The organism is Bradyrhizobium quebecense, from assembly GCF_013373795.3.
Lineage (GTDB): Bacteria > Pseudomonadota > Alphaproteobacteria > Rhizobiales > Xanthobacteraceae > Bradyrhizobium > Bradyrhizobium quebecense.
Genome location: NZ_CP088022.1, coordinates 4,465,070 through 4,578,909, shown reverse-complemented (window position 1 = coordinate 4,578,909; position 113,840 = coordinate 4,465,070). Strand labels below are relative to the sequence as shown.

Genomic DNA, 113,840 nt, shown 5'->3' with positions numbered 1-113,840 from the left:
CGCCCGCTCCACAAAGCTGTCGACCACCTTCTTCTCGCCGGCCTTTTCGAAGGCGATGGTCAGCTTGTTGCCGTCGACTTTCACCACATGGCCGTAGCCGAATTTCTGGTGAAACACCCGGTCATCCAGTGAAAATTCCGACACCGTGCCCGTGGACTTGGCCACCAGCTCGCCCTCGATCACCATGTGGCCGCGCTTGGTGCGGCTGAAGCTGTCGGACGAAAAGTTGGACTGCCGCTCCTCGAAGCCGCCTCCTCCGCTGCGTCCCCCGCCGCCGCGATTGCGGTTGGCCTGGGCGCGCTGCCAGCCCGGGGTCGAATAGCTCGAGCCGAATGATTCGAGGTTGTCGAAGCGCGAGGCGCCATAGCCGCCGCTGCCGCCCCAGCCCGATCCGCCCTTGGATTCGGTGATCTCGACATTGTGCGCCGGCAGCTCGTCGAGGAAGCGCGACGGGATCGTGGTCGACCAGGTGCCATGGATGCGGCGGTTGGTCGCGAAATAGATTTTGGCGCGGCGGCGGGCGCGGGTCAGCCCGACATGGGCGAGGCGGCGCTCCTCCTCGAGCCCGGCGCGGCCCTGTTCGTCGAGCGTGCGCTGGCTCGGGAACAGGCCTTCCTCCCAGCCCGGCAGGAACACGTTGTCGAATTCGAGGCCCTTGGCCGAATGCAGCGTCATCAGCGACACGGCTTCGTCGCCGGCCTCGCCGTCGCGGTCCATCACCAGCGAGATATGTTCGAGAAACCCTTGCAGGTTCTCGAATTCCTCCATCGAACGCACCAGCTCCTTGAGGTTGTCGAGCCGGCCCGCGGCGTCCGCCGAGCGGTCCTTCTGCCACATCTCGGTATAGCCGCTCTCGTCGAGCACGATCTCGGCGAGCTCGGTATGCGAGGTGACCTCGCGCTGGGCGCGCCAGCGGTCGAACTGCATGACGAGATCGCGCAACGACCCGCGTGCCTTCGGCTTCAGCTCGTCGGTCTCGACCACGGCGCGCGCCGCCTCGAACAGCGGAATGCGGCGCTTGCGGGCATGGTCGTGCAGCAGTTGCACGGTGGCATCGCCGAGCCCCCGCTTCGGCACGTTGACGATGCGCTCGAAGGCGAGATCGTCGGCCGGCGAGTTAATGGTGCGCAAGTACGCCAGCGCATCGCGGATTTCGGCGCGCTCATAGAATCTGGGGCCGCCGATCACGCGGTAGGGCAGGCCGAGCGTGACGAAGCGATCCTCGAACTCCCGCATCTGGAACGAGGCGCGGACCAGGATGGCGACGTCGTTGAGGTTTTCGCCCGCGCGCTGCAGCTCCTCGAGCTCCTCGCCGATCGCGCGCGCTTCCTCCTCCGAATCCCACGAACCGGTGACGGTGACCTTCTCGCCGTCGACATCCTCGGTGCGCAGCGTCTTGCCGAGTCGGCCTTCATTGTGCGCGATCAGATGCGAGGCCGCGGCCAGGATGTGGCCGGTGGAGCGGTAGTTGCGCTCGAGGCGGATCACCTTGGCGCCGGGGAAATCGTGGTCGAATCGCAGGATGTTGTCGACCTCGGCGCCGCGCCAGCCATAGATCGACTGGTCGTCGTCGCCAACGCAGCAGATGTTTTTCAGTGGCGCCGCATTCTCCGTCACTCCGGGATGCGCTGAAAGCGCAGACCCGGAATCTCGAGATGCGTCCTCATGACCTCTGGATTCCGGGTTCGACTCTTCGAGGCGTCCCGGAATGGCGGGAGAGGTGATGTCTCCCGGAATGACATCAGCGAGCGATCGCCCCGGCCGCGACGGCGCCTGCGACAGCAGCCGCAGCCACAGATACTGCGCGACGTTGGTGTCCTGATATTCGTCCACCAGGATGAACTTGAAGCGGTTCTGGTACTGCCGGAGCACGTCCGGATTCTCGCGGAACAGCCTGATGTTCTCGAGCAGGAGGTCGCCGAAATCGGCCGCGTTGAGGATCTTCAGCCGCTCCTGATAGGTCGCGTAGATCTTGCCGCCCTTGCCGTTGCCGAACGAGGCGGCCTCGCCCGCCGGCACCTGCGACGGCGACAGCCCGCGGTTCTTCCAGCTGTCGATCAGGCCGGCGAGCATCCGCGCCGGCCAGCGCTTGTCGTCGATGTTCTCGGCCTGCAGCAACTGCTTCAGCAGCCGCACCTGGTCGTCGACGTCGAGCACCGTGAAGTTGGATTTGAGCTGCACCAGTTCGGCATGGATGCGCAGGATGCGGCCGCCGATCGAGTGGAAGGTGCCGAGCCACGGCATGCCCTCGACCGCCTGGCCCAGCATCTGGCCGAGCCGCAGCTTCATCTCGCGCGCCGCCTTGTTGGTGAAGGTCACCGACAGGATCTCTTGCGGTCGCGCGCGGCCCTGGCTCAGGATATGCGCGATGCGCGTGGTCAGAACGCGGGTCTTGCCGGTGCCGGCGCCGGCAAGCACCAGCACGGGGCCATCGAGCGTCTCGACCGCCTCGCGCTGCTCCGGATTGAGGCCGTTGAGATATTGCGGAGCGCCCGCCGCAGCCCGCGCACGCGCGGCGATGCCGCCAGCCACCGGCTGGTGCTCGGGAACGCCGTGATGGGGCAATTTGCTCGGCTCGGTCATTGGCGAATCGTCTCAGTCCCACGATGGCACCGTGGGACGGTGAAGGGGAGCCTTCTTAACAGGGATTGAAGGCCATATAGGGCCTGATCGGCCGTTTTGACAGGTTTTATCGCCGCCGACCGGAACGGTTTTGGCAGCAGCGCGCGACCGGCCTGGTTCCTGAAGTCGGCGAAAATTTCCCTGTTTCGCGGTCAGGAACCAGCGTTTCCCCGCAGGATTGTTTCAACAAATGCGGCGCCGGGCACAGGGTCCGCGCAAGGAAACGAAGCAAGAGGTGTGATCATGTTGAGCTGGGTCGTCACATTCCTGGTCATCGCCCTGATCGCGGGCATTTTGGGCTTCGGCGGCATCGCCGGCGCCTCGATCGAAATCGCCAAGGCGATCTTCTTCATCGCCATCATTCTGTTCATCGTGTCGGCGGTGGTCGGACTGGCGCGCGGCCGCACAAGGGTCTAGTGAAGGGCTCGCTATTTCTTCGAGGGCATCGCCACGTTGCGGCCGATGCCCTCGGGACGCGGCACGCCCGCATAGCTATCCACGATCTTCTGAATGCGGGTGCGGATGTCAGGTGGAAACGGTGCTACCTTGCGCGCTTCCATGTCGATGTGCAGCGTGAGGTTTTCCGACGTCGCGGAAAGCCAGCCTTCGGTGGCGTGGCGCAGCTCCTCGAACGTGTGCAGCCGCTTCTCGTCGGCGCCGAGCAGGTAGACTGAAACCTGCACGGGATCGCCGAGATGAATTTCTCGCAAGTACCGGACATGGCACTCTGCCGTGAAGGTCGAGCAGTGCCGCGCTTTCATGTAGGCCGGCCCGATGCCGAGCTGCAGCCACATCTCGTCGATGGCGCGGTCGAACATCACATTGTAATAGGCCATGTTGAGATGGCCGTTATAATCGATCCATTGCGGCTCGATCTGCATCACGGAAGATTTGAACGGGGCGGGCGGAATCGGCGTCTCGCTGGCGGCAGTCACTGAAGTCATTCTCCGTCCCCGGTTCGTTGGCGTGCGAGCATGAGCTTTTCTGTGACGCCGGCGTCCACTTTTTCAAGTCAGGCTCTCTTGACCCCTTATACAAGCTTTGCCACGGTCGGCTAAAGCCGGGAGGAAATTTGACGTGGCGACAACGATTTCGAGCAATCTGACGCGACCTGAGCCGCAGGCCCTGAAGCGCGCGATCGACGCGCTGGCGGCGCGGTTCGGCAACCGGCTCGTGACGTCGCAGGCCGTGCGCGAGCAGCACGCCCATACCACCACCTGGCTGCCGACCCAGCCGCCCGATGCTGTGGTGATGGCGCAGGAAACCGCCGACATCCAGGACGTGGTGCGGATCTGCGCCGCCAATCGCGTGCCGGTCATCGCGTTCGGCACCGGAACCTCGCTGGAGGGGCAGGTCAACGCGCCGGCGGGCGGCGTCTGCATCGACCTGCGCGACATGAACAAGGTGCTCGCGGTGCATGCCGAGGACCTCGACTGCGTGATCCAGCCCGGTGTGACCAGGAAGGCGCTGAACGAGCATCTGCGCGACCAGGGCCTGTTCTTCCCGATCGATCCCGGCGCCGATGCCTCGCTCGGCGGCATGACCTCGACCCGCGCGTCCGGCACCAACGCGGTCCGCTACGGCACCATGCGCGAGAACGTGCTGGCGCTGAAGGTGGTGCGCGGCGACGGCGAGATCATCACGACCGGCACGCGGGCCAAGAAGTCGTCGGCCGGTTACGACCTGACGCACCTGTTCATCGGCGCCGAGGGTACGCTCGGCATCATCTCCGAGCTGACCATCCGCCTCCGCGGCATCCCCGACACGATCGCGGCGGCCGCCTGTTCGTTCGAGACGGTGCGCGGCGCCTGCCAAGCCACCATCCTCGCGATCCAGACCGGCATTCCGGTCGCCCGGATCGAGCTGTTGAACGCCGAGCAGGTGAAGGCCTGCAATAACTATTCGAAACTGTCATTGCCGGAGACGCCGCTGCTGCTGCTCGAATTCCACGGCAGCGAGGTCGAGGTCGCCGAGCAGTCGAAGAATTTCCGCGACATCGCCGCAGAGTGCGGCGGCGGCGATTTCAGCTGGACCACCAAGCCGGAGGACCGCACCAGGCTGTGGCAGGCCCGGCATGACGCCTACTGGTCCGTCAAGGCGCTGCGCCCCGGCGACAGCATCGGCGTGGTCGCAACCGACGTCTGCGTGCCGATCTCGCGGCTTGCCGACTGCGTCACCGAGACCGAGGACGATCTGAAGCGGCTCAACCTGCTGTCGCCGATCGTCGGCCATGTCGGCGACGGCAATTTCCACTGCTCGCTGGTCTGCGACGTCAACAACAAGGACGAGATGGCGCGCGGCGAGGAGTTCATGCACCGCCTCGTCGAACGGGCGCAGGCCATGGGCGGCACCTGCACCGGCGAGCACGGCATCGGCCAGGGGAAGCAGAAATATCTGAAGGCCGAGCTCGGCCCGGAGGCGCTCGACGCGATGCGGGCGCTGAAGCACGCGCTCGATCCGCAAAACATTTTCAATCCCGGAAAGATCGTTCCTGCCATTTAAAATCGGATCTTCCGGCCACTGGACATTGCGATGTGGTGGTTCAGCAAGGCTCAGCGGAAGGATATCTGGGACGATCCCGTCGAGCAGCCGCTCGGCGACATCGAGGCTGCGCAGAGGATTCGTGCGATCTGCCGCGAGGCGGCCGGCTGCGCCGAGGCGGTCGGCTCACCCAGCAATCGTTCCCCGAAGAAGCAGCAGATCGAGCGCGAGCGCTATGAGCGTGCAGCCAAGGCCGCAATGGAGACAGCGATGAAGATCTCCGACCAACTGGTGCGTGATTCAGCGGTGCGCGAGATCGTCGGTCTCTGCATGAAGGCCAACAACATCAAGACGGGCCGGGCGCTGTTCCGCGCCATCCACGCCAGCTCGATCAAGGCGGAAGTGCTGAAGGAGCATCCGACGCTCGCGGCGGGGCCGGAATGATGTCTCCCGCTCTGCACGGGTCTCGTCGCTCATACTGAGTGGTCTTGAATATGGAGCTCCGTCATTGCGAGGAGCGATAGCGACGAAGCAATCCATGTTTCCGCATTGCCGCACGATGGATCGCTTCGCTTCGCTTGCAATGACGGAGGATGGTGCGTAGCCCGCATGAGCGAAGCGATATGCGGGAACGGTTTCCCCGGGTATCGCTTCCGCCTTCGCTCCTTGAGCTGCGGCGGACAAGCCGCTCACCCGGGCTACGGATTGCCCGCAATCTACGCCTGCGCGCCCAGCGTACGGACCGCTTCATCGACGCTGTGGAAGACGTGGTCCCTTTGCAGCACGCCGTAGAGATCGAAGCGCTCGAACGCCTCCTGCGCGCGGGTGGATTCGAGCCGCGCCACCGCCACCGTCATGCCGTCATCGCGGCATTCGCGAAACAGGTCGCGCAGCGCCTGTGCCGCCGTGAAGTCGATCTCGACCATGCCGCTGGCCTCGATCACCAGCAGTCGCGGCTTGGGTGTCGCCCTGCCGATGGCCTTGAGCACGCCGCTTTGGAATCCTTCTGCGTTGAGGAACGACAACGGCGCCTGCAGGCCGACCACGGCAATGCCGGGCTCGCGCTCGCCGGTGACGTGCGGCCCCGTCGGCCACCAGATCGTGGTGCCGGGCACATGGACGAATTCCACCAGCTGGCCGCGCGTCGTGGTCCAGATGCCGTGCAGCAGCGACAGCGCGATGCCGACGGCGACGCCTTGCTCGATCGGCAGCACGATGATCGCGGCCGTCGTCGCCACCACCAGTAGGAATTCGTAGAACGACTGGCGGAAGATCGCGACGATCTGCTTCACGCGAATGATGCGCAGCGCCACGAACAGCAGGACCCCGCCGAGCGCCGCATCGGGCACGTGCTGCAGCAGCGTCGCACCGAACGCCAGCAGCGCGAGCACGATGGCGGCGGCGAACAGCCCGGCGAGCTGCGTACGGCCGCCGGTCTCCGACACGATACCGGTGCGCGGCGGGCTGGCGTTGACGGGGAAGGCGCCGAACAGGCCGGCGAGCAGGCTGCCGGCACCGGCGCCGACGAAGTCGCGATCGACGTCGGCCGGCTTGTCCGGATCCGATAGAAACGAGCGCGTCGTCGCCGCGGTCTGCACCATGACGACGATGGCGATCAGGATCGCCAGTGATGCCAGCTTCGCCCATCGCTCCGGCGCGATGTCCGGAAACGTCGGCGTTGGCAGCGACCCGGGCACGGTGCCGACCACCTTGACGCCCTTGCTTTCGAGATGGCCGGCGATCACCGCGATGGTGGCCACGACAAGGCCGATCAGCGCGCCCGGAATTCGCGCGCTGATCTTCTCCGATCCGGCGACCAGCGCCAGCACGCCGAGACCGATCGCCAGCGTGTAGGCATTGGTCTGGCCGATCTTTTCGCCGAGGACCCCGAGCTTGTAGAGCGTCGGCCCGTCCGGCGTGGTCAGGCCGAGCACGCCGGGCAGCTGCGAGACCAGGATGTGGACGGAAATGCCGGCGAGGAAGCCGACCGTCACCGGCGTCGACAGCAGATTGGCGATCCAGCCGAGCCTGAACAGGCCGCCGGCGATCATGATCGCGCCGACCATCAGCGCCAGTGCCATCGCCAGCGACTGATAGTCGGGTGTCCCAGCGGTCGCCATCAGCGCCAGGCCGGCCGCGAAGATCGGCGTGATCGTGGAATCGGCGCCGCAGGACAGGAAGCGGTTGGCGCCGAACATCGCAAAGCCGAGCGAGCCGGCCATGAAGGCAAAGAAGCCGATCTGCGGCGAGAAGCCGCCGAGCCGCGCGGTCGCCATCTGCTCCGGGATCGCGATCGCGGCGAGCGTCAGCCCGGCGATCAGATCGCCCGGCAAGTCGCCGGGCCGGAACGCCCTCAGCGAACGGAAGATGGGCCAGTTGGCGCGTATCTGATGAACGTCGGCCATCGGTCTCCCGTGAGGATTGCGGCGATTCGCCGATAGTCCGACATCGCGCCGGCAAAATCCAGCGGAGTTGGCCTATGTGCAACCGCGGAGCGGGTCGCTAGCCAGCGCGCGCTTCGGTGATTGCCTTGCGGATATCGGCCAGCGGCGCGCTGTCGTCGAATTCGACGCTCTCGCCCTGCAGCCTGACGCCGAGATCGCGCCACAGCGCGGCGAGATCGGGCGTCACGGGCTTCGATCCCCATTCGCCGTGCAGCCGCGTCAGGACGTCGACGCCGACGGCCTTGTCGGCGGTCGAGAGCACGCGCGCGATTGGCCAGTCCTTTTCGTGGTTGCCGCCGGCGGCGAGCACGCCGCGCATGGCATCCTGCAAGCCGAATTTGTTGCCGGTGCGCTTGCGGATCTCGACATCGGCGAACAGGCAGAACATCGCGCCGCCCCAGTATTTCCGGCCCCAGGTGTCGGTATTGTCGAGGCCCTCATCGCCGGCCTGCGGCAGGCCCTTGGGCATGTCGCGCAGCATCGCCAGCCAGATCTCCCGCGCCGTGAGATCGCCGGCCTGCACCCGCGCGATCGGCTCGACATAAACCGCGAGCCCCTCCGACAGCCAGGCGTAGCGGTCGTCGAGATCGGGCAGGGCGGTGTGCACCATCTCGTGCACGATCACCCAGTCGCGCTTGAGATCGTCGACGCCCGCGTCGCGGCCGATCGGCAGCCGGATCGCGGCGCCGCGATAGCCCCAGGTGGTGCCGCCGCGCACGCGCGAACCGTCGACCGGCACGATCAAGAGCCGCAACGAGCTGACGGGAAACCGGCCGTAATAGATCGAGACCGCGCGGGCGGACACCTTGATCCAGTCGAATATCTTGTCCTTCGGCAGCGCCATCTCGCCGGGTGCGAACCCGACATGGATGGTGGCGCCGGCGACGTCGAGATCGGTCTTGGGCAGCCGATCGAAGGCGTCGTAGGGCATGCCCTCGCCGCGCATGAACTCGGACTGCGCCCTGACGTGGCACGATGCTATGCCGATGAGGATTGCCGCGACCAGCATCGCGCCAGCGATCACGCGATATGTCGGGATGCTCTTCATCGCGGCGTGCTGCCCGCCCCTATTCGCGAACGGATGCTGCCATCAGAAGTCCGGCCGTGATCCAGCCATGCAGATAGCCGGCGCCGCGCGCCGCGGCATTGTCGGGATCGTCGTAGGTCGCGAGCATCTCGCAGAGCACGCCGAACGGAACGCCATCGGAGGCTTCGTCCCACATCATTGCTTCCTCCGTCGGCAGCTCGCGGAACATCGGCGTTGTGTCCTGACGCCAGATCAGGAGACGGGCGGGTTCGGCGAGCGTCTCCGCCTCGGGCGGCGTCTCGTCGTTCTTCAGTGCCATCCAGACCGCTGCGGCATTGGTCGATAGGTCGACCCTCGCAGCGCTCGGATGCGGCTGGAACACGAGATCGTTCCAGACCTCGGGCGCGAAACCGGACATCGCCTCCAGCGCCAGCAAGGCGCCTTCCCTCGCGTCGAAGGCGTCGTTCAATGCCTTCTCCAGTGCGGCGAGGTCGGCGAGCACGGGATGGTTGCTGTAGGGGGCGGTGGCCTTCAGGAAATCCGGCAATCCCTGCGAGAACCAGCGCAGGTTCGGATGCTCGGACGGCCGTGCCTCGACGTAGGCATGGCCCATCTCGTCGAACATCTCGTCGCCGAGAAAGCGATGCAGCAGTTCGTGGTCGTTACGCATCGCCTCGACCAGCCGCGAGCCGTAGGCATGGCGATAGACGCCGAACAGCGTCGCGCGCGTCTCCTTGGGGCTGTCGAGGATTTCGGTCAGGATGCCGTCGTCGCCGCTGAGGATGGCGTGCTGAAACTCGCTCTGCTGGCGCGCGAAGTCGCTCATGCCGCCGGCGCGCCCACGGGCAGCACCTGCTCGGCGATCTCGCGGGTGCGGTCGACCTCGCGCAGCAATTCGTCGAGCGGCGGGATGTTGTCGTCGCGCTCGATCATGGTCGAGACGCGTCCGAACCGCTTCAAGGCCGCAACATAGAGGTCCCAGACATCCTCGCACACCGGATGGTCGTGCGTGTCGATGATGTGCGTGCCCATATGGCTGTGGCCCGCCATGTGGAATTGCACCACGCGATCGGCGGGAATGCCGTTGAGGAAGGCCATCGGATCGTAGCCGTGGTTGAAGGCGCTGACATAGACATTGTTGATGTCGAACAGCAGCCAGCAGCCGGAGCGGCGCGACAGCTCGGAGAGGAATTCCCACTCCGTCATCTCGGAATTGTTGAACTGTACATAGGTCGAGACATTCTCGAGCACGATAGCGCGGCCGAGGAAATCCTGCACCAGCTGCACGCGGCTCACGACGTGATCGAGCGCCTCCTGCGTATAGGGGATCGGCAGCAGATCGTGCAGGTTCTTGCCGTGTACGCCGGTCCAGCACAGATGGTCGGACACCCATTTCGGCTGCACGCGTTGTGCGAGGTCCTTCAGGCTCTGCAGATAGTCGAAATTCGGCGGCGCAGTGGAGGCGATCGACAGCGAGACGCCGTGCATCACCACGGGATAGCGCGCGCAGATCTGGTCGAGGATCCGCAGCGGCTGGCCGCCCGGCAGCATGTAGTTCTCGCTGATCACCTCGAACCAGTCGATCGCCGGATTTCCGTTCAGGATCTCGTCGTAGTGCTGGGCGCGCAGGCCGAGGCCGAAGCCGAGGAACGGCGGCTTGGCTGATTGCAGCGGGCGCTCTGCGAGCACCGACTTGTCCGGTGATCGGCTCGCAACGTTCATGGCGGCTCCGCGCTTCTGGCGCCAGGATCGTGGCGCCCAACTTCAAAACTATCATGGAAACGAGGCCCGGCCTACACCGGGCCCCGCTTGGTCCGATCCGTTCACCCGGCCTTGAACTTGCCCTTGGCTGCGGTGCAGTCGGCCTTCGTCATCTCGGCAAAGCCCTGGCCCTTGCAGGCATTCTGACCTTTGCAGGCGTGATTGCCGCCCTTGCAGGCGCTCTGGCCCTTGCATGCATTGGCGCCAACGCATTTGCCTTCGCTCGCAGCGTAGGACTGTGTCGACACCACGGCTCCGGCCAGGAAAAGCGTGGCGGCTGCGGCGGCGAGCGTGGCACCGGACTTGGTTGTAAGCTTCATGAGCGTCTCCTTTTGCAAGATGGTTGAAGGTGCGCCGCCCGCAACCCGTGTGAGTTGGCCGAAGGCTGCTCCCAGGGATAGCTACGGATATGCACCGCTTTGGTTACCCATGCTGGGATCATTTATCCGCGCCGTGGCGCGAAAGGCCCGGCGCCATCGCCGCGCCCTCTTGGGACGATTGCGATCAGCTCTTGACGAACTTGCCGCCCATCGCGTTGCACTGCTTTTCGGAGCTCAGCGAGAAGCCGGTGCCCTTGCAGGCGTTCAGGCCCTTGCAGGAATTGGCGCCGCCTTTGCAGGCGCTCTGGCCCTTGCAGGCATTGCCGGCCATGCACTTGCCCATGGCGGCATTCGCGGGCGTCGAGGTGGTCGAAACCACGGAGCCGGCGAGGAACAGGGTGGCCGCAGCGACGGCGAGCGTTGCGCCGGACTTCGAACTCAACTTCATGACGATCTCCTCGGTGATTGTTTGAAAGCAAAAAAACATGGCGCCGTGAGCATCCGACGATCGTTCGATCCCGGACCGCACAACGGATGGACATTCGGAGAACAATCAGATCGCAGGGGCGTCCGCGGCGCGGTGCTTCCCGCGATTTGAGTGCTCGTCCAAGATCAGCTACGGGGTATCAGGCGATTTGGTTACAGCGCTTCAAAAGAAAATTTTGTTTGGTCCGGGTCTGACGCCCGGTCCATGTCGAACACCGTGGGCCAAAGAGTATTTCATTGCGCCGAGCCGACCGGTTTGCTGCGTTGCACAGTCTGCATTTTAATCAGTTCTGCGCGGCGCGCGCCGGCTTCAGCTTCGCCATCTGCGCCACGTTGGCCTGCAATTCCGCGGCGCTGAACGCCGGGAACGAACAGATGCGGTTGCTGCAGGCAAAGGCCGCGGGCTCGCCGAGGTCGGGATAGTCGACGTCCGGGTTGGGCAATCTGCCCTCGCGCAGGTCGAGCCATTCGAGCCGCTTGTAGCGTGCGGGCAGGGCGCGGGCGATCGCATGCAGGCGTTGCGCGCGCGTGTCGTCCTTGTGTCCGACGATGGTGACATGCGTCGGCTCGGTGGCGAGCTCCTCATCGGCGAGCAGCACGCCCGGCATCGGCCGCGGCACCTCGCTCGAAGCCGCCCCGAGATAGCGCATCGCGTGCGCCGCGAGTTCGCGGGTGCCGTCGGTGCCGGTATAGCGATTGAGCATATTCATGAAGCGCGCGACCTGGATCTGGTCGTCGATCAGCTTGGCGGGCCTGGCGAATACGCCGGCTTGTCCTTCCGGCGTTTTCGAGGTGAGGAAGCCGCCGGCGTCGTCGCGGAACGTCGCGGCGAAGTCGCCGGCCCTCACCGCGGCTGTCAGCCAGTCGCGATTGCCGGTCGCGGCATGGAGATCGAGCAGAGCCTGTCCCATCGCAACGGTGTCGCCGAGGAAGGGGCCGCCGCGATCCCTGTCGCCATGGCGGAAGCCGCCGTCCGGCAGCGCGCGATTGGCGAGCACCCATTTCGCCGCGCGCTCGGCGATCTCGAGCGCCTTGGGATCGGCGCTCGCGTCGTAATAGGCCACGAGGCCTGAGATCGCCCAGCCGTTCTCGCGCGCATAGAGGTTCTTGTCCATGCGAGGCAGGCCCAGCTTGCGGCGCGCGGCATCATCAAGCGCATAATAGGCGTGGCCGTCGACGTCGTGATCGAGATCGGCGTCCTGGCTGACATAGAAGGCGCCGTCCGGGCCCAGCAGGAAATCCGTGAGGTAACGCTCGACGTTGCGCGCGGCCGCGAGATATTTCGCCTCCTTCCACTGCGCATAGGCCTGGCTGTATTGCCGCAGATATTGCGACTGGAAAGCGATGATCTTCTCGAAATGCGGATGGCTCCAGGAGCCGGCCTCGGAATACTGGAACACGCCGCCCCACACCGGATCGATCAGCGCGATCGCGGCATCGAGCGTCTGCCTTGCGCGCCGTGTGGCTGACGCGTCGCCGCCTTCGGCCCGGCTGATCGCGAGGTCGAGACTGTCGGCATCGATATATTTCTGGTTCTCGCCCCAGCCGCCGAGCTTGTCGTCGTAGGATTCGTCGAATGTCCTGGTCAGCTCGGTGCGTTGCGCCTTGCTGAGAAACGCCGATGTGGCGGGCTTGATCTCGAACGCCTCGCCGACCGACGGGCCCGGCGAGGGATCGTCGATGATGGCCTTGAGCAGCGCCTGCATCCGCTCGGGCTCGATGTAGCCCCTGATCTTGGCGATCTCGTTGCCGTCAGGCGCGAACACGATGGTCGCAGGCCAGCCCCAGTCGCCGTAGCGGCTCGAGAGATCCGGATTGGCGTCCTGGTCGACGCGCACCGGGAGGTATTTCGCCGCAAGCAGCTCCTGCACCTTGGGGTCGGCGTAGGTCGTCTTCTCCATCACGTGGCACCAGTGGCACCACACGGCCTCAAGATCGAGGATGACGAACCGCTGCTCGGTCGCGGCGCGCGCGAACAGATCGTGGCTCCAGCCGGTCCATGCCAGAGCGTCCGCCGCGCGTGATGGCGACGCGCTCAAGGCCACGAGAATTGCGATGGTACCGACAAGTCTCATGGCGCGCTCCCGAAGGCGAGGGTCGTTTGAGCTACGGGGCCGCCGGGATCGGGGCTCGCAGGCTCACCGGATTGTGAGCCAGCCTCCCGGGTTACACTCAGGTCGGCGCCTTCCGGCCCTCGGCCGCGTTGACCAGCAGGCGGTCCAGCGAGGCGGCGCCGGGACCTGCGATCGCAAGCCACATGAAGGCGGCGAAATAGGTCGCCTCCTCAAACCCGAGCAGCGTCTCCAGCGAGTCGACGTCGCCCCATTTCGCCGACTTGATCGCGACGATCATCACCACCGCGAGCATCGCGGCGGGGATGCGGGTGAACAGGCCGAGGATCAGCATCGCGCCGCCGAAGCATTCGACGCCGGATACGAAGGGGGTGAGGATGGTCGGGAACGGAATGCCCCAGCCGACGAAGTTCTCAGTGACCTGGGCGAGGTTGGTGAGCTTGCCCCAGCCGGCCAGCATGAAGGTGTAGCCGACGATGATCCGCATGATCAGCGGCCCGGCCCAGGAAAAATGCGAGGCGATCCGCGCCGGCAGCAGAATCAGCAGGTTGACGATGAAGTTCATGCGAAACCCTCCCAATATTCCGCCACGCAGCCTGCGCCGGCGTTGACTGCGAACGCACGTCAACCGGCACGAGCCAAAAGCTACGGCCGCGTCATGGTGGGAGTTTCGCCTGACATGGCGGGCTTGTTACGGGCCCTATCCGATATTTTGCAGCGCCGGGAAGGTTTCCAGCAGCCAGACGCTGACGCCGGACACCGCGCCGGTCAGGAAGCCGATGCCGGTGATCACCATCAACACGCCCATCACGCGCTCGACGGTGTCGAGGTGGCGCTTCATTCGCGCGAACAGTGAGGAGAACTGCTCGACCAGAAAGGCGGCGACCAGGAAGGGGATGCCGAGCCCGGCGGAATACGCCGCGAGCAGGCCGGCGCCCTTGGTCACCGTGGCCTCCGCGGCCGCAATCGAAAGGATCGCGGCCAGGATCGGCCCGATGCAGGGTGTCCAGCCGAAGGCGAACGCCAGGCCCATGACATAGGCACCCCACAGCCCGACCGGCTTGGGCGCGGTCAGCCGCCCCTCGCGCATCAACAGGCCGATCCGGGTGATGCCGAGGAAGTGCAGGCCCATGATGATGATGACGATGCCGGCCAGGATCGAGAGCTCGGCCGACCAGGCGCGGACCAGCCCGCCGACGATCGACGCGCTGGCGCCGAGCGCCACGAACACGGTCGAGAAGCCGAGCACGAACATGACCGCCGAGATCATCACCGCGCGCTTGGATGCTGCGGTGGCGCCGTCCTGGTTGACCTGCTCGATGGTCGCACCGGTCAGGTAGATCAGATAGGGCGGCACCAGCGGCAGCACGCAGGGCGACAGGAAGCTGACTAGACCGGCGATCAAGGCGGCCGGGATCGTGACGTCGTGCATCAAGGAACCTTCGAGGGTAGCTGTCCTCTCTTGGCGTGTACGCAGCCAACAATCCAGAAGTTTCGTCGTCGGCGCCTTCAACTATGGTCACAGGCCCGTGTCCGGGTGCTGCGTTGCGTCCCGGGCTGGCGAAACAATCGCGGATATGTTCCGTATTGCGGTAAAGCAACCGCTGATCGGGACCTCATCGATGCGCATCGGCATCCGCAGTGCCATCTCCGCCCTCGTCCTGACCTCGATCGTGGTCAGCGCCGTCGGCGTGCATCTGTTGTGGTGGCGCACCGCACAACGGGTGAGCCAGACGCTGGCCGACACCATCAACGACCAGATCGTCTCCGCGGTCGGCGACGAATTGCAGTCGATCACGACCGAAGCGCGCTCGTCGATGACGGCGGTGCGGACGCTGTTGACCGAGAAGGTGCTGGACGCCCGCGACGCGCGCAAGCGGCAGTTCGTGTTCCTGTCGCAGTTGCAGTCGCAACCGACCATCTCGTGGGTTGCGTTCGGCTGGCCGGACGGTTCGTTTTTTGGCGCCCACAAGCTCGGCGACGCCGGCGTCGAGATGCTGACCATCTCGCCCGACCGCAAGCTGCGGGCCGATCAATACGACTATGCCGGCATCGACATCAAGCCGAAGGGCAGCACTGTCGAGGACGGCAAATATCTGGTCACGGAGCAGCCCTGGTTTCGTGATGCGATCGCGGCCCGCGACCAGCAATGGTCGACGCTGACGACGCTGCCCCGCGGCGAACGGCTGGCCGCGATGCTGGCGGTGCCGATCGACATCGACGGCGAGCGCACCGGCGTGCTCGCCATCATCATCGAATTGACCCGGGTGTCGAACTTCCTTTCGCAGCTCACGGTCGGCAAGTCCGCGGGCGCCTTCCTGCTCGACCGCGACGGCGGCGTGATCGCGTCTCCCGATGCTGACGCCGACGAGCTGAATGCGCAGAAGACCGACCACCCGCTGCTGCCGGTTGCCGTCGCCGCGGTCAGGCAGGCCGGCAAGGCCTACGATCCCGGCGAGGGCGAGGCGTACCGCTCCCAGGTGACGCGCGACGGGCAGGCCTATCAGGCGGTGCTGACGCCGATCTCGTTCCCGGGCTGGTCGCTGGTGACGGTGGTGCCGGAATCCGAATTCCTCGGCCCGGTGCGGATGACAATCCGCAATTTGCTGATCGGGCTCGCGGCGCTGATCGCTGCCGCCGGACTGTTGTCGGCTTGGCTGGCGCAGCGCCTGATCGCGGCGCCCCTGATCAAGGTGGTCGGCGAGATCAGGCATGTCGAGCGCTTCGACCTCGATAAGGTCGAGCGGCATCCGTCGCGCCTTGCCGAGATCGAAAACCTGTCGGGTGCGATCGGCGACATGGCGCAGGGGCTCGCCGCGTTCCGCAAATACATTCCTGCCGATCTGGTGCGGCGGCTGGTCAGCGACGGCAATGGTGCGCGGCTCGGCGGCGCGGTGCGGCCGATGAGCGTGATGTTCGTCGACCTTGCCGGTTTCACCGGCATGTCGGAACGGCTCGGCGATCGCATCATCCCCTTGCTGTCGCACTATTTCGACATCGTCTCCGCGGCGATCCAGCAGGAGAGCGGCACCATCGACAAGTTCATCGGCGATGCCGTGATGGCGTTCTGGGGCGCGCCGGCGGCCAATCCGGATCATGCCGCGGATTGCTGCCGGGCGGCGCTCGCCTGCCAGCGCGCGGTCGCGCAGGCCGGCCTTGTCGACGACAAGGGGGAGGCGGTCAGGATCCGCATCGGCATCAATTCCGGCGACATGCTGGTCGGCAATATCGGCTCGGAAGTGCGGCTCAACTACACCGTGATCGGCGACGCCGTGAACATCGCAAGCCGCCTCGAGGGCACCAACAAGGTCTATGGATCGACCATTATCATCGGTCCGGAGACGCGGCGTCTTGCCGGTGACCGCATCGTCGTCCGCGAGCTCGACCGGCTCGCCGTCTACGGCCGCGCCGGCGGGCTGGAAATCTACGAGTTGATCGCAATGGCCGACGAGGGCGCGATCGCGCGCGACTGGATCGCCTCCTATGAGGCCGGGCTTGCGGCCTGGCGCGCCGGTGATTTCACCGCAGCGATCGCAGCGTTCGAGAGGTCCTTGCAACTCCGCGGTACGGACATGGCCTCGACGCAGATGATCGCGCGATGCAGGCATCAGCTCGCCAATCCCACCGATGAGGATTGGGACGGCACCACGGTGGCGCGGTCGAAATAGCGGGAACTGCGCAGCGGCATCTGCAAGCCGCAGTGAGGTGCGGCAACACCGCGAGCTTGGCTGTCTGACAGCTTGAATCGAGAGCCATCCTCATCGTCGTCCCGGCGAAGGCCGGGGCCCATCACCCCAAATGCAAATTATTGCGCGATGCTCGAACGACCAGTCCCACCGACAACATCCGCCGCGGCGTATGGGTCCCGGCCTTCGCCGGGACGACGGTGGGGAGAGAGTTGCTCGCTCGTTATCGCTTGCGCGCGCCTTTGCCCGGTGCCGTCTCGAACTCCCGTCCGCGAATTCGCACCAGATCGTCGGCGGAATGTGTCAGCAGCACCACCGTGGCCTCGCGCGCAGCCTCGGCATCTCCCGCGGCGATCGCGTCCAGCACCGCGCGGTGCTCGATCAGCGCGCGCGGGCGGTGCGAGCCGGGGGCTGCGATCGTAAAGCTCTGGCGCAAGGTGATCTCGAACATCTGCGCGATCGGCCAGAAGAACTCGTTGCGGGTCGCGAAATAGATTGCCTGATGGAACATGATGTCGGCGGCGACGAAGTCCTCATTGGTCCTCGCCGCGTCCATGCCGTCGCATCCGGCGCGGATCCGGGCGATGTCGTCTTCCCCGGCATGGGTCGCCGCCAGCGCAGCGGCTGCGGGCTCGACCGCGGAGCGCAGCTGGAACAGCTTGGCCAGATAGCGATCGATCTCCGCGGTCTCGAGGTGCCAGCGCAGCACGTCGGGATCGAGCTGATTCCACTGCTCGGGCGGCCGCACCCGCGTGCCGCTCTTCGGCCGCGACTCGATCAACCCCTTGCCGGTCAGCGTCCGCATTGCCTCGCGCACCACGGTGCGGCTGACATCCATCATCTCGCAGATCTGCATTTCCGGCGGCAGCGTCTCGCCGACGCCGATCTCACCGCGCACGATGCTGCTGCCGACGCGGTCGGCGACCTGGCTGTGCACGCTCCGGCGCAACGCGTTGGAGGTCTGGAACATCGGAAGCCTCGCTGCGGTTGGTTGGCTGCACCGCCGCCGCGGTGCTCTTGCACAACCGAATGTGTTTTGTCATACATTATGACAAAAGCGCTGCCAAGCTCGCGCCGGGCGTGCGGGCCACGAGAACGCCAAGACAAAGCGAAGACAAAAGCGATCCGTTCCTGGGGAGGAGCACCATCATGATCTCGAAGCATGTGAACCGCCGCATCGTGTTGCGGTCGTCGGCTGCTGCTGCGGCGTGGCTCGCCGCCGCGCCCGCCATCATCGGCCGCGCGCAGGCCGCGACCATGAAGATGCGATGCTCGTCGTCGCTTCCGAACGACCCCAAATACGCCAACGGCCGCGTCTACTACGACAACCTCGTCAAGAGCCTGAAGGCGAACGGGCTCGGCGAGCAGATTGAGGTCACCTTCTTCCCCGACAACCAGCTCGGCCAGGAGATCGACGTCATCAACTCGGTGAAGCTCGGGGTGATCGACCTGATGGTCTCGGGCTCGTCGATCTCGGCGAACCTCGTGCCGTTGGTCGGCACGTTCGATCTCGGCTACCTCTTCACCAGCTACCAGCAGCAGACCAAGGCGTTCGATGCCGGCGCGGCCAAGCCGATCGAGGACGCGCTGCTCAAGGGCGGCGGCATCCACATCATCGCCTGGGCCTACAATTTCGGCGCCCGCAGCGTGCTGGCGAAGAAACCGGTGAAGACGCCGGAAGATCTCGCCGGCCTGAAGATCCGCACGCTGCCTAACCCGATCATCACCGAATGCCTGCGCCTGATGGGGGCCGCCGCGACGCCGCTGGCGTTCGGCGAGATCTATACGGCGCTGCAGGCCGGCGTGCTCGATGGTCTCGAGCACGATCCGCCGACCATCTTGGCCAGCAAGTTCTACGAGACGGCGAAGCACTACGCGCTGACCCAGCACATCTTCTCGCCGCTCGCGGTCTATTTCAGCGACACGACGTTCAACCGCATGGCCCCCAAGCTGCACGAAGGCTTTCTCGACGCGGCAAAGCAGGCCGCGATCGAGACCCGCGCGCATGGGCTCGCGGTGGAGAAGGAGGCGCTGGCGACCCTGGTCGAGAAGGGTGTCACGGTCGTCGAATGCGACAAGGAGGCATTCCGCAAGCGCGTGCTGCCGCAGACCGACAATTTCATCAAGGCGCGGCCCGAGGCGAAGGCCGTCGTCGAGCTGATCCGCGCCACCCAGGCCTGAGGTCGGCGCATGTCAGTCGCCGCAGTCGCGACGAGAAGCAGCACTGATCGGATCACGGCGCCGCTGCTCGCCGTCAGTGACGCGATCGCCGCGATCCTGCTCGCCGCCGATCTCGTGGTGGTGTGCGTTTCGGTGCTGGCCCGCTTCCTGTTCAATGCACCCGTCGAATGGTCCGACGACGTCGCCCGCGGGCTGATGGTCGGGTCGAGCTTCTTCGGCGCGGCGAGTGCGCTCGCGCGCAGCGAGAATCTTGGCGTCGCCTTCTTCGTCGACATGCTGCCGCCGGGCGTGCGACGGGTCGTCGAAGCGGTCGGTGCGCTGCTGGTCACCATCATCGCATTCTATGTCGCGTTCAACGCCGTCAAGATGGGCTGGCTGACCACCGGCCAGACCTCGGGCTCCGGCCTGCCGCTGGAATGGACGTTCTATCCGATGGGCGTCGGTGCGGGGTTCATGACGGTCTTCGCGTTCGAGACGTTCTGCGGCAGGCCGCTGCGCGACATGGTGGCCGGCATCGTCGCGACCGCGTTCATTGCTGGTCTCTACCTGGCCTGGGATGCGCTTGCACCGTCGTCGGTGCCGTCGTCGCAGGCGTTGATGCTGGTCGGCTTCTTCCTCACGCTGTTCGGCGGGTTGCCGATCGGCTTTGCGCTGGCACTGGCGGCGTTGATCTTCATCTGGGTGGAAGGCACGCTGCCCGGCGTGATCTTCGCCCAGCAGATGGCGCGCGGCATCGACAATTTCGTGCTGCTGGCGATCCCGTTCTTCATCCTGGTCGGCTATTTGATGGAAGCCAACGGCATGTCGGTCCGGCTGATCGAGCTGTTGCAGCGCGCGGTCGGACGGATGCGCGGCGGCCTCAACGTCGTGATGGTGATGTCGATGGTGCTGTTCTCCGGCATCTCGGGCTCCAAGATGGCCGACGTTGCCGCGGTCGGCTCGGTGCTGATCCCAGCGGCGCGCCGCTCGCGGCCTCCGCCGTGATGGCGGAGACCATTCCGCCCTGCATCAACCTGATCATCCTTGGCTTCGTCGCCAATCTGTCGATCGGCGGACTGTTCGTCGCCGGCATGCTGCCCGCCGCGCTGATGGCGCTGGCGTTGATCGCTGTATCGATCATCTTCGGCAAACGTCCCGCCGCGAACGAGGAGGCCGAGCCGCGCGCCGCGGTATCTGGGCTGTGGACCGGCGCGATCGCCTCGTTCGGGCTGATCTTCATGATCTTCTTCGGCTTCAAGAGCGGCTTTGCCACGGCAACCGAGATCTCGGCCTTTGCCGCGGTCTACGCCATCGCTGTCGGCAGCCTCTTGTTCCGCGAACTCGGCGCGAAAAGCCTCGCGCATTGCTTCGTGCAATCGGCGACACGCTCCGGGCTGGTGCTGTTCATCGTCGCGGCCGCGCAGTCGCTGGCCTTCATCCTGACGCTGCAGCAGGTGCCGCACGCGGTCGGCGAGCTCATGCTGGCGATCTCGGGCAGCCACGGCGTCTGGCTGTTCATGCTGCTGTCGATCCTGGTGCTGGTGGTGATGGGCTCGGTGCTGGAAGGCGCCGCGGCGCTGATCATCTTCGGGCCGCTGCTGCTGCCGGTCGCCGTCAAGCTCGGCATCGATCCCCTGCATTTCGGCGTCGTGCTTGTCATCGCGATGGGGCTCGGACTCTTTGCTCCACCACTTGGTCTTGGGCTCTACGGCGCCTGCCTGATCGGCAATGTGCCGATCGAGCAGACCATCAAGCCGATCTCGGGCTATCTCGGCCTGCTGCTCTTGTGCCTGCTGGTGATCGCCTTCGTGCCCGCCATCAGCACGGCCTTGCCGCATGCGCTTGGCTATTAGGGGAATAGAAGCGTGAAAGTCCTTCTCGCCCATACCCCGCAGATGCGCCGCGACTATTACGGCGAGCGCAGCCTGAACGGTCTGCGCGCGGTCGCCGACGTCAGGCTGTATGAGGGAGACGCGGCGCTCGACGCGGCTGCCCTCGTCGAGGCCGCAGCCGATGTCGACATCATCGTCGCCGATCGCATGACGAAGGGGCGAGGGGAGATCTTTCCGCTGCTGCCGAAGCTCCGCGCCTTCGTGCGCTGCGCGGTCGATATCCGCAATATCGACGTGGCGGCAGCATCCGCCGCCGGCGTGCTGGTGACGCAGGCGAGCGCCGGCTTTGTCCAGTCGGTCGCCGAGCTCGCGCTCGGCTTCATGGTCGATCTGTCGCGCGGTGTCTCGCGCGCCACCGCTGACTATCATGCGGGCAGGGCGCCCGAGGTCGTGATGGGCCGCCAGCTCGCGGGCAGCACGATCGGCATCATCGGTTATGGCAGCACCGGGCGCTATCTTGCCGGGATCGCCAAGGTGCTCGGCATGAAGGTGCTGGTCGCCGATCCCTTCGTGACGCCAGACGATGCCGCGATCCGGCATGTGCCGCTCGACGATCTGCTCGCGCGCGCCGACTACGTCGTCTGCCTCGCGATCGCCAATGCGGAGACCGAGAACCTGATCGGGCAGGCCGCGCTGGCGCGGATGCAGGCGCACGCCTACTTTATCAATCTGTCGCGCGGCAACCTCGTCGATGAGACGGCGCTGGCGGCGGCGCTGCGCGAGGGCGGCATCGCCGGCGCCGCGATGGATGTCGGCCGCGCGCCCGATCAGATGCCGGCGCCGGAGCTCGCGAAGCTGCACAATGTCATTGCAACCCCGCATGTCGGCGGCCTGACGCCGCAAGCCATCGAGCATCAATCGTCGGAGACCGTGCGTCAGGTCGCAAAGATCGTCGCCGGAGAGATCCCTGTCGGCGCGGTCAATGCCGAGCACTGGACGCGGCGGCCGAGGCCATGAAAGTTCGGCTGATCCCAATGCCGTCCGCGGGACTGGACAAGACCTTCGCATCCGGCCCAAACTTGAGGCTGTCAAACCGCGGCCCCAGAGCGTGCGGACAATCAATCAACGGACGTTCCGCAACAAATGACGGGCGCCGAGAGGGAAACAGGGAGTGCATCACATGGCCATTTCTCGCCGTGACGTCTTGTTGGGCAGCGCCGGTGCATTGGGCGCCGCATCATTCTCCTTCCCGGCTCCTGCCATCGCACAATCGGAACCGATCAAGATCGGCTGTCTCGCGGCGATTACCGGCCCGAGTTCGGCGCCGACCGTCGGGTTCAACCGCGGCGTCAACTTCGCGGTCGATGCCATCAACGGCGCGGGCGGGGTGAAGGGTCGCAAGATCGAGCTCGTGATGCGCGACACCCAGGGCGACCCGACCAAGGCGGTGAACGCCACGCAGGAGCTGATCAGCCAGGCCAAGGTGCACGCGATCTGGGGGCCGCTGAATTCCGGTGAGGCGCTGGCGACGACGCCGATCATGGCGCGCGCCAAGATGCCGGACTTGCATCCCTGCGTCGTCGAGACCCTGATCGATCCGGTCAAGTTCCCCAATGCGTTCCGCATCGCGCCGTCGAACAATCAATGGGACGACGCCGTGCGCAACTATTGCCTCAAGATCCTCAAGGTGAAGAAGGTCGCCGTGATCGGCGACACCACCGGCTACGGCGTCACCGCGGTCGGCGCCTCCGTCGCGGCGTTCAAGAAGGACGGCGCCGAGGTGGTCTATCAGGCCAATATCGATGCCACCCAGCCCGACATGACGCCGGACATGCTGCGCGCCAAGAACGCCGGCGCTGAGGCGATCGTGGTGTGGAGCGTCTCGACCGGCATGGAGGCGCGCATGTTCAACACCCGCGCCGCGATGAGCTGGGATGTTCCCTTCGTCGGACATCCCTCGCTGGCGTCTGGTGAACTTGCAAGCCTCGTTGCAAAGCCGGAGAACTGGAAGAAGGTCTATGCAATCGGCTACAAGAGCTGCAGCTATGACAGCGCCGGCAAGCTGCCGCCGAAAAGCGCCGATCTGGTCGCGCGGCTGACCAAGGCCAACATCGCGCTGAACGACACGCTGCTATGGTGGATCGCGGGCGGCATCGATTGCATCGAGCTGATCGCCAAGGCGGTCGCGGAAAGCGGCTCGACCGACAGCGCCGGCATCGTCAACTACTGGAACTCGCTGTCGACCTATCCCGGCTATTTCGGCAACTACCGCTTCTCGCCGACCCAGCATAACGGCTATTTGACCGAAGAGATCGTGATGTCGGAAGCCTCGACCGCCAAGGACGGCACCTTCGCGCTGGCGCCGGGATACACATAGCAGGGCGAGGGCGCAGCCGATGCTGGCCTCGATCCTTGCATCCGGTCTCGCGGCGGGCGCGATCTACGCGCTGGTCGGCGTCACCTACAACACGATGTTCTCGACCTCGCGGGTGATGAGCTTCACCGCCGGCCAGCTCGCGATGCTGGGCGGCGTGTTCGGCTCGATGTTCACGCTGAAGCTCGGCCTGCCGATCGCTGTCGGCTTCGTCCTGACCCTGCTCTGCTGCGCGGTGATCGGGATCATCACCGAATTCGTCGCGGTGCGGCCGGTGCTCAAGAGCCTCGACCAGCATCTCTACGTGCTGTCGACCCTGGCGGTCGCGCTAATGATCCAGCAGGTCACGGCGATCAAATGGGGCACCGAGCCGCAACCGTTCCCGCGCATCGCAGGATTCGGCGAGGGCGTTTGGGACGAGAAGTTCTGGCTGCCGGTCGCCGCCTGCGCCGTCACCATCATCGGCCTTGAATATCTCTACCGCCGCACGCTGGTCGGCCGCGCGTTCCTCGCCATCGCGGAGGACAATTTCGCTGCGCGGGCGCTCGGCCTGCCGGAGCGCAATCTGCGCGTCGCGAGCTACGCGCTCGCCGGCGTGGTGGGCGGCATCGCCGGATTCTCCGGCGGGCAGTTGCTGCTCGCCTTCTTCGCGAATGGCGCGCTGCTCAATTTCTACGGCTTCGTGCCGGTGGCGCTCGGCGGGCTCGGCAATAACAGAGGCGCGATCATCGGCGGGCTGGCGCTTGGCCTGTTCCAGCAGGCGGCGAACTTCTTGGTCGGCGGCATCTTCTCCTCGGTCGCAGTGTTCACGCTGTTCATCGTGGTGCTGCTCGCCGCGCCGCAAGGGCTGTTCGGCGCCTCGACCGCGCGGAGAGTGTGATGACGTCGGTCGCAGCCGCGCCGCCCCGAACCGACAGCGCCGCATGGCGCGCGGCGCTGCCGCACATCGCGCCGTTCCTCGGCATCCTCGTGCTGGCCGTGCTGCTGCCCTTCGTCAGCAATGATTATTGGGTGCTGATCGGCACCCGCGCCGCGATCTACTGGGTGCTGGTGTCGGGCCTCAATCTCGTCGTCGGCTTCGCGGGGCATCTCGCGATCGGCTATGTCGCGCTGCTGACGCTTGGCGCCTACACGACCAGCGTGCTGGTCGCCGGCAATGTGATGCCGGCCATTCCGGTGTTTGCAGCCTTGCCGGTCGCGGGCCTGATCGGCGCAATCTTTGGCGTGATCGTCGGGCTGCCGGCCTTGCGCCTGCGCACCTTCTATTTCGCGATGTCGACCTTGGGCTTTGCGACCATCGTGACCCAGATCGCGCTGGCCTGGCAGAGCGTGACCGGCGGCGGCATCGGCATTGCTGGTCCGGAATTCCCGGCGCCGTTCAATACGCCGTGGGGCTTCTACGGCCTCTGCATCGGATTTGCCGCGTTCACCACCTGGATGAGCGCCAATGTCGCGCGCAGCCGCTTCGGCCGTGCCTTGATCGCGGTGCGCGACGCCGAGGTCGCCGCCGAAGCCAGCGGCATCTCCAAGCCGAACATGCTGATCGCGATCTTCCTGTTCGCCGGCGCGCTGGCGGCGATCGCCGGCGGATTGTTCGCGACCCTGCAGACCTACATCACGCCCGATGCATTCACCTTCGATCTCTCGGTGCTGTTCTTCATCGCGATCCTGATTGGTGGCCGCGGCTCGATCCTCGGGCCGATGCTCGGCACCATCATCCTGACCATCCTGCCGGAGATCGCGGCGCCGCTGGCGGCGTGGTCGACCTTCCTCTACGCGGTGCTGCTGCTGCTGATCGTGCTGGTGATGCCCGGCGGCATCGCGGCGCTGCTCGATTTCCGCAACCGCCGTCCGCTCGCCAGCAACCGCGCCATCGTTCCTCGCCCGGCGGCGCTCGCCGCCATCGTGCGCCGGCGCGACGGCGGCAAGACGCTGCAGCTGCGCGGCATCGCGCTAAGTTTCGGAAATGTGAAGGCGATCGACGGCCTCGATCTCGACGTCGCGCCCGGCCAGATCCACGGGCTGATCGGCCCGAACGGCAGCGGCAAGACCACCACGCTGAACGTGATCTCCGGGTATTACGCCGCGAAGGCCGGCACCATGACTGTCGGCGATGAAGTCCTGGCCGCGGGCCAGCCGGTCAAGCGTGCCGCTTGCGGCATCGCCCGCACCTTCCAGACGCCGCGCGTGATCGGCGAAGCCTCGGTGCTGGAGAACGTGATGATCGGCGGTTCGATCGAGGGCAGGGCGAATTTCGTCGAGGCGATGCTCGCATTGCCGCGCAACGGCGCGGACGAACGCCTGCTCGCCGCCAAGGCGCGGGCGCTGCTCGGCGTCGTCGGCCTCGAGGCGCTCGCCGATGTGCGCGCCGACCGCCTGCAGCACAGCGAGCTGCGCTTCATCGAGATCGCGCGCGCCCTGATGCTCGATCCCGACTTCCTGCTGCTCGACGAGCCCGCGGCGGGCCTCTCCAATGACGAGATCGAGCGGCTCGCCACCCTGATCAAGGCGGTCTGCGGCCGCGGCACCGGCGTGCTGCTGGTCGAGCATCATGCCGACCTGATCTTCGACATCTGCCATCAGGTCACCGTGCTCAATCTCGGCCGCACGCTGGCGGCAGGAACGCCGGCGGAGATTCGCGTCCACAAGGAGGTCGTCAGTGCTTACCTCGGCGGCTGAACCTCTGCTTGACGTGCGCGCGCTGGAGTCCGGCTACGGCAAGATCCGCGTGCTGCACGGCCTCGACTTGACGATCGCCGCCGGCGAGGTCGTCGCATTGCTCGGTCCGAACGGCGCCGGCAAGACCACGCTGCTGCGCGCGATGTCGGGTCTGTTGCCCGTCAATGCCGGGCAAGTGCGGTTCGCCGGGCGCGACATGACCAACGCCACGCCGCGCGAGGCCGCGCGTGCCGGGCTCGTGCACGTGATCGAGGGGCATCGCGTGTTCACGCAGATCTCCGTGACCGACAATCTGCTGCTCGCCGGCTACGACCTGCCGCGCGCCGAGCGCGCCGTGCGCGTCGAGGAGGCGCTGGCATTCTTTCCCGAGATCGCCGAGAAGCGGCACGAGCGCGGCGGCGCGCTGTCGGGCGGGCAGCAGCAGATGCTGACGGTGGCGCAGGGCCTGGTCCGCCGTCCGCGGCTGCTGATGCTCGACGAGCCCTCCGCGGGACTGTCGCCGGTGCTGGTCGATCGCGTCCTCAACGTCATCGGCCGGCTGCGCGAGCAGGGCACCTCGGTGCTGCTGGTCGAGCAGCTGCTCGAGAAGGCGCTGGCGTGCGCCGATCGGGTCTACGCGCTGGTGCAGGGGACGATCGCGCTGGAGGCTGTGACCGGCGAGAGCGACCTCGCGCACCGGCTCGAGCGCGCCTACTTCGGCCATGAAAGCCACGCGTTGGCGTAGGGTCGTCGCTCCAATTTCTTCGGCGCGGAGTCCCGCAGGGGCGAACGCTCGCTAGCGGAAGTAGGTGAGGAACTCCGTCGAATCGATTGGCTTCGCAATGGAAGGCTTCTCGGTCCTTTCCGGAGTGTCCTTCACGACGACGTACATGTCGATGAGCTTCGCGCCGGAGAGATTGCGCTCCACCATCGCTCCGCTATCCATGTTGATTGCGGACGCGCCGCAGTCGTGGAAGACCACCGTGCCGTAGTCCGGGAGCTGCAGGGGGGTTGGATTTCCCGGGAGAGCCGATCTCTCCATCACCCATTCCGCCGTTGCGCCGGGAATCTTGAAGGGTTGCCCCAGCTGTGTCAGAGGCGCGGTTTGAAAGAACTGCACGGAGCGGCTGGTCGTGAGGTTCGTGATCACGAACGACACCCCGGTGCGATCCGGCGCTACCTGCATGAGGCACATGATCAGATCGCCGGCATGAATCTTCGGCGACACGAGCGTGATGGGATGCGCTTGGGCCGGATCGCCCCTTACCCACCATTGCCACCACGCGAAGAACGAGGTCGTCGGGCCGCCCGCGCCCGCGGCAGGGTCGATGTTCTGCGCGGTGCCGATTTGCGGGAGCGTCGATCTGTAGTACCGACGTTGTCCATCAAAGCCGATCCACGTCGAACTGTGATATGTCTCGCTGGCCCGGCCGCTGGCCGGCCGGGTGGGTGTCGGCACCTGAAACTTCCCCCAGACCGACGAGAATACGGTTCCATCCCTCGGCGTGATGTAGGCACCGGACCAGTTGAGGCTGCTTTCCCGCCGCGGCGATTGGTCGAAAGATCGGCGGAGGCCTGCGGTGACAGGGGAGAGCACTTGGAAATCGAAGGCCTCGAACGCCACTGTCGGACTAAACATCTTCTGCCAGAATGAATACTCGGCCGGCTGCAGCACCGGGTCCGGCCGTCTTGGAAAACCGAGCGCCTTCAGCTCGTCCTGCGACGCGACCAAGGTGCGAAATCCGGTGGGAGGAAGAACGCTGGTCGTCGAATTCTTGATGACCTTCTTCAGGCCTTCGATGTCGTATGTGGGGCTCCGCCCGTCCCGTATGCTCATTGCCATTCGCCTGCGGCAGCCGTGATGGCGCTGTCAAACATCGGCACGATGGCTGGCGTCAGAATGACGGTGTCTAGCAGATCGGCGATTCTGGCGCCGCCTTCTGAATCCTTCGGATAGTGCACGCCGGCAATCTCGCGGTTTCGGGCGATCGAATCCGCCAGGATCGACAGGTCGGATTTCCATACGGCCTGGTCGGCCGCGGACATCGCCGTCGCGGCGAACACCCTGAGCATGCAGTTCTTCATGAAATGCGCCTGGGTAGAATGTCCGCTTGGCCAGGATGAGTGACCGGGGACCTGGATCGGCGGCAGCAATGCGGGGCAAATCTGCGACGGCCGGGGCAAATCGTATCTGTCCTTGAAATACAATGCCGCAAAGGACCCAATTAAACTCGCGATATTCAACAGGCGCCAGGTTTGCGTATGCGAGCCGGGCCTCGCGGTCAGCACCGCCAGGAAATCCGTGAAAAATTCAACGTCCTGCGAGAGGATCAGGCCCATTGCATCCGGCCGCTCATCCCGCGCGGCGAGCACAAGGTTATCTATTTGGGCGGCATAGTCGGCGACCAGATCGTTCCGAATCTGCGTGAGGGTGGCGTCAGCATCGATGGTCGCTGCCCAGCCGGGGGCGTTGGCGATGAACTGATGCAGGACACGCCACGCATACCAGTTTGCAGACCATTGTCGGCTGCCGAAATGCGCCGGCGGCGTCCGCCGTAGGCTGCCAAGCTCGTTTGTGCCGGAGGGGTCGAGCCGCGTGACGAACGGCAAGTCGACGCGGTCCGAAATAAACCAGCCACCCCCTCCGACGTTGCCGGTGTTTCCCGTATTGCCGGTGTTTCCGGTATTTCCGGTATTGCCCGTGTTACCCGTGTTGCCTGTCATTGACGTCTCTCCCTTGTTCGGCAGTTGTCGTCAGCAATACCAGTCAATCAGGAAGCCCCGCCGATCGCAGGTGGCCGAGCCAGGTCTCCAACGCCTCGCCACGAAACGGGCAGCGTGGCGCGTAGGACGAAATACGGAATCCGGGTTGAATTTCCAGGTAGCGGCGTGCCGCCTCCGCTGCTTCTTCACGACGGCCCAAGGCGCCGAGCGTGACGATGAGCAGGCGATGATTGAAGCGAATAAGTCCGTTGCGATTCAGTGCGCCACGTACCCACTCCAATGCCTGCTCATAGTCGCCGTTCACGTAGTGAGCTTGGGCGAACAAGCCCTCGTGCCAGAACGAGCGCGCGTCGAGCGGCGAGAGCCGGACGCCCTGCTCACCTTGGCGCAGGGCGGCAGGGCCATCACCAAGAAAGCCGGATGTTGCGCTCGCCATGGTCCAGGCCATGGCTGAACTCGGGCCGGCGGCAATTGCGCGGTCGAGGGCGATCCTTGCGCTTTGAAAGTCATGCAGCAAAAATGACTGGACGTGACCATACACCGCCAACGCGAATGCGTCGTCACCGCCTCGTTCGATAGCCTCCTTGGCATATCGCGCACCGGCGACGACATCACCCTCGGGATCCGGCGATCCCATTTCCCCGATCCGGAACACATACCACAGCGCGACGTAGGAATAGGCCAACGCAAAATTAGGGTCGTATGAAATGGCTTGCTCGAGCAGGCCCCGCGCCTTGGAAAAGGAATCGTAGTCCATCCGGTACAACAAATCGAGCGCCTGCAACACGAGATCGTAGGCGGTCAGGTTCTGCGGATGTTTGCGCATCGATCGCATCAGCTCACGCTCGCGAACCTGCGGCGCGATTTGTCTTACAACATTGATGGCGATCCGATCCTGAAGCTCAAAGAGTTCGCGAAGGTCGCCTTCGTGCAAGTCCGAACGAATGACTTCGCCCGACTCGGCGTCGCTGAGCTCGGTCACGATACGGACCGAGGTCATCGTCCTCTGAATCCCTCCATAGAGGACATAGCGAACCCCGAGCCGGCGCCCGATCTCGCGGACGTCAATATTGCGGCCGCTAAAGCCAAGGCTGGACCCGCGTGATACGACGAAAAGCTCCTTGAGCCCGGCAAGGCCGCGAATGATGTCGTCGACAACACCATCGGCGAAATACCCCTCTTCCGGGGTGGCCAGGTTCATGCGGAACGGCAGAACAGCAATCGAGGGGCGAGGTTCCGAGCCCATCGGGGCTTCGCCAACCAGCTTCGCGGGCTGCATGGGTCGGTGGAGCGCATACACGCGGACAGGCCGACCCATATTGCGAAGATGCAGATCGCCAAGATCAATCACGCTGACGTCCAGGTCCTGGCCGATCTGCTCCGCAACGGCGCCCGAAACCACGACGCCGCCCGCTTGTGCATAGCTCTGAAGGCGCGCCGCGATGTTCACGCCCTCGCCATAGACGTCATCTTTTTCAACGATGATATCCGCGGCATTCAGCCCGATGCGAAAGCTGATGCGCTCGTCAGCGGGCATCCCGGCTGTATTCACGGCCAGAGCTTCCTGCAGCGAGAGGGCACACCGCGTCGCGTCGCGCGCGGTATCGAAGGTTGCAAGGAAGCCGTCGCCGGTATTCTTGATGATCCTACCGTTTTGCGCCGAAACACCCGGGTCGAGGACTTCCGAGCGCAATCGCATCAGCCGGGTATGGGTGTTTTCCTCGTGCGCCTCCATCAGGCGCGTATACCCGACTACGTCTGCCGCAAGGATTGCCGCAAGACGTCGGCGAACTTCCGGGATCGATGGGGTCATCATACTATTGATACTTCTGCAAAATTTACTGATACGCGACTAAAATCTGGCACAAAGTACGGGACACCAACGCAAAAAGAATATCTTCATCAAGATCATAAAGGAAGGCTTGATCCGGCAGGGTGTGCCAGCCAAGTGCGCTGGTACAGTATGATGTTTGCAACCTTTGAGGGGGGCGTCCGTGGGCGCGCAATCGTGATCCGCCCGATGGGTGGATACGGTGCGGACCAGGCAGGCATTCGCGCCTTGAACATGCAACGCAAATGCGTCCCTTGGCTTCATGGCTGGATCATCGCGGCGGCGAAACTCGTCTCCATTGATCTGCGTCAACGCGGGAGCGGTGTTCTCCTTTCTTCCCGGCGATCACGGGCGAGATTAGCCGGGAGCGCGGCGTTACCGCTAGAGCGATCGCCATCATCGTATCCGGTGCTGCCAGTCGTCCGATGGAGCGTACTCGGAAGTCCCGCAGAACAGAAGGTCACTGACACGGCCGGGGTGGTTGACATCGCGCGCAAGTCTGCCGCGCCAGGCCTGATTGTCTATGAATTGCTTCACACAATTTGGGCTGTTGATTGAGCGAATTGACGCGGGCCGGTGGAATACCCGCCCTTGAAGCCACCTCGCCGGTCGATGGGACTTGACCGTCAGCGGGCGCGGCCTGAAACAGGTATTCGTCCTCCAACCCTGGCAACGAAGACCCCCATGCGACTTCCCTTCTTCTACGGCTGGGTCATCGTCGCGGTGACCTTCGTCACCATGGCGATCGGCGTCAACGCACGGACGGCATTCTCGCTGTTCTATCCACCGATCATCTCTGAATTCGGCTGGGAGCGCGGCGTTACCGCGGGCGCATTCTCGTTCGGCTTTGTCGCTTCCGCGATCGCGAGCCCGCTGATCGGCCGGCTGATGGATCGCAGCGGTCCGCGCGCGGTGATGGAGCTTGGTGTGCTCTTGATGGGCTCCGGCCTGCTGCTGGCGCCGCTGACCACGCAGCCCTGGCATCTCTATCTCACCATCGGCGTGCTGGTTGGTTCCGGCAGCTTCTGCCTCGGCTATTCCGGCCAATCGCTGTTCGTGCCGAACTGGTTCATCCGCCGCCGCGGGCTGGCAATCGGGCTTGCCTTCGCCGGCGTCGGCATCGGTTCGGTGACATTGCTGCCATGGGTGCAGCACATGATCGAGCACACCGGCTGGCGCACCGCCTGCACCGCGATGGGAATCGTGGTGCTGGTCGTGCTCGCGCCGATCAACCTGTTGCTGCACAAGCGGCCGGAGGACATCGGCCTGCAGCCGGATGGCGATGCGGCGCCGACGACGACGTCGGCGAAGCCGGCATCGAACATTGTCGATCCGGTATGGGCCGGCACCGACTGGACGCTGTCGCGTGCGCTGCGCACCGCGCGGTTCTGGTGGATCGCGACCGGCTATTTCTGCGGCTTGTACATCTGGTATGCGGTGCAGGTGCACCAGACCAAATTCCTGCTCGATATCGGCTTCAGCTCCAACGTCGGCGTCTGGGCGCTTGGCGTCGTCAGCCTGCTCGGCATTCCCGGCCAGATCTGGCTCGGGCATCTCTCCGATCGCATCGGCCGGGAATGGGTGTGGGCGATCTCGTGCTTGGGCTTCGTGATCTGCTTTGCCGCGCTCGCCGCCTTGAAATACTGGCCGAGCATGGCACTGATCTATCTCATGGTCTTCACCCAGGGCGCGCTCGGCTATGGCCTGACATCCGTGATGGGACCGGTGGTGCTCGAGATCTTCCAGGGCAAGCAATACGGCAGCATTTTCGGCACCGTGATGCTGGCCGCACTCGCGGGCGGAGCCGCCGGTCCCTGGATCACGGGCCAGCTCTACGATCTCTCGGGCAGCTATACCAGCGCGTTCCTGCTCGGCATCGCCGTCAGCCTGCTGTCGGCATTCGCGATCTGGCAGGCTTCGCCGCGCAAGGTCCGTGCCGTCGCCGGCCAGATGCACAAGGCCGCCAGCGCGGCCTGACACATCAGGCGGATGAAACGCCGATTGCCCGCTGCAGGTCGGTGATCGCGCGCAGGCAACTGTCGGCGGGGGTGGTCTCCGGATCGATCAGACGGTGCAGGCGGAAACCATCTTCCAGCGCCAGCACGATCGCGCCGGTCCAGTCCGGATTGAGTCTGGCGTTCCTTCCGCTATTCTTCTGCGCGGTCTCGACGATGTCGGCGATCAGCTTGCGCCGCGCGCGCAGGCGTTTGGCGAGTTCGGGCCTGCGCTTCTCTGCGCGCGCCACGAACAGGATCATCTCCATATGCAGGAGAGGCGAGCGGCCGAGCGGATCCTGCCGGCTGCGGTCCACGGTGCGCAATGCCTCCAGGAAGTCGGCCAGGTCCGTGTGCTTGGTGAGCAAATCGAGATTGCGCCGGATCGATTGCTCGACGTGATCCTCGAGCATCGCGAAGATCAGCTCGTCCTTGCTCTTGAAGTTCGAGTAGAAGGCGCCGCGGGTGAAACCCGCCGCAGCCGCGATCGCCTCGATGCTGGCGCCGCCGATTCCCTGTTCCTCGAACACCCGCGCCGCCGCCTCGAACAGCTTCTCGCAGGTGTCGTCCCGTGTCGGTCTGGTTCGAACCCTTGACATCGCTGCAGTTTAGGGCACAATGCAACTCGATACAAGAGTGTATCGAGTTGCATTTGATCAAGACAAGAGTTGCTATAACCAGAATGGCCGCACCCGTGTTGGTGCGGTCTTGAGGATGACACCAAGGCGCGCCAGAGTGCAGGCACCGGCGTAGCGCACGAACGAGGTCACCATGAACGAGCAAGTTCAGCCGGCCAGCGGCGAGCCGCTTTTCAATCCACTGGCGCCCGAATTCATTCGCAATCCCTATCCGTATTATGAGCGGCTACGCCGCCTCGATCCGATGCATGTCAATGTGCATGGCGCCTTCGTCGCCAGCCGGCACGCCGAGGCGAGCCTCGTGCTGCGCGACAAGCGGTTCGGCAAGGACTATGTCGAGCGCTCGATCCGCCGCTACGGTCCCAAGATCATGGAGGAGCCGGTCATCCGCAGCATGAGCCACTGGATGCTGCAGCAGGACCCGCCCGACCACACCCGCCTGCGCGGCCTCGTCGTCAAGGCGTTCACCGCGCGCCGGGTCGAGGACATGCGCCCGCGGATTCAGCACGTCGTCGACGAAACGCTCGACCGCATCATTCCGCAAGGAAAGATGGACCTGATCGAGGATTTCGCATTCCGCCTGCCGGTGACGATCATCTGCGACATGCTCGGCATCCCCGAGGAGCATCGCGATGCCTTCTACAACGGCTCGCGCGACGGCGGCCGCCTGCTCGAGCCGGTGCCGCTGACGGCGGAGGAGATCAAGCAGGGCAACGCCGGCAACGCGATGGCCGCGATGTATTTCCACCAGCTGTTCGAGCTGCGCCGCAAGCAGCCCGGCGACGACCTCACCACACAATTGGTGCAGGCCGAGGAGAACGGCCAGAAGCTGACCAACGAGGAACTGACCGCCAACATCATCCTGCTGTTCGGCGCCGGCCATGAGACGACCGTGAACCTGATCGGCAACGGCCTGCTCGCGCTGTACCGCAACCCGGACCAGCTCGCGCTGCTGAAGGCCAATCCGGGGCTGATCACCAATGCGATCGAGGAGTTCCTGCGCTACGATTCCTCGGTGCAGCTGACCGGCCGCGTCGCGCTGGAAGACATCGAGGATCTCGGCGGCAAGCGCATCCCGAAGGGGGAGAGCGTGCTGTGCCTGCTGGGCTCGGCCAACCACGACGAGGCGGTCTATCCCGACCATCCCGAGAAGCTCGACATCCAGCGGCCGAACGTGAAGCCGCTGTCGTTCGGCGGCGGCATCCATTTCTGCCTCGGTGCCCAGTTGGCGCGGATCGAGGCCGAGATCGCGATCTCGACGCTGCTGCGCCGGATCCCCGATCTGCGGCTCGATGACGCGGAAAACCCGGAGTGGCGGCCGACCTTCGTGCTGCGCGGGCTGAAGCGGCTGCCTGCGAGCTGGTGACATCCGGGATGTGGTGACATCCGGGATGCGCGGCAGGGCGGTAATCCTGCCGTGACGGCCGGCGTGCACGCACGCTTGAGCGGAAAACCGTCATCCGCCTGACATCGCAGCGGTAAAGCCGCTGTGACTTCGCCATACTTGTCTCTATATTTGGGTTGCTCCGGCCGAAGGTTCAGCTCCGCGGAGCGGGCTCAAAGGGAGACACCGTGCAGACGACGCTGCTCGGCCTGGCAATCGCCTTCATTCTTGCGCTGGTGGCCGCGCTGGTCGGTCCGTATTTCGTTGACTGGAACCAGTTCAGGCCGCAGTTCGAGACGGAGGCGTCCAAGATCATCGGCATGCCGGTTCGTGTCGCCGGCAATCTCGACGCGCGTCTGCTGCCTTCGCCCTCGCTGCGGTTGAAAAATGTCACCGTCGGCGGCGCCAACGACCGCGGCAAGGTCCGGGCCACCAATCTCGAGGTCGAGCTCAGCCTGAGCTCGCTGATGCGCGGCGAGTGGCGCGCCAACGAACTCACCATCAACGGCATGTCCCTCGATCTCGGGCTCGATCCGAAGGGGCGGATCGACTGGTCGCCGTCGAGCGGGAGCTTCAACCTGGCTTCGCTGGCGATCGACCGTCTCAATCTGACCGGCCGCATCACACTGCATGACGCCGCAAGCCGCAGCACGCTCGAGCTGAACGACATCGCCTTCAGCGGCGATGTTCGCTCGCTTGCCGGCGCGATCCGCGGCGACGGCAATTTCATGTTCGACGGCAACCGCTACCCGTTTCGGATCTCCTCCGGGCAAAGCGCTGACGGCAGTGGCACCCGCCTGCACTTCAACATCGATCCCGGGCAGCGGCCTTTGTCGGCCGATCTCGACGGTGTCCTGACCTTCGAGGCCCGCGCGCCGAGGTTCGAGGGCGCCGTGACGCTGGCGGGCACACCTGGCCAGCGCGGCGGCAGCGATATGCCGCCCTGGCGGATCGCGGCCAAGATCAAATCGGACTATTCGGCGGCGCGTCTCGACCAGGTCGAGGTGAGCTATGGCGGCGAGGACCGCGCGCTGAAGCTCGCAGGAAATGGCGATCTCAAGTTCGGCGCGTCGCCGCTGCTGCGCGCCTCGCTTTCGGCACGACAGCTCGATGGCGACAAGTTCGCCGCTAAAGATAGCGCCAAGGATGGCAACAACGGCAATGTCGAGCCGGTGCGCGTGCTGCCGGCGATGCGCGCGGTGCTGTCGGGCCTACCGCAAAGCCCGATCCCGGCGCAGGTGGAGCTCACGTCCGAGCAGATCATGCTCGGCGGCCGCCCGTTGCAGGACATCTCGGCGGAGCTGCAATCGGATGCGAAATCATGGACCGTGCGCCGGCTGGAGTTTCGCGCACCAGGATCGACGCGGGTCTCGATGAGCGGTGCCAGCGCGCAGGCCGGGACCTCGAACAGCTTCAAGACCGCGCTCAATATCGAATCGTCCGACCCCGATACGCTGATGAGCTGGCTGCAGGGGCGGAGCGACATCGCTTACCGCAGCCAGAAGCCGCTGCGGTTGCGCGGCGACGTCACGGTGTCGCCATCAGGCTTTTCGATCGACGCGATGAAGGCGGAGATCGAGGGCGGCGCGGTCGAGGGCCGCGTCGCGGTCGCGCATCGCGAGGCGACCAGCGGCTCCAAGGTCGAGGCGCAGTTGAAGGCGGAGCGGCTCGATCTCGATGCGACCACAGCCTTCATCCGCTCGCTGGCCGGCCCGCAAGCCGAATGGCCGGACGAGGCGCAGCTTTCGCTCGATATCGGGCGCGCGATCTCTTCGGGGCAGGAATTGCGGCCGCTGCTCGCGAAGGTCGCCTACAGCCCGAAGAGCATCGTGCTCGAGCGCGTGAGGATCGGCCAGCCCGACAACGTCACGCTGGATGGCAGCGGCAATTTCGATCGCGCCAATTCGACCGGCAAGCTCGCCGTCGATGCGACCGCCGCGTCGCTTGGCCGGCTGACGGCTATGGTTCAGCCGTTCGCGCCGGCGCTTGCCGCGCGGCTCGGCGTGCTGCGCGCGGATGCCGGTCCGGTCCGTGCCAGGCTCGCGCTCGACCTCGGCAAGGGCAAGGCCGCCGATCGCGTCAGCGCGCGCGCGACGGTCGATCTCGACACGCCGCAACTCAAGGGCAATACGGTGATCTCGGCGACGCCGTCGCTGGCTGCGATCCGCGCGCTGGATTTCGACGCACTTCGCAACAGCGACGTGACGGCCGAAGCGAAATTCTCCGCCAGCGAGGGCAATGCGCTGCTGGCGCTGCTGGGGCTTGACCGCGCGGTGGCAGCCGGTGCGGGGGTGACGCAGTTCGAGGGCACCGCGAGCGGCGCGTGGCACGCGCCGTTGCGGCTGAAGGCGAGGCTTTGGGGCGCCGGGCTCGACGCGGATGCGGAAGGGACCGCGGAGCCGTGGTCGAAGGATGGGGCCGGGGAGAGCAAATCGAACGTCAGCCTCCGTGTCCGCAGCGCCGACATCAGTCCGCTGCTCAATCTGAAATCATCCGATCCGGCGGCAAACATCCGCCTGTCGTCGCGGGTCACGCTTGCGGGTGACAGGCTGACCTTCGACGATCTCGACAGCATTGTCGCCGGTTCGCGGCTGCGCGGCCGGCTGGCGCTGACGCTCGCCGATCAGAAGAGCATCGACGGCGAAGTCGGCCTCGATCAGATCACGCTGGCACCGATTTTCGCGGCAGCGATCGGCGCGGCCGGTCACGATGCGACGGAGCCGCTCGGCCAGGGACTGACAAGCGCCTGGCGCGGCAAGGTCACGTTCGAAGCGCTGCACGGTCTGCTGCCGGGCGGCGCCGAGCTGCAGCCGTTCAGCGGCACCATCAGGTCGGATGGGCAGTCGCTGACCTTCGACGGCGTCAAGGGCAAGATCGGTGGCGGCGAGGCGATCGCCTCCATCGATGCGCGGCAGGGCGTCAATGGACTCGCCTTGAATGCAAATGTGCAGCTTTCGGGCGTCGACGGTTCGGCCTTGCGCTACCGCAGTCTCGCGATGCCCAAGGCACGCACTTCGATGCAGATGACGTTGTTGACGCAGGGCCGCAGCGCCGCGGCGCTGATCGGTGCGCTGTCCGGCAGCGGCGCCGTGACGCTGGAGGGGCTGAACCTTCCGGGCCTCGATCCGCGCGCGTTCGACGTTGCGATCCGCGCCAGCGATTCCGGGCAGGCGACCGACGACGCGCGGCTGAGGCAGATCGTCGAACCGGCGCTCGCAGCCGGCGGGCTGTCGGTCGCTTCCGCGCAAATTCCCTTCAACATCCGCGACGGCCGGATCCGGATCGGCACCACCACGCTCGCGGCGAGCGGTGCCAACATCATCGTGTCCGGCGGCTACGACATTCCGGCCGACCAGGCCGACATCCGCACCGCGCTGACATCGACGCAGATCGGCACCGCCACCAGCCGCCCGGAAATCCAGCTGCTTGCGGTGGGCACACCCGACGGATTGTCGCACAGCATCGACATTGCAGCGTTGTCGTCGTGGCTGGCGGTGCGCGCGATCGACCGGGAGACCAAGCGGCTCGACGCGATCGAGCGGGGCGAACCGGTGCCGCCTCCGACCCCGGCGGCCCTTCCGCCGCCCGCCGCACCGGCGCCGGATGCGTCCAATCCAAATTCGGCGGGAGTGCCTTCTGCCAACTTGCCGGTGCCCGGCCCTGATCTGCGCCGCGTGCCGGCGAAGCCGAAGATCGTTGCGCCGCGGCCGCCGATCGTCCCGCCGGTCGCCATTGCGCCGCCTGCGCCGGTTGCGAGCCAGCCGCAGCTGGCACCGCTGCCGCCGCCGATCGAGGTCAAGCCAGTGCCCGGCGCGGCCAGGTCGAGGCCGCTGCGGCCGCCGCTGTCGCTGACGCCGCAGGTCGCCAATCCGCCGCCGCGGCCGGCAATGCAGAACTAGAAAGCGCGTCCAAGCGAAGTGGGGACCGGTTCGCGTGGCGAAAACCCGTCGGAACAGGAATCCAGAGCTTACGATCGGTGCTGGAGAATATTGATCAGCCGGCCGAACGGATCGCGGACGAAAAAGCGCCGCACGCCCCATGGCTCGTCCGCCGGTCCGTATTCGATCGCGATGCCGGCGCCCTGCATCCGGTGCAGCGCTTCGTCGAGATCGTCGACCTCGATCGAGAGATCGGGCACCGGCGTGCCGGAGCCGCCTTCGGAGGCGAAGCTGATTTGAACCTGCATCGTTTCGGATGAACCGTAAGTCGCAACCCAACCGAAATCCATCAGCGGCTCGAGGCCGAGGATATTGCGATAGAACGACTGCGCTGCCGCGACATCTGATGCGGCAACGTTCGCGACGATGCGATTGACCTTCATGCTGAAGTCCACGCGGGGGAACGACCGTCTGCTGAAGCGACGGTCGGCAAGGCCATCAGGCCTGCTGGCGCGTGTCGACCTGTTGCGGCCTGACATCCGTCGGCACGGCCGGGGTGGCGCGCGAACGGAAGTAGTCGAGCACGAAAAGCCGGATCGCGGAGGACAGATTGCCCTGCTGACGGTTGTTGTCGATCTCGCCGACCAACTCCGACAGCGTCATGTTCCGCAGACCGGAAATCTCCTTCATGCCGTTCCAGAAGGCTTCTTCGAGGCTGACGCTGGTCTTGTGACCGGCGACGACGATCGACCGCTTGACGACGGGAGACTTCATGATGCGTCACCACTTTCGATGCGGTGCTGATCGAGCACGCGCGTACTGCGCTCGCCGAGAAATTCGTCACGCGCTCGTTCGGACTTGGTGCGACCGAATAGCGCACGATTGGCTTCGGCCTGCTTTGCTGCTTGTTCGCGCTCACCGCGCTTCTTGAATCGTTTCAGGTTGACCACGTCGCCCATGCTCGTCGTCCTCATCGTCCCCAGAGCGGAATTGGTGATGCATCGTGACGAAAGCAAGAGCGATCGCGCAAAGCGCCCGGCTCGATATCCATCCCGAATCCCCATTTGATGCTTGTGATAGCATCAAAGAATCCGTCTCGCTCTGCGAAAACTAGACGTCTGTACCATGCGCCAGCGCAGAGCTGATAGGCAAACAGCCTTAGCCTTTAGGCGTTATGATCCATAATTATATCACGCGCGCTGACCGTAATTATCCGGACATTGCGCGCTTCGCTTCAGCCGGGGTGTGTCATTTTGTCCGGCTGCACGAGGCGATCAAATTCGTCGGCAGTTACGAATCCGAGCCGCAAAGCCTCTTCCTTCAACGTCGTTCCGCGTGCGTGCGCCGACTTCGCAACCTTGGCTGCGTTGTCGTAACCGATCTTCGGCGCGAGCGCCGTCACCAGCATCAGCGAGCGCTGCATCAGCTCGTTGATGCGCTTTTCGTCGGCGCGTATTCCGACAACGCAATGCTCAGTAAATGAGCGGACAACGTCAGACAGCAACTGAATGGAATTTATCATACAATATGCCAACACGGGCTTGTACACGTTGAGCTCGAAATGGCCTTGGCTGCCGGCGACGGTGATCGTGGTCTGATTGCCGAACACCTGGCAGCAGACCATGGTCATGGCCTCGCACTGGGTCGGATTGACCTTGCCCGGCATGATCGACGAGCCCGGCTCGTTCTCGGGCAGCACCAGCTCGCCGAGGCCCGAGCGCGGGCCCGAGCCGAGGAAACGGATATCGTTGGCGATCTTGAACAGGCCGGTCGCCACCGAATTGATCGCGCCGTGCACCAGCACATAGGCGTCGTTGGAAGCCAGCGCCTCGAACTTGTTGGCCGCACTGGTGAACGGCAGCTTGGTAATCTCGGCGACATGCCTGGCGAAGGCGTTGGCGAATTCCGGCTTCGAGTTGAGGCCGGTGCCAACAGCAGTGCCCCCTTGCGCCAGCGGGAACAACTCCTTCACCGCCGAGTGCAGCCGCGCGATGCCGCTCTCGACCTGCGCGGCGTAGCCGGAGAATTCCTGGCCGAGCGTCAGCGGTGTCGCGTCCTGGGTATGCGTGCGTCCGATCTTCACGATCTTGGCAAACGCTTCCTGCTTCTGGTGCAGCGCCCGATGCAGCTCGGTAAGGGCAGGGATCAGGTCGGCGATGATGCGGTCCGCCGCAGCGATATGCATCGCAGTCGGAAACGAGTCGTTCGACGACTGGCTCATGTTGACGTGATCATTCGGATGGATCGGCTGCTTGGCGCCGAGCTCGCCGCCGAGCATCTGGTTGGCGCGGTTTGCGATCACCTCGTTCACGTTCATGTTGGTTTGCGTGCCCGAGCCGGTCTGCCAGACGACCAGCGGAAAATGATCGTCGAGCTTGCCCTCGATCACTTCCCTGGCGGCGCTGATGATGGCGTCAGCGCGGCGTGCATCGAGCTGGCCGAGTTCGCGATTGGTTTCAGCTGCGGCGAGCTTGACGATGGCGAGTGCGTGAATGATCGCGATCGGCATCCGGTCGTGGCCGATCTTGAAATTCTGCCGCGAGCGCTCGGTCTGCGCGCCCCAGTAGCGATCGGCGGCGACGTCGATCGGACCGAAGCTGTCGGTCTCGCTACGGGTGGCGGCGTTGGATGGTGTCGTCGATTGAGCCATGGATGCTCTCCGTTGCGTCATCAGAACGTGATCCGGCGGTGCGCCAGCTTTTCGTCGCGGCAACGCGACAGCGTCCGCGCGGAAGCACGTTCATGCAGAAGATAGTCCGGGATGACGATCTGTCATCCCGGCCCTCGGATGCATCCTACAAGCTCGAGGATCGATCGGTGTTTAGATTATTTCTTGCGGAAGCGGTCCAGCCGCACGACCTCGGCGCCTTCGCTGGGCTTCGCAGGCTCCTGCTCGGTCTCGGCCGTCTCGGGCTCGACTGCCGCCCGGGCGGCCGGTGCGGGAAGGGGAGAGGCCGCTGCCGTCGCGGGCGGGGCCTCCTCGGACAATGCCTCCGAGACGTCGAACCGCAGATCGAACGGTGCGGACGGATCGAGGAAGCGGGTCACCGCGGCGAACGGCACGTTCAGCCGCTCGGGAATCCCGCCGAACGACAGGCCGACCTCGAACCGGTCCTCGGTCACCACCAGATCCCAGAACTGGTGCTGCAGGATGATGGTCATCTCCTCCGGATACTGCGCGAGCAGCCGCGGCGACAGCTTCACGCCGTCGCCGTGCGAGAGGAAGGTGATGTAGAAATGGTGCTCACCCGGCAGGCCATGTTCGGCGGCGTCGGACAAGACCCGGCGCAGCACCCCGCGCAGCGCGTCGCGCGCCAGCACGTCATATCGGATGTGATCGGTCGCCATCGTATTCCTGTCGCTTCGAAAATGCCGGCAAGGCACCGCCGGACCCGTCCGACTCGCCCTTTTGGCCATGCTACTCCGCCGGGACGTGGAAATCAGCAGGGCTGGCAGCGGAAAATGCGGGCGGACGCCCGATCGGAAAATAAAGTGGAGGCTTCTGTTGCCAGGTGCCTCCGAACCCCGCCTAACGGAGCTTAACCCGTTAGGACTTTAAGATGGTCTTTCAAACTGCGTTACGCAGCCTGAGCAACCGGAGCAAAGTTGTCGTTGGCAACTATTGCATTAGCCCGATAACGGCGGAACCATACCGAGAAAAAACACGCCCTTTACGCCCTCGTCGATCCTATTTCGCCCCCGCCAAAAGCCACCGAAGCAAGGGGCTCGGGATGGGTTTTGGTGGAGGCGCCGGGTACCGCCCCCGGGTCCGAATGGTTTATTGCGACGGTCATTTATTTCCATAGCCGGCGAACCGGCACCCCCAATATAGGCGGCACGGACGGAGAAAAATAGAGCCGATTCAGGCTTGTTCAGGTGTGAAAACCCGCCGATTTGGGTTGGCGGCGTCTTGGCGCTGTGTCTTGGCACTGTCCTGGCGCCGTTCTAGATTTTGCCCATGCCCCCGGAATCCCCGCCGGCTGCCGCCCCGGCGCCGGATGCCTCCGTACCGTCTCCGCCCCTCCAGCCCGGCCTGCTCGAGCTGTTCCTGGCCTTTGCCAAGATGTCGCTGGCCGGCTTTGGCGGGGTCCTGGTCTGGGCCCGGCGGTCGATCGTCGAGCAGCACCGCTGGATGACGGCGGAGGAGTTCAACGAGACCTTCGCGCTGTGCCATTTCCTGCCAGGTCCGAACATCGTCAACCTGTCGGTTGTATTCGGCTCGCGCTTTCGCGGCATCGCCGGCGGGCTTGCGGCCTTCGCCGGGCTGGTCGGACCGCCGATGGTGATCGCGACCGTCCTTGCCGCACTCTATGCCCGCTACGGCGATATCGACATCCTGCGCCGGACACTCGCCGGCGTGGCCTGTGCCGCGGTCGGGCTGCTGTTCGCCGTCGTCCTCAAGATGATGATGCCGCTGTTGAAGCGGCGCGATGTCACAGGCCTCGCCATTCTGTCCGCGGTTTTCGTCGCGATCGGTCTGATCCGATGGCCGCTCCAGATCGTGCTGCTGGTGGCGATCCCGCTCAGCATTGCAACGACGGTCCTGGCGCGCCGCATGGTGAAGGCATGAATTCGGAGTCCAGCCCGATCGCAGCGCTGGTCTGGACCTTCGGCCTGATGTCGCTGTTTGCGGTCGGCGGGGCCAATTCGGCGATCCCCGAAATGCACCGCGCCGCTGTCGACGTGCATCACTGGCTGACCGACAAGCAGTTCGCCGACGTGTTCGCGATCTCGCAGCTCTCGCCGGGACCGAACGTGCTGATCGTGACGCTGATAGGCTATTCTGTCGCAGGCGTCGGCGGGGCATTGGCCGCGACGCTGGCGATGTGCGGACCGACCGCGCTGCTCGCCTATTATGTGAGCCGTTTCCTCGATCGCTCGCGCGACGCGCGCTGGCCGGCGATCATTCAGGCCGCATTGGTTCCGCTGTCGATCGGCTTGATGGCCGCCTCCGGCCTGATCGTGGCGCAGACATCAGACCAAAGTTGGATCGCGGTCCTGATCACCATTGTCGCAGCCGCGCTTGCCTTTGCGACACGGACCAATCCCTTATGGATGTTGCTTGCCGGAGCTCTCTTGGGTTTTGCTGGCGTTGTCTGACGAAAATCGCTAGCAAGGCTTTCGGTCAACGCACCACAAGCCAAGCCATTCAATCACAACGGGCGGGACAGCCCTGACGGGGGAAGCGAAGTCATGAGCGATACGCCAAGCGAGGCGCCGGTCAAATCGATCTTGCCGGAATGGGTGCGCGGTCCGCAGGACTTTGTCGGCGGGATCGCCATGATGGCGGTTGCGGTGTTTGCCTTGTGGGCCTCCAGCGATCTGCAGGGCATGCACGGATTCTCGTTCGGCGCCGGAACCGCGCCGCGCATGTTCGCCGTGCTGCTGCTGTTGCTCGGCGGTGCTGTGGCGCTGGTGGGAGTTCTGCGGGATGGTCCGCATATCGCGGCCTATTCCTGGCGCGGGCCGCTGTTCGTGTCGGCGGCAATCGTGTTCTTCGCGGTGGCGATCCGTCCGCTCGGGCTCGTGGTCTCCGCCTTTGCCGCCTTCCTGATCGCGGCGATGGGCTCGCATGAGACGAAATGGATCGAAGCCATCATCGTCGGCGGCTGCCTGACGATCGGTTGCGCGCTGCTTTTCCCCTACGTGCTGGGACTTCCGATGCCGATGTTCCCGCGTTTCCTGATCCAGTGAGGGCGTGATGGAACTGTTTGCCAATCTCGCCCACGGCTTCGCGGTCGCGTTCTCGCCGATCAACCTTCTGATGTGCCTGATCGGTGCGCTGGTCGGCACGCTGGTCGGCGTGCTGCCGGGCATCGGCACCATCGCCACCGTCGCGATGCTGCTGCCGATCACCTTCGGCCTGCCGCCGGTCGGCGCGCTGATCATGCTCGCCGGCATCTATTACGGCGCCCAGTATGGCGGCTCGACCACCTCGATCCTGGTCAACATTCCCGGTGAAGCGACCTCTGTGGTCACCGCGCTCGACGGCCACCAGATGGCACGACAGGGCCGCGCCGGCCCGGCGCTCGCGATCGCTGCGATCGGTTCGTTCTTCGCCGGTTGCGTCGCAACCGTGCTGATCGCCGTGCTCGGCGCGCCGCTGACCAAGCTCGCGCTGGCGTTCGGCCCGGCCGAATACTTCTCCCTGATGGTGCTCGGCCTGATCTTCGCGGTGGTGCTTGCCAAGGGCTCGGTGCTGAAGGCGATCGCGATGATCGTGTTCGGCCTGTTGCTGTCGATGGTCGGCTCCGACATCGAGACCGGCGCCTCGCGCATGGCCTTCAATATCCCCGAGCTTGCCGACGGCCTCGGCTTCGCGACGGTGGCGATGGGCGTGTTCGGCTTTGCGGAGATCATCCGCAACCTCGACGCCGGTGCCGAGGTGAGCCGCGACCTGGTCCAGCAGAAGATCACCGGCCTGATGCCGACCAGGAAGGACCTGGTGGATTCCGCGCCGGCGATCGTCCGCGGCACCATCTTGGGCTCGATCCTTGGCATCCTGCCGGGCGGCGGCGCGGTGATTGCCTCGTTCGCGGCCTATACGCTGGAAAAGAAGATTGCAAAGGATCCATCGCGGTTCGGTCGCGGTGCGATCGAGGGCGTGGCAGCGCCGGAGAGCGCCAACAACGCTGCGGCGCAGACCTCGTTCATCCCGCTGCTCACGCTCGGCATCCCGCCGAATGCGGTGATGGCGCTGATGGTCGGCGCGATGACCATTCATGGCATCGTGCCGGGTCCGCAGGTGATGGTGAAGCAGCCCGACCTGGTCTGGGGCATGATCGCCTCGATGTGGATCGGCAATCTGATGCTGATCATCATCAACCTGCCGCTGGTCGGCATCTGGGTCCGTCTGCTCCGCGTACCGTACCGGCTGATGTTCCCCTCGATCGTGGTGTTCTGCGCGATCGGCATCTACTCGGTGAACAACGCGCCGGTCGACGTCGTGCTCGCAGGCGCGTTCGGTCTGGTCGGCTACTGGCTGATCAAGCACGATTTCGAGCCGGCACCGCTGCTGCTCGGCATGGTGCTCGGCCCGCTGATGGAAGAAAACCTGCGGCGTGCACTCCTGATCTCGCGCGGCGACTGGAGCGTGTTCCTGTCGCGGCCGCTGTCGGCGGTGCTGCTGGCGATCGCGGCGGGGCTCCTGGTGCTTGCCGTGCTGCCGACCTTGCGTGCCAAGCGCGACGAAGTGTTCGTGGAGTCCGAGGGCTAAAGCATGATCCGGAAAAGTGTGAAGCGGTTTTCCGGATAGATCATGCTCAAACAAGGAGCGCCAGCCCTGCGTCGGCGCGCCGCAGGCGGAAGTCGAATCGACACTCGATGTCGTCTCATGGAATGAAAATGCCGGCCGATTTGGCCGGCATTTTTATTTGGTCAAAACGTTCCCGGGAGGAATTGAGATGATGTCCATTCGCTCGCTTGCGGGCGCATGCCTTTCGGCATTTGCGGCGCTGGGCGCATTCGCCGTGCCGGCCTCCGCGCAAACCTATCCGACGCGCACCATCACCATGATCGTGCCGTTCGCAGCCGGCGGTCCGACCGATGTCATCTCGCGCATCGTCACCGCGCACATGGCGCAGACGCTCGGACAGAGCATCGTCATCGAGAACGTGGTCGGTGCCGGCGGAACCACGGCGACGACGCGTGCCGCGCGCGCCGCCAATGACGGCTACACGCTGGTCACCGGACATATGGGCACGCACGCGGCTTCCGTGCCGCTCTATCCGAAACTCGCCTATCATCCAGAAAAGGATTTCGAACCCGTCGCGCTGCTCGCGGGCACGCCGATCCTGATCCTTGCCCGCAAGGATTTCCCGCCGAAGGATCTGAAGGAATTCGTCGCCTACGTGAAGGCCAATGCCGAGAAGGTCAACGCCGCGCATGCCGGCATCGGTTCGGTCTCGCATGCCTCCTGCGAGCTGTTGAACTCGATCCTCGACGTCAAGCCGGTCGGCGTGCCCTTCAACGGCACCGGCCCTGCGATGAACGCGCTGGTCGCCGGCCAGGTCGATTACATGTGCGACCAGATCGTCAACGCGGTGCCGCAGATCAACGCCGGCACCATCAAGGCCTATGCGATCGCCACCCCCGAGCGCAATCCGTCGCTCCCCAATGTCCCGACCACGGCGGAGGCCGGCCTGCCGGCGTTCCAGGCCCAAGCCTGGAACGCGATCTTCGCGCCGAAGGGAACTTCGCCCGCGATCATCGCCACGCTGAATGCAGCGGCCATCAAGGCGCTCAACGACGAGAACGTGCGCAAGCGGCTGCTCGAGCTCGGCAGCGTGATCCCGGCGCCCGCCAACCGCACGCCGGAGGCGCTGGCGACCCTCGTCAAGAACGAGATCGCGAAGTGGACCCCGGTGCTCAAGCCGGCAAGTTAAGCCAACGCGATCAATCGGATAGGGCAGGGGCGGAACACAGGTTCCGCCCCTTGTCGTTTGGCTCAAGGGTGCTCACTTTTCAGGGTATAATCGGTGTAATCCGCCGAATCGGCATGTCGGTTGGCAGCCTCGGCCGTTAAGTTCGCCGCTTCCCCGAAGGGTCCGAAACCAGCGCCATGAACCAGTATCACGACCTGCTCGAACGCATCCTCGCCGACGGCGCCGAGAAGCACGACCGTACCGGCACCGGCACGCTGTCGATCTTCGGCCACCAGATGCGCTTCAACCTCTCGGCCGGCTTTCCGATGCTGACCACCAAGCGGTTGCCGCTGAAGGCGATCGTGCACGAACTGCTCTGGTTCCTCGCCGGCGACACCAACATCAAATATCTCAACGACAACGGCGTCACGATCTGGGACGAATGGGCCGATGCCAACGGCGATCTCGGTCCGGTCTACGGCTCGCAATGGCGCTCGTGGCCCGCGCCCGATGGCCGCAGCATCGACCAGATCACGAACGTGATCGAGATGATCAAGCGCAATCCGGACTCGCGGCGGCTGATCGTCAGCGCCTGGAATCCAGCCGAGGTCGACAAGATGGCGCTGCCGCCGTGCCACTGTCTGTTCCAGTTCTATGTCGCGAACGGCAAATTGTCCTGCCAGCTCTATCAGCGCTCGGCCGACGTCTTCCTCGGCGTACCCTTCAACATCGCCTCCTACGCGCTGCTGACCATGATGGTCGCGCAGGTCACCGGCCTCAGGCCCGGCGATTTCGTGCACTCGCTCGGCGACGCACATCTCTACTCGAACCATATCGAGCAGGCGCATCTGCAATTGACGCGGCCGACGCGGCCGTTGCCGACGATGGCGATCAATCCCGACGTGAAGGATATCTTCGCGTTCCGCTACGAGGACTTCAAACTCGAGGGTTACGACCCGCATCCGCACATCAAGGCTGAAGTCGCGGTCTGAGGGATTAGATGTCGCTGACCATCCGCCGTGCGCGGCCCGATGAGGCCGGACTGGTGTTCTCGCTGGTCCGCGAGCTCGCCGACTACGAAAAGCTTTTGCACGAGGTCCACGCCAGCGAGGCCGATATCGCCGAGGCGCTGTTCGGCCCCAACCCGCGGCTTACCTGCGACATCGCGGAATGGAACGGCGAGCCGGCCGGCTTCGCGGTCTGGTTCGTCAACTTCTCGACCTTCGCCGGTCGCCACGGCATCTATCTCGAGGATCTCTTCGTGCGTCCGGCACTGCGCGGCAAGGGGATCGGCAAGGCGCTGCTGGTGCATCTGGCGAAGCAATGCCTCGCCAATGGCTGGGCGCGGCTGCAATGGGCGGTGCTCGACTGGAACGCGCCGTCGATCGCATTTTACAAGTCGCTCGGCGCCGAGCTGATGGACGAATGGACGATTTGCCGCGTCTCCGGTCCGGCGCTGTCGGCGCTCGCGGAAGGAGCGCGCTGATGGAGATCGTGCTCGTCGTCGCGGTCGCCGAGAACGGCGTGATCGGAAATGCCAACGCAATTCCGTGGCGGCTGAAGACCGATCAGCAGCGCTTCAAGGCCATCACCATCAACCGGCCCGTCGTGATGGGACGCAAGACGTTCGAATCCCTGCGCAGGCCGCTGCCGGGTCGCACCAACATCGTGGTGACGCGCGATGCGAACTATCGCGCGCGTGGCGCGATCGTCACCACATCGTTCGAAACTGCTCGCGCAATTGCGCTTGGTGACGCGCTGCGGCGTTTCGCCACTGAAATTGCCGTCATCGGTGGCGCGGAGATCTATGCGCAATGGATGGGCACGGTCGACCGGCTGGAGATCACCGAGGTTCACGCCCGGCCGGACGGCGATACACGGTTCGACAAAATCGACGCAAAGGAGTGGGACGAGGTCGCGCGCGTGCGAAATCCGGCAGGTCCGGACGACAGCGCCGACTTCTCCTATGTGACATATCGTCGGCGCGGCCGGGGTTAACCAATGTTTGCATTGACAATTGTGGCCCGGCGCATAGCTCGTCCGGCCAGGAAGCTTGCGTTGTAAGGGCCTGAGCGGTCCCCTATAACCGGGCCGGACATTCGAGGCCGGGCGTCCCGTCCGGACTTGTCGAGGAGACGTTTGATGCCGTGGAAAAATCAAGGCGGGGGGCCATGGGGCTCGGGTCCGAAAGGGCCATGGGGCTCAGGTCCGCAGTCGGCCGGGCCAAGGCCGCCGGATCTTGAGGATCTGCTGCGGCGCGGCCAGGACCGGCTGCAGCAGTGGCTGCCCGGCGGTCATTTCAGCGGCATGGGCATCGCGCTGGTGCTGGTCGCCGCGCTGGCGATCTGGTTCGCCACCGGGATATTCCGCGTCCAGTCCGAAGAGCTCGGCGTCGTGCTGCGCTTCGGCAAATACGTCCGCGATGCGCAGCCGGGCCTGCGCTATCACCTGCCGTATCCGATCGAGACGGTGCTGCTGCCGAAGGCGCTGCGCGTCAACACGATCTCGATCGGCATGACCCTGATCGACGATCCCGCACGGCGCGGCCGCACCATGCGCGACGTGCCGGAAGAGAGCCTGATGCTGACCGGTGACGAGAACATCGTCGACGTCGACTTCACCGTGCTCTGGCGTATCAAGCCAGGCGGGGCCGGCGCCTACCTGTTCAACATCCAGAATCCGGAAGGCACCGTGAAGGCGGTCGCCGAAAGCGCGATGCGTGAGGTGATCGGCCGCTCGCAGATCCAGCCGATCCTGACCGGGGCGCGCAACGTCACCGAGCAGAACGTCCAGGAGCTGATGCAGAAGACGCTCGATTCCTACAGCGCGGGCATCCAGATCGCGCAGGTGCAGATGCAGAAGGTCGATCCGCCGGCGCAGGTGATCGACGCATTCCGCGACGTGCAGGCGGCGCGCTCCGACCTCGAGCGCAAGCAGAACGAGGCGCAGACCTACGCCAACCGGATCGTGCCGGAAGCGCGTGGCCGTTCCGCGCAGATCCTGCAGGCCGCCGAAGGCTACAAGGAGCAGGCGGTCGCCGAGGCCAAGGGCCAGAGCGCACGCTTCCTGAAAGTCTATGATGAGTACAAGAAGGCACCCGAAGTGACGCGCGAGCGCATCTATCTGGAGACCATGGAACGCGTGCTCGGCAGTTCCGAGAAGCTGGTCTATGACGGCGGCCAGGGCCAGAACATCGTGCCCTACCTTCCGCTCGGCGAACTGACGCCGCGGCGTCCGCCGGCACCGCCGGCCACGACCGGCCAGCAGCAGGGAGCCACCCGATGAGGTCCCCTGTTACCGGCATTGTGTCCCTGATCGTCCTCTTTGTCGTGCTCGCCGTCGGCTACAGCTCGATGTTCACCGTGCAGCAGACCGAGCAGACCATCGTCCTGCGGTTCGGCGAGCCGGTTGAGGTCGTCACCGATCCCGGCCTGCACTTCAAGGCGCCGTGGAATTCGGTGATCAACGTCGACAAGCGCATCCTCGATCTCGAAAACCCGTCGCAGGAGGTGATCGCCTCCGACCAGAAGCGGCTCGTGGTCGACGCCTTCGCGCGCTATCGCATCAAGAATGCGCTGCGCTACTACACCAGCGTCGGCTCGATCCAGGCCGCCAATCTGCAGCTGACCACGCTCTTGAATGCGGCGCTGCGCCGCGTGCTCGGCGAGGTCACCTTCATCACGGTGGTGCGTGACGAGCGCGAGAAGCTGATGGCACGGATTCGCGAGCAGCTCGACAAGGAGGCCGACGGCTACGGCATCGAGGTCGTCGACGTCAGGATCCGCCGCGCCGACCTGCCGGAGCAGAACAGCCAGGCAGTGTACGACCGGATGAAGTCCGAGCGTCAGCGCGAAGCCGCCGAGTTCCGTGCCCAGGGCGACCAGAAGGCGCAGGAGATCCGCTCCAGGGCCGACCGTGAAGCGACCGTGATCGTCGCCGATGCGAACTCGACCGCGGAGCAAACCCGCGGTGCGGGCGATGCCGAGCGCAACCGCCTGTTCGCCGAGGCCTATGGCAAGGACAAGGACTTCTTTGCGTTCTATCGCTCGATGACGGCCTATGAGAACAGCCTCAAGTCCGGCGACACGCGTTTCCTGTTGCGGCCGGACTCGGAATTCTTCAGATACTTCGGCAATGCGAACGGCAAGGCGCCTGAGGCGGCCGCCGCGCCGAAGCAGTAACGTCCAGACCTGAACATCACGACCTGAACACCACGATCTGGCGGCGATGCGGATCACGCGTCGCCGCCACTCAACAACAACAAGCATCGAGCGGGAGGCTGCCATCCGATGAAGTCCATAGCGTTCGGCGACTTCCTCATCGGGTTGGGAATCCTGTTCGTGCTCGAAGGCATCCTGTTTGCGGCAAGCCCCGCCTGGATGCGCCGGGCGATGAAGAGCGCGCTGGCCACGCCCGACAACATCCTGCGCATCGTCGGCATCGGCTCGGCGGTTGCGGGACTGATCCTGATCTGGCTGGTGCGGCGCTGATCGTTGCCTGTTCCACCGCGCAGACCGCGCCGGAATGAACATAATCGTGAGCCTCTCGCAGCCGGTTTTTCGCCGAAATGCCCGGGTGAGATGCTTGCGCCATATGCCCGTTCGGGCGCACTCTGTGATCACGGGCGCATACTGCGACCAGCTAATTTGAACCCGTTTGCCTGGAGAAACTCCGACATGATCGCTGCCAGACCAGCCCTGAGCCGTCGCCTCCGCATGATGGGAGCTGCGATCTCGATCGGTGCTGCGAGCATGCTGAGCTCCGTGCCGGCGTTCGCACGCGGCCCCGAGGGCATCGCCGACATCGCCGAGAAGGTGATCGACGCCGTCGTCAACATCTCGACGTCGCAGACGATCGAGGCCAAGGACCGGACGATGCCGCAATTGCCGCCCGGCTCGCCGTTCGAGGAGTTCTTCGACGACTTCTTCAAGAATCGCCGCGGCCCGCCCGGCAAGGGCGGCGACAAGAGCGGAGAGTTCCAGCCGCGCAAGACCAACTCGCTCGGCTCGGGCTTCATCGTCGACACCGCGGGCATCGTCGTCACCAACAACCACGTCATCGCCGACGCCGACGAGATCAACGTCATCCTCAACGACGGCACCAAGATCAAGGCCGAGCTGGTCGGCGTCGACAAGAAGACCGACCTCGCGGTCCTGAAGTTCAAGCCGCCGAAGCCGCTCACCGCGGTCAAGTTCGGCGACAGCGACAAGATCCGCCTCGGCGACTGGGTGGTCGCGATCGGCAATCCGTTCAGTCTCGGCGGCACGGTGACCGCGGGCATCGTCTCGGCCAAGAACCGCGACATCAGCCAAGGGCCGTATGACAGCTACATCCAGACCGACGCCGCCATCAACCGCGGCAATTCCGGCGGTCCGCTGTTCAACCTCGATGGCGAGGTGATCGGCGTCAACACGCTGATCATCTCCCCGACCGGCGGCTCGATCGGCCTCGGTTTCGCCGTGCCGTCGAAGACGGTGGCCGGCGTCGTCGACCAGTTGCAGAAGTTCGGCGAGCTACGCCGCGGCTGGCTCGGCGTTCGTATCCAGCAGGTCACCGACGAGATCGCCGACAGCCTCAACATCAAGCCGGCGCGCGGCGCGCTGGTTGCCGGCGTCGACGACAAGGGCCCGGCCAAGCCGGCCGGCATCGAGCCGGGCGACGTCGTCGTCAAGTTCGACGGCAAGGACGTCAAGGATCCGAAAGATCTGTCGCGCATCGTCGCCGATACCGCGGTCGGCAAGGAAGTCGACGTCGTCGTCATCCGCAAGGGCAATGAAGAGACCCGCAAGGTCACGCTCGGCCGGCTCGAGGACAACGACAAGGTTCAGCAGGCCAACGCCAAGCCCAAGGACGACACCGCCGAGAAGCCGGTGACCCAGAAGGCGCTCGGTCTCGATCTCGCGGCTCTGAGCAAGGATCTGCGCACCAAGTACAAGATCAAGGACAGCGTGAAGGGTGTCATTGTCACCGGCGTCGACAGCAACTCCGATGCCGCCGAGAAGCGGCTGTCGGCTGGCGACGTCATCGTCGAGGTGGCGCAGGAGGCGGTGTCCAGCGCCGCCGACATCAAGAAGCGGATCGACCAGCTGAAGAAGGACGGCAAGAAGTCCGTGCTACTGCTGGTCTCCAACGGTGACGGCGAACTGCGCTTCGTCGCCCTCGGCGTGCAGTAGAAGCGCGCTGACGCCTCACCCTCACTGTCATCCCCCGCGAAAGCGGGGGATCCAGTACGCCGCGGCCGCTCTTGTTGAGAAAAGTAGGCAGGGGACGACAAGCTTCGCGAGCCTACTCCGCCACGAATTCGTCCCGCCGATAGCCCTGCGCATAGAGCAGCGCGGTGAGGTCGCCGTGATCGATCCGCGCCGCCGCGGCGGCTGCGACTGCCGGCTTGGCGTGGTAGGCGACGCCGAGACCTGCGGCCTGGATCATGCCGAGATCGTTGGCGCCATCGCCCGCGACCAGCGTATCCATGTCGTCGAGGTCGAAGGATTCGGTCAGCTCGACCAGGGTGGCGAGCTTGGTGGCGCGGCCGAGGATCGGCTCGATCACTTCGCCGGTCAGCTTGCCGTCCGCGACCTGCAACTGGTTGGCGCGGTTCTCCTGGAAGCCGATCTTCTCTGCGACCACCTTGGTGAACAGGGTGAAGCCGCCGGAGATCAGGCAGGTATAGGCGCCGTGCGCGCGCATCGTCCTGACCAGCGCGCGGCCGCCCGGCGTCGGCGTGATGCGCTTCTCCAGCACCTCGTCGACGACGCCGACCGGCAGGCCCTTGAGCAGCGCGACGCGCTCGCGCAGCGCCGATTCGAACTCGATCTCGCCGCGCATCGCGCGCTCGGTGATGGCGGCGACATGGGCCTTCAGCCCGGCGAAATCGGCGAGCTCGTCGATGCATTCCTGGCCGATCATGGTCGAATCCATGTCGGCCAGAAAAAGCTTCTTGCGCCGGCCGATCCGAGGCTGCACGACAATGTCGATCGGCAGGTCGCCGCGGGCCTGGCGCAGGCGCTCCTCGATGGCCTTGATGTCGTCCCTGCTGGCGTCCTGACGCTCGAACGGAATGTCGACGGCGACCTCGTTGAACAGCCACTGCGCCGGGCCCGGTGAGGGCAGCACGGCCCGCGCACCGTCGACGATGGTGGAGTCGAGCGCGGGGCTTGCAGGATTGCAGATCAGCGTGGCAACGAGGGACATGCAGGCGCATTCAGGATTGTTGGACAAGGCGGTGCTTATCGCAGGGCCGACCGCCAGCGGCAAGTCGGCGCTGGCGCTCGAGCTTGCCCAGCGCGCCGGCGGGGTCGTGATCAACACCGACTCGATGCAGGTCTATCGCGACCTCCGGATCATCACCGCGCGGCCGACCGCCGCCGAGGAGGCGCAGGTTCCGCACAGGCTCTATGGCCATGTCGATGCCGGCGTGAATTTTTCCGCGGGCGCCTGGGTGGCGGATGCGGCCAGGGTGCTCGGTGGGGCCCGTGCGGACAAGCGCCTGCCGATCTTCATCGGTGGCTCGGGCCTCTATTTCAAGGCACTGACGCGCGGGCTGTCGGCGGTGCCACCGATACCCCCTGATGTGCGCGACGGCGTGCGCGCAAGGCTGGAGCAGCACGGCGTCGAGGCGCTGCATGCCGAGCTTGCACTGCGCGATCCGGTATCGGCCGAACGGCTGAAGCCGCGCGACCGCACCCGCATCGCGCGGGCGCTTGAGGTCATCGAGGCCACCGGCCGCCCGCTGCCGGACTGGCATCGCGATGGCCTGCCGCCGCTGCTGCCGCCGGGGCAATTCCATGCGCTGTTTCTCGCGCCGGAGCGCGAGCGGCTCTATGCGCGGATCGATGCGCGGTTTGGCGCGATGCTCGATACTGGTGCGCTCGACGAGGTCGCGGCGCTGGCCGCGCGCGGGCTTGATCCGCTGCTGCCGGCTATGAAGGCCCATGGCGTCCCGGCGCTGATCCGGCACCTCAAGGGGGAGATCAGCCGGGAGGAGGCCGCCGAGATCGGTCGGGCCGACACCCGCCACTACGCCAAGCGCCAGTTCACCTGGTTTCGTCACCAGCTCCCGGAATTCGAATGGGTGGTGCCCGAGGCCGCGGGAGATTGGCTGGAGGGGCGGATCTCGTAGGCCCCGTAGCCCGGATGGAGCGCAGCGAAATCCGGGGTCCATTCGGGCAGACTGTCCCGGATTACGCTGCGCTCCATCCGGGCTACGGCCTCTCGGACTCCGGCCTCCGGGCGCCCGTCTGCCATGCGCGTTGCGCCGCGCAAAAACACTCGCCGAACGGCTGGAACCCCGTTACACTTCAAAAATCGCGAAACTGCCTGCCTTGCCTTGACATTCGGGCTTTGGCCGCTATGTTCGCGCAACCTTTGGGAAGACTGGGTCGTCTCGTGCGCAATATTATTACCAAACTGCTTATCGCCGTCGTACCCAGGCACACCGCCGGGGATGGCTAGCGGCCATCCAAATTCGGGCGGTGTGCATGGGGCCTCTAGGGCCCCTTTTTATTGCCCGAAGCAGAATTGACGAGAACTGACAAAAGCCGCGCAAAAACAAGCGCATCCGGAGCGAACCATGACCGACAAGAGCCACGATCCCAATCAGATGACCGGCGCCGCGATGATCGTGCGCGCGCTCATCGATCACGGCGTGCAGCATGTCTTCGGCTATCCCGGCGGTGCGGTCCTTCCGATCTACGACGAGATTTTCCAGCAGAGCGAAGTCGAGCATATCCTGGTCCGCCACGAGCAGGGCGCCGGTCATGCCGCCGAAGGCTATGCCCGCTCGACCGGCAAACCCGGCGTGGTGCTGGTGACGTCCGGTCCCGGCGCCACCAACATGGTGACGCCGCTGACCGACGCGCTGATGGATTCGATCCCGCTGGTCTGCATCACCGGCCAGGTGCCGACCCACCTGATTGGCAACGACGCCTTCCAGGAATGCGACACCGTCGGCATCACGCGGCCCGCCACCAAGCACAACTGGCTGGTGCGCGACGTCAACGACCTCGCCAGGGTGCTGCACGAAGCCTTCTATGTCGCCACCACTGGCCGCCCCGGTCCGGTGCTGGTCGACGTGCCGAAGGACGTGCAGTTCGCGACCGGCACCTATCATCCGCCGCGCAAGTCGGACGTCCACATCTCCTACACGCCGCGCGTGAAGGGCGATGCGACCCAGATCCGCAAGGCGGTGGCGCTGCTCGCCAATGCAAAGCGTCCCGTGATCTATTCCGGCGGCGGCGTGATCAATTCGGGTCCGGAGGCTTCCAAGCTGCTGCGTCAGCTGGTGGAGGCGACCGGCTTCCCGATCACCTCGACCCTGATGGGACTGGGAGCCTATCCGGCGTCGGGGCCGAACTGGCTCGGCATGCTCGGCATGCACGGCACCTACGAAGCCAACATGACCATGCATGATTGCGACGTCATGCTGTGCGTCGGCGCGCGCTTCGACGACCGCATCACCGGCCGCGTCGATGCTTTCTCGCCGGGCTCGAAGAAGATCCACATCGATATCGACCCGTCCTCGATCAACAAGAACATCCGCGTCGACGTGCCGATCATCGGTGACGCCGGCAACGTGCTCGGCGACCTGTTGCAGGTGTTCAAGGCGGAGGCGAAGAAGCCGGATATCAAGGCGTGGTGGCAGCAGATCGCGCAATGGCGCGCGCGCAACTCGCTGTCCTACCGCAAGAACAACGATATCATCCTGCCGCAATACGCGATCCAGCGGCTGTTCGAGCTGACCCGCGGCAAGGACACCTACATCACGACCGAAGTCGGTCAGCACCAGATGTGGGCCGCGCAGTTCTTCGGCTTCGAGGAGCCGCACCGCTGGATGACCTCCGGCGGTCTCGGCACCATGGGCTACGGCCTGCCGGCCGCGGTCGGCGTGCAGGTGGCGCATCCGGACAGCTTGGTGATCGACATCGCCGGCGACGCCTCGGTGCAGATGACGATCCAGGAGATGTCGACCGCGGTTCAGTTCGAGCTGCCGATCAAGATCTTCATCCTGAACAACCAGTACATGGGCATGGTGCGGCAGTGGCAGCAGCTGCTGCACGGCAACCGCCTGTCGCATTCGTACTCCGAAGCGCTGCCGGACTTCGTCAAGCTCGCCGAAGCCTATGGCTGCGTCGGCCTGCAGGCGACCAAGCCAGCCGACCTCGATGGCGCGATCAAGGAGATGATCTCGATCAGGCGCCCGGTGCTGTTCGACTGCCGCGTCGCGGCGCTGGAGAACTGCTTCCCGATGATCCCGTCGGGCAAGGCGCACAACGAGATGCTACTGCCGGAAGAAGCGACCGATGAGGCGACCGCGAAGGCCTTTGCCGGCGGCAAGGCGCTGGTGTGATGATGCGCGACACGCGACGAGCACTCCAGCTTCACCTCTCCCCGCAAGCGGGGCGAGGTCGGATTGCGCGTGAGCGCAATCCGGGTGAGGGGGCTCTCCGCGAGTCCGACTCTCACCGCCACTGCGGAGGCTCTCCCTCACCCCAACCCTCTCCCCGCAAGCGGGGCGAGGGAGCAGACCGCTGGCGGGGCTGCCATGTTTGATCTAGGAGAGCTCGAGCGCGCGCACAGGATCGTCGGCACCGCGGTGCCGGCGACGCCGGCGTATGCCTGGCCGTTACTGGCCGAACGGCTCGGCACCGAGGTCGTGGTCAAGCATGAGAACCACACGCCGATCGGCGCCTTCAAGGTGCGCGGCGGCCTGGTCTATCTCGAACGGTTGAAGCGCGAGCGGCCCGATGTGCCCGGCATCATCTCGGCGACGCGCGGCAATCACGGCCAGAGTCTGGCGTTTGCCGCGAGCCGCCACGGCGTGCCGGCGGTGATCTATGTGCCGCGCGGCAACTCGGTCGAGAAGAACCGTGCCATGCATGCGTTCGGCGCCGAGCTGGTCGAGCACGGCGAGGACTTTCAGGCCGCGCGGGAAGAGGCCGAGCGCCGTGCCCAGTTCGCCGGCCTGCACATGGTGCCGTCGTTCCATCCGGACCTGGTGCTGGGTGTTGCGACCTACGCGCTCGAGCTGTTTCGTGCGGCGCCCGATCTCGACATTCTCTATGTGCCGATCGGGCAGGGCTCCGGCATCTCCGGCTGCATCATGGCGCGCGACCTGCTCGGCCTGAAAACCGAGATCATCGGTGTGCAGTCGACCGAGGCGCCGTCCTATGCGCTGTCGTTCGCGGCCGGAAAGATCGTGACCACCGAGACCAGCAACACGCTTGCCGACGGCATGGCGACGCGGATTCCGGACGCGGATGCATTCGCCCTGATCCGCAAGGGCGCCTCGCGCATCGTGCAGGTCACCGACGACGAGGTCGGGCAGGCGATCCGTGCCTACTGGACCGACACCCACAACCTCGCCGAGGGCGCAGGCGCCGCGGCGCTCGCAGCCGCGCTGCAGGAAAAGAGCAAGCTCGCCGGCAAGCGGGTCGGCCTGATCCTGAGCGGCGGCAATATCGATTTCGATCTGTTCCGGACCTGGATCGGGACGGATGCTGCGCCGGCCGCCCAGCGGGCGGTGGCGTGAAAAGAATGTAAGGGGACGACCATGAACCAGCCCGCATCCGCCTACTTCCTCGAGGAACGTCACGATCCGAACGAGACGCACACGCTGTCCGTCCTCGTGCAGAACGAGCCCGGCGTGCTCGCGCGCGTGATCGGGCTGTTCTCCGGCCGCGGCTACAACATCGAGAGTCTCACGGTTTCGGAAACCGAGAGCCAGAAGCACCTCTCGCGGATCACCATCGTCACCACGGGCACGCCGATGGTGATCCAGCAGATCAAGCATCAGCTCGACCGCATGATCCCGGTTTATCGGGTCGTCGACATGACGCTGACCGGCAGCTCGATCGAGCGCGAGCTTGCGATGGTCAAGGTGAGGGGCGGTGGCGATCACCGCGTCGAGGCGCTGCGGCTGGCGGATGCGTTCCGCGCCCGGGTGATCGATGCCACGACCGAGAGCTTCGTGTTCGAGATCACGGGCAATTCGTCCAAGATCAGTCAGTTCATCGACCTGATGCGCCCGCTGGGCCTGGTCGAGGTGTCACGAACCGGGGTGGCCGCGATCACGCGTGGGCCGGAAGGGATGTGAATCATGTTGGCGCGCGACTGGTACTATACGCAACGGCGGCAAGTCGGTCTCGATACCGCGGTTGCCTCGATCTATGACGTCAGCGAGGACAGCGATGTCCGGGCCCGCCAGGCGCTGACCATGCTCGGCGTCAAGCCGGGCTGGCGGATCGCCGATATCGGCTGCGGCAACGGCGTGCTGGCGACCGAGGCGGCGCTGATGGGCGCCGAGGTCGACGCCATCGACATCTCGCCGGCGATGATCGGGCTTGCCGAAATCTATGCGCGCGACCGCAAGGCGAAGATCCGGACCCAGCCGGCCGGGCTGTTGTCCTTTGCCTATCAGCCGAATTCCTACGACCTCATCGTCAGCGAGTTCACGCTGCACCACCTGCCGGACTTCTGGAAGGCAGTGGCGCTGTCGCGGATCTTCAACGCGCTGAAGCCCGGCGCGAACTTCTATCTGCGCGACATGGTGTTCGTCAGCATGCCCGACGGGGTCGATCGCGATGTCGAGGGCTGGGCGGATTTCTCGATCAAGAACCACGATTTCGAGCGCGAAAGCGTGATGACCCATATGCGCGACGAATACTCGACCTTCGGCTGGGTGATGGAGCGCATGCTGACCGAGACCGGTTTCACGCTGGTCGCCGCCGACTATCACGCGCCGCTGCACGGCACCTATCTGCTGCGCAAGCCGAAGCCGGACGAACAGATCTAGATCCTCGCATCGACAGAGCCAAACCGAACCAAAGAAGAAGAACAATGAAGCCGGCCGATGTTGGCATCGCCGTCATGGTCGCGGTGATCTGGGGACTTGCGTTCGTCGCGAGCCGGATCGCGCTCGATGAGCTGCCGCCCGAATTGATGACGGCGCTGCGCTTCGGCATCGCGGCGGTGCCGTGCCTGTTGCTGCCCAGGCCGGGCCAGGTCTCGTGGCCGCTGTTGATCGGAATCAGCCTGACCTTGTTCCTTGGTCAGTTCCTTGCGCAATCCATCGCCATCGCCCACGGCATGCCGGTCGGGCTTACCAGCGTGATCGTGCAGAGCCAGGCGCTGTTCACCATCGGCTTTGCCGCGGTGCTGTTCGGCGAATTGCCGTCGCGGCTGCAGACCGTGGGCATCGCCATCGCCGCGATCGGCCTGCTGATGATCTGCGGCACCGTCGGATACGATTTCAGCGTCACAGCCTTTGCCATCCTGATGATCTCGCCGGTCTCGTTCGCAATCGGAAACCTGCTGCTGCGGCCGGCGCAGGGCGCGCGCATGTTCGACCTGTTCGCATGGCTGTGCCTGTGTGCGGCGATCCCGCTGTTCGGCCTGTCGCTGCTAACGCTGGGCGCGAAGCCGATGTGGCAGGCGCTGTCGCATCTGTCGCCGGCCGGCATTGTCTCGATGCTGTTCGTCGGCACCGTTTCCACCAGCATCGCCTATTGGCTGTGGGGCCGACTGCTCCGGGATTATCCGGCGGCGCAGGTGGTGCCGTTCGCGCTGCTGGTGCCGTTCGTCGGCTCCGCCGCCTCCAGCATCGTGTTCGGCGAGAGGTTCGGGCCGCTGCGGCTCGCCGGCATGCTCACGGTCATCGCCGGCATCGCCGTGATGCTGCTGTCGAAGCGGCCAAAAGCTCTGCCGAAAGTCGCGTGAGGGCGCTATGTCGAATTCGCTGCTGTTTGCCTTTGTCGTGTTTGCCGTCGTGATGTTCTTCACGCCAGGCCCCAACAACATCATGCTGCTGTCCTCGGGGCTGACCTACGGCTTCCGCCGCACGGTGCCCCACATCGCCGGCATCACGGTCGGCTTCGCCTTCATGGTCGGTGCGGTCGGCGTTGGCCTCGGGGCGGTCTTCATCGCCTATCCGGTGCTGCAGACGATCCTCAAATATGGCGGCGTCGCCTATCTGGTCTATCTCGCCGCCGTCATCGCCATGGCCGAACCGCCCTCGGCGGACAAGAACGACGGGCCCGGCCGCGGCCCGATGACGTTCTGGGGGGCGGCCATGTTCCAGTGGATCAATGCCAAGGGCTGGGTGATGGTGATCGGCACCATCACGGCCTACGCGGCGATTGCCTCCTTCCCTTGGAACATCGCGATCCAGGTCGGCCTGAGCCTGGTCCTGGGGACGGTGTCCTGCATTGTCTGGGCGCTGTTCGGCACCGCCCTGCGGCCGATCCTGACCTCGCCCCGGGCGATCCGCGTCTTCAATGTGGTGATGGCCATCCTGCTGCTGGCCTCGCTCTACCCGGTCTTCATGGACGCATGATGCCGCACCGCGCCATGCGAGATGGGGGTTTCCCCTGAGGGGGAAAATGCTCTAGACAACGCCGGAAATTCGCGGGCGCCCGGCGGTTCTGACCTTCCGAAAGCCTGACTCATCGGCCGATTTTGGCCCCCTGCAAACGAGGAAAACACGATGCGAGTTTACTACGATCGCGATGCCGACCTGAACCTGATCAAGGGCAAGAAGGTCGCCATCGTCGGCTACGGCAGCCAGGGCCACGCCCACGCGCTGAACCTGAAGGATTCCGGCGTCAAGGAAGTGGCGATCGCGCTGCGCAAGGGTTCGGCCTCGGCCAAGAAGGCTGAGAACGCCGGCTTCAAGGTGATGGAAGTCGCCGAGGCCGCCAAGTGGGCCGACCTCGTCATGATGCTGACCCCGGACGAGCTGCAGGGCGACATCTATCGCGAGCACCTGCACGACAACATGAAGAAGGGCGCGGCGCTCGTGTTCGCCCACGGCCTCAACGTGCACTTCAACCTGCTCGATCCGCGTGCCGACCTCGACGTGCTGATGATCGCGCCGAAGGGCCCCGGCCACACCGTGCGTTCAGAGTATCAGCGCGGCGGCGGCGTGCCCTGCCTGATCGCGATCGCCAAGGATTCGTCGGGCAACGCCCATGATCTCGGCCTCAGCTACGCTTCGGCGATCGGCGGCGGCCGCGCCGGCATCATCGAGACCACCTTCAAGGAAGAGTGCGAGACCGACCTGTTCGGCGAGCAGGTGGTGCTCTGCGGCGGCCTGGTCGAGCTGATCAAGGGCGGCTACGAGACGCTGGTCGAGGCCGGCTACGCGCCCGAAATGGCCTATTTCGAGTGCCTGCACGAAGTGAAGCTGATCGTCGACCTGATCTATGAAGGCGGCATCGCTAACATGAACTACTCGATCTCCAACACCGCCGAATACGGCGAGTATGTCACTGGTCCGCGCATCGTCACGGCCGAGACCAAGGCGGAGATGAAGCGCGTGCTTGCCGACATCCAGGGCGGCAAGTTCGCCCGCGACTGGATGCTGGAGAACAAGGTCAACCAGACCTCGTTCAAGGCGACCCGCGCCAAGCTCGCCCAGCATCCGATCGAGGAAGTCGGCGCCAAGCTGCGCGACATGATGCCCTGGATCAAGAAGGGCGCGCTGGTCGACAAGAGCAAGAACTAAGCGCCGGACGCGTGGGTGTGAGGTGGGTTAGCGGAGCGTGACCCACCGCGTCTCCGCGGAACGAATTGGTGGGTTACGCCTTCGGCTAACCCACCCTTCGCATCGAATCAAAAAAGGGTGGGCGCGTTGCCCACCCTTTTTCTATGTCACGAAGACGTCGCCGGGCTAACCGGCCGCGATCGGCTGCTTCTCGATTCTGTTGTGCAGCTGCCAGAACCGCACGGTGCGCTGTGCGGTCTCCAGCGACAGCCGCCGGTAATCACGGTGCGCGACCTCGAGCGTTGCATGGTCGAGCGGATGCGGCAGCGGCCGCTTGCGCAGGATGGCTTCGACCGTCGGCCAGTTGAGCCGCGCCGAGCGGCACGGGATCAGGAGCAGGTCGGAGCGCAGCCCGAGCATCAGGCGCTCGATCATCGCGATCGGCATGTCGTTGAGCACGGCGAGCGCGACCGTGACCTCGTCGAACTTGCCGTCCTCAGCGAATTTGTAGACCGCTGCATCATCGAGCTCGTTCAGCTGCTTCATCAGCTTGACCAGCTCTTCGGCGATGCCGTAGTTGCGGCGGGGAGCCGCGGCCTCTTCCTGCGCGATGTCGTTCAGCACCTGGCTGATCTCCTCGCGCGCCCTGGGCGATGCGATCGCCAGCAGGCGGGCGCGCACCGTTTCCTTGGCGCGCTGCAGCAGGTCGCGCAGCAGCTTGGCCGGAATATCGATGCGCAGCCCGAGGATCTCGACCAGCTCGTCATCACCTTCGGCGCGGGCAACGATCGAGGAATAGCCGTTGTCGGAGAACTGCGCGCCGGCGTTCTTGGCAAGACGCCGGATCACCTTGTCCTCGCCGCGGTCGATGATCACATCGGTGACGGAAGCCGGCAGGTTCTCCCGCGCCGAGATCGCGAACAGATGGTCCTGGCCCTTGCTGGCGGCGATCTCGCGCAGTGCGTCGTTCGAGAGGCGGCTGGAGTGGGTCAGCACGTCGCCGGCGACGCTGATGTCGTCGTCCCAGGCGAGGTGCTGAATCACCTCGAACGGCGCGTAGTCGAGCGGCGCGAGCCGCTTGCTGAGCTCGGCCCGCGCACGCGTCTCGACGCGCGCGACGAGCAGGCAAAGCACGTCGTCGAACACCTTGACCTGTTCATCGTTGAGGCGGTCGCCGTCGTTCAGGAACAGATCGGTGACCTGCCGCAGCGTCTGCACGCGCTTGGCCGACGTCCCGTCCCGGACCGCATCTTCGAGTTCGGCAATAATCGATTGTGACGCCTGTTGCGCCATCGATGGGCAACCTTGCTTTTCTTGGATGACAACTGTTTGCACGATAATGCTAGCGATCTTACACCTGCGTTAAGGTGGAACCCGGTGCAAATACGGGTGCATCGCATCCTTAACCGGGCGAGACCGGACAAGACGCAATTGGTGCTATCGTCACAATGGCGGTGCGCCTTAAGGGATTGTTTAGGACGATGCGCGCCGCATGACGGCGAATATGTCGATCAAAGCGGCGCGCCCGCGCAGCTGCGTCGAGCCGAGCGGCTCGATGGCAAAATCCGGGTCCGAGGGCAGCAGGCGAAGCAACTCGCCCGATATCAGCAGCGGCCGGCCGGCCTCCTTGCAATGCGCCTGCAGCCGCGCCGTGACGTTCACGGTATCGCCGAAATAGGCGATCTGCCGCCGCGAGTCGCCGCATTCGCCGATGACGACAGGGCCGGCATGCATCCCGGCGCGAAACGCCGGCACCACGCCGAACTCCTTGCGATAATGGTCGGCTCGCTTGGCGAGGCGGTCCTCGATCGCGAACACGCAGTCGAGATAACGCCGCGACGGCTGGCCCGTGCCGGCCGGCCAGGTCACGATGACCTCGTCGCCGACATAGGCATGAACCTCGCCGCCATGCGCCACGATCGGCTCGTCGATGTCGAAGAAGAAGCGCGTCAAGAGCTCCTGCACGCGCAGCTCGCCCATCGCCTCCGCCAGCGACGTCGAGCCGACCAGGTCGAGGAACAGCAGCACGCGCTCCTCGCGCCCCGGGCGGCGATAGCGTCCGAGCACGACGCTGAGCAGCGTCCGTCCACCAATCATCCGGACCAGCTCATAGATCATCGTGATCGGGACCGACATCAGAAGGCCGACGCCGATGATCTTCAGGAAGGTGTCGCGAACCCAGTTCGCCTCGAGCCCATGCCCGTACAGAACGATCTCCAGCACAACAGCCGAGATTGCGACGACGACGGCCAGGATGACGGAGCGCGCGACGAGCTCGACGATCAGCGGCTGCCGCCGCAGCCAGCCGCCGCGTGCGACCAGATAGAGATGCGTCGCCCAGACGATCAGGCTGATGGCGGCACCCTCGAGTGCGCTGCGCAGATAGTTCGCGACCGAGGCCTCGTCGGACTCGTCGAAGGCGTAGCGGAACAGCCCGCCGACGAGCAAGCCGAACACGGCCAAAACGACTGCGGGCGTCACGGTCCGCCGCATGAATACCTCCATGCCCCTGAAATATCCTGCGCGGATCGGGAAGGCCAGCCGCGGTGCGACTGATATGAACGGGATGGGCTACGGCCGCACTAACGTATGGCCCTACGGGGTCCATCGGAAAGGGAAGGCGGCATGAAATCGGCTCTCACGACAGGCGTGTTCAGGCTCGGGTCCTTGGTTGCGGCCATTTTCATCATCGCCATCTCGTCGGCCTGGGCCGGCGATCAGGGCGATCCCGAACAGTCCTGCGACGGCAATACCTACCAGATGGTCGAGTGCCTCAAGGCCAAGACCGCGCAATGGGACAAGCGGATGAATGTCGCCTCTCAGCAGGCGCTGAAGGATGCCGCCGGCGACAAGCAGCGCAAACAGCTGCGCACCGCGCAACGGTTATGGATCCAGTACCGTGACGCGAATTGCCTGTATTACGACCTCGGCGAGGGCACCATCGCCCGCCTCGACGCCGGCGAATGCATGCGCAGCATGACCGAAATCCGTGCCAAGGAACTGGAGAATCTCGGCCATCAGTGAGCCATCTTCCGGTGCCAGGACTTGGTCATGACTGACGGAAAGAGCCAGAACGAACTGACCGAGCTTGCGGAGGAGGCGCTGCGCGCCCAGCCCGGCTGCGAGACCGCCCGCGTGCCGGCGGTTGCCGCGCTGCCCGATGGGCAGGTCGGGCGCAACTGGGAGATTCCGAACGTCGTGCTCGGCGACAGCCTGATCAGCGACGTCGACCGCGCGGTGCTATCGGTGCATCGCCGGCTCGGCCGCCAGTTTCACCTGGTGTGATCCGATCTGACCCGGTCGCGCCTCAGCTCGCCTGTGCCTGACGCGGCGCAGGCCGCGCGGCCATGCTGATCATCCTGAGCGCAAACACCGTGGCGAGCGGCACGAGGAACAGCGCGTAGAGCGGCATCTCGGGAATCCGCTTGCCGAACGAGACCGTGAACTGCAGCAGCAGATAATAGCCGCCGATCAGATGCAGCCTGCGCCAGGCGCGCGGGCCCAGCAGCGCAGCCGTGCGATCGAACGAGGTCGCGGTCAGCGCGATGATGACGAGATAGCCGATAGCGCCGAACATATAGGAAACGATAGAGGTTGCGGCGGCGAAGCCGGCCGGATCGAGCATTGCGAACGCTGATATCGCGACCGCGTGGATGGCGTGCGAGGCGGCGAAGGTGACGCCCAGATAGCGGCGGTTGCGGCGCTGCCAGTGCGTCCAGGCGTTCGGCCAGAGCCGTGCCAGCGCCGCCGCGGAGAAGGCGAGGCAGAACAACAGCAGCGAGGTCCGCGCCGTGAAGCGGATCACCATCCGCACGCCGTCGACCTCGAACTGCCGCATCGCGGCGATCCAGATCGAAAGCCCGATCAGGGTCAGTGTGAGCAGGCCGAACAGCCGCCAGCCCTCGAACCAGTTTCGACGCGTCGCCATATCCCGCCTCCTACCGTTGATGTAATCGCCAGTTACATTTCGCGATGGAGCGCGGTCAATCCGTGTAATCGCCGCTTACATTCACAAGCGGGTGATGCTAGAGATGCGCCATGCGCCGCCCCGCCAAAAACCCGCCGATCGGACGCCGGCCCGCCAAGCCGCGTCCGGCCGCCGCGGCGCGGGCGCCGGCGGCCAAGCCCTATCATCATGGCGATCTCCGCCGCGTACTGATCGATGCGGCCATGCAGCTGGTCGGCGAGGGCGGGCCGGAGGCGGTTAGCGTTCGCGAGGCCGCCCGCCGCGCCGGGGTTTCGCCGGGTGCGCCGTTCCGGCATTTCCCGAGCCGGGATGCCCTGATGAATGCGGTGGCGGAGGAGGCGCAGCGCCGCTTCCGCGCCGAGATCGAGACAGCGCTGGCCGACGCACCGTCAGGCGATCCGCTCGGCCGCTTCCGCTGCCTCGGGATCGCCTATCTGCGCTGGGCGATGAAGAACCCGACCCATTTCGAGGTCATCTCCAGCCGCCGCTTCTTCGACCACGACCGCTCGGCTGGCGTTTCCAGCGACAATGCGGAGTTGATCGGCCTGACCGAGCGCCTGCTGGCGGAGGCGTTTTCGGCCGGTCAGCTTGCGGCGCGCGACCTGAAGCAGGTCCAGATCGCCGGCCGCGCCCTGGTCTATGGTTTTGCGCGGATGCATATCGACGGCCATTTGCCGCGTTGGGGCGTTGGCGAAGCGGAGACCGAGCAGATGGCCGCTGACATCGTCGACCTCTTCATCGCCGGCATTGCAAGGCCTGCGGCGAAGGTCTGAGGCCCGCCGTGCCGGACGTACTCCGGGCAGGCAAATTCATTGCGCGTTCATGACGATTCAATTACGTTTTTATGACATGGCGCAGACTCCGGCTGTGCCGTGTGCCTCCTGGCCTTTGCCAGTCAAGGCCGTGGCATTGCGCCGGGTTGTATTGCGTCCCACCCATGGCGCCCGCGCCTCAGCAAAACTCTTCCGTCGCCGCGCTGGCCGGCGGTCTCGCCGCGATCGGCGTCTGGCGGTTGATGGCGGTCGCCGCCCCGCATCTCGGCACGCTGATCCTGATGCTGCGGACCGAGACCGATTTCGGCTCGCGGCTCTGCTTCCTGCTGGCCTGGGGAATCCTCAACTTCCTGTTCATCGCGCTGCTGCGCAGGCCGGCGCTGTCGGGCGCGCTGTCGCTGACGCTGGTCGTGGTGCTGGTGCTGCTGTCGCGGTTCAAGCACGACGTGGTGCAGATGACCGCGAACTTCGTCGACCTGATGGTGATCGACCGCGACACCGCGGCGTTCCTGCTCACGATCTTTCCGAACCTGCGCTGGTCGATCATCGGTGCCGGCCTCGTCACGCTGCCCTTGATGTACGCGCTGTGGTGGCTCGATCCGTTCCGCATCCGCCGCCTGCCGGCCGCGGCCGCCTGCCTTGCCTGCACCGCCGCGCTCTCGGGCTACGCCTTCGCCTGGCCGGATGAGGCCTGGCGCGGCTATTACGACGACGGCTATCTGTCGAAATTCGCGCGCTCCGGCGTGACGGCGGTGTCGGACTTTGTCGCCTATGGCTTCATGGAGTCGGACCCGAGCGCGAGCGATCAGCTCAAGATGCCGCTGGTCGACGCCTGCCACCCCGCCGGTCGGCGGCCGAACATCATCATGATCCATGATGAATCGAGCTTCGACATCCGCGCCGCGTCCGGCGTCAAGGTTCCGCCGGGCTACGGCAGCCAGTTCAAATCCTACGACGGTGTCGAACGCAAATTCCTCGCCGAGAGCAATGGCGGGCCGAGCTGGTTCACCGAGTACAACGTGCTGGCGGGATTGTCCTCGCGCTCGTTCGGCCGGTTCGCCTATTTCGTCACCCGCATCGCATCGGGCCGGGTCGAGCGCGGCCTGCCGCTGGCGCTGCACCGCTGCGGCTACGACACGCTATCGCTCTATCCGGCGTTCGGCGCCTTCATGAGCGCGCGCAGCTTCCAGACCACGACCGGCATCCAGCAATTCTACGACGCGCATGACCTGCATGCGAAGGACGTCGAACCCGACAGCTTCTTCTACGACAAGGCGCTGAAGCTGATGGCCGAGCAGAAGACGCTCAGCACGCCGCTGTTCACCTTCGTCTATCTCGCCGCCAACCATTTCCCGTGGGAGATGAAATTCCGTCCCGAGCTGCTGCCGGCATGGAAGCGGCCGGGCAACTCGCCGTCGGTCGACGAATATCTGCGCCGGCAGGCGATGAGCGCCAGCGACTATGCCGGCTTTGTTGCCGCATTGAAGAAGAAGTTTCCGGCGCAGCCGTTCTTGATCATACGCTACGGCGATCATCAGCCGGAGTTCTCGCCGCAGCTGCTCGATCCCGGGCTCGACGAGGCCGGCATCGGCAAGAAGCTGATGGATTATGATCCGCGCTACTACGCGACCTATTACGCGATCGACGCCATCAACTTCGAACCGGTGAAGAGCCAGGCCGTGATGGACACGATCGACGCCGCCTATCTGCCGCTGGTGATTCAGGAAGCCGCGGGCATTCCGCTCGATCCATCGTTCGAGGAGCAGAAGGCCATCATGCTTCGCTGCAACGGCGCGTTCTATTCCTGCAAGGACGGCGCGGAGGCGCGCCGCTTCAACCGCCTGCTGATCGACGCAGGGATCATCAAGGGATTGTGAGACGCAACATGCGTCCCCCGCCGTTATTGCGAGCGGAGCGAAGCAATCCATCCATCCATCGGCATGCGCGGGACGATGGATTGCTTCGTCGCTTCAGCGCAAAATTGCTTTGCAATTTTGTCGCGAGCTCCTCGCAATGACGATGGGGTTATTTCGGCCCGATCTTCTCCCACAACCAGCGCGCCACGGCGTCGGGCGACGATGATGCGTCGTTGCCCGACGCGCGCAGGTTGGCCTCGCGCATCGCGGCGATGCCGATCTTGCCGAGCAGCGGCCGCAGCGCCGCTTTGAGAGTCTCGTCGTCGCGCCGCTTTGGCGACAGCAGCACGATCGCGTCATAGGGCGGGATCGCGTGCCTATCGTCCGCGAGCGCAACCAGGTCGTATTTCGCGATCAGCCCGTCGCTGGTGTAGCCCGCGATGACGTCGACCTCGCCGGAGGCAACCGCGGCATACATGAAGTCCGGCTGCATCTGGCGCTGGGCGCGGAACGTCAGCCCATACGCCTTCTGGATGCCGGCCCATTCCGGCCGCGAGAAGAATTCATAGTCGCCGGCGATCGACATCGTCGCGGCGTGCGACGCGAGGTCGGCGATCGAATGGATGCCGAGCTGATCGGCGCGCTTCTTCGGCATCACCAGCGCATAGGCGTTCTCGAAGCCGAGCTCGCCGAACAGCGTGATGTCCTGCCTGGCCAGCGTCGTCTTCAGTTCGCCCAGCAGCTCGGCGCGGGGCCTGATGTCGGTGTGGTGGAACTGGTTCGCCCACAGCGTGCCGGAATAGTCGACATAGACGTCGATATCGCCGGCCGCGAGCGCATCAAAGATCACGTTGGAGCCGAGGCCGGCGCGGGTCGTCGTCGGCAGCCCGGCCGCTTGCAGCCGTTGTGCCATCAGCGCCGACAACACATATTGCTCGGTGAACGTCTTGGCGCCGACGACGTAGCGCGCCTGCGGCCGCGCGATCGCGGGCACCAGCGTCGCCGCGATCAGGGCGGCGATGCCGAGCCCGCCGAGTGCGGTCCGGATACGGCTGCGATTGCGCAGGCCATTCTCGATCAGCGCCAGCAATTGGTCGACGACCAGTGCGAGCACGGTGGCGGCGAAGCAGCCGAACAGCACGAACACCCAGTTCTGGGTCTGCAGCCCCGCGAAGATGTAGTTGCCGAGGCTGGTCTGGCCGATCGGCGTCGACAGCGTCGCGGTGCCGATCACCCACACCGCGGCGGTGCGGATCCCCGCCATCATCACCGGCATCGCCAGCGGCAGCTCGACCATGGTGAGCGATTGCCGCGGCGTCATGCCGACGCCCTGGGCAGCCTCCAGCACCGCCGGATCGACGCCGGAGAGGCCGGTGATGGTGTTGCGCAACACCGGCAGCATCGAATAGAGCGCGAGCGCCAGCACCGCCGGCAGGAAGCCGAAGGCGGAGAAGCTGAAGCCGAGCCACGCCGCGGTCAGCGCCGTGAGCGCCAGCAACAACGGATAGAACAGCGCGAGCAAAGCGAGCCCGGGCACCGTCTGCACGATGCTGGCAAGCCCGAGCAACGTGCCGCGCAGCACCGGCCGGTTGCGCGCGATGAGCGCAAGCGGCAGGCTGATCAGAAGTCCGAGCGCCAGCGCGGCGACGCTGACCCGGACATGGTTGCCGAGATAGTCGGGCAGATGCGCAAGCGCCTCGCTCCAGCGTGGATCGCTCATGCCGTGCCGTCCCGCGGCAGCAATGCGCCCAGCCGTTCCGCCTGTCGACGCGGCGTACGCAAGAGTTCGCCGACATAGGCGTCGGTGTTGGCCGCGAGCTCCGCCGGCGTACCCAAAGCGAGCAGCTTGCCGCCACGCATCACCGCGACACGATCGGCCAGCAGCAGCGCCTCGGTCATGTCGTGGGTGATCATGACCGTGGTCAGGGCGAGCTCGCGATGCAGCGTGCGATAATCGTCGCCGAGCGCGTCGCGGGTCAGCGGATCGAGCGCGCCGAACGGCTCGTCCATCAGCACGATGCGCGGCTTCGCCGCCAGCGCACGCGCGACGCCGACGCGTTGGCGCTGGCCGCCGGAGAGTTCGTGCGGCAGGCGGTCGCGATGTTGCGCGCGGTCGAGCCGCACGAGGTCGAGCAGTTCATCGACCCGCGCCGAGATATCGGCCTGCGGCCAGCCGAGCAGCCTTGGCGTGATGCCGACATTGCCGGCGACGGTGAGATGCGGAAACAGTCCGCCGCTCTGGAAGACATAGCCGATGCGGCGCCGCAGCAGGATCGGGTCGATGCGGCTGACGTCTTCGCCCTCGACCGCGATCCGGCCGCGGTCGGCCTCGATCAGGCGGTTGGCCAGCCTGAGCAGCGTCGTCTTGCCGGAGCCCGAGCCGCCGACAACAGCCAGGAATTCACCCTCGGCCACGTCAAGCGAGACGTCGTCGACCGCTACCACGCGACCATTGTCAAAACTCTTGCCGACATGCGCGTAGGCAATCAGCGGCGTTGCGGGCATTCTCGGGCCATTCCTGGGCGACCTCACGTCTCACCATCGTGAACGACAGTGATAGCCCATAAAATGGACTTTGACTCGAGGTGCACGCGCCTGCATCACGCGGTTTCGCAGGCTGTTCCAGTCGGGCGCGCGAAGCGGGTCAGCCCTTTCGGGGGCTGTGAGCACACATCACACTTCGTTCTTGGGTACGTATTTGCCCATGATGCACTTATAGCTCTGCAACCGCCAATCGTGATACGGCCCCTTGGCGAGCCAGTCGGCGATGCCGATCTGGGCACTCACAGCGCAGGCGCCCATGGTGATGCCGGATTGGTCGCTGTTGGTGACGACCTTTTCCATGCAGAGCTGGGCATTGCAAAGGATGGCGACGAGCGTAACAAGCATGATGGTCTTTATCCGTAAGATTAACCCGGCTGAACCGAATCATGCACGGTTCATGCCATTATCAGCGGTTTTGGTGCCGCAGCCGGCAAGACCGGGAAAGTACGGCGGAACGAATGACGCGCTCGCCGGCGCGTAGCCGCACGCCCGCAGATGCGCTATAGTTCTGCCCAACTACGACGTGAGATCGGGGCGAGCGAGGAACGTTGCGCGGTCGGGGCTGCATCGATGATGACGTTACCTGAGTTGGCGGCAGGTGCTTTGGAGAAGTTTCTCTCCACGCACGTTAGCCGCACCTTTGGGGCCTCGCAGGCGCGCTTCGGCGAACTCCTGCCGGCCGCAGCCCGCATTGCGCTTGAATGCATCGGCAACAGCGATGCGCTCTACCACAATGTCGAGCACACCATGCTGGTCACGCTGGCCGGGCACGACATCATCCGCGGTCGCGCGCTGCACACCCATGTCACCGCGGAGGATTACACCCATACGATCATCGCCTGCCTGACGCACGACATCGGCTATGTGCGCGGCCTGCTGAAGGGCGACGGACCGGATGGTTATGTCATCGATGCCTCCGGCAAGAAGGTCGTGCTGCCGCGCGGCTCGTCGGATGCCGGCCTGATGCCGTATCACGTCGACCGCTCGAAGCTCTATGTGCTCGACAGGCTCGAGGCCGTCCTCCCGCTCGATCGCGAACGTGTCGCGCGCAACATCGAAGGCACGCGGTTTCCGGCACCCGAAGGCCTGCAATATGACGACGAGGCGGCGATCGTCCGGGCCGCCGATTTCATCGGACAGCTCGGCGATCCCAACTACATCAGGAAAGCCAACGCGCTCTATCACGAGTTCGAGGAAGTCGGCATCAACCGCCAGCTCGGCTATGAATCGCCGGCCGATATCGTCGACCGCTATCCGCAATTCTACTGGAATATGGTCGCGCCGCACATCCAGGGCGCCATCAACTGCCTGAACATGACGGCAAGCGGCCGTCAGTGGATCGCGAACCTCTACAGCAACGTCTTCCGCGCCGAGCGCGAGGTCACCCTGTCCGGCCCGCAAATCTGACGCACGGTACCAGCGGCGCGGCCTTTCAGCACGGCTCGCCTGCATTCCCCGGTCGTTTGCGGGACGTCCACATTTCGGCCTGCTTCATCGTTGCACAGTCCGTGGAAATCGGCGACCTTGCGCCATGGACCTCTCCATCGACCGTGTTCTCGATCGTTCCAGCATGATCTCCCGTTTCGCTCAATTGATTGCGATTGCTATCGTGTGCTGGCCTGCGCTCGCCGTTGCCGCCGGCCCGGTCTACGACGTCGACCTGTATGCGTTGATGTCCGGCACCTGCCGCAATGTCACGGTCGCCGGCGGCAGCTATACCTGCAAGGCGGTGGCCTACTTCCACACCCTGCGCGGCCGTTCCGAATTCACCGTGGTGCTCGACGATCCCGCCGACAAGAGCCATATCGTCTCGTTCTCCGGCGAGAGCACCGAGCGCACCCAGGATAATCTGTTCGAGCTCGCGGTCGACCGCATGTTGCTGAAGTCGAGCGACCGTCCGCGTGTCGATGGTCTGCCGGTGCCGCTGGTCGAGATGTCGACAGGCTCCTGCCGCCAGGTCGGAAGCTTCATCACGCGGCAGGTGTCGACCATCACCTGCGCCGCCACCGACCAGAACGGCAAGCGGTACGAGTTGAGCTTCGAGTCGGATGGCTCGCCGATGACCTTGCGCCGGCTGCGGCAATCGACGCTGCCGTCGGAACGGCAACGGGCACGCCAGATCGCACAGCTCGAATGCCGCCTCAAGGCGCGGGCCGCGCAGGTTCTTCCGCGGGACACCACGGCCTTCATGATCCGTTGTCTTGGTGAGGACGACGGCAAGCCGGCCGGCGAGCAGCGATAGCCGCGCGCCCCGCGTTCCGGAGCGAGCTTGAGGAGAATTCGATGCGCTTGAAATTCACCATCATCGCCGCCATCGGCGTTGGCATCGCCGGGCCCGCCGCCGCGCAAATGTACGATCCGAATTATCCGGTCTGCATGGAAGTCTATGGCGGCAGGCTGACGCCGGAGTACATCGATTGCAGCTTCACGTCGCTTCCGCAATGCCAGGCAACGGCCTCGGGACGATCGGCGACATGCTCGGTCAATCCCTTCTACAAAGGTCCAAAAAAGCCGACCAGGGAGCGGGGTCAGCGACCGCGTCAGCCTGTCAACTAGCGCGCCGTCGCGTCGCTGGCGCAGTTGAATAACTCCGGTTGTTGTTGGGAAACCTTCCGAGCGACAAGGAGAGACGGATGCGCCTGAAACTGTTCGCGATCGCCGCAGCTGCGGTCGCCCTGGCCGGACCTGCCGCCGGGCAGGCCTACGATCCGAACTATCCGGTGTGCATGCACGTCTTTCAGGGCAAGTACGGCGGAAGCTACATCGATTGCAGCTTCACCTCGATCCCGCAGTGCCAGGCGTCGGCGTCGGGCCGGGGGGCGATGTGCTCGGAGAATCCCTTCTTTACGCCGCCGCTACCTCCGAAGCGCCGGGCGCACCGCGGACGGCATCGTGCCCACTGATGTGGGAACACCAGGCAGCTCGAATGCCTGCCGTCAGACCGGCACGTTCAAGGCGTCGTAGGTGAACAGCCAATCATAGCGCTCGCGCACCCGGTCCGGTTGCCATTCGCGCGAGACATAGGCGTCGGCGCCTTCGGCGTCGGCTAGCGCCGGATTGTGGAAGCGCCTGGCATTCTCGGCGGACTTCATCACGATCATATTCGTCCGCGTCAGCCGCGCGGCCTGATAGCGCTGCAGCGCCTCTTCGGGCGGGAAGCATTCGAGGCAGCGTGCCAGCACCATGCCGTCCTCGATCGCCATGTTGGCCCCTTGGGCCAGGAACGGCAGTGTCGGATGCGCGGCGTCGCCGAGCACGCAGGCCCGCCCCACGGCGAAGCGACCGAGCGGATCGCGGCCAAGCAATGCCCATTTGTAGGGAATATCGAGGTTGTCGATGATGGTGTGGATATCCGGATTCCATCCGGCAAAAGCAGCGCCGCAGGCCTCCCGCGTGCCGCGTTCGGTCCACGATTCGACCGACCAGCTCTCGCCCTCGAAGATGCCGACGAAGTTCAACAACTCGCCGCGGCGAACCGGATAGGTGATGACATGGCCGCCGGGACCGACCCAGTTGGTGCCGACGTCGCGCCTGAGGCTCGCCGGTAGCCGCTGCATCGGGACCAGGCCGCGCCAGGCGGCCACACCTGAGAAGAATGGCTTTGTGTCGCCACCGATCTGCCGGCGAATTTCGGAGTGCACGCCGTCGGCCCCGATCACGACGTCGCCGCGCCGTCGCTCGCCATTGGCGAGATGCAGCCAGATGCCGTTATCATCCTCCTCAAAGCCCGCGCAGCGGCTGTTGAGATGCAGGCGTCCCGGTGCCCGTGCACTGAATGCGTCGACCAGCAGGCGGTGACAGTCGCCACGATGCACCATCCAGTAGGGCGCGCCATAGATTGCCCGCGAAGAGGCGCCGAGGTCGAACAGCTTCCAGGTCCGCCCGGTGCTGAACAGCCGGATCTCCTTGCCCGAGGGCTCGCAAGCGATCGCCTGCATTTGTCGCTCGAGGCCGAGCGCAATCAGGACCCTTGTGCCGTTGGCGCTGAGCTGGACGCCGGCGCCGAGCTCGCGCAGCTCCGATGCCTGTTCGAAGATCTCAACTTCGATCCCCCGTTGCAGCAGCGACAGCCCCGCGACGAGGCCACCGATCCCGGCGCCGGCAATCAGGACTTTTGGCCTGCGGTTTGCGCTCACGCGATCCATCCGCCGCTATCTGCGCGTGACAAGGAAGTCATCGGTGAACTCGCCGCGCGAGACCTTGACCGGGATTTCGCCCTCGCTGCCGATCTCGACGAACTCCGAGCCGGACTTGTTATCCTCAGGCGTCAGGAGTTCGATGCGCTCGGCGATCCGCTCCGCCTGCCAATCCGTCAGCTTCCAGGCAAACCGTCCGCCGAGATCGCGCATGCCGAATTCCTCGTCGGCGGGCGCCAGCACCAGCTCGTTGCGCGAGACCGCGCCGGGAATACGCTCCGCCACGGCAACGGCCTGCGGGTTCTCGGCAAAGCGCCGCAACAGCCTTGCCAGCGCGGCAAGATCGGCGGCCTCGCCGAGGAACAGAAAAAGCGGATGGAAATCGCTCGGCATGTATTCAAATCGCAGCATGATCGATGGTCCGTTGGCTGGAACTAGTCGCTGAGAACCTCGACGACGTCCTGGGCATGGCAAAGCTCCACCGTGCCGACATCGCCCGGACGGGCAGGGGACTCCAGATAGCGCACCTGCAGCCACTGGCCGTCGTCCATGTTCTCCACCACCTCGGCGACGACGCCCGCCTCCAGTTTGAGCCGCGTCCCCACCTTGATCGCCGTCACGTCAATCATCGCTACCCCTGCTACCCTAGGCCACGCTCAGAAGAACGTGGTGAGATTTTTGGCCAGCAGGATATTCTGTTCAAGCAATATCTCGCGCCTCGCGATCTTCCAGCCGTTGTCGGTCAGGCGCAGCGTGTCGTTGCGGCGGCCGACGAAGATGTAGGTCTCGTACTCGACGCGGTTCTGATAGACGAGGAAGCGGCTGGTGACATCGAGCTCGCGCGCCGCGCCGATATCCGGCCGCGCGCCCTTGATCTGCACGTTGCTGACCATGTGCGTGATCCGCGACAGCGGCTCTTCCGCGTAATGCACGCCGGTCAGGATCTGTTCGACCCGTTTGGTCAACGTCCATTTGTCCTCGTCGAACCAGCTGATGCCTTCGCCGCGTTTGGTGTTTTCGCGTGTGGCCTGCTGGCCGAACTTCACATTGCGCCGGATCGGCATGAAGTAGCTGACGTCCTCGGCGAGCAGCTCAAGCCAGTCGCGGAAGCGCCGGTCATCGAGCAGGTCGGCCTCGTGGTAGTAGAAATCCTCGACATCGGCCTTCAGGCGGTAATAGGCCGCCGATCGTTCGATCGCGGCGCCGGCAAGGTGCGCTTGCTTGTCGTGATCCTGAACACTCGTCGTCATCGGTATCTCCTCTTCAGGGATCGCGGGTTGTCAGGTTGCCGGAGCGGGCGGAATCGGTCCGCCTTGTTGCGCGAAGCAGCCGACGTCGATCACGGTGCCGGACAGCGTTTCGGCTTCCGGCGACAGCAGGAAGGCCACGACATTGGCGATGTCGTCGCCGCTAGCGACACGGCCCGCGGCGGTGCCGGGCGCGCCCTTGCCGAAGCGCGCGGCGTCGCCGCCGACCCGGCCAAGGCTCATGCCGCTGACGATGCCGCCGCCACCGGGGATCACGGTGTTGACGCGGATGCGCTGGTGGAAGAAGTCGTAGGCCATCGCCGCGCTCAACGCGACAACGCCGCCCTTGCTCGCGCTGTAGACCGCCATGTTCGGCTTGCCCCAGCCGGCGCCGGATCCGATGTTGACGATCGAGCCGCCGCCCTGCGCGATCATGTGGGGGATTGCCGCGCGACTGGTGAGATACGGTCCCTTCAGATTGACGGCGATAATGCGATCGAACAGCGCCTCGTCGGTGTCGAGCACGGTGCCGAGCGGACCGATCGCGGCGTTGTTGACGACGCCGTCGATGCGGCCGAACCGCGCCATGGCCTGTGCGACCACTCTGCCGACATCGCCCGATTGCGACACATCGGCTTCCATCAATTCGGCAGAGAGGCCTTCGCGATCGAGCTCTTGGCGCAGGGCCGGAATGGCGTTCTGTGCGGTGCTCGAGACCTGTGGCGCCTCGAGGCCGAACGCCACCACCGCATGGCCGCGGCGGGCGAGGCCGAGGGTGATCGCGCGGCCGATGCCGAAGGTGCCCCCGCTGACGAGGACGGTTTTTCGGGGCGCGGTCATTCTGCGGCCTCCCGGCTGCCCGCGGGGGATCCAAGCAACTCGTGCCAGTCGCCGCCCTGCATGTAGGTGGTCCAGCGGCGGTAGAAGCCGCGCGCGATCTGCTCGGTGACTTGCGTGGAGACATCGCCGCCGAGCGGATGATCGGTGACGTAGGCGCCCATCGACTGCTGATAGTTGAAGGGATAGCGCCGCGCGACCGTGCCGGTGCTCGCGGCGGTCGCATAGAGCCAGTTCTCCATGTCGTCCTGCTCGGTCATGCCGGCCGGGCCGGAGTAGCGCATGTAGTAGTGGCGCAGATAGTCCTTGGCTTCCTGTGGCGCGTCCTTGTCGACCAGGAAGAAGCGCCAGCCTTCGGTCGAGGTCGGGCTGTGCGGATGCCAGGCGCAAAGTCCGCGCGGCTGGCGACCGTGATAGGAGGTGTTGGGGAAGATCGTGCCGACGAAGGGCAGCAGCCGCGCGCCTTCGCCGAGCCGCCGCTTGCGCTCCTCGAAGCAGTGCCGGAAGTATTGTTCGAGGATCGGGTTGTCGAGGAAGGACTCGATATATTCGTTGGCCTCCGGCTGGATCGCGCTGTGTACGCCGTGGCCTCCCGGAAAACTGATCCAGACGTGCTGTGCCTTCTCCAGTTCGTCGTCGCGGCGGCCCTTCTTGCCGGCCGCGGCGCTCGGCCCGATGCCGATCAGATCGACCGAGCGGTGGCTCGGATTGTGATAGGTGTCGCCGAGGAAATTCTCGGCGGCGAATTTCCAATTGGCCGGGAATACCCATTTGTGGACGCCGATCACCTCGGAGCCGCCCTCGCGGCCGTCGCGGCAGTCGAGCGCCTGGTCGAGGTGGATCCTGGCATCGCCGAGATAGGTGATGAAGTCGGGCGCATCCTTGTCCCAGGTCGCCCAGATCGAGCCCTTGTAGTTGCAGAGCTTCGCCACCGAGACCAGCGAGTTGGCCTCGCGGTCGAGCACGCCGTCATAGAGCGTCCGGTGCAGCGGAACACCCTGCAGCTTGCCGTCTGTGGTGTAGGTCCAGCTGTGATACGGGCAGGTGAACAGCGAGGTGTTGCCCTGCTCGTAGCGGCACACCTTCATGCCGCGGTGCCGGCACGAATTCAGGAAGACGTGGATCTCGCCCTTCTTGTCGCGGCAGAGGATGACGGATTCCTCGCCCATCCGCGAGGTGTAGAAGTCGCCGGGATTGGGCACGAGGCTTTCGTGCCCGACCAGCAGCCAGGCGCGCGTGAAGACCTTGTCGAGTTCCTGCCGGTAGATGTCGGCGTCCACGAAGATCTCGCGGCTGATGAAGCCACCCTTGACGTCAACAAGTTGATCGAAATCGTTGCGAAGCGGCATCGGCTCCTCCTTAGTTCTTGCATGCGCGACCGTGCGTCGCGGCGAATGGTGGTGCGTCCTATTTGTCAAGCTTGCAGCCGCCCGTTCCCTCGGGGCGGAACGCCTTGTCGCCGGGAATGACCGCGATCTTCTGGTAGTAATCCCACGGATATTTGCTCTCGTCCGGCTTCTTCACGCGATAAAGCGACAGGTCGTAGACGACGCGGCCGTCTTTGCGGATGTGCGCGGGGCGGCCGAAGAAATCGACCGGCAGCTTGCGCATCTCGGCATTCACCGCCTTGGCCTCGTCGCTGCCGCCGGCCTCGATCGCCTTCAGATAATGCCGCACGGCGGCGTAGGTCGCGGCCTGCAGCTTGGTCGGCTCGCGCTTCTCGATCTCGATGAAGCGCTTGGCGAAGGCGCGGGTGCCGTCGTCGTCATCCCAATAATATTGGGACGCGATGTACATGCCCTGCGCATCGCGCAGGCCGATCGAATGGACGTCGGAGATGAAGGTCAGCATGCCGACGATGGTTTGCCCACCCTGTTGCAGGCCGAATTCGTGGGTCTGCTTGACCGCGTTGACGGTGTCGGCACCGGTGCCGGCCAGTGCCACCACCTTGGCGCCGGAATTCTGCGCCGCCAGCAGGAAGGACGAGAAGTCGGTGGTGTTGAAGGGATAGCGTACCGCGCCGACGACCTTGCCGCCGGCATCGGTCACCGCGCGCGAAGCATCCTTCACCATGGCGGTGCCGAACGAATAGTCGACCGCAACGAAGAACCATTCCTTGCCGACGCGGCGGCTCAGCTCGCCGACCAGTCCGGCCGACAGTGCGTAGGTGTCGTCGGCCCAATGCGTGATGACGGGCGAGCATTTGTCGCCGGTCAAATCGGAGGTCGCGGCGCCCGAGACCAGCGCGGTCCGGTTACTCTGCGTTGCGAGCCCGGCGACGGCGAGGCCGACCGAGCTGACCGCAAGGTCGGTCACCGCGTCGACGTGCTCGACGTCGAACCATTGCCGCGCGATCCCGACTGCGACGTCGGGCTTGTTCTGGTGATCGGCCGAGATGATCTCGATCGGCTTGCCCAGCACCTTGTTGTGAAAATCCGCAGCGGCAAGCCTGGCGGCGGTCACCGAGCCCGGCCCGCCGAGATCGCGGCCGCTGCCGTAATCGCCCAGGACCGCAATCCGCACCACGCCGTCGGAGATGCCCGAGCCATCGGGCGCGGCATATGCCAGCGACGTCGAGAGCATCAGCACGGCGATCGCGAACCAGCTGTGCGTGGCGTCTGTCTGAAGCAATTCCAATCCTCCCGTCATTTTTGTATGTCCATCTGATGGACATCGTTCTCATAATTTGAGATAGTATCCGGGCGGGCCGATTGGTCAAGCGCGCTGGATGCAGCGCGCCCTGCCGAAATTGCGGATGTGGACGGATGGCGAAGAAGCCGAAGGCGGAAGCTCACGACGCGGAGCAGGGGGTGTCAGGCGTGCGCGCGGTCGACCGCGCGATCGCGATTCTGCAATGTTTCACCCCCGATCAGCCGGCGATGAGCGTGATCGAGATCCAGAAGCGCGTCGGGCTGAGCCGGCCGACGCTCTATCGTCTGCTGCAGACGCTGGCGCAGCGCGACCTGATCCAGGCCGAAGGCGATCCTCAGCGCTTCCGGCTGTCCCATGGCGTGATGAAACTGTCCCATGTCTGGCTGACCGGGCTCGAGGTCGTCGCGATCGCACGCCCGGTCGTCGAAGGCCTGCGCGAGGCGACCGGCGAGACCGCCGCGCTGTTCCGCGTGCAGGAGGATCGCGGCATCTGCATCCTCGAATGCCAGAGCCGTCACGTGCTCTCGATCAGCCGCGGCGTCGGCGACAGTTTGAGCCTGACCCGCGGCTCGACCGGCAAGGCGATGCTGGCCTTCATGGACCCGACGCGGCAGGCCGAGCTCCTCGCCACCATACCGAACAGCGCCGACCGTGCGCGGCTGGAGGAAGCCCTGGCATTTGCGCGGCGCAACGGCTATGCGACCAGCCACAGCGAGATCTTCGCCGGCACGGTCGCGGTCTCCGCGCCCTGCTTCGATCACCGCGGCGACGTCGTCGGTTCGGTCGGCCTCTACGGACCCGGCGCGCGCATCGACGAGCAGAAGCTGCTGGAATTTTCAAAGCTGGTGCGTGAAGCCGGCCGGCAGATTTCAGTTCTGCTGGGATTTCAGGGGGCCGAGCCGGCTGCTTCCGAACGCGCGTGATGCGATCGGGCCGGCGGCGCTCGGCCATCCCTTCACGCTGCGCGCGCCAGGGCATCGAAGCGACGGCGCTCTGCAGGGAACCCGGACCAGGTTCGGCTTCCCTGGGGACCCGGCGCGGTGGTCGGGGCCAAACCCTGCCGCGATCCCGGGTGGTCGGCGGCGCATCAGGCAGACGTTAACGAATCTTCACGATCATGCGAGCCGCTTTGGCTTTTGGCAGCGGTCGGCAAGATCGACACGCGTCCCGAATTCGTTCACAACTATGGCGATAATTACGCAATCTATTGCCGGATTCGTCGCGACGGGACGCGCGCAACCTCGCCAGGACAGGCTTGGCCGACAGCAATCATTTTGCGTCAAGACTTGCGAAGGAATTCCATGACGGCAAGCTGGGTCAATTCACTGGTCGACAGCGGCATCAAGTCCGACATGCTCAACTTTGCCGCGGACGGCGTCTTCACCGACGCTGAAGCCATCCAGTTGCTGGCGGACGTGGCCAATCGAGGGAGTGTCACCGCGAATGAGCTGAACTCGCTGCAGCTGATTGCGGCCAATCTGAACAGCGGCCTCTCCACATCGGATTATGTCTCCCATCTTTTCGTTCAGCTCGTTGATGGGAATCCGGCCAACGCCACCTGGACAGGGGGCGGCACTGCTCACATCACGCTCGGCAATCTGCAGGTTGGCACGACGTCGACGCAGATGTCTGAACTGATCGGAAAGTGGTTCCAGGGGACCGATCTTCCGGACCCGACTTTGCCGCCCGATGCAGGCGGGAGCGGCTGGACATTGCAGGGCTACAGCGCGGTTACCGGACCGTTGTATTCTTCGACGGGCGCGGCCACCGTCAACGACATCTGTCAGGGAGCAGACGGCGATTGCGAACTGATGTCGGGATTGATCGATGTCGTCGTCTTTCACCCTCAGGTCATGAGCTCCATGATCGTGGACAATGGAAACGGCACCTATGGCGTGCGCTTCTATGTCAATGGTCAGGAGACATGGGAGACCGTCAATGACGAGTTTCCAGTCGTCAGTGGCACCGAACTTGACTATGGCCACAACTATAATGAGCAGCCCACTGCAATGTGGGTTGCGTTGGTGGAGAAGGCCTACGCGCAGCTCAGTGCAACGGGGCAGATCGGGCACCCGGCGGTCAACAGCTACAACAACATTTCCGCGGACCCTCCGACAGACGTCCTGGAGAATCTGACCGACGCGACGAGCGTCAACTATTATCTGAGCAGTTCATCCTCCTGGTACAGCAACAAGTCCGTCTATATCGCAGCGCTCTCCAACCACGACGATGTCATCCTGGAGATTCCCTCAACGTCTCCGTACACGTACGACAGTGCCGGAAATATCCAGCTGGTCCCGGACCATGCTTTCGGAGTCGTCGGCTATGACAGTGCGACGGGCAATTTCATCGTTCGTAATCCATGGGGAAATAGCTATTCCGGCCAGAACTGGGATGTACAATTTGAAGTCTCGCTGACACAGATCGCCAGCGAGGGCGGCGACTTCGTCATCGACAATTCCGGCGCGGTCGACGTCGCGCCCACGGTGGTCGCGTCAAACATAACCGGCCGCGTGCAAACCTCGATTGCAGCGTCGTCCATGTTCTATGTGACGGGCGGTACTCTGCCCATCATCGAATATGCGCTTTGGGACTCCACCGGTAACGGGCACTTCACCGTGGGCGGGGTGGCGCAGGCGAACGGGGTCGAGATCGACGTCGCTGCCTCACAGTGGTCCAGCATTGCCTATCAGTTCGGTCCCGCGAGCGACCAGCTGTGGGTGGAGGCGTTCAACGGCGTATTCTGGAGCGCCTGGAGCGAATTTACGGCAACCCCTGAAGGGCCCGTGGTGACGGCCGCAAACGTGACGGCAACGCACGGCCAGAGCTTTGCCGTCTCCTCGCTGTTCACCTATTACGATCCGTTCGGCCTCGCAGCGACCCAATACGATGTCTGGGACAGCGGCACCGGTGGCGGCCACTTCGTCCTGAACGGGGTGGCGCTTGCCGCCAATCAGAACAACTACATCACGGCCGCGCAGCTGTCGTCATTGACCTATCAATCCGGCTCCGGCGCGGACACGCTCTGGATCCGGGCCAACGACAGCACGGTGTGGGGCCAATGGTCGGCTGCTTTCACCGTCACCGCGCCGGTCGACAGCGGTCCCGTTGAGGCGGTATCGAACATTGTCGCGGCTCATGGCCAGAGTTATGCGGCCTCGTCCTTGTTCACCTACAGCGATCCGTTCAACAGTCCTGCGACGCAATATGACGTCTGGGACAAGGGAACAGGCGGCGGCCACTTCGTTCTGAACGGGGTGGCGCTTGCCGCCAACCAGGACAACTACATCACGCCCGCCCAACTGGCGTCGTTGAGCTATCAATCGGGCTCCGGCATCGACACGCTCTGGATCCGCGCCAATGACGGCACCGTGTGGGGAGCGTGGTCGAGCCCCTTCACCGTCAATGCTCCGGTCGACAGCGGGCCCGTCGAGACGGTGTCGAACATCGTCGCGCCCCACGGCCAGAGCTATGCGGCTTCGTCGCTGTTCACCTACAGCGATCCGTTCAACAGCGCCGCGACCGTGTACGATGTCTGGGATAGCGGCACCGTCGGCGGGCACTTCCTCCTGAACGGCGTGGCGCTGCCCGCCAACCAGGACAATTACATCACGGCCGCCCAGCTGGCGTCGCTGACCTATCAATCGGGCTCCGGCATCGACACGCTCTGGATCCGCGCCAATGACGGCACGGTGTGGGGCGCGTGGTCGAGCGCGTTCACCGTCAATGCTCCCCTCGACAGCGGACCCGTTGAGACGGTGTCGAACATCGTCGCGACCCACGGCCAGAGCTATGCGGCCTCGTCGCTGTTCGCCTACAGCGATCCGTTCAACAGTGCTGCGACCCAATATGACGTCTGGGACACGGGCACAGGCGGCGGGCGCTTCCTTCTGAACGGGTCGGCGCTGTCGGCCAATCAGCACAACTACATCACGGCCGCGCAGCTGTCGTCATTGACCTATCAATCCGGCTCGGGGACCGACACGCTCTGGATCCGCGCCAATGACGGCACGGTGTGGGGAGCGTGGTCGAGCGCCTTCACCGTCAATGCTCCGGTTGACAGCGGGCCCGTTGAAGCGGTGTCGAGCATCGTTGCGGCTCACGGTCAGAGCTATGTGGTCTCGTCGCTGTTCACCTACAGCGATCCGTTCAACAGCGCCGCGACCCAATATGACGTCTGGGACACGGGCACAGGTGGCGGGCACTTTGCTTTGAGCGGGGTGGCGCTTGCGCCCAACCAGGACAATTACATCACGGCAGCCCAGCTGGCGTCGCTGAGCTATCAATCCGGCTCGGGCGCGGACACGCTGTGGGTCCGCGCGAACGACGGCACCGTCTGGGGATCATGGTCAAGCGCTTTCACCGTGACTGCGCCGGTGGACTCGGGTCCGGTGGTGACCCCGACCAATTCGAGCACGCTGTCCGTTCAGGGCCAGACGTTCTCGGTGTCCTCGCTCTTCACCTATTCGGATCCGTTCGGCAGTTCCGCGACATCATATGATGTCTGGAATAGCGGAGGCGGCAACGGCTACTTCACGCTGAACGGTGTTGCGCTCGGAGCAAATCAGGACAACGTCGTCGCGGCCTCGCAGCTCTCCCAGCTTGCGTATCATGTCGGGTCGGACACGGACACGCTCTGGATCAAGGCCAATGACGGGACCGTCTGGGGCGCCTGGTCCAGCGCCTTCACGATCAGCGATCCCTCGATCATTCCAGCCGGACAGACCCTCGAGCTTGCGTCGGCGAGCTCGGCGCAAATCTCCTTTGCATCAAGCTCCGGGACATTGAAGCTCGACGACCCCGCCGACTTCTCCGGCACCGTCGCGGGCATGACGGGAGCCGACGCGATCGATTTCGCCAATATCAGTTTTGCGGCCGGGCAAACCGTGGGCTTTGCCGGCAACACCGCAGGCGGATCGATCGCCGTCTCGGACGGCGTGCACGCCGCCAGCATCGCCTTGCTCGGAAACTACATGGCGTCCACCTTCGTCGCCGCGAGCGATGGACATGGCGGCACGAGCATCACGGTGCATCCGGATCAGGTCGCCACGCTTGCCCCGCCGCAACATGCCTGAGCGGGGCCGCTGCTCCGACGCGCGACCGCCTGCTTACGACGGCGTGCCCATCGCATAGGGCTTCAGCACGGCATAGAGGAATTCGTGCGTCGGGGTTGGCACGCCGAGCTTGCGGCCGAGCTCGACCACCTTGCCGTTCAGCCAGGGCAGTTCGAGCCGGTTGCCGCGCTCGAGATCGAGCGCCATCGAGGCCTTCATCGCCGGCGGCGCGTGGCCGATGAAGTCGAGCACTTTCGCAAGCGGGTCCGGCGGCAGCTTGATGCCGCTGGCGTGCGCGACGGCGATGGTCTCCTCGCAGGCCGACACGAACAACGGGCGCAGGTCGGGATCGTCGCGCAGCCTGCCGATCGGCTGGCGCGTGACCGCGGTCATCCCGGCATTGGTAGCGAGGCCAACGAACTTCATCCACAGCTCGGTGTTGATCTGCTCGCTCAGCGTGGCGTCGAAGCCGGCCTTCAGGCAGAGCGCGAGCAGCGCCTTGCCGCGCGGCGTGATGCGGCCGTCGAGCTCGCCGAAGATCATCCGCATGAAGGTGCCGACCTGGTTGATCACGCCGGGCTTGATGATCGAGGCGGAGATCTGCGCCACGCCGCCCATCACGGCGTCGCGGCCCAGGATCGGGATCAGCCGGTCGGGCGCGTCGATGCCGTTCTGCAGCGGGATCACCGCGGTGTCGGGACCGACCATCGGCTTGATGTGCTCGCCGGCGCTCTCGACGTCCCACAGCTTGACGCAGAACAGTACGATATCGACCGGGCCGACGCTTGCGGGGTCGTCGGTCGCTTGGGTCGGGACCAGATGGGTTTCGCCGCGGCCGCCCTGAACCTTCAGACCTTCGCTGCGCATGGCGACGAGGTGCGCGCCGCGCGCGATAAAGGTGACGTCGGCGCCGGCATGCGCCAGTGCCGCGCCAAAGCCGCCGCCGACGCCTCCGGCGCCTACCACTGCGATCCGCATGATTGTCTCCTTGTCCACGGCCTTGGCCGCAGCCTCGACGAAGTCGGTGCGATGCGCAACCCCGGTTGCGCAGTGCGCCACCCGGCCTCTCTGAAAATCGCGTGACCGCGGTCCCTCAGCACGCGTCCTGCGCCATCTTCCTGCGTTGAACTTGCCCGAGCGAACCGCTAAGCCATTTGCCTGATATTCGGGAGGAATGCGTGGCGATGACGGAGCCGACGGCGGTCGCGCTTGACGGTGCGACGGTGGCGTTTCGGTTGGCGGATGGACGCGTCTACACCGCGGTCGAGCGAGCCAATCTTTCGGTCGCGCACGGCGAGTTCGTGGCCATTGTCGGCCCGACCGGATGCGGAAAGTCGACGCTGCTCAATGTCACCGCGGGGCTGTTGAAACCGGCTGCCGGGGCGGCGCGGATTTTCGACAAGCCGCTCAGTGGCCTCAACCGCGACGCCGGTTATCTGTTCCAGGCGGATGCGCTGTTCCCGTGGAAGACCGCGATCGACAATGTCGCGATCGGGCTTGAGATCCGAGGTACGCCGCGCACGGATGCGCTCGCGCGCGCGCAGCAATGGCTGACCTCGGTCGGGCTCGGCGCCTTCGCCGGCCGCTATCCGCACATGTTGTCGGGCGGCCAGCGCAAGCGCGTCGCGCTCGCGCAGGTCCTGATCCGCGATCCGAAGATCCTGCTGATGGACGAGCCGTTCGGCCCGCTCGACGCCCAGACCCGGCAGATCATGGGCAATCTGCTGCTGGAATTGTGGACCGCCGACCGCAAGGCGGTGCTGTTCGTCACCCACGATCTCGAGGAGGCGATCGCGCTTGCCGACCGCGTCGTGATCATGTCGGCCGGGCCCAGCGCGCGCATCATCGGCGACTGGCGCATCACGCTGCCGCGGCCGCGCGATATCGCCGAAATCCGGATGGAGAAGGATTTCCATGCCCTGCACCGCGAGATCTGGGGCGTGCTGAAAGACGAGGTGATGAAGGGCTATGTGCAGTCGACGCAGGCGGGAGCAGCCTGATGTCACGCTTGACGTTGCTGTCCCTGCAGGTTCTGGTCGCCGTCGTCACACTGGCCTTGTGGCAGTTCTTTGCCACCGTGCCGGTTTTCGGCAAGATGCTGCTGCCGCCGTTCTTCTTCTCCAATCCGGTCGACGTCTTCAGCCAGATTGTAAAATGGTTCTCGACCGGTGTGATCTGGAAGCATCTTGCGATCACCTTGTGGGAATCCATCCTCGCCTTCGTGATCGGTTCGGCCGGCGGCATCCTGGTCGGCTTCTGGTTCGCGCGGCAGCCGCGCGTCGCCGCGGTGTTCGATCCCTATGTGAAGATGGTCAACGCGCTGCCGCGCGTGGTGCTGGCGCCGATCTTCGCGCTGTGGTTCGGGCTCGGCGTCTGGTCCAAGGTCGCGCTCGGCGTCACGCTGGTGTTCTTCATCATATTCTTCAACGTCTACCAGGGCGTCAAGGAAGTGCCGACCACGGTGCTCGACAACGGCCGCATGCTTGGCATGAACGAGCGGCAGCTGATGCGCCACGTCTACTGGCCCTCGGCGCTGTCCTGGATGTTCTCCTCGCTGCACACCTCGGTCGGCTTTGCCGTGGTCGGCGCGGTGGTCGGCGAATATCTCGGCTCCGCGGCCGGCCTCGGCTATCTGATCCAGCAGGCCGAGGGCGTGTTCGACGTCGCCGGCGTGTTCGCCGGCATGTTCGTGCTGTCGGCCTTCGTCATCCTGATCGACATGGCGGTGACTGTCGTGGAGAAGCGGCTGCTGGTCTGGCGGCCGGCGGCGGCGACGCGGGACTAGGGCACTACCGGTGCGGCATCCATCAGCCCGCGGATCTTCTCCGTCACCTCCGGGTCAACAGGATTGTAGACGATCATGCTGAGGTCGGACCGGCCATCGACCGCGAACGCTGAGTATTCGAATTTGACCGGGCCGAGGATCGGATGCCGGAGCTGCTTGACGCCCTGGCCATGGGTTCGCACGTCGTTGTCGCGCCACAGCGCCGCGAATTCCGGGCTGAGCCGGCAGAGCTCATCGACAAAAGGTTGCACTTCGGCGGCCGCGCCGGCGCGCATCGCGTCCACCCTGAAGGCGCCAACGACGAAGCGGGCCACGCTTGCCCAGTCTTGTTGCGCGGCGCGGACGCGCGGATCGAGGAACATGAAGCGCAGCACGTTGCGCTCGCGCGGCGGCAGCGATCCGTAGTCCGTCAGCATCACGGTCGCCGCCCGGTTCCAGGCGACGATGTCCCATGTCGCGGTCCTGATCACGGCGGGGCTCGGCAGCAACGCGTCGAGCACGCGCTGCAGCCGCGGCGTGACGCCTTCATTCTTCTGGTAGCGCACCTCGGGCGTGCGGCCGAGGCCGAGCAGGAACAGATGCTCGCGCTCGACCTCCGTCAGCATCAGTGCCCGCGCGATGCGGTCCAGCACATCGGCCGAGGGCGCACCGCCGCGGCCCTGTTCGAGCCAGGTGTACCAGGTCGCCGAGATGTTGGCGCGCTGCGCCACTTCCTCGCGGCGCAGGCCCGGCGTGCGTCGCCGCTCCGGCGGAAAGCCGAACGTCGCCGGATCGAGCTTGCTGCGGCGGTCCTTCAGGTAGGCGCCGAGCAGGTTCTCATGCGTGAGCGGTTCGCTCATCCTGTTAGCCATTATACCATGATAACGTCACTACTTTACCACGATAGCGCAGCGACCCAGATTTGTCGCCAGCAAAACCTGGAGACTTGCTGATGCGCGTGTTTGTCACTGGAGCCACCGGTTGGGTCGGCTCGGCTGTCGTGAATGATCTGATTGCCGCCGGCCATCGGGTGCTCGGCATGACCCGCTCCGACAAGGGTGCGGCAGCGCTCGCCGCCGCCGGCGCCGAGGTTCACTACGGAACGCTGGAAGATCTCGACAGCCTGAAGCGCGGCGCCGCGCAGGCGGATGCCGTGATCCATTGCGCCTTCAACCACGACTTCTCGAGGTTTGCGCAGAACTGCGCGGACGACCGGCGGGCGATCGAGACGCTCGGTGCCGTGCTCGAAGGCTCGAAGCGTCCGCTGATCACGACATCGGGCGTCGCGCGGGTGGCGCAGGGCCGCGTCGCGACCGAAGAGGATCCGCCGATTCCGGTCTCCGAGGCCTATCCGCGTGCGTCCGAGGCGACGACGATGGCGGTCGCATCGCGCGGCGTGCATGCCGCCGTGGTACGGCTGCCGCCCTCGGTGCATGGTCATGGCGACCACGGCTTCGTGCCGCGCCTCGTTGCCTTTGCGCGCGAGAAGGGCGCCTCTGTCTATATCGGTGAGGGACAGAATCGCTGGCCCGGCGTGCATCGGCTGGATGCGGCCCGTGTCTACCGGCTCGCGCTCGAGCCCGGCGTCGAAGGCGGCCCGTTCCATGCGGTCGCCGATGAGGGCGTGCCATTCAAGGCGATCGCCGAGGTCATCGCCCGCCGGCTCAACGTTCCGCTGGTGTCGAAGTCTTCAGAGGAGGCGGCCGAGCATTTCGGCATGTTCAGCCGGTTCGTCGCCTTCGATGTGCCGACCTCGAGCGCGCGGACGCGCGCCCGGCTCGACTGGCGGCCGCAGCAGCCCGGGCTGATCGCCGACATCGATCACCCCGCTTATTTCGCGTAGCTGCCGCGGAGGACGGACCATGACAGACGCCAAGATGTCGCTCGACGGCAAGCGCGTGATCGCAATCGGGGGATCGTCGGGGATCGGCTTTGCCGTCGCTGCGCTCGCGCGGGAGCAGGGCGCGGAGGTGGTGATTGCTTCCAGCAAGCCGGCCAATGTCGATGCGGCGGTCGCGCGGCTGCCGGGATCTGCGGGCATGACCGTCGATCTGCGCGACGAAGCCAGCGCGTCGCGCTTCTTCGATCGGGTCGGCGCCTTCGATCACCTCGCGATCACGGCGGGCGATCAGGGCCTCCCGGCGTTCGGTGCCACGCGTGATCTCGATCTCGTTGCAGCGCGCGAGGCTCTCACTCTTCGATTCTGGGGCTCGCTCGCGGCGGTCAAGCACGCCAGCCGCGTGATCGCTGCGAACGGATCGATCACGCTGACCGGTGGCCTGCTGGCACACCGCCCGCAAAAGGGGATGCCGTTTGTTACCGCGGCCGCGGGTGCCATGGAGAGCCTGGCCCGCGGCCTTGCCGTCGATCTTGCGCCGGTCCGCGTCAATGCCGTCTGCCCAGGGCTCATTCTCACCGAGCGCGTCAAGCAGATGCCGGAGGAGAGGGTGCGCGGCTACGTGGCAGGCTTGCCGTTACCGCGCGCCGCATCGCCGAGCGAGGCGGCCGCGGCTTATGTCTATCTGATGCTGAACAGCTACGTGACCGGGCAGATTCTTGCCGTGGATGGCGGTGGTCTGTTGGTGTGATCGTTAGAGCGGGAAGCACCGCATGTAGGCCGCGAACAATTTCTCGTCGCTGTAGCTCACCAGCTCCGAGGCAATCGCGTCGGCCAGTTCGAGGTCGCGGTTCTGGATGCGCAGCCATGCCTGGGTATCGGCGGTGATGATCAGCGCCGCGTCTCCGACATGTCGCCCCGGCACCACCTGCAGATCCTTGCCCTTGATCACGACGGTCATGTCCAGCGCGCTTGCCCCGGTGAAGCGCAGATGCGTCACGAAATCCAGACCGCGTGCCCTGCCGCGCTGAAATCCGAGCGACAGCGAGAAGATGTAGGCCTGGATGCTGCCGGTATGGCGGCCGGACGTGACATGCTGGACCTTCTTGTGCGGAAAGCGCCGCGTCACTGTGTCCTCGGCGTCGGTATCCGGGATTACGTAGACGAATTCGTCCTTGTCGATCAGCGGCTGCACCACCTCAGTGAAATGCGCGTCCCGATCATGCAGGAAGGGGCCGATCACGTCTTCGCCGGCCGGACAGGCCGAGATGCAATAGGCTGCCTTGTAGCCCGGCTTGAACGACAGCGATTGCCAGATGTTCAGCGTCTCGGTGCGGGGGACGCGCGCGCGATAATCCTTGGCGTCCTTGGAGTCCGCGACCTTCTCCACCCACTGCGTGAAGTTGCCGAGGAAGTCGTGATAATTGTGGGTGTGGCAGGACAGGAAATCGAAGCCGCCGTCCGGCTTGATGGCGCCGACCGGGCAGGCGGCCACGCACAGCTTGCACTCCAGGCAGGGATTGTAGTCGATCGGCTGGTCATAGGCGTCCACCTCGCATCCGAGCAGGACGGTGCCGAGCAGGACGAAGCTGCCGAATTTCGGGTGGATGATGCTGCGATGGATTCCCATCCGCCCGAGGCCTGCTTCCACCGCGATCGGCTTGTGCTGGACCATCATGATCCGGGGCAGGTCCATCTCCATCGGGAAGGCGGCGACTGAATTGCAGGCCGGGATACCGTGCTCGTCGAGCGCGCGAACGATGGCACGCGCGGTTTCGTTGACGTGATCGTAGGTGCCGTGGAATTCCTCGTTGGCGACCGAGCGCGAAGGCGAGCGCACCGGCTCGCGGTTCATGTGGCAGGCGATCGCAAGCAGGGTACGCGTCCGGCCATAGACCTTGCGGATGAAGTCGCGCTGCGGCGCGATGGCGGCGCGCTCGAACTCGATGATGCCGACGTCATCGGCGCCGCACTCGCGCGCGATCCGCTTGAGCAGTTCCGAAGAAACCGGGACGTCGTGAACGTGCTGGCTGCTGCGCGCGCGCACCGCCCTGACCGTAGGGTGATCGTCCAGGCTCATGGTTCGCTCTCTGTAAAATGACAATCATCATATTATGAAGCGAGCGGACGCGAGGCAAGTGAATTATCTGTCAATCGTCATGTAATGGAACCGGCTCTTGGGGGCGGGCGCAACGTCGTCATTGCGAGAAGCGAAGCGACGAAGCAATCCATCGGTCCGCACATGCCGAGAGATGGATTGCTTCGCTCCGCTCGCAACGACGCGGGAGGAAGCCGCCGTCAATCCAGCAGCTTGGTATCATCCGGCGCCTGCGGCGGCGTCTTGATCGCGATTGCCTTGATGGCGCGGCCGTTCGGCTTGGTGCCGCCATGCGGCGTGCCCTTCGGGATCACGATCAAATCGCCCGGCTTGACCGTCACTTCCTTGTCGCCGAGCCAGACCGTGCCGGTGCCTTCGAGCACGAATTGCATCTCATTGGTGTTGGGGTGCATGTGCTTCGGCACGTTACCGTCCTGGATCGAGACGGTGGCGCCGTCGGCCGCGACGAACATTTTCGAGCGGAAGCCGACCTTGTTGGCGTCGCCGAGCTTGTCGCCCTCCATCTCGCCGGTGTGGATGACCTGCGCCGTGATGCTCTCGGCAGCGAGCGCCGGCCGCAGCAGATGGGTGACGCCACAGCCGGCGGCGAAGGCAGCGGCGATCGACAGCGCGGTTGCAATACGATTCATGAAGACCTCCCTTGGTGTTTCCCTTGAAGCATTCTTGGTGCTTGTTCGGCGTTTTCCTGTATCCGCGATGCTATGCCGTGGCCGCAGGCTTGACCAGTAACCGGAAAGTCGCCTTCTCAAGGCAGGCTTGCTCCTCTATCTTGCCGGCCAGTCGAACGGAGGACGTCATGAACAAATGGCTTGGCAAGCTTGCCGGAATGCTGCTGGCGCTGACCCTGTCCACGGGCCTTGCCGCGGCGCAAAGCAAGATCACCATCGCGGTCGGGGGCGGCGCCTGCCTGTGCTATCTGCCCACCGTGCTGGCCAAGCAGCTTGGCGAATACGACAAGGCCGGGCTTGCGGTCGAACTGGTCGATCTCAAGGGCGGCTCGGATGCACTCAGGGCCGTGCTCGGCGGCAGCGCCGACGTCGTCTCCGGCTATTTCGACCACTGCGTCAATCTCGCGGCCAAGAAGCAGGAGCTGCAGGCCTTCGTGGTCTATGACCGCTATCCCGGCCTCGTGCTGGTGGTCTCGCCCAAGCACACCGGCGAGATCAATTCGATCAAGGATCTCGCCGGCAAGAAGGTCGGCGTCAGCGCGCCGGGCTCCTCGACCGACTTCTTCCTGAAATACATGCTGAAGAAGAACGGACTCGATCCCCAAGGCGCCGCCGTGATCGGCGTCGGCCTCGGCGCGACCGCGGTGGCCGCGATGGAGCAGGGCCAGATCGACGCTGCCGTGATGCTCGATCCCGCCGTCACCGTTCTGCAGGGCAGCCATTCCGATCTCAAGATCCTGAGCGACACCCGCACCCAGCACGACACGCTTGCGGTGTTCGGCGGCGAATATCCCGGCGGCGCGCTCTATTCGACCGCGGCCTGGGTCAACGGCCACGAGAAGGAGGTGCAGGCGCTGACCAATGCCATCATGGCGACGCTGGCCTGGATCCATTCGCACACCGCCGAAGACATCATGGCCAAGATGCCGGACGAGATCGTCGGAAAGGACAGGGCGCAGTATCTCGCAGCGCTGAAGAACACGATCCCGATGTATTCGGAGACCGGCAAGATGGATCCCAAGGGCGCGGAGGCCGTGCTCGCCGTGTTCAGCGAGGGCTCGCCTGAGGTCGCGAAGGCCGGGATCGACGTCACCAAGACCTACACCAACAAATATGTCGATCAGGTCAAGAAGACGACCGGAAGCGCGAAATAATTTGCGCGGAGATCATGCCGAAATGAATTTGCGGTGAGTGACATGTCGTCTCCGCTGATTTGTCGCGTCACCGCGCTCGACCTGGCGCTGCAGCGGCGTCCCTGGCCGTTCGCGGACGAGCGGCGCGGCGAGATCGACGCGCATTTCGCCGAGCAGCAGCGGCTCAACCCGAACCTGTGGAACGGCCGCGTCCTGCTCGGGCGCGATCCGGTCTTCGCCGGCGAGCGGCTCAGCGCGAGCTATTTCGAGACCGATTTCGCAAGCTTCCTCGCCTGGCGCGACTGGGGTTTTCCGGACAAGGAGATATTCAACGGCTTCGGCATGGGCGCGCTGCTCTCGAGCGACGGCGCCTTCGTGTGTGGGGTGATGGGCGAGCGGACGGCGAACGCCGGACGCATCTATTTCCCCTCCGGCACGCCCGATCTCGACGACATCAGCGTCGACACGGTCGATATCGCCGGCAGCGTGATGCGGGAGCTCGAGGAGGAGACCGGTCTTACCGCGGCAGATTGCCGCGCGGATGCCGATTGGCACTGCATCTACACCGGTGTCGCGCTCGCGATGATGCAGATCCTGCGCGTCGACATGCCCGCTGACACGCTACGTGCACGCATCGAATCCAATCTCGCGCGCCAGAAAAATCCCGAACTCGCCGGCATCCATCTGGTGCGCAGCCGCGCCGATCTCAATGCCGCGATGCCGCGCTTCGTCACCGCCTTCATCGAAACGCAGCTGCCGGCGTAGGGCACGTAGTCATAAGAGTCAGCTTCCGAGGGTGAAGTGGTCGTTGCCTGGATCGGTCGTCATCGACGGCTTGTGACCCGAAATAGCGAAGTTGCCTTCCGTAATTCTCCGGTCGGAAAGCTCGTCGGCAACGTTCCGCCGAAACTTTGCGCAAGCCTGCGCCGTGGCGACGCAGCCATCGCGCTTGACATCATCGGCCGCTCCCCCTGTGATAGGGCGGCACGAACAAAAAATGCAGTGCACAATCTCCGGGGAGGGATTCATGCCGGTCAGGAAGGCCGCCCGCTGGCTTGCGGGTCTGTCTGTCGCGCTTGCGGCGCTGGGCGTGGCCGGTGCCGCGCATGCGCAGGACAAGAAGATCAAGATCGGCGTGATCTTCGACTTGACCGGCCCGCTGGCCGGCGGCGGCTCGGAGCTGCAATATACCGGCGTCAAGATCATGCTCGACCATTACGCCAAGATCGGCGTCGAGGGCTACAAGGTCGAGGCCGTCTACGCCGACGCGCAGAGCAAGCCCGACATCGCCATCAACGAGGCCGTCCGCCTGCTCGAGCAGGAAAAGGTCGACATGGTGATGGGCTTCTTCTCCTCGGCGCAATGCGTGCCTGTGGCGGCCCGGGTCGACCAGATGAAGAAGTTCATGTGGATTACGACCTGCATCTCCTCGGGCGTGTTCGACGGCAAGAACTACAAATACGTGTTCCGTCCGCAAGCCGCCGGCAACCAGTACGGCATGATGACGACCGACTTCATCGCGCAATACTCCATATCCAAGTTCGGCAAGGAGCCGAAGGACCTCCGCGTTGCCATCATCCATGAGGACGGCGCCTATGGCGTCGACGTCGCCAAGGGCAACGAAGCCGGTGCAAAGAAGGCCGGCTTCAACATCGTGCTCAAGGAGGGCTATTCGGCAACCGCGCCCGACCTGTCGGCGCTGGTCACCAAGCTGAAGCGCGCCAAGCCCGACGTGATCTTCCACACCGGTTACAATCCGGACATCACGCTGCTATTCCGCCAGGCGCGCGAGCAGGGGCTGAAGTTCGGCGCCATCGTCGGCCACGGCGCCGGCTATGGCGTCTATGAGAAGCTGAAGGAAGGCCTCGGCGCCGACGCCAATTATCTCTTCAACACCGACCCGATCTCGATCTGGCTCGCCAACCAGAACGGCATGGATGCCAAGCTGCCGCCGGTCATCAAGATGGTCGGTGAGGAGTTTGACCGGCTGAAGCCCGGCGTGCCGATCCGCTCCGCCCATGTCGGCATCGGCGCAGCCAATGCCTACGTGTTCCTCGACGACGTGCTGCCGCGCGCGATCAAGAAGTATGGCGGCATCGATCCGGACGCGTTGCGCAAGGCGGCGCTCGACACCGACATTCCCGAGGGCGGCACCATGCTCGGTTACGGCGTGAAGTTCTACGGCGAGGGGGAGCAGTACGCCGGGCAGAACGCGCGCTCGTTCCCGGTGGTGCTGCAATATATCGACGATAAATCCTATGTGGTGTGGCCGAAGAGGCAGATGCAGCGCGAGACCGTGCTGCCGTTGCCGGCCGGCACCACCTACAGCTACAAATAGCCGAGCAAGATGACATTAGATCGAATAGCTGCCGCGAAGGAACCGCGCTCCCTCTCCCGCTTGCGGGGGAGGGCTGGGGTGGGGGTTCTCTCCACGAGTCGTATCGTGGAGAGAGCCCCCACCCGGATCGCATCTTCGATGCGTTCCGACCTCCCCCGCAAGCGGGAGAGGTGCAGCGAGTCTGCGGCCAGGCTGTTTCAATCTGACTTCATCCTGCACTAGCGCTCGCGAAAGGGACGCCGTGCTCGCCGTCGAAGGCCTGGTCAAGCGGTTTGGCGGCTTTTGCGCCGTCAACAACGTGTCGTTCCGCGTCGAGCAGGGCGAAATCCTCGGCCTGATCGGGCCGAACGGCTCGGGCAAGAGCACGATCTTCAACATGCTGTCGGGCACCTTGCCGCCGACCGAGGGCTCGATCCTGTTCGACGGCCGCGAGATCGCCGGTCTCGCCCCGCACCGGATCATCGTGGGCGGGATCGGCCGCACCTTCCAGATCCCGCGGCCATTCCATCGCCTGAGCATTTTCGAGAATGTCGTGCTCGCCGGCTTCTACGGCCAGGGCCGCCACAGCCGCAGCAAGGCCGAGGAGGCGGCCGAACGCGCGCTGGCGATGGTCGGCCTGCCGACCGATCGGCATAGCAGCGTCGAAGGCCTGGGCGCGGCCGGGTTGAAGAAGCTCGAACTCGCCAAGGCGCTCGCCACCGGACCGAAATTGTTGCTAGCCGATGAAAGCCTCGGCGGTCTCGACGAGACCGAGATGGACCAGGCCGCCGACATGCTGCGCCGAATCCGCGACGAGCTCGGCATCACCATCATCTGGGTCGAGCACATCATGGGTGTCTTGATGCGGGTGGTCGATCGCGTGATGGTGCTGGATCACGGCGAGAAGATCGCCGAAGGCCTGCCGGCGGACGTCGCGGGCGATGCCAGGGTGATCGAGGTCTATCTCGGCACCGATGCGGATGCGAGCCTGGCTGCCGCCGTCGCCGAGCAGGCGCGCCGCCGGATCGGGGCGTGACCGGCATGCTGGAGCTCCGATCGATCGACGCGGGCTATGGCAGCTTCCAGGCGCTGTTCGACGTCAGCCTCGACGTCAAGGCGGGCGAGGCGGTCGGCGTGATCGGCCCGAACGGCGCCGGCAAGACGACCCTCATGCGCGTGATCTCCGGCCTGATCCGCCCGAGTAACGGCAAGATATCGATGGAGGGTGCCGACGTCGTCAGGACGCCGGCGCATCGCATCGTCAGCCTCGGGATTGCGCATGTGCCGGAAAATCGCCGGCTGTTTCCGCGGCTCACCGTGGCAGACAATCTGAAGATGGGCGCGTACATGCCCGGCGCCCGCGCGCATTACGCCGAGCGGCTCGACTTCGTGTTCGAGCTGTTCCCGCGCATGAAGGAGCGTCGCCACCAGATGGCCGGCACCATGTCGGGCGGCGAGCAGCAGATGTGCGCGATCGGCCGGGCGCTGATGTCGAACCCGAAACTGCTGCTGCTCGATGAGCCCTCGGCCGGGCTTGCGCCGGTCGTCGTGCAGCAGGTGTTCGAGCTGGTCAAGCGCATCCGCGCCTCAGGGCTGACCGTGCTGATCGTCGAGCAGAACGTGCAGCAGGTGCTGCGTGTGGTGGACCGCGCCTATCTCTTGGAAGCCGGCAGCATCCGCGCCGCCGGCACGGCGGCGGAGTTGGCGGCCAGCGACACCATCAAGCAGGCGTATCTGGGAGTGTAGGGGATGATTGGATTGGTCGGGACGATCACCGCGAGGACGCTCCACTCCCTCTCCCGCTTGCGGGGGAGGGCCGGGGTGGGGGTGTCTCCACGGTCGAGAACCTCCGCGGGGCGAGAGCCCCCACCCGGCGCGCTTCCGCGCGCCGACCTCCCCCGCAAGCGGGAGAGGTAAGAAAGGCCAAACAGCCATGCAATCCTTCCTCGACATTTTCGACATCTACCTGCTGGAGGCCGTGATCAACGGCATCCTGCTCGGCGGCGTGCTGGCGCTGTTGGCGCTCGGGCTCAACCTGATCTTCGGCGTCATCGACGTCACCTGGATCTGCTACGCCGAGCTCGTGATGATCGGCATGTACGGCATGTACTATCTCGTGCAGGTGTTTCATTTGCCGTACTGGGCCGCCGCGCCGCTCGTCATCCTCCTGGTGGCGCTGCTCGGCGCCGCGCTGCATTTCCTCGTCATCGCGCCGCTCTTGACCGCGCCGCCGATCAACCAGCTGCTCGCCACCGGCGGCGTGCTGTTCATCCTGCAGAGCTTCGCCACCGTCGCCTTCGGCATCGACTTCCGCAATCTCGGCATCCGTCTCCCGGTGCTGGCGCTCGGCGAGATGAATTTCAGCTACGCGCGACTGTTGTCGTTCGGCGCGGCGCTGGTCGGCATGATCGGCGTCTATCTGTTCCTGACCCGCACCTTCACCGGCACCGCGATCCGCGCCATCGCGCAGGACCGCCAGATCATGCCGCTGATGGGCGTCGATCCCAGGCGCATCTATCTCGTCACCTCGGCGATCGGCGGCGGGCTCGCCGGTCTCGCCGCCTGCCTCCTGGTGCTGCAATATGACGTGCATCCGTTCGTCGGGCTGTCGTTCGGGCCGATCACCTTCCTGATCTGCGTGCTCGGCGGCCTCGGCAATTTCATCGGCGGCTTCGTCGCGGCCTTCGTGTTCGCCGAGATCATCTCGCTCGGCGGCCTGTTCTCCGATCTCGAATGGGGCTACGTGCTGGCGTTCGCCTTCTTCATCGTCATGATGTTCATCCGGCCCGCGGGCCTCCTGGCGAGGCGCTCGTGAACAGAGGGCTCGCCGGCTGGATCATCGCTCTGCTCGCGCTCGTCGCGCTGCCCTTCGTGCACCGCGACCCCTATCATCTGCACGTGCTGGTGCTGATCCTGATCTGGTCGTTCGCCTACACCTCGTGGTCGATCATGGGCCGCTTCGGCCTGGTCTCGCTCGGCCATGGCGGCTTCATGGGCATCGGCGCCTATGTCACCGCGCTGCTCTGGAATCACCTCGGCGTCTCGCCCTGGATCGGGATTCCCCTGAGCATGGCGACAGCCGGTGTGCTCGCGCTCGTCGTCGCCTATCCTTGCTTCCGCTTTCGCATCACCGGGCACTATTTCGTGCTGGTGACCCTGGCGCTGTCCGGCATCGTGCTTCAGGTCATCACCGCGACCCGCGACTATACCGGCGGCTCGCTCGGCTACACGCCGCAGCGCGCGCCGAGCGGCAAGGGGCTGTTCGCACTGCAATTCGACGACAAGATCACCTGGTATCTGATTGCGCTCGCGGTCTGGGTCGCAGGTCTCGTGATCTGGCGCGCGATCGACCGCAGCATGATCCGCCACGCCATGGAGGCGATCTCGGAGGATGAGGATGCGGCGGCCGCCGCCGGCGTCAACGTCACCGCCGAGAAGCTCAAGATCACCCTGATCAGCGCGCTGATGACCGCGCTGTCCGGTGCGCTCTATTGCCAGTACCAGATGTTCATCTCGCCGGACACCGTGAGCGGCATCGCGGTCTCCCTGCAGATGGTGTTCGCCGCGATCGTCGGCGGCGTCTATGTGGCGCTGGGACCGACCGTCGGCGCCATCATCACCATCGTGCTGGCCGAGGTGCTGCGCATTTCGTTCGGCACCAAGGCGGTCGGCTGGGACAATCTGGTCTATGGCGTGCTGCTGGTGCTCTTCATTATCTTCCTGCCCAAGGGCATTCTTGGTAGCGTGATCGACCGGATCAAATCGCCACGCAAGCCGTCGAGAGGCCATGAGCAACAAACCGTCCCCATCGCTCGCCGATGAACTGAAGCCCTTCGTCGCGCCGTTCCGCTTCGACGGAGCAGGCGAATTTCACCTGAAATCGTATCCGACCGCCGAGAAAGGCGGCATCGACAAGGACGTCGGCGGCAAGATCATCGAAGCCAACCGCACGCGGCTCAACGACTTCCAGGAGAAGCTCTACGCCCAGGACCGCTGGTCGCTGCTCCTGATCTTCCAGGGCATGGATGCCGCCGGCAAGGACAGTGCGATCAAGAGCGTGTTCGAGGGCGTCAACCCGCAGGGCTGCGAGGTCTCCTCGTTCAAGCAGCCTTCGACCAAGGAACTCGACCACGATTTCATGTGGCGCGCCATGATCGCGCTGCCGGAGCGCGGCCACATCGGTATCTTCAACCGCTCCTACTACGAGGAATGCCTTGTCGTGCGCGTTCATGCCGATGTGCTCGCCAAGCAGAAGCTGCCGAAACGGCTGGTGACCAAGAACATCTGGCGCGAGCGCTTCGAGGACATCTCCGCGATCGAGCGCTATCTGTCCCGCAACGGCACCGTGATCCTGAAATTCTTCCTGCACGTCTCCAAGGAGGAGCAGCGCCGGCGCTTCCTTGACCGGCTCGAGGAGCCGGCCAAGAACTGGAAGTTCTCGATGGCCGACGTCTCCGAGCGCGCGCTGTGGGCCAAATATCAGGCCGCTTATCAAGACATGATCCACCAGACCGCGACCGGGGAGGCGCCCTGGCACATCGTGCCCGCCGACCACAAATGGTTCGCCCGCGTCGTGATCGGCTCGACCATCGTCAATGCGCTCGACAGGCTCGAGCTGAAATTCCCCGAGGTCGACAAGGCGGACCTGAGCGAGTTCAAGCGTGTCCGTGCTGCGCTGGAGGCGGAAGGCAAGGGCGGCGCGGCGGAGAAAAATGCGGCGAAGAAGTAGGGCGGCGCTTTTTTCTCGCGCCCTGCGGGCGAGGCGATTTCGGAATATTGGAAATATGCCTTTGATTTGCCCGACGTGTCAAGTGGCCCGGTCGAGCGCCGGCAGCCGCCGGCTCCTTTGTATGGGGTTGTTTTCGATATTTTGGCCGCGCGCGCCTGCGACGGGGGCTTGATCGCCACCGCAGATATCTGCGGTAGCGACTACCGTTCTCCGGTCTGCCAGCGCGTCCCTTGCGCGCTAGCCCTTGCGTGACGGCATCCAGGCGGACAGCAAATAGAAGCCGATCGCCACGATCAGGAGATAGCGGAAGCCGAGCAGGGTCGAGCACGATTCGGCGAGGCCGCCGATGACAGATCCCGCGATGTTGGATCCGAACGCCTGATCGGGATTGGCTTCGTCGCGGAACGAGCGGGCGAAGATCACGCCGGCGAAGAACATCGGGCCGAGCGCCAGCGCGCACGGGATCACGTAGCGCCAGACGATGCCGCCGCTCAGGAACGTGTCGAGCGGCACCAGCACCGAGACCGCCAGCAGCCCGGCATAGTGCCGCGCCAGGCGGGTCGACGGCACCTTGATCACATACAAATTGGCGGCGAGGATCAGCAGCAGGGCGGTGAAGAACACCGCAGAGTTGACCAGCCAGGTGCTGCCGAACAACAGCGCCATCTGCACCACTGCCTTTGTCTCGAGCAGCATGAAGGCCGCGCCGAGGAAGAACATCCGGTTGTTGGGTCGCCAGGCGCCCTTCGGCTTGAACAGATAGACGAGGCCAAGCCCAAGCACGCCGAGCAGGATCATCGAGCGAACGGTCAGGTCGGGAATCAGCCTGCCGCTGACATAGAGGAACGGCCAGTCGTCGCTGGTCGATTGCCTGGCCCCTTCATTGTCGACCACCAGTTTCGCCGGCGCCAGCGGCACCCAGTCGCCGTGCTGGGCTGCAGCCTTGTCCTGTCCCTTTTCCTGCGGCTTGTCGAAGCCGTTGACCGCCAGGTTTTCCGGCGGAATGCTGTTCAGCCAGAACTGGCCGCGGTCGCGGAATGCTGTCGAGATGCGCGGATTGCAGCCCGCGATGATCGTGGTGAAGCCGACCGCTTCCGACGAGGTCAGCGTTTCCTTGTAGGGCAGCGGCAGCACCAGCGGATCGCAGCCGAACACCTGCTTCGCCATCTCGGCGACGCGTTGCACGATCCAGCCCTGGCGATAGTAGTTGTACATCACGAAGACGCCGTCTTGCTTCAGCACGCGGCGGACGTCCTGGAACGCCTGTTCGGTGAACAGATAGCTTTCGAGGCGAATGTTGGCGTAGCCGCTGTGCAGGATCAGCGAGTCGACGAGCGCATACACGACCAGATCGTATTTGCGTTCGGTGGTGCGCAGGAAATGCCGGCCGTCGTCGAGATGCGGCACCACCCTTGGATCCTGATAGGGCTTGTCGGGATGGTTGTGGATGCCGATGTTCTGGATCACGGGATCGATCTCGACCGCATCGATGCGCTCGACGCCGAAGCGCAATGCGTGCGCCAGATCGTTGCCGGAGCCGGCGCCGATGATCATGACGTTCTTGAACGGCGCGCCGCCGCTGTGCTGCTGCAGCAGGTGGATCAGCGAATAGGACGAGCCGCGTTCGCTGAACGGCATCATTTCCTGATGGCCGATGCTGTTGACGGTGATCACGCCGTTCGATTTGTTGAGGTCGACGGCGTAATAGGGCGACCAGCGGATGTCATGGCTGTCGGAACGATCGGTGTAGAAGGCGGTAAATCCCACCACGATGATGATCGTCGCAAGGCGCAGGATCGACAGCGCCTTGTCCTGGTAGAGCAGGTAGACGATGCCGGCGCAGCTGATGCCGAACCAGACCACCGGCGGCGCCTGCGCGAACGACAGCAGCGAGAACCCGACGATGCCCGCGAGGCTGCCGCCGATATTCAGCGAATAGCCGGCGACGCGGTTGGGATAGGCGTCGAAGGCGCGGCCGAGCGTCTGGCCGAGGCCGACGAACATCAGCGCGATCAGCACGAAGAACAGCCCGGCGATCGCCTCGATCGGCACGACGAACTTGGCGAGATCCGGGTTGCGATACTCGGTGCCGAAAAACACCTCCTGCGGCGAGGCCTGATGGCCGACGTCGACCGCGAACTGGCCCCAGTTGGAATACAGCATCATGATCGTGGCCACGGCAGCGAAGGTCACGAGGGCGAGCCCCGGAAACAGCGCAAGCCAGTTGGTGGTCCGCCGCGCGGCAAGGCAGCCGCAGGACATGCCGAGGAAGGCTGCGAGCAGCACGATATTGGTGAAGAATTGCAGGAACACGACCTTGGCCGAGAACCAACGGATGCAGGCCAGTTCGAGAAACAGGATCAGGAATCCGACCAGGAAGAGATTGAAGCCGGCTTGGCGCTGATTGGGCCCATCGGCCAGGTTCGTCGTGGGCATGATCCTGATATCTCCTTAACCAACCAAAGGACGCGCCCTAACACCCGGTCGCCGCCGGCACACTAGATGCAACCAGTTGAGCAAAGATTGATTTACCCGGCTGCGTACGCGCCACGGCTGTCGCCGGCCGGTGCCGCGCATGCTGTCATGGTGTAGGAAAGGTTTCGCTGCGCTCGTGTTTTGGCCGGGACATAGGCGAGCGGAAGCGACGCCGTACTTCGGACGGCTGAGCCCGGCCATGACGGTGCGGATAGGTTAGTCGATGTCAATCAGGCTGCGCGACCCGCAAGGGGAAGGAAGCCTTCCCTCGCGAGAAGGCGGGCGAAGTCACGCTCGAATCGCGCCGCACGCAGCCGTGGTCACGCCGCAGCCTCTCCGAACACCATCTGCCAGCCCTTGCGCGTATCCATGTATTCCCGAACCTGCTTGATGCGGCCTGCCTCGACCACGAAGACGAAGCAGTAGTCGTTGTCGTAGCGCCGGCCGTCCGGCAGCGTCGCGCGCATGCGCTCCTCGACGATCACGCTGTCACCGTCGGCATGCACCGCTCGGAATGCGATGTCGATCTCGGTGAACAGGCGATGCATCTCGGTTGCGATGAAGCGGGCGATCGCCTCCGCGCCGATCATGTGATCGGTGTGATCGAGCGCGACTGCGGTGGCGTTGCGGGCCGGCGCGATCCATTCGGCATCCGGTGCGAACAATGCGGCGATCAGGTTGGTGTCGCGGGTCCTGAACGTCTGCCAGGCATTGAGGACGGTTTCCTTGGCGGTCGGGGTGGTCATTGCGATGTCTCCAGGGGTGATCGATCGGCTCGATCTAGGTCAGCGTGGCGAGGCCTGCTGGCCGGAATCGGACCTCATCACCGCCGGCCACTTTCCCTGATCGCGCGATGCGCTAGTGTGCGGCCATGCTCAGCTTCGAGGTCTGCAACGCTGCGCGGCTGCGGCGCGACGCGCGCTATGACGGCCGTTTCTTCACCGCGGTGAAGACCACGCGGATCTATTGCCGCCCGGTCTGTCCGGTGAAGCACCCGTTGCCACGCAACGTCACCTATTACCCGACGGCCGCTGCGGCCGAGGCGGCGGGCTATCGGCCATGCCTGCGCTGCCGTCCGGAAACCGCGCCGTTCTGTCCGGCGTGGAACGGCACGCGCTCCACGGTTGCGCGCGCGCTGAAGCTGATCGATGGCGGCGCGCTGGAGCGCGGCTCGGTTGCTGCGTTGTCCGACAGGCTCGGCATCACCGCGCGCCACCTCGGACGGCTGTTCGAGCGCCACGTCGGCGCCAGCCCACAGCAAGTCGCGACCACCCGCCGCGTGCAGCGCGCCAAGCGGCTGATCGACATCACCGATGACGCGATGACCGAGATCGCCTTCCGCGCCGGCTTCGGCAGCGTCCGCCGTTTCAACGCCGCCTTCGCCGGTCTCTACGGCCGCTCGCCGTCGAGCCTGCGCGCGTCTTCGCGCGGGCGGAGGTGAGGGGACAGGGACGGGGCCGGACGCGTCGAGCCATGCGGCACGATAGGTCAACCCCGCTGACCATCTTTATCCATTGCGGCGGCTTGCCATAATCGTCTAGAACGACGGCGCATAGCGCGTCCCGGCAACCAACCGTCAATGGTTTTGACCGAGGATTTCGGCGCTCAACAGGGGCTGGCAATGCTGATTCGCGGCCAAATCGATGGGATTTCGGGGGAGGTGGCCCAGGCTACCGCCACGATCCCGGCCGCGGCGCCCACCCTGCTTATTGGCGGCCTTCTTCTTACCTGCCCCTGAGGGCCGGCTGGGCGTTTGCGCCTGGGCACTCAGGGGTTTGTACGAGATCACCGGACCCTGATATCGCCCAAGCAACATGACGGGCGCAAAGCTTAAAGGAATTTCTCACATGGCCACCGCGAACAAGTCCGAGAAGGACCGCGTCATCATTTTCGACACCACCCTGCGCGACGGCGAGCAGTGCCCCGGCGCCACCATGACCTTCGAGGAGAAGCTCGAGGTCGCCGAGCTGCTGGATGATATGGGTGTCGACGTCATCGAGGCCGGCTTCCCGATCACCTCGGAAGGCGACTTCCAGGCGGTCAGCGAGATCGCCCGCCGCTCCAAGAACGCGGTCATCGCGGGCCTCTCCCGCGCCCATCCGGCCGACATCGACCGCTGCGCCGAAGCCGTCAAGTTCGCCCGCCGCGGCCGCGTCCACACCGTGATCGCGACCTCGCCGCTGCATATGCGCGTGAAGCTGAACAAGACCCCCCAGGAGGTCATCGAGACCTCGGTTGCCATGGTTGCCCGCGCCCGCAACCAGATCGACGACGTCGAATGGTCGGCAGAGGACGGCACCCGCAGCGAGATGGACTATCTGTGCCGGATCGTCGAAGCGGTGATCAAGGCCGGCGCCACCACGGTGAACATCCCCGACACCGTCGGCTACACGGTGCCGGAGGAATACACCCACTTCATGCGGACGCTGATCGAGCGCGTGCCGAACTCCGACAAGGCGATCTTCTCGGTGCATTGCCACAACGACCTCGGCATGGCGGTGGCGAACTCGCTGGCCGGCATCGTCGGCGGCGCGCGGCAGGTCGAGTGCACCGTCAACGGCATCGGCGAGCGCGCCGGCAATGCCGCGCTGGAAGAGATCGTGATGGCGATCAATGTGCGGAACGACAAGTTTCCGTACTGGAACAAGATCGACACTACGCAGCTGACCCGCGCCTCGAAGGTCGTGTCCGCGGCCACCTCGTTCCCGGTGCAGTACAACAAGGCGATCGTCGGCCGCAACGCATTTGCCCATGAGAGCGGCATCCACCAGGACGGCGTACTGAAGGATGCCTCGACCTACGAGATCATGCGGCCCGAGATGGTCGGCCTGAAGCAGTCCTCGCTGGTGCTCGGCAAGCATTCCGGCCGCCACGCCTTCATCCACAAGCTGGAGGAGATGGGCTACAAGCTCGGCGCCAACCAGCTGGAGGATGCCTTTACGCGGATGAAGGCGCTGGCCGACCGCAAGAAGGACATCTACGACGAGGACATCGAGGCGCTGGTTGACCAGGAGATGGCGGCCGCGCACGACCGCATCAAGCTGGCCTCGCTGACCGTGATCGCCGGCACCCATGGTCCGCAGCGCGCGACCATGAAGCTCGACGTCGACGGCCAGATCAAGATCGAGGAAGCCGAGGGCAACGGCCCGGTCGATGCCGTCTTCAACTGCATCAAGCGTCTGGTGCCGCACGAGGCCAAGCTGGAGCTGTACCAAGTCCACGCCGTGACCGAAGGCACCGATGCACAGGCCGAAGTCTCGGTGCGTCTCGCCCATGAAGGCCGTTCGATGACCGCGCGCGCCGCCGATCCGGACACGCTGGTTGCCTCCGCCAAGGCCTATCTCGGCGCGCTGAACAAGATCGTGATGAAGCGTCAGCGCGACGTCCCGGCGACCAAGGTCGCGGGCTGACCGTTCACTCGATCAAAGCATTCGGAAACGCGGCGCCTTGGGCGCCGCGTTTTTCATTTGCCAGGCGCGCCGTCACCTTTTGAGTCGGCGTCAAGCGGCCGGCCTGATGTTCTGGTTGACCCGGAACAGATTGGCGGAATCATATTTGCGCTTCACCGCCGCCAGCCGCGCATAGTTGGATCCGTAGGTAGCCTTGAGACGGGCTTCGCCCTCATCATCCATCATGAAATTCGGGTAGGCGCCGCCGAGGTCGAACGGGTGAACCGACTCCCAATAGGCCTTGGTCCATCGTGTGATTGGCCCTGCCTTTTGCGGATTCGGATCGATTCCGGCGATGACCATCGACCAGGTCGCGTCGCGACAATTCCACGCGGTCTCGCCGCCGCCGACGCGATGGACGGCGCCGTCGATCGGGTAGAGATGCATGAGCGACAATTCGCTCGGGGTCTTTGCGGCCTGCTCGAGATGGGCGTCGATCGCGGCGTCCGGCAACGTCTTGACGAAATCGCCACGCCAATACCACTGCATGCCCTTGGGGTAGAGCCCGTCAAACATGCTCTGCACGGCAGGATAGGGCATCGTCCCCATCCAGTTGAACCATGGCGTCGGCAAGGCATCGAGCAGCGGTGCCAGCGCTCCTCTGCCGCCGTCCTCGGCGCCGTCGTAGCAGCACATCAACAGGCAGATGCGCTTTCCCCAATGCTCTTGCGGAAATGGCGGACCTGACGGGATCGTCTTGAGTCCGAGGAAGACGCTGAGCTCCTCCGGCGCGGTCGGCAGGAAGTCGCGATAACGCTGCATGATCGTGCGCGCATGCTGCTGATCCCAGGCGATCGGTCCGGCAAACACGGCATTGACCGGATGGAGCCTGAACAGGAAGGACGTGACGATGCCGAAATTGCCCCCGCCGCCGCGCAGCGCCCAGAGCAGGTCGGCGTTCTCGTCCTTGCTGGCGACGGCAAAGCTGTCGTCGGCGAGCACGACGTCGGCTTCGAGCAGATTATCGATCGTGAGGCCATGTTTGCGGGTGAGATAGCCATGGCCGCCGCTCAATGTCAGGCCTGCGATCCCGGTGGTCGAGATGATACCCGCCGGGACGGCGAGGCCGAACACATGGGTGGCATGGTCGACATCGCCCTGGGTACATCCCGCGCCGACCCGCGCCGTGCGGGCAACCGGATCGACGCGCACGCCCTTCATGGCAGACAGGTCGATGACCAGTCCGTCATCCACGCTGCCGAGACCGGGTCCATTATGACCGCCACCGCGAATTGCGATGCGCAGGTCGTTCTCGCGGCCGAACTTCACCGCGGCGATGACGTCGGCGACATCGACACATCGTGCGATGAGCGAGGGCCGCTTGTCGATCATGCCGTTAAAGAGTGCACGAGCTTCATCGTAATCGGTTTCGCCGCGCGCGATGACCGCGCCGCGCAAATTTTCACGTAGTTCAATTTTGACTTCGTCACGCATGATGCTCTCCTGATCCAAGGAATCAGCAGGGCAGCCCGATGGGCGTACTGCGTCCGTGTCGGAACAGGGCCCTGTCAATTGCTGACGCTAATCGGGGCACCCGAGGGCTGCACTGTACCAGATATTGGCGGTAGCTGCGTCATCTGATTGCTCAAGAGAATGGTTTTCGATTGGAATAAAGTTTGCCCTTGGAGGGCTTTGTTGGAATCTATTCCCAACAATCCGACCGTCTCCGGATCGGTTTGGGATTTTTTGCGCGGCCGTCCGCGCTAGCCTGTCAGCGTCCCTCCCGCAAGGACGCCGCCCATGCCGCTCGCCTCCATCGATGTCGACACGCGACGCAGCCCGACGCCGGCAGAGACCGCGCTGACGCGCCGGGTGGACCTCACGACGCTGCGCCTGTTCGTCGCGGTCTGCGACGAACAGAACCTCACTCGCGCCGCGCAGCGCGAGGGGATTGCGGCCTCCGCGGTGTCGAAACGGATGAACGATTTCGAGCTGGCGTTCGGCGTCACGTTGTTCAAGCGGCTCGCCAAGGGCATGGCGCTGACGCCGGCCGGCGAGGCGTTGCTGCATCACGCCCGGGTCACGCTGCTCAATGTCGAGAAGATCGCGGTCGAGCTGTCGGAATATTCGCTAGGCGTGCGCGGCCATGTCCGCATGCTCGCCAACCTCTCGGCGATCGTGCAGTACCTGCCCGACGATCTCTCGGCCTTCTTCGACGCGCACGAGCTGCTCCGCGTCGATCTGCAGGAGCGGCCGAGCGGGCAGGTGGTGCGCGGCATCGAGGAGGGCGCGGCCGAGATCGGCATCTGCTCGGCCGAGGCCGACAGCCGCGCGCTCGAAGTCTTCCATTATCGCTACGACAATCTGGTGGTGGTGATGCGGCCGGACCATCCGCTCGCCGGCCGCGGAAAATTGCTGTTCACCGAGACGCTCGATTTCGACCACATCGGCCTGCACACCGCGAGCTCGATCTATCTGCACTCGCAATATGCGGCGACGCAAGCCGGCAAGACGATGCGGCTGCGCATCAACGTGCCCGGCTTCGATGCGGTCTGCCGCATGGTGCAGGCCAATATGGGCCTCGGCCTGATCCCCGATCGCGCCTTCGCAGTCGTCGGTGCCGGCATGGGCCTGCGTGCGATCCCGCTGCGCGACGATTGGGGGCGGCGCGAGCTGAAGATCGTGGTCCGCGATGCCGCGAATCTGTCCGCAACCGGCCGCCTGATGCTGGACTATCTGCGCGCCGTGGAAACGGATCGGAGAGGGCAGGCCGGCGGACAACTCGGCTAGCTGCGTGCGTGCTCGCAGCCGGGGACGTCCGTTCCGGACGCAAGCGCAGGCGCGCGTCTCAGCCGCCGTCGAGTGCGGCGAGGCGATCGGCTTCCATGATGTCTTCGACGGTGTTGGCGTTGAAGAACGGATCCAGCGGCTCGGTCGGCCAATCGACCGTTGCCAGCGGATAGCGCGCGGTCCAGCGATCGATCTTGCGCACGTCCTCCACGACCAGCGCGTGGCGCAATTCGTTCCGCAGACGCACGCTCCACAGACCGATGACCGGATGCGTCTGCCCGCCGGATGAGGCGACCGCGAGTTCGGCATTCTCTGCCGCGCGCGCCTGCTCCAGGCGTGCGACAAGATCACGCGGAAGAAACGGACAGTCGCCCGCTGCGCTCAGCACCCATTTCGCATCCGGCCGGTTGGCTGCGGTCCAATCGAGCGCGGCGAGGATGCCGGCGAGGGGACCCGGATAATCGGCGACATCGTCGGCGACGACCGGAAGGCCGAACGCGGCGAAGCGCGCGGGGTCGCCATTGGCGTTGATGATCAACTCGCTGCATTGGGGGGTGAGACGGTCGATCACCCGTTGCAGAATGGTCCGGCCGGCGATCTTGCGCATCGGCTTGTCGCCGCCGCCCATCCGCCGCGCGAGGCCGCCGGCCAGCAGCACGCCCGGGATGTCAGTCCCCGGGATATCAGCCATTGTCGGCCTCGCCCTTGCGCTTGTGCCGCATCGATTCCTCTTCGACATAGTCGAGGTTCTGGTCGTAGACGATCCGCCCCTCACCCGACAGCGCGATGAAGCGCTTGCCGCGCGCGCGCCCGACCAGCGTCAATCCGACCTGCCGCGCCAGATCGACACCCCACGCCGTGAATCCGGAGCGGGAGACCAGGATCGGGATGCCCATCCGCACCGTCTTGATCACCATCTCGGAGGTGAGCCGCCCGGTGGTGTAGAGGATCTTGTCTGCCGGATCGACATTGTGGCGATAGATCCAGCCCGCGATCTTGTCGACGGCGTTGTGCCGGCCGACATCCTCGGTGTAGCAGACCGGGGTGCTCTCCTTGCACAGCACGCAGCCGTGAATGGCGCCCGCTTCCAGATAGAGCGACGGCATCGTGTTGATGGTGTGGGTCATCTGGTAGAGCCAGGAGGTCCGCAGTTCGGCCTTCGGCAGCGCGACCTTCTCGACGGCTTCGAGCAGGTCGCCGAACGCTGTCCCCTGCGCGCAGCCCGAGGTCTGCGTCCGCTTCTTCAGCTTCGCTTCGAAATTGGTGTGGTGCTCGGTGCGGACCACCACCACCTGGAGGTCGTCGTCATATTCGACCTCGGTGACGACGTCGTCGTATTTGAGCATGTTCTGGTTCAGGAGGTAGCCGAGCGCGAGGTATTCGGGATAGTCGTTGATCGTCATCATCGTGACGATCTCCTGTGCGTTGAGGTACAGCGTCAGCGGCCGCTCGACCGGCACCTTGATCTCGGTCGGCGCGCCGGTCTGATCGATGCCGATGACGCGCTCGGTCAGTCGCGGATCGTCCGGGTCTGGAACAATAACGGGAGCGGTGGTCTTCTTGGTCACAGGGTCGGCGTCCCAATGGGTTCACATGGCAACGAAGCTGGGGATATAAGCACGATCGGAGACTGACTGGCCACTCTCCGCCGCTTCGCCGGAACTGCCAAGGATTCGTCAAGGATGGTCCGGCCTTGAGGATAACGCCGCAGTTCGCGATGTGGGTCGAACAAATCTTGTCGATGGACGAGGACTGAGGGACATCATGGCGCAGCTTTCCGACGACTGCTTCGCTTTCGGCGGACCGATGATGTCGGTCGACGAGGCCGTCGCGATCATCGCCTCGCGCGTCAAGCCTGTCGGCGAGACGGAAGCCGTCGCTCTGGTGGACGCCGACGGACGCATCCTTAGCCACGACGTCGCCGCGCCGCTGCCGCTGCCGCCTTTCATGAATTCCGCCGTCGACGGCTACGCGGTCTGCGGCACGGACCTGCCGGCGAGCGGTGAGCGCGCGTTTCCCGTCGCCGGGCGCGTGCAGGCGGGAGCGCCGGCAGCGCCCGCGCTGCCCGGCCAGGCGGTGCGGATCTTCACCGGTGCGCCGATGCCCGACGGCACCGACACGGTGTTCATGCAGGAAGACGTGCGGATCGACGATGCGGGCAGCGTGATCCTGCCGTCCGGCCTGAAGGTCGGCGCCAATGTGCGTCCGGCCGGCGAAGACATTCCGCGCGGCCACGTCGCACTGGCGGCGGGTCGGCGGCTGCGGCCGCAGGACATCGCCGTCGCCGCGGCCTTCGGGCTCACCACGCTCGATGTGGTGCGACGCCTGCGTGTCGGGGTGTTCTCCACCGGCGACGAACTGGCCGCGCCGGGCAGCCCGCGCGCCGAAGCGCAATTGTTCGATTCCAATCGCTTCATGCTGATCGCGATGTTGCGGCGGCTCGGTTGCGAGGTCGGCGATCTCGGCATCCTGCGCGACGAACGGGCCGGGCTCGCCAATGCGCTCAAGCAGGCCGCGCGACGCTACGACCTGATCGTGACCACCGGCGGCGTCTCGACCGGCGAAGAGGACCACGTCAAGGCCGGCATCGAGCAGGCGGGCTCGCTGGTGCTGTGGCGGATGGCGATCAAACCGGGCCGCCCGGTGGCGATGGGAATCATCGACGGCACGCCGCTGATCGGCTTGCCGGGCAATCCGGTGGCGAGCTTCGTCACCTTCGTCCATGTGGTGCGGCCGACCGTGCTGGCGCTCTCGGGCGCGGTGCCGTCTGCCTTGCTGCCGATGCCGATCCGTGCCGCCTTCAGCTACAAGAAGAAGAGCGGCCGCCGCGAATATGTCCGCGCTTCGCTGCGCCGGGCGGCGGACGGCTCGCTGGAGGCGACCAAGTTTCCCCGCGAAGGGGCCGGCCTGTTGTCGTCGCTGATCGAGACGGATGGGCTGATCGAGCTCGGCGAGTCCATCGTGCGGGTCGAGCCGGGCGATACGGTCGGCTTTCTCGGCTACGCCGACCTGCTCTGAGGCCGCAGACGCGGTCGAGCTCGCGTGAGCCGGACGCTCGCGCGATTGGGGATTCAGATCGACCGATAGGCAAACAGTAACAATGGGCTGCGCGGCAACCCGACGCTGCTAGAGGCGTTCTAAATGTGCTTGCCTGTGGCATGCCAGAGAATAGAGTTGGTTGAACCGGCGCAACTTGCGCAAAGCCGGGTTCCAAGGCGAGGTTTCATGAGTGGAGACGACGTTCACAAGGTCCGCGCGTTTGAGCATCCCGGAGCAGGCAGGAAGCGGGCGAAGGCCACGCCCAAGGGACGCCAGGTCGACCCTGCGGCCGCTCATGAGATCGAGGCGCTGCTCGCGGACCGGCCGAGGCGTCGCGACCTGCTGATCGAATACCTCCATCTGATCCAGGACAAATATCATCAGATTTCGGCGGCGCATCTTGCGGCGCTCGCCGACGAGATGAGGCTGTCATTCGCCGAAGTGTTCGAGACCGCGACCTTCTATGCGCATTTCGACATCGTGAAGGAAGGCGAGCCTGATATCGCGCCGCTCACCGTGCGTGTCTGCGATTCGCTGACCTGCGCGATGCTCGGCGGCGAGAAGCTGCTGAAGGATCTCCAGAGCCGCGCCGGCCCCGGCATCCGCGTCGTGCGCGCGCCGTGCGTCGGCCGATGCGACACCGCACCCACCGCGGAGGTTGGCCACAACTTCGTCGATCATGCGACCGTCAGCGACGTGCTCGCTGCGGCGAAGAGCGGCGACACGCATGTGCATCTCCCCCCTTACATCGATTACGACGCCTATGTCGACGACGGCGGATACCGGCTGCTGGCGCGCCTGCGCTCAGGCGAGTTGCCGCGGGAAGACCTGCTGAAGGCGCTCGACGATTCGTCGCTGCGCGGTCTCGGCGGCGCCGGTTTTCCGACCGGCCGCAAGTGGCGCGCCGTGCTCGGCGAACCCGGTCCGCGGCTGATGGCGGTGAACGGCGACGAGGGCGAGCCCGGCACTTTCAAGGACCGATACTATCTCGAGACCGATCCGCATCGCTTCCTCGAGGGCATGCTGATTGGCGCCCACGTGGTCGAGGCGCCGGAAGTCTACATCTATATCCGCGACGAGTACCCCGCCTGCCGCGAGATCCTTGCGCGCGAGATCGCAAAGCTTCCGCCTGGTGGTCCGACGCTGCATCTGCGGCGTGGCGCCGGCGCCTATATCTGCGGCGAGGAATCCTCGCTGCTGGAATCGATCGAGGGCAAGCGCGGCCTGCCACGGCACAAGCCGCCATATCCGTTCCAGGTCGGGCTGTTCGGCCTGCCGACGCTGATCAACAACATCGAGAC

The 113,840-nt window shown here is 64.9% G+C and carries 104 protein-coding genes, 1 other RNA gene and 1 pseudogene (2 of these 106 running past the window's edge); 61 read left to right on the top strand and 45 right to left on the bottom strand.

Going from position 1 to position 113,840, the window contains the following annotated elements; translation table 11 throughout:
- On the bottom strand, positions 1-2,583 hold the 5' portion of the coding sequence (locus HU230_RS22205; protein ID WP_176529848.1) for an ATP-dependent helicase. 3 nt of this gene lie to the left of the window's left edge; the window shows 2,583 of its 2,586 coding nt (coding positions 1-2,583); it begins with the start codon at positions 2,581-2,583; the stop codon falls past the left edge of the window.
- Between the two features lie 282 nt (positions 2,584-2,865).
- Here HU230_RS22205 and HU230_RS22200 point away from each other — a divergent pair, with 282 nt between their 5' ends.
- Positions 2,866-3,039: a DUF1328 domain-containing protein gene (locus tag HU230_RS22200; RefSeq protein WP_176534919.1), complete on the top strand. Its 174-nt coding sequence runs from the start codon at positions 2,866-2,868 to the stop codon at positions 3,037-3,039.
- 11 nt (positions 3,040-3,050) lie between these two features.
- On the opposite strand, the gene HU230_RS22195 is transcribed toward HU230_RS22200, so the two are convergent.
- Positions 3,051-3,566 carry a thioesterase family protein gene (locus HU230_RS22195; protein WP_176529849.1) on the bottom strand — a complete coding sequence of 172 codons (516 nt, stop codon included), beginning with the start codon at positions 3,564-3,566 and terminating at the stop codon, positions 3,051-3,053.
- Positions 3,567-3,699: 133 nt separating this feature from the next.
- Here HU230_RS22195 and HU230_RS22190 point away from each other — a divergent pair, with 133 nt between their 5' ends.
- Together HU230_RS22190 and HU230_RS22185 are read left to right on the top strand one after the other, a co-directional pair.
- Positions 3,700-5,124, top strand: coding sequence for an FAD-binding oxidoreductase (locus HU230_RS22190; protein ID WP_176529850.1), 1,425 nt, complete (start codon positions 3,700-3,702; stop codon positions 5,122-5,124).
- Between the two features lie 30 nt (positions 5,125-5,154).
- Positions 5,155-5,547 (top strand): hypothetical protein, encoded by a 393-nt coding sequence (locus HU230_RS22185; RefSeq protein WP_176529851.1) that lies wholly within the window; start codon positions 5,155-5,157, stop codon positions 5,545-5,547.
- Positions 5,548-5,819: 272 nt separating this feature from the next.
- Here the strand turns inward: HU230_RS22185 and HU230_RS22180 are convergent, their stop codons facing one another.
- The 9 genes from HU230_RS22180 to HU230_RS22140 all read right to left on the bottom strand — a co-directional run bounded on the left by HU230_RS22180 (position 5,820) and on the right by HU230_RS22140 (position 14,645).
- On the bottom strand, positions 5,820-7,508 hold the full coding sequence (locus HU230_RS22180; protein ID WP_176529852.1) for a SulP family inorganic anion transporter: 1,689 nt from the start codon (positions 7,506-7,508) through the stop codon (positions 5,820-5,822).
- Positions 7,509-7,605: 97 nt separating this feature from the next.
- On the bottom strand, positions 7,606-8,595 hold the full coding sequence (locus tag HU230_RS22175; protein WP_176529853.1) for a hypothetical protein: 990 nt from the start codon (positions 8,593-8,595) through the stop codon (positions 7,606-7,608).
- Between the two features lie 19 nt (positions 8,596-8,614).
- Positions 8,615-9,400, bottom strand: coding sequence for an HvfC/BufC N-terminal domain-containing protein (locus HU230_RS22170; RefSeq protein WP_176529854.1), 786 nt, complete (start codon positions 9,398-9,400; stop codon positions 8,615-8,617).
- On the bottom strand, positions 9,397-10,296 hold the full coding sequence (bufB, locus tag HU230_RS22165) for an MNIO family bufferin maturase (protein ID WP_176529855.1): 900 nt from the start codon (positions 10,294-10,296) through the stop codon (positions 9,397-9,399). The genes HU230_RS22170 and bufB overlap by 4 nt, the downstream gene beginning before the upstream one ends.
- Positions 10,297-10,397: 101 nt before the next feature.
- Positions 10,398-10,655 carry a BufA2 family periplasmic bufferin-type metallophore gene (gene bufA2 / locus HU230_RS22160; RefSeq protein WP_021077200.1) on the bottom strand — a complete coding sequence of 86 codons (258 nt, stop codon included), beginning with the start codon at positions 10,653-10,655 and terminating at the stop codon, positions 10,398-10,400.
- 184 nt (positions 10,656-10,839) lie between these two features.
- Complete coding sequence (gene bufA2 / locus HU230_RS22155) at positions 10,840-11,103, bottom strand: BufA2 family periplasmic bufferin-type metallophore (RefSeq protein WP_176529856.1); 264 nt, start codon at positions 11,101-11,103, stop codon at positions 10,840-10,842.
- A 322-nt stretch (positions 11,104-11,425) separates the two neighbouring features.
- Complete coding sequence (locus HU230_RS22150) at positions 11,426-13,216, bottom strand: thioredoxin domain-containing protein (protein WP_176529857.1); 1,791 nt, start codon at positions 13,214-13,216, stop codon at positions 11,426-11,428.
- Between the two features lie 97 nt (positions 13,217-13,313).
- Positions 13,314-13,778 (bottom strand): DoxX family protein, encoded by a 465-nt coding sequence (locus HU230_RS22145; RefSeq protein ID WP_176529858.1) that lies wholly within the window; start codon positions 13,776-13,778, stop codon positions 13,314-13,316.
- A 135-nt stretch (positions 13,779-13,913) separates the two neighbouring features.
- On the bottom strand, positions 13,914-14,645 hold the full coding sequence (locus HU230_RS22140) for a cytochrome c biogenesis CcdA family protein (protein WP_176529859.1): 732 nt from the start codon (positions 14,643-14,645) through the stop codon (positions 13,914-13,916).
- A 190-nt stretch (positions 14,646-14,835) separates the two neighbouring features.
- Between HU230_RS22140 and HU230_RS22135 the strand changes: the two genes are divergently transcribed.
- Positions 14,836-16,881, top strand: coding sequence for an adenylate/guanylate cyclase domain-containing protein (locus HU230_RS22135; RefSeq protein ID WP_176529860.1), 2,046 nt, complete (start codon positions 14,836-14,838; stop codon positions 16,879-16,881).
- Between the two features lie 241 nt (positions 16,882-17,122).
- Here HU230_RS22135 and HU230_RS22130 read toward each other — a convergent pair whose 3' ends face one another.
- Positions 17,123-17,869 (bottom strand): FadR/GntR family transcriptional regulator, encoded by a 747-nt coding sequence (locus tag HU230_RS22130; RefSeq protein ID WP_224943445.1) that lies wholly within the window; start codon positions 17,867-17,869, stop codon positions 17,123-17,125.
- A gap of 179 nt (positions 17,870-18,048) precedes the next feature.
- Here HU230_RS22130 and HU230_RS22125 point away from each other — a divergent pair, with 179 nt between their 5' ends.
- The 7 genes and pseudogenes from HU230_RS22125 to HU230_RS22095 all read left to right on the top strand — a co-directional run bounded on the left by HU230_RS22125 (position 18,049) and on the right by HU230_RS22095 (position 26,668).
- Positions 18,049-19,080: a TRAP transporter substrate-binding protein gene (locus HU230_RS22125; RefSeq protein ID WP_176529861.1), complete on the top strand. Its 1,032-nt coding sequence runs from the start codon at positions 18,049-18,051 to the stop codon at positions 19,078-19,080.
- Between the two features lie 9 nt (positions 19,081-19,089).
- Positions 19,090-20,912, top strand: a pseudogene (locus HU230_RS22120) (TRAP transporter large permease).
- A 12-nt stretch (positions 20,913-20,924) separates the two neighbouring features.
- A complete protein-coding gene (locus HU230_RS22115; protein ID WP_176529862.1) occupies positions 20,925-21,908 on the top strand; it encodes a hydroxyacid dehydrogenase in 984 nt (327 codons plus the stop codon).
- Between the two features lie 163 nt (positions 21,909-22,071).
- Positions 22,072-23,268 carry an ABC transporter substrate-binding protein gene (locus HU230_RS22110; RefSeq protein WP_224943442.1) on the top strand — a complete coding sequence of 399 codons (1,197 nt, stop codon included), beginning with the start codon at positions 22,072-22,074 and terminating at the stop codon, positions 23,266-23,268.
- A 19-nt stretch (positions 23,269-23,287) separates the two neighbouring features.
- Positions 23,288-24,145 (top strand): branched-chain amino acid ABC transporter permease, encoded by an 858-nt coding sequence (locus HU230_RS22105; protein ID WP_166304948.1) that lies wholly within the window; start codon positions 23,288-23,290, stop codon positions 24,143-24,145.
- On the top strand, positions 24,145-25,944 hold the full coding sequence (locus HU230_RS22100; RefSeq protein WP_176529863.1) for a branched-chain amino acid ABC transporter ATP-binding protein/permease: 1,800 nt from the start codon (positions 24,145-24,147) through the stop codon (positions 25,942-25,944). The genes HU230_RS22105 and HU230_RS22100 overlap by 1 nt, the downstream gene beginning before the upstream one ends.
- On the top strand, positions 25,925-26,668 hold the full coding sequence (locus tag HU230_RS22095) for an ABC transporter ATP-binding protein (protein WP_176529864.1): 744 nt from the start codon (positions 25,925-25,927) through the stop codon (positions 26,666-26,668). Before HU230_RS22100 ends, HU230_RS22095 begins: the two co-directional genes overlap by 20 nt.
- Before the next feature lie 51 nt (positions 26,669-26,719).
- Here the strand turns inward: HU230_RS22095 and HU230_RS22090 are convergent, their stop codons facing one another.
- The 3 genes from HU230_RS22090 to HU230_RS22080 are packed head-to-tail and all read right to left on the bottom strand — an operon-like array spanning position 26,720 to position 30,460.
- A complete protein-coding gene (locus tag HU230_RS22090) occupies positions 26,720-27,760 on the bottom strand; it encodes an A4/G1 family peptidase (protein WP_176529865.1) in 1,041 nt (346 codons plus the stop codon).
- Positions 27,757-28,647 carry a phosphatase PAP2 family protein gene (locus HU230_RS22085; protein WP_176529866.1) on the bottom strand — a complete coding sequence of 297 codons (891 nt, stop codon included), beginning with the start codon at positions 28,645-28,647 and terminating at the stop codon, positions 27,757-27,759. The genes HU230_RS22090 and HU230_RS22085 overlap by 4 nt, the downstream gene beginning before the upstream one ends.
- Positions 28,648-28,690: 43 nt before the next feature.
- Positions 28,691-30,460, bottom strand: a complete 1,770-nt coding sequence (locus HU230_RS22080) for an adenylate/guanylate cyclase domain-containing protein (protein WP_176529867.1) — start codon at positions 30,458-30,460, stop codon at positions 28,691-28,693.
- Positions 30,461-31,162: 702 nt separating this feature from the next.
- Here HU230_RS22080 and HU230_RS22075 point away from each other — a divergent pair.
- Positions 31,163-32,455, top strand: a complete 1,293-nt coding sequence (locus HU230_RS22075; protein WP_176529868.1) for an MFS transporter — start codon at positions 31,163-31,165, stop codon at positions 32,453-32,455.
- A gap of 4 nt (positions 32,456-32,459) precedes the next feature.
- Here HU230_RS22075 and HU230_RS22070 read toward each other — a convergent pair whose 3' ends face one another.
- Positions 32,460-33,071: a TetR/AcrR family transcriptional regulator gene (locus tag HU230_RS22070; RefSeq protein WP_176529869.1), complete on the bottom strand. Its 612-nt coding sequence runs from the start codon at positions 33,069-33,071 to the stop codon at positions 32,460-32,462.
- Between the two features lie 172 nt (positions 33,072-33,243).
- Between HU230_RS22070 and HU230_RS22065 the strand changes: the two genes are divergently transcribed.
- Entirely contained in the window at positions 33,244-34,476 is a 1,233-nt protein-coding gene (locus HU230_RS22065; protein ID WP_176529870.1) for a cytochrome P450, read from the top strand.
- 206 nt (positions 34,477-34,682) lie between these two features.
- Positions 34,683-38,393: an AsmA family protein gene (locus HU230_RS22060; RefSeq protein WP_176529871.1), complete on the top strand. Its 3,711-nt coding sequence runs from the start codon at positions 34,683-34,685 to the stop codon at positions 38,391-38,393.
- 68 nt (positions 38,394-38,461) lie between these two features.
- Here HU230_RS22060 and HU230_RS22055 read toward each other — a convergent pair whose 3' ends face one another.
- From HU230_RS22055 to ssrA, 6 genes are all read right to left on the bottom strand, one after another.
- Entirely contained in the window at positions 38,462-38,815 is a 354-nt protein-coding gene (locus tag HU230_RS22055) for a VOC family protein (protein ID WP_176529872.1), read from the bottom strand.
- 55 nt (positions 38,816-38,870) lie between these two features.
- Positions 38,871-39,146 (bottom strand): ribbon-helix-helix domain-containing protein, encoded by a 276-nt coding sequence (locus tag HU230_RS22050; RefSeq protein ID WP_024580116.1) that lies wholly within the window; start codon positions 39,144-39,146, stop codon positions 38,871-38,873.
- Positions 39,143-39,331, bottom strand: a complete 189-nt coding sequence (locus HU230_RS22045) for a DUF4169 family protein (RefSeq protein ID WP_173637960.1) — start codon at positions 39,329-39,331, stop codon at positions 39,143-39,145. Before HU230_RS22045 ends, HU230_RS22050 begins: the two co-directional genes overlap by 4 nt.
- Positions 39,332-39,606: 275 nt before the next feature.
- Entirely contained in the window at positions 39,607-41,022 is a 1,416-nt protein-coding gene (gene fumC, locus HU230_RS22040) for a class II fumarate hydratase (RefSeq protein ID WP_224924531.1), read from the bottom strand.
- A gap of 176 nt (positions 41,023-41,198) precedes the next feature.
- Positions 41,199-41,720, bottom strand: a complete 522-nt coding sequence (locus HU230_RS22035) for an SspB family protein (protein ID WP_176529874.1) — start codon at positions 41,718-41,720, stop codon at positions 41,199-41,201.
- Between the two features lie 143 nt (positions 41,721-41,863).
- Positions 41,864-42,230, bottom strand: a transfer-messenger RNA (tmRNA) gene (ssrA, locus tag HU230_RS22030).
- A 100-nt stretch (positions 42,231-42,330) separates the two neighbouring features.
- On the opposite strand from ssrA, the gene HU230_RS22025 reads away from it, so the two are divergent.
- From HU230_RS22025 to HU230_RS21970, 12 genes are all read left to right on the top strand, one after another.
- On the top strand, positions 42,331-42,942 hold the full coding sequence (locus HU230_RS22025) for a chromate transporter (protein ID WP_176529875.1): 612 nt from the start codon (positions 42,331-42,333) through the stop codon (positions 42,940-42,942).
- The gene (locus HU230_RS22020) at positions 42,939-43,472 is read left to right on the top strand and encodes a chromate transporter (RefSeq protein WP_176529876.1); all 534 of its coding nucleotides are present in this window, start codon (positions 42,939-42,941) and stop codon (positions 43,470-43,472) included. Before HU230_RS22025 ends, HU230_RS22020 begins: the two co-directional genes overlap by 4 nt.
- A gap of 93 nt (positions 43,473-43,565) precedes the next feature.
- Positions 43,566-44,066, top strand: coding sequence for a tripartite tricarboxylate transporter TctB family protein (locus HU230_RS22015; protein ID WP_176529877.1), 501 nt, complete (start codon positions 43,566-43,568; stop codon positions 44,064-44,066).
- A 7-nt stretch (positions 44,067-44,073) separates the two neighbouring features.
- Positions 44,074-45,588 carry a tripartite tricarboxylate transporter permease gene (locus HU230_RS22010; protein WP_210284198.1) on the top strand — a complete coding sequence of 505 codons (1,515 nt, stop codon included), beginning with the start codon at positions 44,074-44,076 and terminating at the stop codon, positions 45,586-45,588.
- Positions 45,589-45,775: 187 nt separating this feature from the next.
- On the top strand, positions 45,776-46,756 hold the full coding sequence (locus HU230_RS22005; RefSeq protein ID WP_176529879.1) for a tripartite tricarboxylate transporter substrate binding protein BugD: 981 nt from the start codon (positions 45,776-45,778) through the stop codon (positions 46,754-46,756).
- Positions 46,757-46,932: 176 nt separating this feature from the next.
- A complete protein-coding gene (locus tag HU230_RS22000) occupies positions 46,933-47,727 on the top strand; it encodes a thymidylate synthase (protein ID WP_176529880.1) in 795 nt (264 codons plus the stop codon).
- A gap of 8 nt (positions 47,728-47,735) precedes the next feature.
- Positions 47,736-48,221: a GNAT family N-acetyltransferase gene (locus HU230_RS21995; RefSeq protein ID WP_176529881.1), complete on the top strand. Its 486-nt coding sequence runs from the start codon at positions 47,736-47,738 to the stop codon at positions 48,219-48,221.
- Positions 48,221-48,733 carry a dihydrofolate reductase gene (locus tag HU230_RS21990; protein WP_176529882.1) on the top strand — a complete coding sequence of 171 codons (513 nt, stop codon included), beginning with the start codon at positions 48,221-48,223 and terminating at the stop codon, positions 48,731-48,733. Before HU230_RS21995 ends, HU230_RS21990 begins: the two co-directional genes overlap by 1 nt.
- A gap of 144 nt (positions 48,734-48,877) precedes the next feature.
- Entirely contained in the window at positions 48,878-50,020 is a 1,143-nt protein-coding gene (gene hflK, locus HU230_RS21985; protein WP_176529883.1) for an FtsH protease activity modulator HflK, read from the top strand.
- On the top strand, positions 50,017-50,916 hold the full coding sequence (gene hflC, locus HU230_RS21980) for a protease modulator HflC (protein WP_176529884.1): 900 nt from the start codon (positions 50,017-50,019) through the stop codon (positions 50,914-50,916). Before hflK ends, hflC begins: the two co-directional genes overlap by 4 nt.
- 108 nt (positions 50,917-51,024) lie before the next feature.
- Positions 51,025-51,225, top strand: a complete 201-nt coding sequence (locus HU230_RS21975; protein WP_092115850.1) for a DUF2065 domain-containing protein — start codon at positions 51,025-51,027, stop codon at positions 51,223-51,225.
- Positions 51,226-51,411: 186 nt separating this feature from the next.
- Positions 51,412-52,908, top strand: a complete 1,497-nt coding sequence (locus HU230_RS21970) for a Do family serine endopeptidase (RefSeq protein WP_176529885.1) — start codon at positions 51,412-51,414, stop codon at positions 52,906-52,908.
- Positions 52,909-53,020: 112 nt separating this feature from the next.
- Here HU230_RS21970 and serB read toward each other — a convergent pair whose 3' ends face one another.
- Positions 53,021-53,926 carry a phosphoserine phosphatase SerB gene (gene serB / locus HU230_RS21965; protein ID WP_176529886.1) on the bottom strand — a complete coding sequence of 302 codons (906 nt, stop codon included), beginning with the start codon at positions 53,924-53,926 and terminating at the stop codon, positions 53,021-53,023.
- Between serB and miaA the strand changes: the two genes are divergently transcribed.
- From miaA to ilvC, 8 genes are all read left to right on the top strand, one after another.
- On the top strand, positions 53,925-54,854 hold the full coding sequence (gene miaA, locus HU230_RS21960; protein WP_176529887.1) for a tRNA (adenosine(37)-N6)-dimethylallyltransferase MiaA: 930 nt from the start codon (positions 53,925-53,927) through the stop codon (positions 54,852-54,854). The two genes, serB and miaA, sit on opposite strands and share 2 nt — an antisense overlap.
- A gap of 450 nt (positions 54,855-55,304) precedes the next feature.
- Positions 55,305-57,080 carry an acetolactate synthase 3 large subunit gene (locus HU230_RS21955; RefSeq protein WP_176529888.1) on the top strand — a complete coding sequence of 592 codons (1,776 nt, stop codon included), beginning with the start codon at positions 55,305-55,307 and terminating at the stop codon, positions 57,078-57,080.
- Between the two features lie 195 nt (positions 57,081-57,275).
- Positions 57,276-58,262, top strand: a complete 987-nt coding sequence (locus HU230_RS21950; protein ID WP_176529889.1) for a threonine dehydratase — start codon at positions 57,276-57,278, stop codon at positions 58,260-58,262.
- 21 nt (positions 58,263-58,283) lie between these two features.
- Positions 58,284-58,826 (top strand): acetolactate synthase small subunit, encoded by a 543-nt coding sequence (ilvN, locus tag HU230_RS21945; protein ID WP_016841057.1) that lies wholly within the window; start codon positions 58,284-58,286, stop codon positions 58,824-58,826.
- A 3-nt stretch (positions 58,827-58,829) separates the two neighbouring features.
- Positions 58,830-59,525 (top strand): class I SAM-dependent methyltransferase, encoded by a 696-nt coding sequence (locus tag HU230_RS21940; RefSeq protein WP_050628421.1) that lies wholly within the window; start codon positions 58,830-58,832, stop codon positions 59,523-59,525.
- Positions 59,526-59,569: 44 nt separating this feature from the next.
- Complete coding sequence (locus HU230_RS21935; protein WP_176529890.1) at positions 59,570-60,448, top strand: EamA family transporter; 879 nt, start codon at positions 59,570-59,572, stop codon at positions 60,446-60,448.
- A gap of 7 nt (positions 60,449-60,455) precedes the next feature.
- Entirely contained in the window at positions 60,456-61,064 is a 609-nt protein-coding gene (locus HU230_RS21930; protein WP_176529891.1) for a LysE family translocator, read from the top strand.
- A gap of 150 nt (positions 61,065-61,214) precedes the next feature.
- Complete coding sequence (ilvC, locus tag HU230_RS21925) at positions 61,215-62,234, top strand: ketol-acid reductoisomerase (RefSeq protein WP_028342350.1); 1,020 nt, start codon at positions 61,215-61,217, stop codon at positions 62,232-62,234.
- A gap of 165 nt (positions 62,235-62,399) precedes the next feature.
- Here the strand turns inward: ilvC and HU230_RS21920 are convergent, their stop codons facing one another.
- Both HU230_RS21920 and HU230_RS21915 read right to left on the bottom strand, forming a co-directional pair.
- On the bottom strand, positions 62,400-63,506 hold the full coding sequence (locus HU230_RS21920) for a DUF2336 domain-containing protein (protein ID WP_176529892.1): 1,107 nt from the start codon (positions 63,504-63,506) through the stop codon (positions 62,400-62,402).
- A gap of 180 nt (positions 63,507-63,686) precedes the next feature.
- Entirely contained in the window at positions 63,687-64,706 is a 1,020-nt protein-coding gene (locus HU230_RS21915; RefSeq protein WP_176529893.1) for an adenylate/guanylate cyclase domain-containing protein, read from the bottom strand.
- 132 nt (positions 64,707-64,838) lie between these two features.
- On the opposite strand from HU230_RS21915, the gene HU230_RS21910 reads away from it, so the two are divergent.
- Positions 64,839-65,237, top strand: coding sequence for a lysozyme inhibitor LprI family protein (locus HU230_RS21910; RefSeq protein ID WP_224943440.1), 399 nt, complete (start codon positions 64,839-64,841; stop codon positions 65,235-65,237).
- A gap of 27 nt (positions 65,238-65,264) precedes the next feature.
- A complete protein-coding gene (locus tag HU230_RS21905) occupies positions 65,265-65,498 on the top strand; it encodes a hypothetical protein (RefSeq protein WP_176529894.1) in 234 nt (77 codons plus the stop codon).
- A gap of 22 nt (positions 65,499-65,520) precedes the next feature.
- Here HU230_RS21905 and HU230_RS21900 read toward each other — a convergent pair whose 3' ends face one another.
- Positions 65,521-66,141, bottom strand: a complete 621-nt coding sequence (locus HU230_RS21900; RefSeq protein WP_176529895.1) for a hypothetical protein — start codon at positions 66,139-66,141, stop codon at positions 65,521-65,523.
- A gap of 110 nt (positions 66,142-66,251) precedes the next feature.
- Between HU230_RS21900 and HU230_RS21895 the strand changes: the two genes are divergently transcribed.
- Together HU230_RS21895 and HU230_RS21890 are read left to right on the top strand one after the other, a co-directional pair.
- A complete protein-coding gene (locus HU230_RS21895; RefSeq protein ID WP_176529896.1) occupies positions 66,252-66,953 on the top strand; it encodes a TetR/AcrR family transcriptional regulator in 702 nt (233 codons plus the stop codon).
- A gap of 164 nt (positions 66,954-67,117) precedes the next feature.
- Positions 67,118-68,830 (top strand): sulfatase-like hydrolase/transferase, encoded by a 1,713-nt coding sequence (locus HU230_RS21890; RefSeq protein WP_176529897.1) that lies wholly within the window; start codon positions 67,118-67,120, stop codon positions 68,828-68,830.
- A gap of 148 nt (positions 68,831-68,978) precedes the next feature.
- Here HU230_RS21890 and HU230_RS21885 read toward each other — a convergent pair whose 3' ends face one another.
- The 3 genes from HU230_RS21885 to HU230_RS21875 all read right to left on the bottom strand — a co-directional run bounded on the left by HU230_RS21885 (position 68,979) and on the right by HU230_RS21875 (position 71,698).
- Positions 68,979-70,529 (bottom strand): ABC transporter permease/substrate-binding protein, encoded by a 1,551-nt coding sequence (locus HU230_RS21885; protein WP_176529898.1) that lies wholly within the window; start codon positions 70,527-70,529, stop codon positions 68,979-68,981.
- Positions 70,526-71,314, bottom strand: a complete 789-nt coding sequence (locus HU230_RS21880; protein WP_176529899.1) for an ATP-binding cassette domain-containing protein — start codon at positions 71,312-71,314, stop codon at positions 70,526-70,528. The genes HU230_RS21885 and HU230_RS21880 overlap by 4 nt, the downstream gene beginning before the upstream one ends.
- Positions 71,315-71,482: 168 nt before the next feature.
- A complete protein-coding gene (locus tag HU230_RS21875; protein WP_074131807.1) occupies positions 71,483-71,698 on the bottom strand; it encodes a hypothetical protein in 216 nt (71 codons plus the stop codon).
- 225 nt (positions 71,699-71,923) lie between these two features.
- On the opposite strand from HU230_RS21875, the gene HU230_RS21870 reads away from it, so the two are divergent.
- From HU230_RS21870 to HU230_RS21855, 4 genes are all read left to right on the top strand, one after another.
- Entirely contained in the window at positions 71,924-72,760 is an 837-nt protein-coding gene (locus tag HU230_RS21870; protein WP_176529900.1) for a metal-dependent phosphohydrolase, read from the top strand.
- Positions 72,761-72,962: 202 nt separating this feature from the next.
- Complete coding sequence (locus HU230_RS21865; RefSeq protein WP_224943437.1) at positions 72,963-73,595, top strand: hypothetical protein; 633 nt, start codon at positions 72,963-72,965, stop codon at positions 73,593-73,595.
- Between the two features lie 41 nt (positions 73,596-73,636).
- Positions 73,637-73,909 carry a DUF3551 domain-containing protein gene (locus HU230_RS21860; RefSeq protein ID WP_176529901.1) on the top strand — a complete coding sequence of 91 codons (273 nt, stop codon included), beginning with the start codon at positions 73,637-73,639 and terminating at the stop codon, positions 73,907-73,909.
- 77 nt (positions 73,910-73,986) lie between these two features.
- Entirely contained in the window at positions 73,987-74,256 is a 270-nt protein-coding gene (locus HU230_RS21855; protein WP_176529902.1) for a DUF3551 domain-containing protein, read from the top strand.
- Positions 74,257-74,289: 33 nt separating this feature from the next.
- Here HU230_RS21855 and HU230_RS21850 read toward each other — a convergent pair whose 3' ends face one another.
- The 7 genes from HU230_RS21850 to HU230_RS21820 are packed head-to-tail and all read right to left on the bottom strand — an operon-like array spanning position 74,290 to position 80,210.
- Positions 74,290-75,498, bottom strand: coding sequence for an FAD-dependent monooxygenase (locus HU230_RS21850; RefSeq protein WP_176529903.1), 1,209 nt, complete (start codon positions 75,496-75,498; stop codon positions 74,290-74,292).
- Positions 75,499-75,504: 6 nt separating this feature from the next.
- A complete protein-coding gene (locus tag HU230_RS21845) occupies positions 75,505-75,900 on the bottom strand; it encodes a hypothetical protein (RefSeq protein ID WP_176529904.1) in 396 nt (131 codons plus the stop codon).
- A gap of 23 nt (positions 75,901-75,923) precedes the next feature.
- On the bottom strand, positions 75,924-76,118 hold the full coding sequence (locus HU230_RS21840; RefSeq protein ID WP_176529905.1) for a hypothetical protein: 195 nt from the start codon (positions 76,116-76,118) through the stop codon (positions 75,924-75,926).
- A gap of 27 nt (positions 76,119-76,145) precedes the next feature.
- Positions 76,146-76,739 (bottom strand): 3-phenylpropionate/cinnamic acid dioxygenase subunit beta, encoded by a 594-nt coding sequence (locus HU230_RS21835; RefSeq protein WP_176529906.1) that lies wholly within the window; start codon positions 76,737-76,739, stop codon positions 76,146-76,148.
- Between the two features lie 30 nt (positions 76,740-76,769).
- Positions 76,770-77,576 (bottom strand): SDR family NAD(P)-dependent oxidoreductase, encoded by an 807-nt coding sequence (locus HU230_RS21830; RefSeq protein ID WP_176529907.1) that lies wholly within the window; start codon positions 77,574-77,576, stop codon positions 76,770-76,772.
- Positions 77,573-78,922, bottom strand: coding sequence for an aromatic ring-hydroxylating oxygenase subunit alpha (locus tag HU230_RS21825; protein WP_176529908.1), 1,350 nt, complete (start codon positions 78,920-78,922; stop codon positions 77,573-77,575). The genes HU230_RS21830 and HU230_RS21825 overlap by 4 nt, the downstream gene beginning before the upstream one ends.
- Before the next feature lie 58 nt (positions 78,923-78,980).
- The gene (locus HU230_RS21820; RefSeq protein ID WP_176534923.1) at positions 78,981-80,210 is read right to left on the bottom strand and encodes an ABC transporter substrate-binding protein; all 1,230 of its coding nucleotides are present in this window, start codon (positions 80,208-80,210) and stop codon (positions 78,981-78,983) included.
- 128 nt (positions 80,211-80,338) lie between these two features.
- On the opposite strand from HU230_RS21820, the gene HU230_RS21815 reads away from it, so the two are divergent.
- Together HU230_RS21815 and HU230_RS21810 are read left to right on the top strand one after the other, a co-directional pair.
- Entirely contained in the window at positions 80,339-81,148 is an 810-nt protein-coding gene (locus tag HU230_RS21815; RefSeq protein WP_176529909.1) for an IclR family transcriptional regulator, read from the top strand.
- A 378-nt stretch (positions 81,149-81,526) separates the two neighbouring features.
- A complete protein-coding gene (locus tag HU230_RS21810) occupies positions 81,527-85,300 on the top strand; it encodes a C2 family cysteine protease (RefSeq protein ID WP_176529910.1) in 3,774 nt (1,257 codons plus the stop codon).
- A 33-nt stretch (positions 85,301-85,333) separates the two neighbouring features.
- Here the strand turns inward: HU230_RS21810 and HU230_RS21805 are convergent, their stop codons facing one another.
- Positions 85,334-86,338 (bottom strand): ketopantoate reductase family protein, encoded by a 1,005-nt coding sequence (locus HU230_RS21805; protein ID WP_224943434.1) that lies wholly within the window; start codon positions 86,336-86,338, stop codon positions 85,334-85,336.
- Between the two features lie 125 nt (positions 86,339-86,463).
- Here HU230_RS21805 and HU230_RS21800 point away from each other — a divergent pair, with 125 nt between their 5' ends.
- Together HU230_RS21800 and HU230_RS21795 are read left to right on the top strand one after the other, a co-directional pair.
- Positions 86,464-87,279 (top strand): ABC transporter ATP-binding protein, encoded by an 816-nt coding sequence (locus tag HU230_RS21800; protein WP_176529911.1) that lies wholly within the window; start codon positions 86,464-86,466, stop codon positions 87,277-87,279.
- Positions 87,279-88,064 carry an ABC transporter permease gene (locus HU230_RS21795; RefSeq protein ID WP_176529912.1) on the top strand — a complete coding sequence of 262 codons (786 nt, stop codon included), beginning with the start codon at positions 87,279-87,281 and terminating at the stop codon, positions 88,062-88,064. The genes HU230_RS21800 and HU230_RS21795 overlap by 1 nt, the downstream gene beginning before the upstream one ends.
- Here the strand turns inward: HU230_RS21795 and HU230_RS21790 are convergent.
- On the bottom strand, positions 88,061-88,903 hold the full coding sequence (locus tag HU230_RS21790; RefSeq protein WP_176529913.1) for a helix-turn-helix transcriptional regulator: 843 nt from the start codon (positions 88,901-88,903) through the stop codon (positions 88,061-88,063). The two genes, HU230_RS21795 and HU230_RS21790, sit on opposite strands and share 4 nt — an antisense overlap.
- Before the next feature lie 92 nt (positions 88,904-88,995).
- Here HU230_RS21790 and HU230_RS21785 point away from each other — a divergent pair, with 92 nt between their 5' ends.
- Together HU230_RS21785 and HU230_RS21780 are read left to right on the top strand one after the other, a co-directional pair.
- Positions 88,996-89,886 (top strand): SDR family oxidoreductase, encoded by an 891-nt coding sequence (locus HU230_RS21785; protein WP_176529914.1) that lies wholly within the window; start codon positions 88,996-88,998, stop codon positions 89,884-89,886.
- 34 nt (positions 89,887-89,920) lie between these two features.
- A complete protein-coding gene (locus HU230_RS21780) occupies positions 89,921-90,631 on the top strand; it encodes an SDR family oxidoreductase (protein ID WP_210284199.1) in 711 nt (236 codons plus the stop codon).
- 3 nt (positions 90,632-90,634) lie between these two features.
- On the opposite strand, the gene HU230_RS21775 is transcribed toward HU230_RS21780, so the two are convergent.
- Together HU230_RS21775 and HU230_RS21770 are read right to left on the bottom strand one after the other, a co-directional pair.
- On the bottom strand, positions 90,635-91,960 hold the full coding sequence (locus HU230_RS21775; RefSeq protein WP_176529916.1) for a 4Fe-4S binding protein: 1,326 nt from the start codon (positions 91,958-91,960) through the stop codon (positions 90,635-90,637).
- Positions 91,961-92,178: 218 nt separating this feature from the next.
- Positions 92,179-92,628, bottom strand: a complete 450-nt coding sequence (locus HU230_RS21770) for a cupin domain-containing protein (protein ID WP_176529917.1) — start codon at positions 92,626-92,628, stop codon at positions 92,179-92,181.
- Between the two features lie 167 nt (positions 92,629-92,795).
- Here HU230_RS21770 and HU230_RS21765 point away from each other — a divergent pair, with 167 nt between their 5' ends.
- The 8 genes from HU230_RS21765 (at position 92,796) to HU230_RS21730 (ending at position 100,846) form a co-directional block, all read left to right on the top strand.
- Positions 92,796-93,821 carry an ABC transporter substrate-binding protein gene (locus HU230_RS21765; protein WP_176529918.1) on the top strand — a complete coding sequence of 342 codons (1,026 nt, stop codon included), beginning with the start codon at positions 92,796-92,798 and terminating at the stop codon, positions 93,819-93,821.
- A gap of 42 nt (positions 93,822-93,863) precedes the next feature.
- A complete protein-coding gene (locus tag HU230_RS21760) occupies positions 93,864-94,565 on the top strand; it encodes an NUDIX hydrolase (protein ID WP_176529919.1) in 702 nt (233 codons plus the stop codon).
- Positions 94,566-94,827: 262 nt separating this feature from the next.
- Positions 94,828-96,138, top strand: a complete 1,311-nt coding sequence (locus HU230_RS21755) for an ABC transporter substrate-binding protein (protein WP_176529920.1) — start codon at positions 94,828-94,830, stop codon at positions 96,136-96,138.
- Positions 96,139-96,379: 241 nt separating this feature from the next.
- On the top strand, positions 96,380-97,153 hold the full coding sequence (locus HU230_RS21750) for an ABC transporter ATP-binding protein (protein ID WP_173637918.1): 774 nt from the start codon (positions 96,380-96,382) through the stop codon (positions 97,151-97,153).
- Positions 97,154-97,158: 5 nt separating this feature from the next.
- Positions 97,159-97,863: an ABC transporter ATP-binding protein gene (locus HU230_RS21745; RefSeq protein WP_176534925.1), complete on the top strand. Its 705-nt coding sequence runs from the start codon at positions 97,159-97,161 to the stop codon at positions 97,861-97,863.
- Positions 97,864-98,050: 187 nt separating this feature from the next.
- Complete coding sequence (locus HU230_RS21740) at positions 98,051-98,932, top strand: branched-chain amino acid ABC transporter permease (protein WP_176529921.1); 882 nt, start codon at positions 98,051-98,053, stop codon at positions 98,930-98,932.
- Positions 98,929-99,939, top strand: coding sequence for a branched-chain amino acid ABC transporter permease (locus tag HU230_RS21735; protein WP_092115807.1), 1,011 nt, complete (start codon positions 98,929-98,931; stop codon positions 99,937-99,939). The genes HU230_RS21740 and HU230_RS21735 overlap by 4 nt, the downstream gene beginning before the upstream one ends.
- The gene (locus HU230_RS21730; protein ID WP_176529922.1) at positions 99,905-100,846 is read left to right on the top strand and encodes a polyphosphate kinase 2 family protein; all 942 of its coding nucleotides are present in this window, start codon (positions 99,905-99,907) and stop codon (positions 100,844-100,846) included. The genes HU230_RS21735 and HU230_RS21730 overlap by 35 nt, the downstream gene beginning before the upstream one ends.
- 237 nt (positions 100,847-101,083) lie before the next feature.
- Here the strand turns inward: HU230_RS21730 and HU230_RS21725 are convergent, their stop codons facing one another.
- The gene (locus tag HU230_RS21725) at positions 101,084-103,282 is read right to left on the bottom strand and encodes a spermine/spermidine synthase domain-containing protein (protein ID WP_176529923.1); all 2,199 of its coding nucleotides are present in this window, start codon (positions 103,280-103,282) and stop codon (positions 101,084-101,086) included.
- Between the two features lie 359 nt (positions 103,283-103,641).
- The gene (locus HU230_RS21720; RefSeq protein ID WP_176529924.1) at positions 103,642-104,067 is read right to left on the bottom strand and encodes a nuclear transport factor 2 family protein; all 426 of its coding nucleotides are present in this window, start codon (positions 104,065-104,067) and stop codon (positions 103,642-103,644) included.
- Positions 104,068-104,192: 125 nt separating this feature from the next.
- Here HU230_RS21720 and HU230_RS21715 point away from each other — a divergent pair, with 125 nt between their 5' ends.
- On the top strand, positions 104,193-104,762 hold the full coding sequence (locus tag HU230_RS21715) for a bifunctional transcriptional activator/DNA repair enzyme AdaA (RefSeq protein ID WP_176529925.1): 570 nt from the start codon (positions 104,193-104,195) through the stop codon (positions 104,760-104,762).
- Between the two features lie 406 nt (positions 104,763-105,168).
- Positions 105,169-106,731: a 2-isopropylmalate synthase gene (locus HU230_RS21710; protein WP_176529926.1), complete on the top strand. Its 1,563-nt coding sequence runs from the start codon at positions 105,169-105,171 to the stop codon at positions 106,729-106,731.
- 90 nt (positions 106,732-106,821) lie between these two features.
- On the opposite strand, the gene HU230_RS21705 is transcribed toward HU230_RS21710, so the two are convergent.
- Complete coding sequence (locus tag HU230_RS21705) at positions 106,822-108,204, bottom strand: FAD-binding oxidoreductase (protein WP_176529927.1); 1,383 nt, start codon at positions 108,202-108,204, stop codon at positions 106,822-106,824.
- 306 nt (positions 108,205-108,510) lie between these two features.
- On the opposite strand from HU230_RS21705, the gene HU230_RS21700 reads away from it, so the two are divergent.
- Positions 108,511-109,500 (top strand): LysR family transcriptional regulator, encoded by a 990-nt coding sequence (locus tag HU230_RS21700; RefSeq protein WP_176529928.1) that lies wholly within the window; start codon positions 108,511-108,513, stop codon positions 109,498-109,500.
- Between the two features lie 58 nt (positions 109,501-109,558).
- Here HU230_RS21700 and mobA read toward each other — a convergent pair whose 3' ends face one another.
- A complete protein-coding gene (gene mobA, locus HU230_RS21695; protein ID WP_176529929.1) occupies positions 109,559-110,191 on the bottom strand; it encodes a molybdenum cofactor guanylyltransferase MobA in 633 nt (210 codons plus the stop codon).
- Positions 110,184-111,068 carry a formate dehydrogenase accessory sulfurtransferase FdhD gene (locus tag HU230_RS21690; RefSeq protein WP_176529930.1) on the bottom strand — a complete coding sequence of 295 codons (885 nt, stop codon included), beginning with the start codon at positions 111,066-111,068 and terminating at the stop codon, positions 110,184-110,186. Before HU230_RS21690 ends, mobA begins: the two co-directional genes overlap by 8 nt.
- 196 nt (positions 111,069-111,264) lie before the next feature.
- Here HU230_RS21690 and HU230_RS21685 point away from each other — a divergent pair, with 196 nt between their 5' ends.
- Together HU230_RS21685 and HU230_RS21680 are read left to right on the top strand one after the other, a co-directional pair.
- Positions 111,265-112,518, top strand: a complete 1,254-nt coding sequence (locus tag HU230_RS21685; protein WP_176529931.1) for a molybdopterin molybdotransferase MoeA — start codon at positions 111,265-111,267, stop codon at positions 112,516-112,518.
- Positions 112,519-112,725: 207 nt separating this feature from the next.
- Positions 112,726-113,840: the 5' portion of an NADH-ubiquinone oxidoreductase-F iron-sulfur binding region domain-containing protein gene (locus tag HU230_RS21680; protein WP_176529932.1), read on the top strand. The gene runs 598 nt beyond the window's last position; only the first 1,115 of its 1,713 coding nucleotides appear in the window; the start codon lies at positions 112,726-112,728; the stop codon falls past the right edge of the window.

Excerpts from the sequence above, each read along its gene's own strand:
- HU230_RS22200 (WP_176534919.1), top strand. The coding sequence starts at position 2,866 with ATGTTGAGCTGGGTCGTCACATTCCTGGTCATCGCCCTGATCGCGGGC.
- HU230_RS22195 (WP_176529849.1), bottom strand. The coding sequence starts at position 3,566 with ATGACTTCAGTGACTGCCGCCAGCGAGACGCCGATTCCGCCCGCCCCG.
- HU230_RS22185 (WP_176529851.1), top strand. The coding sequence starts at position 5,155 with ATGTGGTGGTTCAGCAAGGCTCAGCGGAAGGATATCTGGGACGATCCC.
- HU230_RS22180 (WP_176529852.1), bottom strand. The coding sequence starts at position 7,508 with ATGGCCGACGTTCATCAGATACGCGCCAACTGGCCCATCTTCCGTTCG.
- HU230_RS22175 (WP_176529853.1), bottom strand. The coding sequence starts at position 8,595 with ATGAAGAGCATCCCGACATATCGCGTGATCGCTGGCGCGATGCTGGTC.
- HU230_RS22170 (WP_176529854.1), bottom strand. The coding sequence starts at position 9,400 with ATGAGCGACTTCGCGCGCCAGCAGAGCGAGTTTCAGCACGCCATCCTC.
- bufB (WP_176529855.1), bottom strand. The coding sequence starts at position 10,296 with ATGAACGTTGCGAGCCGATCACCGGACAAGTCGGTGCTCGCAGAGCGC.
- bufA2 (WP_021077200.1), bottom strand. The coding sequence starts at position 10,655 with ATGAAGCTTACAACCAAGTCCGGTGCCACGCTCGCCGCCGCAGCCGCC.
- bufA2 (WP_176529856.1), bottom strand. The coding sequence starts at position 11,103 with ATGAAGTTGAGTTCGAAGTCCGGCGCAACGCTCGCCGTCGCTGCGGCC.
- HU230_RS22150 (WP_176529857.1), bottom strand. The coding sequence starts at position 13,216 with ATGAGACTTGTCGGTACCATCGCAATTCTCGTGGCCTTGAGCGCGTCG.
- HU230_RS22145 (WP_176529858.1), bottom strand. The coding sequence starts at position 13,778 with ATGAACTTCATCGTCAACCTGCTGATTCTGCTGCCGGCGCGGATCGCC.
- HU230_RS22140 (WP_176529859.1), bottom strand. The coding sequence starts at position 14,645 with ATGCACGACGTCACGATCCCGGCCGCCTTGATCGCCGGTCTAGTCAGC.
- HU230_RS22135 (WP_176529860.1), top strand. The coding sequence starts at position 14,836 with ATGCGCATCGGCATCCGCAGTGCCATCTCCGCCCTCGTCCTGACCTCG.
- HU230_RS22130 (WP_224943445.1), bottom strand. The coding sequence starts at position 17,869 with ATGTTCCAGACCTCCAACGCGTTGCGCCGGAGCGTGCACAGCCAGGTC.
- HU230_RS22125 (WP_176529861.1), top strand. The coding sequence starts at position 18,049 with ATGATCTCGAAGCATGTGAACCGCCGCATCGTGTTGCGGTCGTCGGCT.
- HU230_RS22110 (WP_224943442.1), top strand. The coding sequence starts at position 22,072 with ATGGCCATTTCTCGCCGTGACGTCTTGTTGGGCAGCGCCGGTGCATTG.
- HU230_RS22105 (WP_166304948.1), top strand. The coding sequence starts at position 23,288 with ATGCTGGCCTCGATCCTTGCATCCGGTCTCGCGGCGGGCGCGATCTAC.
- HU230_RS22100 (WP_176529863.1), top strand. The coding sequence starts at position 24,145 with ATGACGTCGGTCGCAGCCGCGCCGCCCCGAACCGACAGCGCCGCATGG.
- HU230_RS22090 (WP_176529865.1), bottom strand. The coding sequence starts at position 27,760 with ATGAGCATACGGGACGGGCGGAGCCCCACATACGACATCGAAGGCCTG.
- HU230_RS22085 (WP_176529866.1), bottom strand. The coding sequence starts at position 28,647 with ATGACAGGCAACACGGGTAACACGGGCAATACCGGAAATACCGGAAAC.
- HU230_RS22080 (WP_176529867.1), bottom strand. The coding sequence starts at position 30,460 with ATGACCCCATCGATCCCGGAAGTTCGCCGACGTCTTGCGGCAATCCTT.
- HU230_RS22075 (WP_176529868.1), top strand. The coding sequence starts at position 31,163 with ATGCGACTTCCCTTCTTCTACGGCTGGGTCATCGTCGCGGTGACCTTC.
- HU230_RS22070 (WP_176529869.1), bottom strand. The coding sequence starts at position 33,071 with ATGTCAAGGGTTCGAACCAGACCGACACGGGACGACACCTGCGAGAAG.
- HU230_RS22065 (WP_176529870.1), top strand. The coding sequence starts at position 33,244 with ATGAACGAGCAAGTTCAGCCGGCCAGCGGCGAGCCGCTTTTCAATCCA.
- HU230_RS22055 (WP_176529872.1), bottom strand. The coding sequence starts at position 38,815 with ATGAAGGTCAATCGCATCGTCGCGAACGTTGCCGCATCAGATGTCGCG.
- HU230_RS22050 (WP_024580116.1), bottom strand. The coding sequence starts at position 39,146 with ATGAAGTCTCCCGTCGTCAAGCGGTCGATCGTCGTCGCCGGTCACAAG.
- HU230_RS22045 (WP_173637960.1), bottom strand. The coding sequence starts at position 39,331 with ATGGGCGACGTGGTCAACCTGAAACGATTCAAGAAGCGCGGTGAGCGC.
- fumC (WP_224924531.1), bottom strand. The coding sequence starts at position 41,022 with ATGGCTCAATCGACGACACCATCCAACGCCGCCACCCGTAGCGAGACC.
- HU230_RS22035 (WP_176529874.1), bottom strand. The coding sequence starts at position 41,720 with ATGGCGACCGATCACATCCGATATGACGTGCTGGCGCGCGACGCGCTG.
- HU230_RS22025 (WP_176529875.1), top strand. The coding sequence starts at position 42,331 with ATGCCCCCGGAATCCCCGCCGGCTGCCGCCCCGGCGCCGGATGCCTCC.
- HU230_RS22020 (WP_176529876.1), top strand. The coding sequence starts at position 42,939 with ATGAATTCGGAGTCCAGCCCGATCGCAGCGCTGGTCTGGACCTTCGGC.
- HU230_RS22015 (WP_176529877.1), top strand. The coding sequence starts at position 43,566 with ATGAGCGATACGCCAAGCGAGGCGCCGGTCAAATCGATCTTGCCGGAA.
- HU230_RS22010 (WP_210284198.1), top strand. The coding sequence starts at position 44,074 with ATGGAACTGTTTGCCAATCTCGCCCACGGCTTCGCGGTCGCGTTCTCG.
- HU230_RS22005 (WP_176529879.1), top strand. The coding sequence starts at position 45,776 with ATGATGTCCATTCGCTCGCTTGCGGGCGCATGCCTTTCGGCATTTGCG.
- HU230_RS22000 (WP_176529880.1), top strand. The coding sequence starts at position 46,933 with ATGAACCAGTATCACGACCTGCTCGAACGCATCCTCGCCGACGGCGCC.
- HU230_RS21995 (WP_176529881.1), top strand. The coding sequence starts at position 47,736 with ATGTCGCTGACCATCCGCCGTGCGCGGCCCGATGAGGCCGGACTGGTG.
- HU230_RS21990 (WP_176529882.1), top strand. The coding sequence starts at position 48,221 with ATGGAGATCGTGCTCGTCGTCGCGGTCGCCGAGAACGGCGTGATCGGA.
- hflK (WP_176529883.1), top strand. The coding sequence starts at position 48,878 with ATGCCGTGGAAAAATCAAGGCGGGGGGCCATGGGGCTCGGGTCCGAAA.
- hflC (WP_176529884.1), top strand. The coding sequence starts at position 50,017 with ATGAGGTCCCCTGTTACCGGCATTGTGTCCCTGATCGTCCTCTTTGTC.
- HU230_RS21975 (WP_092115850.1), top strand. The coding sequence starts at position 51,025 with ATGAAGTCCATAGCGTTCGGCGACTTCCTCATCGGGTTGGGAATCCTG.
- HU230_RS21970 (WP_176529885.1), top strand. The coding sequence starts at position 51,412 with ATGATCGCTGCCAGACCAGCCCTGAGCCGTCGCCTCCGCATGATGGGA.
- miaA (WP_176529887.1), top strand. The coding sequence starts at position 53,925 with ATGCAGGCGCATTCAGGATTGTTGGACAAGGCGGTGCTTATCGCAGGG.
- serB (WP_176529886.1), bottom strand. The coding sequence starts at position 53,926 with ATGTCCCTCGTTGCCACGCTGATCTGCAATCCTGCAAGCCCCGCGCTC.
- HU230_RS21955 (WP_176529888.1), top strand. The coding sequence starts at position 55,305 with ATGACCGACAAGAGCCACGATCCCAATCAGATGACCGGCGCCGCGATG.
- HU230_RS21950 (WP_176529889.1), top strand. The coding sequence starts at position 57,276 with ATGTTTGATCTAGGAGAGCTCGAGCGCGCGCACAGGATCGTCGGCACC.
- ilvN (WP_016841057.1), top strand. The coding sequence starts at position 58,284 with ATGAACCAGCCCGCATCCGCCTACTTCCTCGAGGAACGTCACGATCCG.
- HU230_RS21940 (WP_050628421.1), top strand. The coding sequence starts at position 58,830 with ATGTTGGCGCGCGACTGGTACTATACGCAACGGCGGCAAGTCGGTCTC.
- HU230_RS21935 (WP_176529890.1), top strand. The coding sequence starts at position 59,570 with ATGAAGCCGGCCGATGTTGGCATCGCCGTCATGGTCGCGGTGATCTGG.
- HU230_RS21930 (WP_176529891.1), top strand. The coding sequence starts at position 60,456 with ATGTCGAATTCGCTGCTGTTTGCCTTTGTCGTGTTTGCCGTCGTGATG.
- ilvC (WP_028342350.1), top strand. The coding sequence starts at position 61,215 with ATGCGAGTTTACTACGATCGCGATGCCGACCTGAACCTGATCAAGGGC.
- HU230_RS21920 (WP_176529892.1), bottom strand. The coding sequence starts at position 63,506 with ATGGCGCAACAGGCGTCACAATCGATTATTGCCGAACTCGAAGATGCG.
- HU230_RS21915 (WP_176529893.1), bottom strand. The coding sequence starts at position 64,706 with ATGCGGCGGACCGTGACGCCCGCAGTCGTTTTGGCCGTGTTCGGCTTG.
- HU230_RS21910 (WP_224943440.1), top strand. The coding sequence starts at position 64,839 with ATGAAATCGGCTCTCACGACAGGCGTGTTCAGGCTCGGGTCCTTGGTT.
- HU230_RS21905 (WP_176529894.1), top strand. The coding sequence starts at position 65,265 with ATGACTGACGGAAAGAGCCAGAACGAACTGACCGAGCTTGCGGAGGAG.
- HU230_RS21900 (WP_176529895.1), bottom strand. The coding sequence starts at position 66,141 with ATGGCGACGCGTCGAAACTGGTTCGAGGGCTGGCGGCTGTTCGGCCTG.
- HU230_RS21895 (WP_176529896.1), top strand. The coding sequence starts at position 66,252 with ATGCGCCGCCCCGCCAAAAACCCGCCGATCGGACGCCGGCCCGCCAAG.
- HU230_RS21890 (WP_176529897.1), top strand. The coding sequence starts at position 67,118 with ATGGCGCCCGCGCCTCAGCAAAACTCTTCCGTCGCCGCGCTGGCCGGC.
- HU230_RS21885 (WP_176529898.1), bottom strand. The coding sequence starts at position 70,529 with ATGAGCGATCCACGCTGGAGCGAGGCGCTTGCGCATCTGCCCGACTAT.
- HU230_RS21880 (WP_176529899.1), bottom strand. The coding sequence starts at position 71,314 with ATGCCCGCAACGCCGCTGATTGCCTACGCGCATGTCGGCAAGAGTTTT.
- HU230_RS21875 (WP_074131807.1), bottom strand. The coding sequence starts at position 71,698 with ATGCTTGTTACGCTCGTCGCCATCCTTTGCAATGCCCAGCTCTGCATG.
- HU230_RS21870 (WP_176529900.1), top strand. The coding sequence starts at position 71,924 with ATGATGACGTTACCTGAGTTGGCGGCAGGTGCTTTGGAGAAGTTTCTC.
- HU230_RS21860 (WP_176529901.1), top strand. The coding sequence starts at position 73,637 with ATGCGCTTGAAATTCACCATCATCGCCGCCATCGGCGTTGGCATCGCC.
- HU230_RS21855 (WP_176529902.1), top strand. The coding sequence starts at position 73,987 with ATGCGCCTGAAACTGTTCGCGATCGCCGCAGCTGCGGTCGCCCTGGCC.
- HU230_RS21850 (WP_176529903.1), bottom strand. The coding sequence starts at position 75,498 with ATGGATCGCGTGAGCGCAAACCGCAGGCCAAAAGTCCTGATTGCCGGC.
- HU230_RS21845 (WP_176529904.1), bottom strand. The coding sequence starts at position 75,900 with ATGCTGCGATTTGAATACATGCCGAGCGATTTCCATCCGCTTTTTCTG.
- HU230_RS21840 (WP_176529905.1), bottom strand. The coding sequence starts at position 76,118 with ATGATTGACGTGACGGCGATCAAGGTGGGGACGCGGCTCAAACTGGAG.
- HU230_RS21835 (WP_176529906.1), bottom strand. The coding sequence starts at position 76,739 with ATGACGACGAGTGTTCAGGATCACGACAAGCAAGCGCACCTTGCCGGC.
- HU230_RS21830 (WP_176529907.1), bottom strand. The coding sequence starts at position 77,576 with ATGACCGCGCCCCGAAAAACCGTCCTCGTCAGCGGGGGCACCTTCGGC.
- HU230_RS21825 (WP_176529908.1), bottom strand. The coding sequence starts at position 78,922 with ATGCCGCTTCGCAACGATTTCGATCAACTTGTTGACGTCAAGGGTGGC.
- HU230_RS21815 (WP_176529909.1), top strand. The coding sequence starts at position 80,339 with ATGGCGAAGAAGCCGAAGGCGGAAGCTCACGACGCGGAGCAGGGGGTG.
- HU230_RS21810 (WP_176529910.1), top strand. The coding sequence starts at position 81,527 with ATGACGGCAAGCTGGGTCAATTCACTGGTCGACAGCGGCATCAAGTCC.
- HU230_RS21800 (WP_176529911.1), top strand. The coding sequence starts at position 86,464 with ATGACGGAGCCGACGGCGGTCGCGCTTGACGGTGCGACGGTGGCGTTT.
- HU230_RS21795 (WP_176529912.1), top strand. The coding sequence starts at position 87,279 with ATGTCACGCTTGACGTTGCTGTCCCTGCAGGTTCTGGTCGCCGTCGTC.
- HU230_RS21790 (WP_176529913.1), bottom strand. The coding sequence starts at position 88,903 with ATGAGCGAACCGCTCACGCATGAGAACCTGCTCGGCGCCTACCTGAAG.
- HU230_RS21785 (WP_176529914.1), top strand. The coding sequence starts at position 88,996 with ATGCGCGTGTTTGTCACTGGAGCCACCGGTTGGGTCGGCTCGGCTGTC.
- HU230_RS21780 (WP_210284199.1), top strand. The coding sequence starts at position 89,921 with ATGTCGCTCGACGGCAAGCGCGTGATCGCAATCGGGGGATCGTCGGGG.
- HU230_RS21775 (WP_176529916.1), bottom strand. The coding sequence starts at position 91,960 with ATGAGCCTGGACGATCACCCTACGGTCAGGGCGGTGCGCGCGCGCAGC.
- HU230_RS21770 (WP_176529917.1), bottom strand. The coding sequence starts at position 92,628 with ATGAATCGTATTGCAACCGCGCTGTCGATCGCCGCTGCCTTCGCCGCC.
- HU230_RS21765 (WP_176529918.1), top strand. The coding sequence starts at position 92,796 with ATGAACAAATGGCTTGGCAAGCTTGCCGGAATGCTGCTGGCGCTGACC.
- HU230_RS21760 (WP_176529919.1), top strand. The coding sequence starts at position 93,864 with ATGTCGTCTCCGCTGATTTGTCGCGTCACCGCGCTCGACCTGGCGCTG.
- HU230_RS21755 (WP_176529920.1), top strand. The coding sequence starts at position 94,828 with ATGCCGGTCAGGAAGGCCGCCCGCTGGCTTGCGGGTCTGTCTGTCGCG.
- HU230_RS21745 (WP_176534925.1), top strand. The coding sequence starts at position 97,159 with ATGCTGGAGCTCCGATCGATCGACGCGGGCTATGGCAGCTTCCAGGCG.
- HU230_RS21740 (WP_176529921.1), top strand. The coding sequence starts at position 98,051 with ATGCAATCCTTCCTCGACATTTTCGACATCTACCTGCTGGAGGCCGTG.
- HU230_RS21730 (WP_176529922.1), top strand. The coding sequence starts at position 99,905 with ATGAGCAACAAACCGTCCCCATCGCTCGCCGATGAACTGAAGCCCTTC.
- HU230_RS21725 (WP_176529923.1), bottom strand. The coding sequence starts at position 103,282 with ATGCCCACGACGAACCTGGCCGATGGGCCCAATCAGCGCCAAGCCGGC.
- HU230_RS21720 (WP_176529924.1), bottom strand. The coding sequence starts at position 104,067 with ATGACCACCCCGACCGCCAAGGAAACCGTCCTCAATGCCTGGCAGACG.
- HU230_RS21715 (WP_176529925.1), top strand. The coding sequence starts at position 104,193 with ATGCTCAGCTTCGAGGTCTGCAACGCTGCGCGGCTGCGGCGCGACGCG.
- HU230_RS21710 (WP_176529926.1), top strand. The coding sequence starts at position 105,169 with ATGGCCACCGCGAACAAGTCCGAGAAGGACCGCGTCATCATTTTCGAC.
- HU230_RS21705 (WP_176529927.1), bottom strand. The coding sequence starts at position 108,204 with ATGCGTGACGAAGTCAAAATTGAACTACGTGAAAATTTGCGCGGCGCG.
- HU230_RS21700 (WP_176529928.1), top strand. The coding sequence starts at position 108,511 with ATGCCGCTCGCCTCCATCGATGTCGACACGCGACGCAGCCCGACGCCG.
- mobA (WP_176529929.1), bottom strand. The coding sequence starts at position 110,191 with ATGGCTGATATCCCGGGGACTGACATCCCGGGCGTGCTGCTGGCCGGC.
- HU230_RS21685 (WP_176529931.1), top strand. The coding sequence starts at position 111,265 with ATGGCGCAGCTTTCCGACGACTGCTTCGCTTTCGGCGGACCGATGATG.